The 115,343-nt window shown below is 30.5% G+C and carries 97 protein-coding genes, 3 tRNA genes, 6 rRNA genes, 1 CRISPR repeat array and 1 other annotated feature (2 of these 108 running past the window's edge); of the genes, 23 read left to right on the top strand and 83 right to left on the bottom strand.

Translation table 11 applies throughout. The annotated features are described in order from the left end of the window. Both CM240_RS01080 and CM240_RS01075 read right to left on the bottom strand, forming a co-directional pair. Positions 1–2,441 carry the 5' portion of a DEAD/DEAH box helicase gene (locus CM240_RS01080; RefSeq protein WP_044035853.1) on the bottom strand. Its footprint begins 415 nt before the window's first position, so 2,441 of the gene's 2,856 nt are visible here — the first part of the coding sequence; the start codon lies at positions 2,439–2,441; its stop codon lies beyond the left edge, outside the window. Positions 2,442–2,600: 159 nt separating this feature from the next. Continuing rightward, the gene (locus CM240_RS01075) at positions 2,601–3,713 is read right to left on the bottom strand and encodes a P-loop NTPase family protein (protein WP_044035852.1); all 1,113 of its coding nucleotides are present in this window, start codon (positions 3,711–3,713) and stop codon (positions 2,601–2,603) included. A gap of 188 nt (positions 3,714–3,901) precedes the next feature. Here CM240_RS01075 and CM240_RS16660 point away from each other — a divergent pair, with 188 nt between their 5' ends. Continuing rightward, positions 3,902–4,330 (top strand): type II secretion system protein, encoded by a 429-nt coding sequence (locus tag CM240_RS16660; RefSeq protein ID WP_051483620.1) that lies wholly within the window; start codon positions 3,902–3,904, stop codon positions 4,328–4,330. Here CM240_RS16660 and CM240_RS01065 read toward each other — a convergent pair whose 3' ends face one another. After that, the gene (locus CM240_RS01065; RefSeq protein ID WP_044035851.1) at positions 4,331–4,879 is read right to left on the bottom strand and encodes a metal-dependent hydrolase; all 549 of its coding nucleotides are present in this window, start codon (positions 4,877–4,879) and stop codon (positions 4,331–4,333) included. A gap of 188 nt (positions 4,880–5,067) precedes the next feature. Here CM240_RS01065 and CM240_RS01060 point away from each other — a divergent pair, with 188 nt between their 5' ends. Beyond that, positions 5,068–5,784 carry a C39 family peptidase gene (locus tag CM240_RS01060; RefSeq protein ID WP_051483619.1) on the top strand — a complete coding sequence of 239 codons (717 nt, stop codon included), beginning with the start codon at positions 5,068–5,070 and terminating at the stop codon, positions 5,782–5,784. A gap of 79 nt (positions 5,785–5,863) precedes the next feature. On the opposite strand, the gene CM240_RS16655 is transcribed toward CM240_RS01060, so the two are convergent. Further along, a complete protein-coding gene (locus CM240_RS16655) occupies positions 5,864–6,694 on the bottom strand; it encodes a hypothetical protein (RefSeq protein ID WP_051483618.1) in 831 nt (276 codons plus the stop codon). Positions 6,695–6,930: 236 nt separating this feature from the next. Between CM240_RS16655 and CM240_RS01050 the strand changes: the two genes are divergently transcribed. Both CM240_RS01050 and CM240_RS01045 read left to right on the top strand, forming a co-directional pair. Beyond that, the gene (locus CM240_RS01050; RefSeq protein ID WP_044035850.1) at positions 6,931–7,146 is read left to right on the top strand and encodes a DUF1659 domain-containing protein; all 216 of its coding nucleotides are present in this window, start codon (positions 6,931–6,933) and stop codon (positions 7,144–7,146) included. Between the two features lie 17 nt (positions 7,147–7,163). After that, positions 7,164–7,376 (top strand): DUF2922 domain-containing protein, encoded by a 213-nt coding sequence (locus CM240_RS01045; protein WP_044035849.1) that lies wholly within the window; start codon positions 7,164–7,166, stop codon positions 7,374–7,376. A 189-nt stretch (positions 7,377–7,565) separates the two neighbouring features. Then, positions 7,566–12,843: a CRISPR direct-repeat array (repeat unit 29 nt; unit sequence ATTTACATTCCTCATAGTTAAGATAAAAG). Between the two features lie 185 nt (positions 12,844–13,028). Here CM240_RS01045 and cas2 read toward each other — a convergent pair. From cas2 to CM240_RS00975, 14 genes are all read right to left on the bottom strand, one after another. After that, positions 13,029–13,292, bottom strand: a complete 264-nt coding sequence (gene cas2, locus CM240_RS01040; RefSeq protein ID WP_044035848.1) for a CRISPR-associated endonuclease Cas2 — start codon at positions 13,290–13,292, stop codon at positions 13,029–13,031. A gap of 2 nt (positions 13,293–13,294) precedes the next feature. Beyond that, on the bottom strand, positions 13,295–14,278 hold the full coding sequence (gene cas1b / locus CM240_RS01035) for a type I-B CRISPR-associated endonuclease Cas1b (protein ID WP_044035847.1): 984 nt from the start codon (positions 14,276–14,278) through the stop codon (positions 13,295–13,297). Then, complete coding sequence (cas4, locus tag CM240_RS01030; RefSeq protein WP_044035846.1) at positions 14,278–14,796, bottom strand: CRISPR-associated protein Cas4; 519 nt, start codon at positions 14,794–14,796, stop codon at positions 14,278–14,280. Before cas4 ends, cas1b begins: the two co-directional genes overlap by 1 nt. A 12-nt stretch (positions 14,797–14,808) precedes the next feature. Continuing rightward, positions 14,809–17,001: a CRISPR-associated helicase/endonuclease Cas3 gene (locus CM240_RS01025; protein WP_044035845.1), complete on the bottom strand. Its 2,193-nt coding sequence runs from the start codon at positions 16,999–17,001 to the stop codon at positions 14,809–14,811. Positions 17,002–17,050: 49 nt separating this feature from the next. After that, the gene (cas5b, locus tag CM240_RS01020; protein WP_044035844.1) at positions 17,051–17,713 is read right to left on the bottom strand and encodes a type I-B CRISPR-associated protein Cas5b; all 663 of its coding nucleotides are present in this window, start codon (positions 17,711–17,713) and stop codon (positions 17,051–17,053) included. Between the two features lie 4 nt (positions 17,714–17,717). Next, positions 17,718–18,623, bottom strand: a complete 906-nt coding sequence (gene cas7i, locus CM240_RS01015) for a type I-B CRISPR-associated protein Cas7/Cst2/DevR (protein WP_044035843.1) — start codon at positions 18,621–18,623, stop codon at positions 17,718–17,720. Next, entirely contained in the window at positions 18,624–20,423 is a 1,800-nt protein-coding gene (cas8a1, locus tag CM240_RS01010; RefSeq protein ID WP_044035842.1) for a type I-B CRISPR-associated protein Cas8b1/Cst1, read from the bottom strand. It abuts the gene before it with no gap. A 12-nt stretch (positions 20,424–20,435) separates the two neighbouring features. Continuing rightward, entirely contained in the window at positions 20,436–21,173 is a 738-nt protein-coding gene (cas6, locus tag CM240_RS01005) for a CRISPR-associated endoribonuclease Cas6 (RefSeq protein ID WP_044035841.1), read from the bottom strand. 95 nt (positions 21,174–21,268) lie between these two features. Next, positions 21,269–22,210 carry a helix-turn-helix transcriptional regulator gene (locus tag CM240_RS01000; protein WP_044035840.1) on the bottom strand — a complete coding sequence of 314 codons (942 nt, stop codon included), beginning with the start codon at positions 22,208–22,210 and terminating at the stop codon, positions 21,269–21,271. Between the two features lie 165 nt (positions 22,211–22,375). Further along, positions 22,376–22,804 (bottom strand): hypothetical protein, encoded by a 429-nt coding sequence (locus CM240_RS00995; RefSeq protein WP_044035839.1) that lies wholly within the window; start codon positions 22,802–22,804, stop codon positions 22,376–22,378. A gap of 15 nt (positions 22,805–22,819) precedes the next feature. After that, positions 22,820–23,239: a hypothetical protein gene (locus tag CM240_RS00990; protein ID WP_044035838.1), complete on the bottom strand. Its 420-nt coding sequence runs from the start codon at positions 23,237–23,239 to the stop codon at positions 22,820–22,822. Positions 23,240–23,419: 180 nt separating this feature from the next. Beyond that, the gene (locus tag CM240_RS00985; protein ID WP_044039626.1) at positions 23,420–24,286 is read right to left on the bottom strand and encodes an NAD(P)/FAD-dependent oxidoreductase; all 867 of its coding nucleotides are present in this window, start codon (positions 24,284–24,286) and stop codon (positions 23,420–23,422) included. Positions 24,287–24,321: 35 nt separating this feature from the next. Further along, complete coding sequence (gene trxA, locus CM240_RS00980) at positions 24,322–24,642, bottom strand: thioredoxin (RefSeq protein ID WP_044035837.1); 321 nt, start codon at positions 24,640–24,642, stop codon at positions 24,322–24,324. Positions 24,643–24,661: 19 nt separating this feature from the next. Continuing rightward, positions 24,662–24,979 (bottom strand): rhodanese-like domain-containing protein, encoded by a 318-nt coding sequence (locus CM240_RS00975; protein WP_051483617.1) that lies wholly within the window; start codon positions 24,977–24,979, stop codon positions 24,662–24,664. Positions 24,980–25,202: 223 nt separating this feature from the next. On the opposite strand from CM240_RS00975, the gene CM240_RS00970 reads away from it, so the two are divergent. Beyond that, a tRNA-Met gene (locus CM240_RS00970) sits at positions 25,203–25,278 on the top strand. 102 nt (positions 25,279–25,380) lie between these two features. On the opposite strand, the gene CM240_RS00965 is transcribed toward CM240_RS00970, so the two are convergent. From CM240_RS00965 to CM240_RS00940, 6 genes are all read right to left on the bottom strand, one after another. Beyond that, complete coding sequence (locus CM240_RS00965; protein ID WP_044035836.1) at positions 25,381–26,199, bottom strand: carbon-nitrogen hydrolase family protein; 819 nt, start codon at positions 26,197–26,199, stop codon at positions 25,381–25,383. A 167-nt stretch (positions 26,200–26,366) separates the two neighbouring features. Further along, positions 26,367–27,008 (bottom strand): site-2 protease family protein, encoded by a 642-nt coding sequence (locus CM240_RS00960; protein ID WP_044035835.1) that lies wholly within the window; start codon positions 27,006–27,008, stop codon positions 26,367–26,369. A gap of 22 nt (positions 27,009–27,030) precedes the next feature. Then, on the bottom strand, positions 27,031–27,837 hold the full coding sequence (locus CM240_RS00955) for a ZZ-type zinc finger protein (protein WP_044035834.1): 807 nt from the start codon (positions 27,835–27,837) through the stop codon (positions 27,031–27,033). 190 nt (positions 27,838–28,027) lie between these two features. Further along, positions 28,028–29,194 (bottom strand): RNA-guided endonuclease InsQ/TnpB family protein, encoded by a 1,167-nt coding sequence (locus CM240_RS00950; protein WP_044035833.1) that lies wholly within the window; start codon positions 29,192–29,194, stop codon positions 28,028–28,030. A 156-nt stretch (positions 29,195–29,350) separates the two neighbouring features. Next, on the bottom strand, positions 29,351–30,529 hold the full coding sequence (locus CM240_RS00945) for an aminotransferase class I/II-fold pyridoxal phosphate-dependent enzyme (RefSeq protein WP_044035832.1): 1,179 nt from the start codon (positions 30,527–30,529) through the stop codon (positions 29,351–29,353). After that, on the bottom strand, positions 30,526–31,005 hold the full coding sequence (locus CM240_RS00940) for an Lrp/AsnC family transcriptional regulator (RefSeq protein WP_044035831.1): 480 nt from the start codon (positions 31,003–31,005) through the stop codon (positions 30,526–30,528). Before CM240_RS00940 ends, CM240_RS00945 begins: the two co-directional genes overlap by 4 nt. Positions 31,006–31,050: 45 nt before the next feature. Next, positions 31,051–31,299 (bottom strand) — a binding site (T-box leader). Between the two features lie 221 nt (positions 31,300–31,520). On the opposite strand from CM240_RS00940, the gene CM240_RS00935 reads away from it, so the two are divergent. Further along, positions 31,521–33,011, top strand: a complete 1,491-nt coding sequence (locus CM240_RS00935) for a methyl-accepting chemotaxis protein (RefSeq protein ID WP_044035830.1) — start codon at positions 31,521–31,523, stop codon at positions 33,009–33,011. 63 nt (positions 33,012–33,074) lie between these two features. Here the strand turns inward: CM240_RS00935 and CM240_RS00930 are convergent, their stop codons facing one another. The 7 genes from CM240_RS00930 to CM240_RS00905 all read right to left on the bottom strand — a co-directional run bounded on the left by CM240_RS00930 (position 33,075) and on the right by CM240_RS00905 (position 39,316). Further along, positions 33,075–34,178 carry a M20/M25/M40 family metallo-hydrolase gene (locus tag CM240_RS00930; RefSeq protein ID WP_044035829.1) on the bottom strand — a complete coding sequence of 368 codons (1,104 nt, stop codon included), beginning with the start codon at positions 34,176–34,178 and terminating at the stop codon, positions 33,075–33,077. Between the two features lie 185 nt (positions 34,179–34,363). Further along, positions 34,364–34,486 (bottom strand): hypothetical protein, encoded by a 123-nt coding sequence (locus CM240_RS18110; RefSeq protein ID WP_278246570.1) that lies wholly within the window; start codon positions 34,484–34,486, stop codon positions 34,364–34,366. 76 nt (positions 34,487–34,562) lie between these two features. Further along, positions 34,563–34,919 carry a C-GCAxxG-C-C family (seleno)protein gene (locus CM240_RS00925; protein ID WP_044035828.1) on the bottom strand — a complete coding sequence of 119 codons (357 nt, stop codon included), beginning with the start codon at positions 34,917–34,919 and terminating at the stop codon, positions 34,563–34,565. A gap of 209 nt (positions 34,920–35,128) precedes the next feature. After that, a 5S ribosomal RNA gene (gene rrf, locus CM240_RS00920) occupies positions 35,129–35,246 on the bottom strand. A 56-nt stretch (positions 35,247–35,302) separates the two neighbouring features. After that, a 23S ribosomal RNA gene (locus CM240_RS00915) occupies positions 35,303–38,203 on the bottom strand. Positions 38,204–38,775: 572 nt separating this feature from the next. Continuing rightward, positions 38,776–39,123 carry a TIGR04076 family protein gene (locus CM240_RS00910; protein ID WP_044035827.1) on the bottom strand — a complete coding sequence of 116 codons (348 nt, stop codon included), beginning with the start codon at positions 39,121–39,123 and terminating at the stop codon, positions 38,776–38,778. Then, positions 39,107–39,316 (bottom strand): hypothetical protein, encoded by a 210-nt coding sequence (locus tag CM240_RS00905; protein WP_044035826.1) that lies wholly within the window; start codon positions 39,314–39,316, stop codon positions 39,107–39,109. The genes CM240_RS00910 and CM240_RS00905 overlap by 17 nt, the downstream gene beginning before the upstream one ends. A 351-nt stretch (positions 39,317–39,667) precedes the next feature. On the opposite strand from CM240_RS00905, the gene CM240_RS00900 reads away from it, so the two are divergent. Further along, on the top strand, positions 39,668–39,928 hold the full coding sequence (locus tag CM240_RS00900) for a hypothetical protein (protein WP_044035825.1): 261 nt from the start codon (positions 39,668–39,670) through the stop codon (positions 39,926–39,928). Positions 39,929–40,037: 109 nt separating this feature from the next. Here the strand turns inward: CM240_RS00900 and CM240_RS00895 are convergent. Both CM240_RS00895 and CM240_RS00890 read right to left on the bottom strand, forming a co-directional pair. Then, positions 40,038–41,551 (bottom strand): 16S ribosomal RNA (locus CM240_RS00895). Together the 16S, 23S and 5S rRNA genes form the textbook arrangement of a ribosomal RNA operon. 672 nt (positions 41,552–42,223) lie before the next feature. Continuing rightward, on the bottom strand, positions 42,224–42,970 hold the full coding sequence (locus CM240_RS00890; protein ID WP_044035824.1) for a peptidylprolyl isomerase: 747 nt from the start codon (positions 42,968–42,970) through the stop codon (positions 42,224–42,226). Positions 42,971–43,200: 230 nt separating this feature from the next. Here CM240_RS00890 and CM240_RS00885 point away from each other — a divergent pair, with 230 nt between their 5' ends. Continuing rightward, positions 43,201–44,271, top strand: a complete 1,071-nt coding sequence (locus CM240_RS00885) for an NAD(P)H-dependent flavin oxidoreductase (RefSeq protein ID WP_044035823.1) — start codon at positions 43,201–43,203, stop codon at positions 44,269–44,271. 44 nt (positions 44,272–44,315) lie between these two features. Here CM240_RS00885 and CM240_RS00880 read toward each other — a convergent pair whose 3' ends face one another. Both CM240_RS00880 and CM240_RS00875 read right to left on the bottom strand, forming a co-directional pair. Next, entirely contained in the window at positions 44,316–44,792 is a 477-nt protein-coding gene (locus CM240_RS00880) for a hypothetical protein (protein WP_044035822.1), read from the bottom strand. Positions 44,793–44,849: 57 nt separating this feature from the next. After that, positions 44,850–46,112, bottom strand: a complete 1,263-nt coding sequence (locus tag CM240_RS00875; RefSeq protein WP_051483616.1) for a VanW family protein — start codon at positions 46,110–46,112, stop codon at positions 44,850–44,852. A 200-nt stretch (positions 46,113–46,312) separates the two neighbouring features. On the opposite strand from CM240_RS00875, the gene CM240_RS00870 reads away from it, so the two are divergent. After that, positions 46,313–46,792 carry an HAD domain-containing protein gene (locus CM240_RS00870; protein WP_044035820.1) on the top strand — a complete coding sequence of 160 codons (480 nt, stop codon included), beginning with the start codon at positions 46,313–46,315 and terminating at the stop codon, positions 46,790–46,792. Positions 46,793–46,839: 47 nt separating this feature from the next. Here the strand turns inward: CM240_RS00870 and CM240_RS00865 are convergent, their stop codons facing one another. Next, positions 46,840–47,454 carry a DUF1836 domain-containing protein gene (locus CM240_RS00865; RefSeq protein WP_044035819.1) on the bottom strand — a complete coding sequence of 205 codons (615 nt, stop codon included), beginning with the start codon at positions 47,452–47,454 and terminating at the stop codon, positions 46,840–46,842. Positions 47,455–47,710: 256 nt separating this feature from the next. On the opposite strand from CM240_RS00865, the gene CM240_RS16650 reads away from it, so the two are divergent. From CM240_RS16650 to CM240_RS00850, 3 genes are all read left to right on the top strand, one after another. Continuing rightward, positions 47,711–48,373 (top strand): hypothetical protein, encoded by a 663-nt coding sequence (locus tag CM240_RS16650; protein ID WP_156930489.1) that lies wholly within the window; start codon positions 47,711–47,713, stop codon positions 48,371–48,373. A 13-nt stretch (positions 48,374–48,386) separates the two neighbouring features. Further along, positions 48,387–49,046 carry a hypothetical protein gene (locus CM240_RS00855; protein WP_044035818.1) on the top strand — a complete coding sequence of 220 codons (660 nt, stop codon included), beginning with the start codon at positions 48,387–48,389 and terminating at the stop codon, positions 49,044–49,046. A 343-nt stretch (positions 49,047–49,389) separates the two neighbouring features. Then, positions 49,390–50,103 carry a PspA/IM30 family protein gene (locus CM240_RS00850; protein ID WP_044035817.1) on the top strand — a complete coding sequence of 238 codons (714 nt, stop codon included), beginning with the start codon at positions 49,390–49,392 and terminating at the stop codon, positions 50,101–50,103. Between the two features lie 220 nt (positions 50,104–50,323). On the opposite strand, the gene CM240_RS00845 is transcribed toward CM240_RS00850, so the two are convergent. Continuing rightward, positions 50,324–50,767 carry a hypothetical protein gene (locus CM240_RS00845; protein WP_044035816.1) on the bottom strand — a complete coding sequence of 148 codons (444 nt, stop codon included), beginning with the start codon at positions 50,765–50,767 and terminating at the stop codon, positions 50,324–50,326. A 535-nt stretch (positions 50,768–51,302) separates the two neighbouring features. Between CM240_RS00845 and CM240_RS00840 the strand changes: the two genes are divergently transcribed. The 4 genes from CM240_RS00840 to CM240_RS00825 all read left to right on the top strand — a co-directional run bounded on the left by CM240_RS00840 (position 51,303) and on the right by CM240_RS00825 (position 56,021). Further along, entirely contained in the window at positions 51,303–51,956 is a 654-nt protein-coding gene (locus CM240_RS00840; protein ID WP_044035815.1) for a metal ABC transporter ATP-binding protein, read from the top strand. Between the two features lie 3 nt (positions 51,957–51,959). Further along, complete coding sequence (locus tag CM240_RS00835) at positions 51,960–52,772, top strand: metal ABC transporter permease (RefSeq protein WP_044035814.1); 813 nt, start codon at positions 51,960–51,962, stop codon at positions 52,770–52,772. A 91-nt stretch (positions 52,773–52,863) separates the two neighbouring features. Further along, complete coding sequence (locus tag CM240_RS00830; RefSeq protein WP_044035813.1) at positions 52,864–54,678, top strand: ABC transporter permease; 1,815 nt, start codon at positions 52,864–52,866, stop codon at positions 54,676–54,678. Positions 54,679–54,719: 41 nt separating this feature from the next. After that, the gene (locus tag CM240_RS00825; protein WP_051483614.1) at positions 54,720–56,021 is read left to right on the top strand and encodes a S1C family serine protease; all 1,302 of its coding nucleotides are present in this window, start codon (positions 54,720–54,722) and stop codon (positions 56,019–56,021) included. Between the two features lie 488 nt (positions 56,022–56,509). Here CM240_RS00825 and CM240_RS00820 read toward each other — a convergent pair whose 3' ends face one another. Together CM240_RS00820 and CM240_RS00815 are read right to left on the bottom strand one after the other, a co-directional pair. Continuing rightward, entirely contained in the window at positions 56,510–57,973 is a 1,464-nt protein-coding gene (locus CM240_RS00820) for a sensor histidine kinase (RefSeq protein ID WP_044035812.1), read from the bottom strand. Beyond that, positions 57,951–58,613, bottom strand: coding sequence for a response regulator transcription factor (locus CM240_RS00815; RefSeq protein WP_044035811.1), 663 nt, complete (start codon positions 58,611–58,613; stop codon positions 57,951–57,953). The genes CM240_RS00820 and CM240_RS00815 overlap by 23 nt, the downstream gene beginning before the upstream one ends. A 302-nt stretch (positions 58,614–58,915) precedes the next feature. Here CM240_RS00815 and CM240_RS00810 point away from each other — a divergent pair, with 302 nt between their 5' ends. Beyond that, entirely contained in the window at positions 58,916–59,158 is a 243-nt protein-coding gene (locus CM240_RS00810; protein WP_044035810.1) for an AbrB/MazE/SpoVT family DNA-binding domain-containing protein, read from the top strand. A 67-nt stretch (positions 59,159–59,225) separates the two neighbouring features. Here the strand turns inward: CM240_RS00810 and CM240_RS00805 are convergent, their stop codons facing one another. From CM240_RS00805 to CM240_RS16630, 15 genes are all read right to left on the bottom strand, one after another. Next, positions 59,226–60,284: a C40 family peptidase gene (locus tag CM240_RS00805; protein WP_044035809.1), complete on the bottom strand. Its 1,059-nt coding sequence runs from the start codon at positions 60,282–60,284 to the stop codon at positions 59,226–59,228. Between the two features lie 344 nt (positions 60,285–60,628). Further along, positions 60,629–61,744, bottom strand: a complete 1,116-nt coding sequence (locus tag CM240_RS16645) for a C40 family peptidase (protein WP_051483613.1) — start codon at positions 61,742–61,744, stop codon at positions 60,629–60,631. Between the two features lie 559 nt (positions 61,745–62,303). Next, positions 62,304–63,374 carry a C40 family peptidase gene (locus CM240_RS16640; protein ID WP_051483612.1) on the bottom strand — a complete coding sequence of 357 codons (1,071 nt, stop codon included), beginning with the start codon at positions 63,372–63,374 and terminating at the stop codon, positions 62,304–62,306. A gap of 209 nt (positions 63,375–63,583) precedes the next feature. Beyond that, the gene (locus tag CM240_RS16635; RefSeq protein ID WP_051483611.1) at positions 63,584–64,663 is read right to left on the bottom strand and encodes a C40 family peptidase; all 1,080 of its coding nucleotides are present in this window, start codon (positions 64,661–64,663) and stop codon (positions 63,584–63,586) included. 213 nt (positions 64,664–64,876) lie between these two features. Beyond that, the gene (gene rsmI, locus CM240_RS00780) at positions 64,877–65,713 is read right to left on the bottom strand and encodes a 16S rRNA (cytidine(1402)-2'-O)-methyltransferase (RefSeq protein WP_044035807.1); all 837 of its coding nucleotides are present in this window, start codon (positions 65,711–65,713) and stop codon (positions 64,877–64,879) included. Between the two features lies 1 nt (position 65,714). Continuing rightward, a complete protein-coding gene (locus tag CM240_RS00775; protein ID WP_044035806.1) occupies positions 65,715–66,455 on the bottom strand; it encodes a tRNA1(Val) (adenine(37)-N6)-methyltransferase in 741 nt (246 codons plus the stop codon). Between the two features lie 512 nt (positions 66,456–66,967). After that, positions 66,968–67,138 (bottom strand): indolepyruvate ferredoxin oxidoreductase subunit alpha, encoded by a 171-nt coding sequence (locus tag CM240_RS00770; RefSeq protein WP_044035805.1) that lies wholly within the window; start codon positions 67,136–67,138, stop codon positions 66,968–66,970. A gap of 81 nt (positions 67,139–67,219) precedes the next feature. Further along, on the bottom strand, positions 67,220–67,414 hold the full coding sequence (locus CM240_RS00765; protein WP_044035804.1) for a hypothetical protein: 195 nt from the start codon (positions 67,412–67,414) through the stop codon (positions 67,220–67,222). Between the two features lie 12 nt (positions 67,415–67,426). Next, positions 67,427–68,335 carry a PSP1 domain-containing protein gene (locus CM240_RS00760; protein ID WP_044035803.1) on the bottom strand — a complete coding sequence of 303 codons (909 nt, stop codon included), beginning with the start codon at positions 68,333–68,335 and terminating at the stop codon, positions 67,427–67,429. A gap of 3 nt (positions 68,336–68,338) precedes the next feature. Continuing rightward, on the bottom strand, positions 68,339–69,265 hold the full coding sequence (locus CM240_RS00755) for a DNA polymerase III subunit delta' (protein ID WP_044035802.1): 927 nt from the start codon (positions 69,263–69,265) through the stop codon (positions 68,339–68,341). Positions 69,266–69,275: 10 nt separating this feature from the next. Continuing rightward, positions 69,276–69,605 (bottom strand): cyclic-di-AMP receptor, encoded by a 330-nt coding sequence (locus CM240_RS00750; RefSeq protein WP_044035801.1) that lies wholly within the window; start codon positions 69,603–69,605, stop codon positions 69,276–69,278. Positions 69,606–69,671: 66 nt separating this feature from the next. After that, positions 69,672–70,289: a dTMP kinase gene (gene tmk, locus CM240_RS00745; protein WP_044035800.1), complete on the bottom strand. Its 618-nt coding sequence runs from the start codon at positions 70,287–70,289 to the stop codon at positions 69,672–69,674. A 2-nt stretch (positions 70,290–70,291) separates the two neighbouring features. After that, positions 70,292–71,701, bottom strand: a complete 1,410-nt coding sequence (locus CM240_RS00740) for an aminotransferase class I/II-fold pyridoxal phosphate-dependent enzyme (RefSeq protein WP_423219473.1) — start codon at positions 71,699–71,701, stop codon at positions 70,292–70,294. Then, complete coding sequence (locus tag CM240_RS00735) at positions 71,697–71,882, bottom strand: sigma factor G inhibitor Gin (RefSeq protein WP_044035798.1); 186 nt, start codon at positions 71,880–71,882, stop codon at positions 71,697–71,699. Before CM240_RS00735 ends, CM240_RS00740 begins: the two co-directional genes overlap by 5 nt. A gap of 138 nt (positions 71,883–72,020) precedes the next feature. After that, a complete protein-coding gene (locus CM240_RS16630; RefSeq protein WP_051483610.1) occupies positions 72,021–72,647 on the bottom strand; it encodes a L,D-transpeptidase in 627 nt (208 codons plus the stop codon). A gap of 152 nt (positions 72,648–72,799) precedes the next feature. On the opposite strand from CM240_RS16630, the gene CM240_RS00725 reads away from it, so the two are divergent. Beyond that, positions 72,800–73,981, top strand: a complete 1,182-nt coding sequence (locus CM240_RS00725) for a zinc-binding metallopeptidase family protein (RefSeq protein WP_044035797.1) — start codon at positions 72,800–72,802, stop codon at positions 73,979–73,981. A gap of 130 nt (positions 73,982–74,111) precedes the next feature. On the opposite strand, the gene CM240_RS00720 is transcribed toward CM240_RS00725, so the two are convergent. After that, a complete protein-coding gene (locus CM240_RS00720; RefSeq protein WP_044035796.1) occupies positions 74,112–74,582 on the bottom strand; it encodes a hypothetical protein in 471 nt (156 codons plus the stop codon). Between the two features lie 275 nt (positions 74,583–74,857). Between CM240_RS00720 and CM240_RS00715 the strand changes: the two genes are divergently transcribed. Continuing rightward, complete coding sequence (locus CM240_RS00715; protein ID WP_044035795.1) at positions 74,858–75,811, top strand: magnesium transporter CorA family protein; 954 nt, start codon at positions 74,858–74,860, stop codon at positions 75,809–75,811. A 19-nt stretch (positions 75,812–75,830) separates the two neighbouring features. After that, a complete protein-coding gene (locus tag CM240_RS00710; protein ID WP_044035794.1) occupies positions 75,831–76,748 on the top strand; it encodes a S66 peptidase family protein in 918 nt (305 codons plus the stop codon). A gap of 54 nt (positions 76,749–76,802) precedes the next feature. Here the strand turns inward: CM240_RS00710 and CM240_RS00705 are convergent. From CM240_RS00705 to CM240_RS00685, 5 genes are all read right to left on the bottom strand, one after another. After that, positions 76,803–76,877 (bottom strand) — tRNA-Cys (locus CM240_RS00705). 5 nt (positions 76,878–76,882) lie between these two features. Beyond that, a tRNA-Phe gene (locus CM240_RS00700) sits at positions 76,883–76,958 on the bottom strand. Positions 76,959–76,965: 7 nt separating this feature from the next. Then, positions 76,966–77,083 (bottom strand): 5S ribosomal RNA (gene rrf / locus CM240_RS00695). Between the two features lie 56 nt (positions 77,084–77,139). After that, a 23S ribosomal RNA gene (locus CM240_RS00690) occupies positions 77,140–80,040 on the bottom strand. Between the two features lie 435 nt (positions 80,041–80,475). After that, positions 80,476–81,989: ribosomal RNA gene (locus tag CM240_RS00685) — 16S ribosomal RNA — on the bottom strand. 428 nt (positions 81,990–82,417) lie between these two features. Between CM240_RS00685 and asnB the strand changes: the two genes are divergently transcribed. Continuing rightward, complete coding sequence (gene asnB, locus CM240_RS00680; protein WP_044035793.1) at positions 82,418–84,265, top strand: asparagine synthase (glutamine-hydrolyzing); 1,848 nt, start codon at positions 82,418–82,420, stop codon at positions 84,263–84,265. A gap of 289 nt (positions 84,266–84,554) precedes the next feature. On the opposite strand, the gene CM240_RS00675 is transcribed toward asnB, so the two are convergent. The 14 genes from CM240_RS00675 to CM240_RS00620 form a co-directional block, all read right to left on the bottom strand. Next, positions 84,555–85,928: a SpoVR family protein gene (locus tag CM240_RS00675; RefSeq protein WP_044035792.1), complete on the bottom strand. Its 1,374-nt coding sequence runs from the start codon at positions 85,926–85,928 to the stop codon at positions 84,555–84,557. Between the two features lies 1 nt (position 85,929). Next, positions 85,930–87,111: a sporulation protein YhbH gene (yhbH, locus tag CM240_RS00670; RefSeq protein ID WP_044035791.1), complete on the bottom strand. Its 1,182-nt coding sequence runs from the start codon at positions 87,109–87,111 to the stop codon at positions 85,930–85,932. Positions 87,112–87,117: 6 nt separating this feature from the next. Continuing rightward, positions 87,118–89,040 (bottom strand): PrkA family serine protein kinase, encoded by a 1,923-nt coding sequence (locus CM240_RS00665; protein ID WP_044035790.1) that lies wholly within the window; start codon positions 89,038–89,040, stop codon positions 87,118–87,120. A gap of 431 nt (positions 89,041–89,471) precedes the next feature. Continuing rightward, the gene (locus CM240_RS00660) at positions 89,472–91,331 is read right to left on the bottom strand and encodes a carboxypeptidase regulatory-like domain-containing protein (RefSeq protein WP_044035789.1); all 1,860 of its coding nucleotides are present in this window, start codon (positions 91,329–91,331) and stop codon (positions 89,472–89,474) included. Then, complete coding sequence (locus CM240_RS17370; protein WP_156930488.1) at positions 91,328–91,477, bottom strand: hypothetical protein; 150 nt, start codon at positions 91,475–91,477, stop codon at positions 91,328–91,330. The genes CM240_RS00660 and CM240_RS17370 overlap by 4 nt, the downstream gene beginning before the upstream one ends. 23 nt (positions 91,478–91,500) lie before the next feature. After that, on the bottom strand, positions 91,501–92,136 hold the full coding sequence (locus CM240_RS00655) for a hypothetical protein (protein ID WP_044035788.1): 636 nt from the start codon (positions 92,134–92,136) through the stop codon (positions 91,501–91,503). A 76-nt stretch (positions 92,137–92,212) separates the two neighbouring features. After that, positions 92,213–93,079, bottom strand: coding sequence for a hypothetical protein (locus tag CM240_RS00650; RefSeq protein WP_044035787.1), 867 nt, complete (start codon positions 93,077–93,079; stop codon positions 92,213–92,215). Between the two features lie 15 nt (positions 93,080–93,094). Continuing rightward, positions 93,095–93,589, bottom strand: a complete 495-nt coding sequence (locus CM240_RS00645) for a signal peptidase I (protein ID WP_162148678.1) — start codon at positions 93,587–93,589, stop codon at positions 93,095–93,097. A 461-nt stretch (positions 93,590–94,050) separates the two neighbouring features. Then, complete coding sequence (locus tag CM240_RS00640) at positions 94,051–96,054, bottom strand: carboxypeptidase-like regulatory domain-containing protein (RefSeq protein WP_044035785.1); 2,004 nt, start codon at positions 96,052–96,054, stop codon at positions 94,051–94,053. A gap of 38 nt (positions 96,055–96,092) precedes the next feature. Beyond that, positions 96,093–96,239 carry a hypothetical protein gene (locus tag CM240_RS17365; protein WP_156930487.1) on the bottom strand — a complete coding sequence of 49 codons (147 nt, stop codon included), beginning with the start codon at positions 96,237–96,239 and terminating at the stop codon, positions 96,093–96,095. After that, complete coding sequence (locus CM240_RS00635; protein WP_044035784.1) at positions 96,236–96,889, bottom strand: hypothetical protein; 654 nt, start codon at positions 96,887–96,889, stop codon at positions 96,236–96,238. The genes CM240_RS17365 and CM240_RS00635 overlap by 4 nt, the downstream gene beginning before the upstream one ends. Positions 96,890–96,953: 64 nt before the next feature. Further along, a complete protein-coding gene (locus CM240_RS00630; protein ID WP_044035783.1) occupies positions 96,954–97,769 on the bottom strand; it encodes a hypothetical protein in 816 nt (271 codons plus the stop codon). 35 nt (positions 97,770–97,804) lie between these two features. Further along, the gene (locus tag CM240_RS00625) at positions 97,805–98,308 is read right to left on the bottom strand and encodes a signal peptidase I (RefSeq protein WP_044035782.1); all 504 of its coding nucleotides are present in this window, start codon (positions 98,306–98,308) and stop codon (positions 97,805–97,807) included. A 177-nt stretch (positions 98,309–98,485) separates the two neighbouring features. Then, positions 98,486–99,826: a sodium-dependent transporter gene (locus CM240_RS00620; RefSeq protein ID WP_044035781.1), complete on the bottom strand. Its 1,341-nt coding sequence runs from the start codon at positions 99,824–99,826 to the stop codon at positions 98,486–98,488. A 204-nt stretch (positions 99,827–100,030) separates the two neighbouring features. Here CM240_RS00620 and CM240_RS00615 point away from each other — a divergent pair, with 204 nt between their 5' ends. Then, complete coding sequence (locus CM240_RS00615) at positions 100,031–101,230, top strand: iron-containing alcohol dehydrogenase (RefSeq protein WP_044035780.1); 1,200 nt, start codon at positions 100,031–100,033, stop codon at positions 101,228–101,230. A 157-nt stretch (positions 101,231–101,387) separates the two neighbouring features. Here CM240_RS00615 and CM240_RS00610 read toward each other — a convergent pair whose 3' ends face one another. The 5 genes from CM240_RS00610 to CM240_RS00590 all read right to left on the bottom strand — a co-directional run bounded on the left by CM240_RS00610 (position 101,388) and on the right by CM240_RS00590 (position 105,154). Then, positions 101,388–101,975 (bottom strand): hypothetical protein, encoded by a 588-nt coding sequence (locus CM240_RS00610; RefSeq protein ID WP_044035778.1) that lies wholly within the window; start codon positions 101,973–101,975, stop codon positions 101,388–101,390. Between the two features lie 215 nt (positions 101,976–102,190). Then, complete coding sequence (locus tag CM240_RS00605) at positions 102,191–103,051, bottom strand: cysteine ABC transporter substrate-binding protein (RefSeq protein WP_044035776.1); 861 nt, start codon at positions 103,049–103,051, stop codon at positions 102,191–102,193. 37 nt (positions 103,052–103,088) lie between these two features. Beyond that, positions 103,089–103,835, bottom strand: coding sequence for an amino acid ABC transporter ATP-binding protein (locus CM240_RS00600; protein WP_044035774.1), 747 nt, complete (start codon positions 103,833–103,835; stop codon positions 103,089–103,091). A 1-nt stretch (position 103,836) separates the two neighbouring features. Further along, on the bottom strand, positions 103,837–104,514 hold the full coding sequence (locus CM240_RS00595; RefSeq protein ID WP_044035772.1) for an amino acid ABC transporter permease: 678 nt from the start codon (positions 104,512–104,514) through the stop codon (positions 103,837–103,839). After that, entirely contained in the window at positions 104,474–105,154 is a 681-nt protein-coding gene (locus CM240_RS00590; protein WP_044035770.1) for an amino acid ABC transporter permease, read from the bottom strand. The genes CM240_RS00595 and CM240_RS00590 overlap by 41 nt, the downstream gene beginning before the upstream one ends. Positions 105,155–105,508: 354 nt before the next feature. On the opposite strand from CM240_RS00590, the gene CM240_RS00585 reads away from it, so the two are divergent. Further along, a complete protein-coding gene (locus CM240_RS00585) occupies positions 105,509–105,844 on the top strand; it encodes a hypothetical protein (RefSeq protein WP_044035769.1) in 336 nt (111 codons plus the stop codon). Between the two features lie 180 nt (positions 105,845–106,024). Here CM240_RS00585 and CM240_RS00580 read toward each other — a convergent pair whose 3' ends face one another. The 4 genes from CM240_RS00580 to CM240_RS17360 all read right to left on the bottom strand — a co-directional run. After that, positions 106,025–106,402: a hypothetical protein gene (locus CM240_RS00580; RefSeq protein ID WP_044035768.1), complete on the bottom strand. Its 378-nt coding sequence runs from the start codon at positions 106,400–106,402 to the stop codon at positions 106,025–106,027. Positions 106,403–106,713: 311 nt separating this feature from the next. After that, positions 106,714–107,379: a hypothetical protein gene (locus tag CM240_RS00575; RefSeq protein WP_044035766.1), complete on the bottom strand. Its 666-nt coding sequence runs from the start codon at positions 107,377–107,379 to the stop codon at positions 106,714–106,716. Between the two features lie 17 nt (positions 107,380–107,396). Beyond that, positions 107,397–108,377, bottom strand: coding sequence for an RHS repeat-associated core domain-containing protein (locus tag CM240_RS16625; RefSeq protein ID WP_051483609.1), 981 nt, complete (start codon positions 108,375–108,377; stop codon positions 107,397–107,399). A 127-nt stretch (positions 108,378–108,504) separates the two neighbouring features. Beyond that, positions 108,505–115,343: the 3' portion of a galactose-binding domain-containing protein gene (locus CM240_RS17360; RefSeq protein WP_044035765.1), read on the bottom strand. It continues 67 nt past the right edge of the window; the window shows 6,839 of its 6,906 coding nt (coding positions 68–6,906); its start codon lies off the right edge, out of view; the stop codon is at positions 108,505–108,507.

The following is a 115,343-nucleotide window of genomic DNA, read 5'->3' as shown; positions in this document are numbered from 1 at the left end:
TCTAACTCTTCTTTTAATTTATCTAATATAGATGTAAATTGTGAAAATAACAGTATCTTTCCATCTCTTTCTTTTATTAATTTTAATGCTGCTTTTACTTTTCCACTACCGCCTTCATAATCTTCTATAATAATAGATGGATCTAAACATATTTGTCTAAGCTTAGTTAGATATGAAAAAATCTCTATCTTGTTATCACCATAATTTTGTAATGTCGATAATACATCTTTCATATAATCCTTATAAACCTTACTTTGCTTTGCTGTCATATCTACAAAGACTTTCTTTTCTATTTTATCTGGTAATTCTGTTATTACATCTTTTTTAGTTCTTCTTAATATAAATGGGTTTATAAGCAATTTTAAAGTTTCTACATCATTATTAAAAATAAATTTCTTTTTAAATACTTCCTTAGAAAATAAATATCCTGGCATAATAAAATCAAAAATACTCCAAAGTTCCATTAAATTATTTTCTATTGGAGTCCCTGTCAGTACAAATCTATTTTTACTATTTATAGCTTTCACTATTTTCGTACTTTCTGCATCAGGATTTTTTATATTTTGTCCTTCATCTAATATACAATATCCAAACTCTATATCTTTATAAAGTTCAATATCTCTTTTTAAAGTTCCATAAGAAGTAAGTAGCGCATCATATTCTTGTATATTCTTTATAATTTCTTTTCTTTTTGCTCCATGAACGACAGCTACCTTAAGGCCTTCTGCAAATTTTTCTAGTTCACTTTTCCAATTATATATAAGAGATGTAGGCGCAACAATTATAAATTTTTCTCCCTTTTCTGATAATATAAATGCTATAGTCTGAATAGTTTTTCCAAGCCCCATTTCATCAGAAAGAATTCCTCCAAGACCAAGCTTACTTAGACCTTTAAACCACCTAAAACCTTCTACTTGATAATTTCTTAGATTGCCCTTAAAACCTTGTGGTACTTCTATTTCCTCACTTAATATTTCTTCTGCTCTATGTAAATTTTCTTTTCCTTTTATCATAGGAAGGTTAGTAACAGCTTCACTAATATAAATTTCCTTATCTTCATCAACAATTATCTCATTGCTGCCAACACTTATCCCTAGTCCTCCTAATAAATTAAAGAAATCTTTAACTCCTTTATCTCTAAAGTTTATAAATCCACCATTGTTACTTTTATAAAATTCTTTTCCCTCTTTATAAGCTTCATAAGCAGAAAATATTTCATCATTATTCATGCCGTCAATGCTATAGTAAAAAATATATTTATCATCATCCTTTACTATTTCTCCATTAATATTGCAATAATTATATACTCCATTTTCCTTAAAAGCTTTTCCTAAGATTACCTTGCCCAATTTATGTATACCTTCATTTTTTGACGATAATATATCAAATAACACTTCATCATCACCAATAAACTCTAGTCTTTCTCCTTTTCTTACAAAACCAATACCACAAATTTTTATCAGTAATGTTTCTTCTTTTTTCTTTTCTCTTATAACATCATTGCTATCTACTAAAATATTTATTCTCTTATTTCCGTAATAAATATTTACCGTACAATATATCTTATTCTCTTCTTTGTATAAGAAGAATTCTGGTTTATAATACTCTGATGCAAACTCTCGTACTGATTCTTTTATAATTATATTAGAAGAAATTTTACTAAGATTATCTAATATTTCATTATACGATTTTATAGTTTTAGGATATATCTTTTCATCATTATAAGTATCTATATAGTTATCTATTTGATCTTTAGGTGGCAAATAAATTTCATTATTAAAAAAGTACACATCATTCTTTTCTGTAAGGGAAATAGGCATCTTTTTATGGGTGGTAACTATAAGATTTTTTTCATCATCTTTTATTGTAAAGGACAATGGTAATGGTTTATTTATTATCTTTGTATTAATTTCTAAATATTCATAAGTAAACTTTATTTTTTTATCTATATTTACCTCTAAAAAGTCTCTTAAATTTTTATCTTTTATTACAATTTTGTCTTTTCCTAAATAAGTTCTTATCTCATATAAAATCTTGTCATTACTTACTTTCCTTAGGATTCTCAAGATAGTATTATCTTTATTAACCTTTTTTGAAGGATTCACTCCTGTCTTTTTCTTCATTGCTACCAAAAATTTCTCTGTTGTGGCTACTAAGTGACTACAAATAAAAAAGTTATTTCCCCTAGACAGTCTTTTAAAATTATCACAACCACAACTAGCTTTATCTATATTTCCATTAACTAAATTAATTTTCATATATGTATTAAATTCTTTTATTCTATTTTCACTTTCTACTACACCGTAAAGAGCATAAAAAGTTTCAAATCTTTTACCTTTTATACTTTTCACTAGTCCCTTTTTGTAAAGCTCCTTGCCACCGCTTCTCACAATTGGAGATACCTTTTTTATAATAATATCTTCAAAATCCTCTATCCTCACTTATCTCACCTCTCATCGTTAAAAACTATTAGAATTATAACATATATAAATTTTTTACCAATAACTAATTTGAATTAATATACAAATTATAAATATATCAAGCTATTATTTATACTACACAATAAAAAAAGCTGCGCACTTTCATGCAACAGCTATTTTTTACATTCCACTCCATCTTAGATAAAACAAAAATAATGGATCTAAAATCTCTAAATTAATTCCATCATAACTGATTACTTGATATAATGGATCTTCTACTTTTAGCATTTCTACTATCTTAGCAAGAGTTGCTTCTATTTCTGACTTTATAGTTTTTTTGTCATCTATTATTATACTATCAACTCTTAAAAATAATTCATCTACCGTCATAATCATCTTTGGAGGATTTAATGCTATAGCATTTATTACCAATTCATTACTATTTAGATATTTTCCACCACTAACCATATATGTCTCTCTAGTATTTAATCTTGATCTAATTCCTTCCCTAAGAGCTTTTATTACATCTTTATAGTCAAAATTCAAAGTAGTTATTTTATATGCTTTTTCTAATAACTTATCTCCTATATCTTCATTTTTTATATTACTATTAGCTATAAGAAAATATAGATTTAAACAAATACTTTGCATAAGTTGTGGTGATGTTAAACTTTCAGTAGCCATATTACTGATATTCTTTCGCGATATATTCATGTCTAACTTTTTATATCCATTTATAGCTATCCATTGAAGCTCTTTTTCTTTCCATGGTTCAACATTTATAAGTATTAGTCTTCCTATTAAGTCTACATTTTTTCTTATTGCCTCATCTGTCAATAATGGTAAAGATATAACTATGACTTTTAATTCTTTATTTAAAGCATATTTTAGTTGCTTTGCTATGTTCAACTGAGTAGCCTTAGATGCATAATGAAAATCATCCAATAATAAAACTAAATTATTTTTATTAAAGTAATTTATAATTTTATCTTTATTCCATTCTTCTAATGTAAAGTTTAACTTTTTTAAAATCACTTTCCACAGATTATTATCTTCATCAAAGTCTATTCCAGATATCTCTATTAATCTATTGTTTTCTACCACCTTTTCGCATAATAATGTTTTTCCTGATTTTGATGGTCCCACTATAGATATCAAGCATCCAGATACCTTTAGATCTTGTTCTAACTTATCCTCATAAGTTTCTTCTATACAAGGTGCATGTCTACATACATAAGTATATCTTGAAAAACATCCTGGTTTAAATACATTCTCAGCGGATACCTCTCCCATTATCATTCTCCTACTTTATAGTATTTTAAAATATTTTTAAGTATATTTAAAAATATTTGTTTTTCTACATATATTTATTCTTCACAATTAACTTTTAACACATATTTTGTTATAATTATATATAATTGTTAAATTATTTTAAACATTTATCAATATTGTAATAACAACTTTTTCAAGGAGGATTCTTTATGTTAAAAAACAATAAGAAAAAATCTGGATATACATTAATGGAATTGATAATAGTACTTTCAATTATAGCTCTTCTGGCTGCCATTGCTATTCCTAAATATTCTAAGATGACTATGGAAGCAAAAAAATCTACAGACAAAATGAATGCTAAATTGATACATAATAATGTCTCTATTTTATTAGCTGATAGTACTTCTGGATTCTCCGAAGCAATAAGTTATAACACTTATATTAAAATCACCGATTCCGGTCATTCTATCGCTGAGCAAAAAATTGCCTCTACATTTCAAAATGTCCCAAAAGCTAAAGCTATTCCTGGAGATTTTTTTGCCTATATAAAAACCGATGAATCTGTTGAGATATATGTAGAAAAAAACACTGGAAATTATATCGCTGTATATCCAAAAGGTGAGGATCTTTATAACTAACTACCAGCTAATATCAAACTTATTTTTAGAATTCCTACAAGGAAGCTTGAATTGAAAAAACTTTAAGTATTTTCCGTTTTTAGTCATAGTGTCAGCTACTATATGCAATATATATCCAGTAGTAAATCCTATTGTAAAATACATATTGCCCATCAAATATACACTATAACAAAATAGCATAGTACCAAACCACTTATGAGTAAACATTCTATGTGGCGATAATTTCCCTAATATCGTCACTACCGCAAATATCAATACTGCTAGAGTTTTTGGATCATTAGCATCTAACCCCCCAATAAACCTTTCTAAATCTAAAGTTATACCTAAACAATATAATATTGCTAATACCACTATAAGTATTACAAATAACTTATTAAATATTTGTGCTGCCTTAGATTTATGGCTATCTATATCCGGAATATATGAACCTATTATTCCACCTATAACTATAGGAATGAAATTCGTTACACTACTACCACTGCAAATAAGACCTATTCCAGTGGCAACTGTAGCTGTAGTTCCTATTAATACATGTTGCCGTCCTTTCACTTTACATCCCCCTTTCATAATTTTGTATTATGTAATTTCTAATTATATCTTTTTAATGTACTTTACTATGCAAAATATATTTTTCTATATACTTATATCATAAAACATTCTATAGACACATAGTATCCACTAAAAATTCATATTCCCTATTTATACTAATGAATAAATAAAATATAGCGAGGTAACATATGAGAAAAATTAAAATCATTTCAATTTTAATTTCAATTATAATGGTTCTTATTGGAGTTATATCACTTATATATAATGATTCCAATAGTGAAACCTCAAATAAAAATATTTTTTCTGCCATGCCGTCTGGTGAATATAAAATAGAAGGTATAGATACATTAAATCAGTTTCCCGAAATGCCTACTGGTTGCGAAATAACATCTACTACAATGTTATTAAATTGGTATGGAGTTAATGTGGATAAAGAAGAATTGGGTGAATCTATCGAAAAAGCCGATGTACCTTCATATGTAGATGGTACTCTACAAGGGGCAAGCCCTAATGAATATTTTATAGGAGATCCTTTTTCTAGCGATGGCTATGGTGTATATCATAAACCTATTGCAAATTTAATTGACCAGTATACTGATGGAAAAAGTAAAGATATTACCGGATGCTCTTTTAATAAACTGCTTCGTACTGTTGCAAATGGATATCCTGTAGTAACTTGGGTAACTATAAATATGAAAGAATCCTCTGTTGGTTCTTATTGGACTAATGGTGATGAAACTATAGAATGGATTATTCCAGAACATGCTGTGCTTTTAGTGGGATTTAATGAAAATGAAGTTATTATTAATGACCCATACACAGGAACTGAATACACTGTGGATAAAGATATATTTGAAAATAGATGGATCAGTTTAGGTAGACAAGCTGTTACTATTTCAGATTAAAAAATTCTGCAAACAGCATTATATAACAAATGTATAGGCATCTATTCATAGCGCCTATACATTTATCTTTTATTTATAATCATCTAAATCCAAAGATTCCTCGATTAATTGTTCTTTGAAATGACGTACTTTCTTCTGTACCATTTATCTTCGCTGTTAACTTAATATTTAGCTTATCATTATTTTTAACTTTTCTATTAACATAACGTCTATATACATTGGTTGATCCTGTACCTACTGCAACTTCTACATTTCCATTACATTCAAATTCAATAGAATACTCAACTTCTGGTGCTGTAATTACACAATAATTATAATTAAATTCCAAAAATCCATTAACATACTCATCTAATACAATAGCAATTGGTTGTTCCTGTTGTGATCTTAATAATGCTATTGTACCATCACTATTTTTAACTATTCTAGGATAAGTTACTTGTTCTACATTAACTTCTGTGGGATTCTCAACTTTACTATCAACTATAGTGTTTTTGTTTTCATTATCTACAGTAACATTGCTAACTTCCACAGTATTTTCCTCTATATCTTCGGTATCTTCATTATTATTTACAGGTTCCTCAGTTATTTCTTCATCTTCTTCTGTATTCGTACACTCTTCTTCCTCTTCAATGTCAACATCATCTTCTACATCTTCTTCAACATGTTCTATATCTTCTTCATCTTGGTATTCTGTATCTTCCTCTTCATCTGCTAAAGTAACATTCTTTACTTCCTTATCTAGTTCTTCATCAGCTGCATCATCTTCAGCTTTAACAATGGATTGTATTTTACTAATTAATAAATCTTCACAATTACCACTAACAAACCCCGTCAATGTATATACTATAGTAATCACAATCGATATAATTGATATTATTTTAATAACAACTAATCCTTTTCTATCATTCATATCAAAACTCTCATCCTTCAACTTTACTGTAAACTATAAAATTATCAAAACTATTCTGTAATATAATTTCTATTATACTTTATTTTTCCTATTTTATCAATTTAAGTCGAATTTTTGCACATTTAAAAACAGTATATTCTTTCAATTACTATAATATAAAATTTAATTAAACCCTTTTTAAAAATGTCAGCTTCTCTCCTAATATGAATATATAAAGAGTGAAAGGAGTGATGAACATGGCAACAACAGTTCAAACAAATAAAAATATTCAATTATCTTTTTTAACAACAGATGAAAATGGTAAGGAGTCTACAACTAAGGTTACATTACCAAATCTTAAGGTAGATGCAAACTTAGACGACGTTGCAGCTGTAGTAGATAGTTATGCTGAACTAAAAGAAGGTTCACTATCAAAAGCAGCAATTATTGATGAAAGCTTACTTGTTAAATAGAAAGGGGGATCTTATAAATGAAGTCATTAGTAATGAAATTTATAACAGAGACTGGTTCAAAGGTTTCTATCAATGTACCTAAGGTTAAAGAAAATCTTGATGAAACTAAAGTAAAAGAAGTAATGAACTTAATTAAAGAAAAGGCAGTATTCACTTTCAAAGGTGGCGATATTATCGCTCTTGATAGTGCACAAATAACTGAAACAAATACAACTGAGATAACATTATAAAGAAAGCTCCAGGGAACTAATTGTTCTCTGGAGTTTTTATATATTTAAAATTGTTATCTAAAAAATATATCGGAAACTCTTATAATTTAAAAAGTTATTTAAGAGAACAAATTAATCAAAAAACTACATTATTAAATAATCAAAAGTTCAATTAATATGAAGTAACATAATAAAATATTGTGTCTTTTGTATTACATTCCTCATAGTTAAGATAAAAGCAAAAACACCTTTTAAAGAAGGATATTTAGAATCTAAATTTACATTCCTCATAGTTAAGATAAAAGGTGGATTGGAGTAAGATTGGTATTAACATAGTAAAATTTACATTCCTCATAGTTAAGATAAAAGTTTATAATTTAATATTCTTCCCGGCCTCTGATACTAGATTTACATTCCTCATAGTTAAGATAAAAGACCAATCTTCTTTATAAGATACATTAACCTCTGTATCATTTACATTCCTCATAGTTAAGATAAAAGTAGAAGATTGCATTAGAGAATATTACAAAAAACACTAATTTACATTCCTCATAGTTAAGATAAAAGAAGTACAATGTAGGATTTGAAGATATTGATTTTTAGATTTACATTCCTCATAGTTAAGATAAAAGGATAGATAAAGAATTTAATTACATAGAATTACAAACCATTTACATTCCTCATAGTTAAGATAAAAGGCAAGTTCACAAAGTTTCTTATATACATCTTCATCTAATTTACATTCCTCATAGTTAAGATAAAAGCATTACTAAAGCAGATTTAATAATTCTCGATGATCTATTTACATTCCTCATAGTTAAGATAAAAGGCTTAACTAGATCACAAGCTTATGATGTGTTAGGTGAATTTACATTCCTCATAGTTAAGATAAAAGTAGTTACAACAAGCCAACTCAAAAGAGTATGGATTTATTTACATTCCTCATAGTTAAGATAAAAGGCAAAAAACAGGGTATAGATACTAAGTTTATAGTAATATTTACATTCCTCATAGTTAAGATAAAAGTAACTGGTGGCGGCTATTTTTATTCTTCTTATGTGTAATTTACATTCCTCATAGTTAAGATAAAAGAGAGTAATACAACACCTAACAACAATAATTATGATGAATTTACATTCCTCATAGTTAAGATAAAAGAAAACTTCTTTAGGTTCTGATGTTGCATATGCAACTAATTTACATTCCTCATAGTTAAGATAAAAGATGATGATGGCACAGCTACTTTTACATGTTTATGTTTATTTACATTCCTCATAGTTAAGATAAAAGTTGTTCTGTCTTATCAACCCATTTGTAGTTATTCTTAATTTACATTCCTCATAGTTAAGATAAAAGGTTAACAGTTATGATAAAGTTTGTTATAGCTGTTTTATTTACATTCCTCATAGTTAAGATAAAAGCTTATCGAGAGATAGGTAAAGAAACAAATTTATTGGCATTTACATTCCTCATAGTTAAGATAAAAGGAATAATATCAGACCTTAAAGAACAGTATGCCAACCAATTTACATTCCTCATAGTTAAGATAAAAGCATAATACAATTATTCCTAACAACTGGCTCTTTTTTCTATTTACATTCCTCATAGTTAAGATAAAAGAATGACTTTTAGATAAGTTTCTCGCTGTATTATAGTATTTACATTCCTCATAGTTAAGATAAAAGACGCTCTTTTTTATCTTCAATAGATGTTAAATCAAATTTACATTCCTCATAGTTAAGATAAAAGCGTGGGGACCCCCCACCCCACAACATAAAAAAAAAGAGATTTACATTCCTCATAGTTAAGATAAAAGACAAGACCTTCATATTCAACTTTTTCTACATCATTTATATTTACATTCCTCATAGTTAAGATAAAAGTAAAATGTATCTTCCTACTGATACAGATTTACCCGCATTTACATTCCTCATAGTTAAGATAAAAGAAACAGAAACAGATGAAGAGAAGTTTTTAGAATACTTATTTACATTCCTCATAGTTAAGATAAAAGCAAGTTTTTTTAGTATACTAGAAAACACTTTAGTATTATTTACATTCCTCATAGTTAAGATAAAAGTCAATTGGATACTATAAGTAATTTCTTTTATTTACCATTTACATTCCTCATAGTTAAGATAAAAGCCTTGACATTAAAAATTAAAACGTGTTATAATCTCGTATTTACATTCCTCATAGTTAAGATAAAAGTTATGGAAAAATCTATAATAAAAGTTAAATTAGACTAATTTACATTCCTCATAGTTAAGATAAAAGAAAAAATCTTATGCATGAATTGCCAAGTGATAGAGAGATTTACATTCCTCATAGTTAAGATAAAAGGAAGAACAACGTTCCAAAGCAAGAAGAACAAGTGGAAATTTACATTCCTCATAGTTAAGATAAAAGGTGATGGCACTTATAGTTATTCTATGCAAACTTATGAATTTACATTCCTCATAGTTAAGATAAAAGTTGGCATAGCCGCCTTTACACCATTTCCAATACCTGGATTTACATTCCTCATAGTTAAGATAAAAGTTTTTTATTTTATAATTAACTCATGAATATTAACACAATTTACATTCCTCATAGTTAAGATAAAAGTTTCAAAATAGCACCCTGTACGTCTTTTCCGTTCTTAATTTACATTCCTCATAGTTAAGATAAAAGATTAGCAACTGACATATTGATGCCGAGTGCTTTTAAATTTACATTCCTCATAGTTAAGATAAAAGCTGCCGGTGAAAGTTGATTAAACCAGTTAACAACTTATTTACATTCCTCATAGTTAAGATAAAAGAGTACAACGACATAATGGGTGTTTGGGTAATTTGATATTTACATTCCTCATAGTTAAGATAAAAGAATAGTAGAAAAAACAATCATTGCTACAAACGAAACCATATTTACATTCCTCATAGTTAAGATAAAAGTAGTGGTTCGACTACAGGAGATGCCGAATTAATAGAATTTACATTCCTCATAGTTAAGATAAAAGCTCACACTTTATCAATAGATTCCACTGAAACTTACAAATTTACATTCCTCATAGTTAAGATAAAAGGGTAATAACTACGCAGGACATCAATACAGCTCTAGATTTACATTCCTCATAGTTAAGATAAAAGTATTTTTGATAAACGGTTACAAATACCTGTTTACAAATTTACATTCCTCATAGTTAAGATAAAAGCTGGAAACACTTGTTATAATCCAATCAAACTAGTTGGATTTACATTCCTCATAGTTAAGATAAAAGGATAATCTATATAGCCTTCTAAACCCTAGTAAATCAATTTACATTCCTCATAGTTAAGATAAAAGTCTATCTAGTAAATTATTTATAGATATGCTTATAACATTTACATTCCTCATAGTTAAGATAAAAGTAATAAATACAAAATAGAGAAAGGTGAGATGTAAAAATTTACATTCCTCATAGTTAAGATAAAAGATAAGAACAATAAAATAATAAGTATAGAAACAGATAAATTTACATTCCTCATAGTTAAGATAAAAGAAGTTAAGAAGGTTTTTAAGTTAGGAGTGTTTTAAAATTTACATTCCTCATAGTTAAGATAAAAGGTATTTTGAATCTGTATATAGCAAAAGTGTTGGTGAATTTACATTCCTCATAGTTAAGATAAAAGGATTAAAAGTTTGTCTAATAGAAGAACAACCATTTTTATTTACATTCCTCATAGTTAAGATAAAAGCAAACGATTTTACTAATGCATATAAAACCATTTTAGAATTTACATTCCTCATAGTTAAGATAAAAGCATGGGATACAGCCTTAGGAATATTAATTCTATTTAATTTACATTCCTCATAGTTAAGATAAAAGTATGACAAGTAAATATACAAAAGTACTTACTGAAAAATTTACATTCCTCATAGTTAAGATAAAAGGTAAAGGGGTCGTGAAACACGAGGGGTTAAAAATCAAATTTACATTCCTCATAGTTAAGATAAAAGTGGTTCGTTTGATTATTCTGTGTCTTTTTCGTACTTATTTACATTCCTCATAGTTAAGATAAAAGTGATTCAATAGTTAAAGTTGCGCTTGGTGTTTCTCTATTTACATTCCTCATAGTTAAGATAAAAGAAAGTATTACAATGTATGATATTATATAAGTGTTAATATTTACATTCCTCATAGTTAAGATAAAAGTAGCCACACCATAAAATTTATAAGTATCTCTTGTAGAAATTTACATTCCTCATAGTTAAGATAAAAGAATGAGTTGTCTTCAGTACCTTGAATTGCTTCATATATTTACATTCCTCATAGTTAAGATAAAAGACTGTTGTCTATATTGCCTATTACATCAGCACTATAATTTACATTCCTCATAGTTAAGATAAAAGGATATTATGGAGAATATCAATATGGTTTTACTATAGAATTTACATTCCTCATAGTTAAGATAAAAGACCTAAACATACCAAAGTTCCATAAGCATTTCCCAAATTTACATTCCTCATAGTTAAGATAAAAGAATGGAATATATTACGGAATATATAAAAAAGATTGTAATTTACATTCCTCATAGTTAAGATAAAAGTAAAGATACAATAAAAACAGGATATATTGATGCCACATTTACATTCCTCATAGTTAAGATAAAAGAAAGACAATAAGAACTATAGTAACAATGCTACTAGAATTTACATTCCTCATAGTTAAGATAAAAGCCGTAGCATTATTATCTATTTGAGATTGTATATCCTCATTTACATTCCTCATAGTTAAGATAAAAGGCAGTAATTAATTATGAACAACAAGGCATACTTACAATTTACATTCCTCATAGTTAAGATAAAAGTTAAAGTTTCAATAGAATAGTGTGGTTTCAAATTAAGATTTACATTCCTCATAGTTAAGATAAAAGGTAATATTGATCTCATATTCATACCCTCCAATTTGTATTTACATTCCTCATAGTTAAGATAAAAGGCGATTAATTTTACAAAGAATGATAGAAACACAGTAATATTTACATTCCTCATAGTTAAGATAAAAGTGTTTGTATAGTTTGTATATTGTATTTGTATACAATATTTACATTCCTCATAGTTAAGATAAAAGAATCTCTTCTGGTACATCATCTTTATATTTATCTAAATTTACATTCCTCATAGTTAAGATAAAAGAGGTAATCCTGGAGCAGGGAAATCTCATTTATCTATATTTACATTCCTCATAGTTAAGATAAAAGCATAGAATAATCATATACAAGCCTAAAAGGTAAATAAAATTTACATTCCTCATAGTTAAGATAAAAGTTGTATAACTTCTTCTAATCTCATTAGCACCTAAACGATTTACATTCCTCATAGTTAAGATAAAAGAATAAAAATAAATATCTACGCATTTTGAACTAATATATTTACATTCCTCATAGTTAAGATAAAAGTCTTATCTTACGACTTATAAATTTATTTTCTTTAATATTTACATTCCTCATAGTTAAGATAAAAGCCCAATTTAGTGCTTGCTATAAAGCCAGTATTATCAATACTTTACGTAATTCTATTATATCAATAAAATATATTTTTTGCAGTAAATCGGTAATAAGTTTTTTGTAATTACTTACTATTACCTCTTAAGTCGCTGGTATTACTGACTTAGAATTAATTTTATTAAAAACTACATTTACTGCAAAATCATAAAAATAATTCGTCATAATTTTTTTCTTTCCCTACTACTTGTTTATTTATATTATGTATATTCCCAACCATATAAACATATAATGAATCATCATTTTTATCTAAACTTTTATTAACTTCAGCTAAACATTTATGTAACTTTGCCTCAGTAATCTGACCTTCAAATACAGAATTTTGTGTCCATGTTAAATATTTTTTTAATGTTTTTCTTACTCTATTTACCCTTTTTTCTCCTACATCATAAGTTAATATAACAAACATTTTTACCACCACGCTTTCAATGGTTTATATATATCATCACCAATTAGCATCTTAATAATTTTATAACATTCTAATCTTATCAACGATTTATATGAAACTTTTCTATTTAACGTTCTATGCTTTATAGTAGTAGATAACTTATTTTCATATTCTTTTATAAATTTTTTCTTACCCATTTCATTAAGGTAGCAAATATCTCCTTCATAAACAAAATCAGTTTTCTTTATTATTTTTTTATTTATCAATGAAAATATAATTGAATCTATTATTAACGGTTTAAATATTTCTGCTATATCTAAACTTAATGAGAATCTCTTTGTAGATGGTTCATGTAAATAGCTAATTGTTGGATCTAAAGGTGTTTTATATATTTCACCTAAAACTGTTGTATACATAAGACTATTTCCAAAGGATATAAGTGCATTAATAGGATCTTTAGGTGGTCTTTTTTCTCTCTTTTCAAAATAAAATTCTTCTTTAATAAACTTATTAAATGATTCATAGTAATTTTTTCTTGCTCTTCCCTCTGCCCCCATAACTTCTTGTATAGTCTTTGCTTCAAGCATCAATACTCTTTCCGCTTCAATTGACTTTATATATTCCTCCGTTTTATACCTATGCCTTCTTATATTTCTTAACATATGATGTATAGCAGAGTCAATAAAAGACTTTGCAAAATATAACCTATATTCATCTTTATCATATGCCCTAACCTGATCCACTATTAACATTCCAGATACATTTTTCTTTTTAGAATAGTAACTGCCACTATAAAATCCATAATAATTATAGATACTAATTAAAATGCTATATCTAGAAATGTAATTTAGAAATTTTGTATTAAAATCAACCTCTCCAAATAAATGTAAACGTTCTATATCTTCAATTGGAATTGCCTTTTTATTGCCTTCAACATCTAAAAAATAAATAGTATTATCTTTTCTTTTTAATCTACCATTACTAAAAATATAATAATCCCTCGCCATTACTCTTCCTCCTTTATATAACAAAATTCATAATATGCACACTTTTTACAGTATGGTAATTTCACAATCTTAGGAGGTTTCTTTTCTAGCAACAATCTTTTAATTTCTAATAGAATTTTTTCTATTTCTATCTCATCATTTTTAGTTAAATAAACTTTTTCAACCTTTTTCTCCTTAACATAATTTAAAGTACCTGATTTATTTATGCCTAATTGCTTTAAATAATATAGATAATATAATAACTGCATCCTATCACTTTTTTTCATTTTACTTGATATCTTAACTTCTTTTATATTGTCATCTTCAAGTACATCTATTTTTATCATATCATCTATTAATTTCTCTTTACTTGGAAACTTATTATATGAATTTTCATGTACTATTTTCCCATGTAGTACCCTATCACTATTCTCTTCCATACATATTCCTTTATCAAACAGCCATAACTTTCTTTTGCATATGAAATAGTAATTAAACTTTATACCTTGTACCTTAAAATCATCAAAATTAATTTTCAATTTTATCCCCCATTAAAAAATATTATCATTTAATTCATCTAGCAAAATTCCAACTTCATGCGAGTATTTTACATTAATTGTACTATAATTACTTAATCCTTCAATTTCTATTATTTTAATCTCAGAATTAATTCCTTTAAATTTATTGATTTTATATAAAGGTATGCTAACACTAATTTTGCCTATCTTATTTGATAATTCTCTCCTTTTATCTCCATAGCTATTCTTGAAGTTTTCAATTAATTCTATATTTTCATTATATATATCTTCAGGTATTACTTTTATAGAAGTAATATCTCTTAATATCTTCTGAGCTTCCTTGCTAGTTGTTTCATACGGTATTACATTTTCTAGATATCTGCAAGCGTTAATAAATTCCTTATAATAATCTGTTCCCATCAACATTTCTTTAGAATAAATTTTATCTACCATTTTAACTTTTACATCTTCTTCTATAACCTTATCATCATATTCATATAATGCATTAATGCTTTTTTCTAAAATATCCTTATCATATATAGACCCAGCTCCCGATATATTTTTTATATAAATAAATATATTAGATTGATTTTTATCTAAACTTCTTTTTCTATAACATCTTCCATAGCGTTGGAACTGACTATCTAAAGTACTCATTTCAGTATACAAATAATCAAAATCTACATCTAAGGATGCCTCCACTATCTGAGTTGTTATCCATATACCATTGTCACTATTTTCTTTCTCCGTAAATTGTTTTATTTCTCTTTCTAATCTAGATCTATCCTCATTTATGAATAATGAGTGTAATACTTTTACATTACTTTTATTTTTTAATTTATTATAAACCTCAATCGCCTTATCAACAGTATTTACTATTACCAATACCTTTGACATCTTTCCTTTTTCCTCAATTTCATCTATTGCACTTACTATTTCATCATTTCTCAAGGAAACTCTATGTCTTCTTATCTTTGAAATAAAACTACGTTCTTTAAATTCAATGCCAAATTCGTATAACTTATCTTTGTATATCCTTGGTAAAGTAGCTGTCATTATTAAAAATTTACCACCCACTTCACTTAATTGTTTTATCGCATACAAAATTACAGCTACTATGCTTGGAGAATACCCTTGAATTTCATCTATAACAACCTTCGAATATGATAATGTTGCTAAAACTTTTTCATATCCTATATACTTAAATGGATATTTAAATATTTGATCTATTGTAGAAAAACTCAACTTTTTACTTAATAACTTTGATTCTTCATATAGCAAATCAGCATTTTCATATCTATTATCCTCCAAATACTCTAATGCACTTGAATGTATTAATCCTACATAATCATATCCTATATCATCTTTCACTCTACTATATAAAGCATTTATACTTACTCTTAATGGTAACGTAAAAAAGGCTTTAGAATCATTAATCCAAAGTAATGCTGTTTCTGTTTTTCCTATTCCTGTTGAGGCAACTATTACTAAATTTTCGTCTTGATTTTCCTTTGCAAATATTTGTGGTTCTCTAAATATCCACTTATTTTTCTTCATATAGTCCTCAATATATTCTCCTACTCCTCTATCAGCGACCTCCTCTATCTTACAATGTGCTGATGCTGCATGATCAATCTTATGTAAAAGTCCTTTTAAAATTATGTATAACTCATAATATTGGTTAGAAGCTTTAATTCTTTCGTTATACGAAATATATTTTACATACCATGATGATATATCTTTAATACTTTTATTCATACTTTCACTTAATTCTAACAAACTCTTTTTTAAATCTTCTTCTATACATCTTTTTATATTAGTATATTCAGGCTCTTTATTTCTTTCATGATGATATGCAATAGCTTGTATGATTATATACAAAATATCATCAGGATATCTTTCTTTTACATACTCTAAAAAACTGATTGGTAAATACCCTGGCGATAAAAAATTATGTGGAATTTCTTCTAAATTATTTTCAATCTGCTCTTTATTTAATATCCTTAGTAATTTATTTTGAAATTGCTTATTAGCCTTACCATAATCATGATACTCACAACACATATTTAAAATACACCAAAAATCACTTGGATCTATATATTTTCTAATAATGTCATTAATATTATCCTCATAAATATTTTTTAATCTGGAGAATTCCTCTAAGAGCCTGTCCGTATGTTCTCTTAACGTTTCAACTTCCGGTATCGTTTTTGCTAAAAACTTCATTTATATCACCCCTTGATTATAAATAATGTGCTGTATATACAGCACATTATTAACCCAAAAAAACAATATCTTGTTCTATAATATCATCATCTATCAAATATTCTTGATCTATTAATTCTCCTTTTTCTACATATATAGCTTCAACCTTTTCCCAGTTTCTTAACTCATTTAAAGTTGTATATTTTTTATTTAACATATAAGTAATTCCATTAACTCTATAGTTATATTTTTGAGGTATATAAGCATTATTTTTCAATCGATATTCTTCACCAGAGAACTTACTAATATATCTTTTTTCTAAGTTAACTAATTTTATTGAATCTAATCTTGCTAAATCTTCTCTTCTTCCTAATGTAAATGATTCTTTACTGTCTTTGAATCCATCTATAATTTGAAGAAGAATATTCTCCTCAGCTAAAACATGAATTATTAAATTAACTCCTAGCAATAAATGAACATTCATAGGCATAGATGTTACATTTTTTTTCTTATAAAACATGGTCGTATTATATGTATTGAAAATTTCTTCATAACTTCCTTGTACAGAAATATCCATAGGAATATATTCTCCTGATCTTACCCCCATTACATTATGAAGCATACCTATTATTGTTGAATATGGTGGTAATGGATATGTTTCAGTCACCTTGAATGCAAATGGTTTCTTATAACACACTGTTTCCTGATAAATTTTTATCTTTAAAGACTTCATATCATTATACCTCATAATATTGATTTACTTTTTCTTTTAACCCTTCAAAAAAATCTTCTATGCCTAAAGAAGTATCTACAATATTTTTTATTTCTTCTTCATTCCCAAAAATATCAGAAATTATCCCAATTGATGTATTCTTTCTAACATTACAATCTAATATTGTCATGTCTAATGTATCTTTTAATAGTTTTGTATCTATATTATATTTACCTTCATTTGTTTTAAGTTTTATTCTTCCTAAAAAGAATGGATTCGCTATACTATATATACCTCCTATTATAAATAACGGTGAAAGATTTTCTTGCCTTCCTCTAATATTTCTATTTAATATCTTCAATATATCTAATAATTGATTTACTCTATTAGCTTTTTCCTTACTTAAAAGTGATATTTCTCCATCTTCCCCAACCCTATCTAAATCAACTGTTATTGTATATGTATAAAAACTTAAGTGTTGTTCAATATTGGCTAAGTTAGGATGTTCGCCTATCCTATCCGCTAATCCTTTATTACTTAAAAAATCCATATCACTTTTATACGGCTCTAATGATATTGCATTTGATAATCTAGCTACAGCAGTTCTTATTGTTGATCCTCCATCTCCATTCTTACCCTTTTTCTCAGTTTTCATATATCCAAATAGATCCATCTCAATAGAATCTTTTATTGTATATTCATTTTTAAATTGTATTGTTCCCTTACTTTTATCTACAGTATACAGATTCCATCCAAAAATCTCTTTTCCAATTCTTCTTATATCATATCCTATTGCTTGTCTTGTAGCTATTGAATAGAAATTACCATCTCCTCTTGTTAATTTTTTTAATTCTGAGATATTCCCTATACTCTCTCCATAATTTAAACTTTGCGCTTGAAAAATAACACTACAACTTATTGATTTACTCATCTATTTTTCTCCTCCTTCTTTTATTTTACTATCTTGGCTTGTTAACCCTGATATAAATGAATAGGATATATCTTCAAACTCCAAGCTTCCTTCTTTTATAACATCTAAAAATATCATAGGCACTTCTTTTTCTACTGACATAAAGATTCTAATAACAGTATCCATAAACTCTTTTTTGTTAGTAGCTTTTGTTGCATTCAAAAGTCTATAACTTAATCCAAGTATCTTATTTTCTTGACTGTTACTTTTTAATATGCCTCCTACTTCACGGCCCTGCATATATACATAATTTAATTTTTTATCATATAACTTATCAACCATATCACACTCTCCTTTATATAATTTCAAATATACTCTGACTTTTATTATAGGAAATACATTAACTACATATTGTTCATTTTCCTGTAGTGTTGATCTTAAAAATTTATCAATTAGATGCTTTAAATCTACTTGTTTCAAAATTGCATCGAATATCTCTACCCTTACTTTTTTATCTTTTATTTTATATAATAATTCACTTTTACTTTTCAAAAATTCTGCTAAATATCTAGGTATATTTAGATAATTCATCTTAGTATTCTTGGAACTATAATCTGTATTAAATTCAATATATAATATATTGTCTAATTGCCATTTACTAATTTGTTCTTTTTCTGCTATACTATCTAAAATATATGCTTGAAGTTTACTATCCTTATCTTTTTTATTTGCTAAGTTATTATTTTGCTTTATTACATCTCTTAAATCCCCATCAATACTAATAAATCCATAATATAGTTTATTATTATAATCATATTTGTCATCTAAGTAACCCTTATATATATCTGTCATTCCTGCAGATGTACATAACAAAATTAACTTACATAAAGAACATATAGGATGTTTCGTATTAAAATTCCAATACATGTTTTCAGCATTTTCATTACTTATAGCTAATGGTACAAAATTTCCTTCATAATAATTACTTCCTATACTTACTTCATTTCCGCACATAGAACAAGAATTATATTGCATAAATATACTCATTGCATCTTTTTCTTTGCGTATTTTCCCAAATAACCCCTTCTTAAAATCTTTTAAAACCTTTTCAATTTCTCCATTACGCTTATTTTTCAATAAACATTCTTCAATAAATTCTCTTAACATTTCTTCATCATTCTTTTTTAATATTTCATTTAACTTGCACATTACTAATATAGGATCTATATAATCTTTAAATAATATATCTTCTTGTTGAGCTAATGTTTTGGAATTATTGCAAACATTTAAAAAACTAACTTGTCCAAAAAAGCTTTTTGATAGTATTGATTTAAATTTATTTAATGTAATTTGCGTATTTATATAATTATCTTTCAATATATCAATGTATTCATTTAATAATTCCTCAACTTTATTTTTTTCACTATATTTCTTAACCATGCCTAATTCTTTCTGTATTTCTAGACATCTATTAACTTCTTTTACCTCAAACTTTTTAATCTTTTTATTATTGTTCTTAACTAATTCTCTTATTTTCCCTAAATTGTCTTTAAATTTATCTTCCTTTTCACATCTTCTTATGTAAAATCTAATTTTTTCTTCTTGATCTTTTGCTGAATTATATCTTCCAAAAAAATAATTAAAATAATATTTATGAAAATTCTCTAATAACTTCTCATCAAATTCTATATAATTATCATGTACTACATAGTTATATAACCCTGAATCTAGGTTGCAAAAGTCTTCATTATACCTAATTATCCTATCAAATCCTACTATTCCAGCTTTATAAAACCAATTATCTGAATTATTAATTCTCACTTTTTCACCCCCTTAAACCAAACTAATTAATCCAAATCCTTCACTTCTCCTAAATCCTATACCTAACTGCAAAAGTAAATTTAAATCTTCTACATCACCTTCCATAGTAAATATCCCTGAATAGCCATTTATGTATATATATCTTTTATTTATTTCCTTTGTAAATCCAGCAATTTCTTCTTTAACTACACTTTTTTTCATATTGACTGGTATAAATACAAGCTTTCTTTTTAAACCATATCCCCTATAAGATTCCAATATTATATTTGATATATAATTTAATTCCTTTTCATAATTTTCACTATCAATATCAACCTTTTTACCTTCACTGTCTTTCATTACTATAGGCGAAAGTGTTTTTAAAACTACATGTTCATCACTTATAATCTTCTCTTTTTCTAAAATAACTTTTTCCTTTATAAACTCATATTTATCTTTATACTTATATGTACTTAACTTTAGTAGTCCATTATACATAGATACTCCTAACATATAATCTGGGGTAGAAATTGTGATATTTATCTTTCCGTCTACTTTAATCCCCTCTTCTTCAAACATAAAATTTTGAAGATACGTACCAAAACAAAATGATTTTATTTTTTTATTCTTTTTTTCGTTATAATAATATAACTTATTAAAATACTCCTTATCTCCTTTCTCTATTGCCTTTTTTAATAAACTAACAATCATCATCCTATATCCTATAGGAATTATTCCATCTTTCACCCTTCCGACAATTCTAATTCTCATTACTCCTCCTCCTTTCTTCTGATTTCTCTGCATTCCTTGCTGATAATTTTATATTATCATAGTTTGATGACATATAATGTCACTAATTATAACTTTTATAAATTTCTTATCATCTTTTTTAACTTTTCTCCTATTTCATCTTTCAATTCTAGTGGTTCTATTACTTTAACAGTATCTCCCATACTTAAAATCCATGATATAATCTCTGGACCACCTTTCATTGTTGCCGTAAATCGTATTTCCCCTTGCTCTAACTCTTCTACACATTGATCTTCCACCCATATTCTCTCACTAATTGTATTTGCCATAGGAGGTGAAACTTCTAAAACTAATTTATACTCCTTACCTCCAAATATACCTACACTATTGTGTATTTCTTGATTTATAACATTATCTATATCTATCGTCCTATTAAATATAGAATCTAACAGCTTGTAACACTGTATTCTTATCATCTTAAAATACCTGATATCTTCTCTCATCAAACAATACGCAACAAGATATTTTTCTCCCTTATAGGTTATATATTTATATGGTTGTACCTTTCTTTTTGTACATTTCCCGTTATTATTCTTATAAGTTATATCTACCTCCCTGTTTTCAACAATAGCTTTATATATATCAGATATTAAATTTTTCCTATTCTCATCCATCATTCTTACTGTTGAATATGGAATAATCTCATTAAAATTTGATACATTATCATTTTTATTTAATATAGAATAATTTATTTTTCCTATAATTTTATTGATTTTATCTTTTTCTTCTAATGGAAAACTATCTAATGAATCTATATAATATCTCAACAATTCTGTTTCTTCTTCTGTTAATAATCCTTTAAATGGAATATATGTTTCTCTTAATCTATATCCACCATACTTTCCAGTTATAGATTCAATATCAACATAAACTGCTAATTCTTCTTTATATCTTTTTACTTGTCTTTCACTTACCTCTAATTCTCTCGCAATATCTTTTATCTGTCTAACCCTTCCATCCAATAACATAAACCACATTTTTAATAAATTTCCTAACATTATTACCTAATCACCTTCCCCATCTATTACCCTTTGAAAAGTTGTAAATTTTACTTTCATAAATTCTCCTCCTAAAAATATATAAATAAAAAAACTATATCAACATATCCTTAAAGTCACATGTTAATATAGTTTTCTAATTATTTATATCCTATTTCAAACATCCTAATGTGCTAATTTAATCAAATGAATAGCATCTCTATTTACAATAGCCTTCATCTTTATAAGTATATCAAATAGTATAGCTGCGTCGAAATTATCTCCGCCACCTACTAAGTAAGTAGAATCTATTACAATTTGACCCTTTTTCAATATATATGTAAAGTTATCTATAACCCTATTTAATTGAGATAATACATCATAAATAATATATCTCTTTTCCATATTTACCCCTGTTACAAAGTCCATACCACTTACAACTACTACATCATTATTGCTATCAAATATAACCATGTTTCTCATTTCTATACCATTATCTAAGTCTTGATAAAACATAGCTCTTTGTAAATTATGTTCTTCTTCCTTAACTTCAATTCCTTCTATTCCTCTTCTTTTTGCTTCTTCTAAAAATAATTCTGCGTTTTTACATAACATAATACTCACCCCCCCTTAGTTCATTACTTTCATAAATATTTCGTAATCACTTTTGATACGATCTTGCATTTCTATAATAATTCTATTAAGCATATTAATATTGAAGTTATCTAAAATTCTTATTAAGTAATATCCATCAATGAACACTTCATCTTCTGTAGTTGTATATTTGTAGTTTAATCCTGTATCATTAGCTATATTTATAGCTTCATATACAAGAGGTCTTCTCTCTTCTTTTATTTTTGGAAGGAACTTTGCTCCTTGTATTAATATTCTGTAATCCTCTTCATCAAATACAATGGTAAAAAAAACTTTCTTCTCTTTATCAATTGCAGAAATAAATCCTACAATTATTGTTTTTTCTTCTTCCTTTACTCTTATTTCAAATCCCTTACTTTTTAAAAACTCAATAAATTCCTTTGCGCATTCCTTCATTAGATAATCCCCCTATGATTCTTTAGATTTTCCCTAACTAGATTATATTCTATTAAGTAGTAATTTTCAATTATAGGAAATTCTACTTCAATAAATAAAAAAATGGAGCTGTCTCAATAACAAATGAAAATTTGTTATCGAAGCTCCATTTTAAAACCGCAATTCACTTTATACTGCAAATTATTTATTCTTAAGTTCATCTAAATAACTTACGGCATTTAACGCCGCTACTTGTCCTTCACCAGCTGATTTTATATATTGATATGGTTTCCCAATTATATCTCCAGCAGCATACAATCCTTTTATGTTTGTTTCCATTTTTCTATTAACTTTAATATACTGATCTTCCATTTCTAAACCTGGGACAAGTTGTCCTGGTGCGATACTATCTTTTAATAAAAAAACCCCATCAGTATCTATCTCACCATCATCTAAAACTAATTTTTTTACTTTTCTGTCCCCTTCGATAGATATTGGCCTTGATTTTATTATATTAATATTATCCTTTAAATTTAAATCACCTTTTATCATTGGTACAAAATTTACTTCACTTACTATTTCACTTATGAAATTTGTCTCTTCTATAGACTCTTTATTATACCCAATAACTGTGACTTTCTTTCCTCTATAAAGCGGTGCATCACAAGTGGCACAATAACCGACTCCTCTTCCTAAGTATTCTAGTTCTCCTTTCAGTGGAGCTCTAAATTCTACCCCTGTAGCTAATATAACAGTGGAAGCTTCATAGACCTTGTCATTAGCCATTAAATTAAAATATTTTCCCATGGCATATATATTATTTATTCGTTCCTCTGTTATTTTAATATTCATATCATCAATATGACTCAAAAAAGTATCCTTTAGCTCTTCACCTGTTACTTTAGGTAATCCCAAGTAATTATTAACTTTAGGAGCTTTCATTACTTTATTACTTAAATTTCTTGTACCAAATAATATGATGTTTTTATTTCTTATTTTTGCATTTATAGCAGCTGATAATCCTGCTGGACCAGTACCTACTATAGCTATATCATATCTATTACTCATACTCATATTCATATTCATATCCCTATAAGAAATTTTTACTTACAATATTCTTCTAATTTTTCTATTAATGATTCTTTTGGATGGAATCCTCCTATTTCTTCAACAACTTCCCCATCTTTAAAAATTATTAAGTGTGGTATAGTAGTAATATCATATCTATCAGCTAATTCTCCTGCTTCATCTACATCTACCTTAAATATCTTTGCCTTTCCTTCCATATCTGCTGCTACTTCATCTAAAATAGGAGCTAACATCTTACATGGATTACACCATTCTGCAAAGAAATCTACTAATACTACTCCCTCGCTTTCTAAAACTTCATTATCAAACTCTTTTCCACTTAATACTATAGCCATAACATATCTCCTCCTAAAACTATTCTATTTCTAAATCTCCTGGATATCCTTCTGTACCGTATAACACATCCACTACATTATATCCAGCGTCTCTAAGTATTCTACAAGTAAAATCACTTCTTCTTCCTGAATGGCAAATTATATAATACTTTTCATTGATATCTAAGTATTCTTCTGGTTCCTGAATCAAATCATTCATTGGTATATTTTTAGCACCCTTTACATGACCTTCATCATACTCATAATCTTCTCTTATATCAATAAGATTAATTTTATCTATTAATTTATCTAAATCATCTGCTTTTATAGTCATCTCATCACTAGTAAGACTATTCATATGTTAGTCCCTCCTTAATTGCCTATCTATAATATATATTAACCATGACATCATTATAATATATCAATTATAACATTTTTTGAAGTTAAAATATTAATATATATTATTTAAAACTCAATAATTATATAATAATTTTCAAAATATTTAGATATTTAAAGAAATTATATTTGACTTATCAATTCAATAGGTCTATAATAATTCTTGTAACTTAATTATATAATATCGCGGGGTGGAGCAGTTGGCAGCTCGTCGGGCTCATAACCCGAAGGTCGTAGGTTCAAGTCCTGCCCCCGCAACCACGATAAAATAAGGCATCTTCTAAATCTAGAAAGATACCTTATTTTTTTATTTATAAATATTACTTATTCCCTGTGCCTTGTGCCTTGTTACCTGTGCTCTGCCTATATTTCTATAATCTCGTCCATATATGCCTCTTCTGAAAACTCTTCTGAATCAAATTCGTTATTTATATCAATATGGGACATAGACTTTATCTTAAAACTATAAGAAATATATACATCCTCTTTATCTTCACAGACTTTTATTGAATTACCTCTAGAATTTACAAATAGGGTTCTTCCAAGAAGACTTATATCACCACAACTTCCTATAGTATTTACGCCGATAACGGCACAGGAATTTTCTTCTGCTCTATTTTTCATATTAAAATTCCACTGGTTAGAATATAACTTTTCCCATGCAGCAGACACAATAAGAAAATCTGTTGATTCTTCTGCATAATACTTCGATGGCATAGAAAAAATCACATCCCATCCTAGTAATAATCCCAGCTTTCCAAATTCAGTTTTTATAACCTTACAACTGTTACCAGGATAAAAAATCTTCTTTTCATTATGCAATAAATTTATCTTTCTATAATTACCTTGTACTATGCCATCTTTTCCTATATAAATTAATGAATTATAAATCTTATCTTCATAAACATCTCTTTCAGGATAACCTACTATTAAAGATACTTTTTCCTCTTTTGCAATAGCACAAATATCATTTATAGCATCTCCTTCTATTGTCTCCGCTATATTTTTCATATCTCCAAAACAATCATATCCGGATAATGCTAACTCAGGGAATATTATAAGTCTTGAATCCGGTTGTTCTTTCATAATATTCTTTATAATATTCTTAATCTTAAGTACATTTTCTTTTATATTTCCTAATATTGATTTATACTGTACTGCTACTATCTTCACATCCTCCATACCAATACCCCCACATAAATTTTATTTATAACACAAAAAATATTTCAAAAAACAAAAAATGATGCTATTAAAAACTTAATAGCATCATCGCCGTTTAATATTATGATTATATCTTAATACATTTTTATAAAAATAACAACTAAATTTATCCTGTTATTACAATTTGTTTACATTCCTAATATAAATGAAACTAACCCCATCATTCCATTTATAATAAACTCTCTCACATATCCTAGTGGTACATCTAAAACTCCTATGAAAAGTAATATCATTAATGCAATATATCCATACTTCTCAAACTTCATATATGAGAAATATTTATCTTCTGGTATAATTGCTCCTAAAACTTTTGATCCATCTAATGGAGGAACAGGAATTAAATTAAAAGTCCCCAGACCAATATTTATAAGAGCTAAATATTGTAAAAATACATATATGTTATATGATATATTTCCTAACTGTCCATCGGAGATTTTTATAATTATGCCAACTCCCATAATGCTTAGAAATGCAATAATAAAGTTCATAATTGGCCCTGCAATTGCCACTAAAACCATGCCAAGTTTATGATTTTTATAGTAATAAGGATTTACCTTAACAGGTTTTGCCCATCCAAAATTAAAAAATATAAGACATAATGTTCCCATTATATCAAGATGGGCAAAAGGATTTAAAGATAATCTCCCATCTTCTTTAGGTGTAGGATCTCCTAATTTATACGATACATAACCATGAGATAACTCATGCATAGATATCGCGATTAATACAGCTAAAACTGTAATTATTAACTCTCTGGCTGAATCCAACATAATATTTCCCCCAACATAGATTCTATTTTAATTTATCTTTCGCAGTTATATGCTCATGATTCATAATGTGATTACTACAGTAACAATGCTTTCCTTCACACTTAGAACAATATCTAAAATCCATATCTGGATCTTGTATATCTGTTAGCCCACAAATAGTACATTTATGAGTATATCCTTTTATAACTTTTAAGTTACTCTTCTTACGATTATTTTTCTTTTTCTGATATTTTATATTTGTAACTAAAGTTCCACCAAAGAATATTGGAATTGCTAATAATGGCGCTATTTCCACTATAGCATAACCTACGAAAGGAATTTGTTTTAATTCTACTAAAAGAAATACTATATCTATAACTGCGAGATACTTAAGCTTTAATGGTATAATACCCCAAAATAAAATTTCCATATTAGGATATGATAGTGCAAATGCTATTATAAGCATTAATTGTAATCCATCACTCCATGCTGGCCATCCTGTTATAAATGATGCAATTATTGTAAAAATCATCCCTACAAGATAAAATACATTAACCTTGAATCCACCCCATGCTTCTTCTAGACCTTTCCCTGCATAATAGAAGAAAAATAAATTAAGTAATATAAATAAAGGTGTAGTATTTGGTGGTATAAAAATAAATGTTACAAGCCTCCATATCTCACCATTCATAACTTTTTGAGGCACCAACATAAGGTTTGACATATTTGCTGATTCTCCACCTATTAATGCTAAAAAATATACTATAGCATTCATAACCACAATTATCGTTATTAAATTATGAATATAATATTTACCAAACTTTCTCTCAAGTTTATTTAACCAATTCACAAATTCTCCGTTACTGAAAACTTATAAAAGTTTATAAAAATTATATAAAACCTTACGTTTCATTCCTTTTTCAATGTATCTGCTTTCATAATAAATAAATATCTAAAACTACTCACATTTGGTATGATACTCCAAAGGCGTAAATTCCCAACTAACGTATCGGTACACATCAATAGTGTTGTTTAGCTAACTAAGCTATTGATTTACCATAATTATATAAATTAATACTTGCATTCTTATCTCTGTCAACTACAGTATTGCAATTATCACATCTATAAATTCTATCACTTAGTTTTAAGTCTTTCTTTATTGATCCGCAACATGAACACGTTTTACTACTTGCATAGAACTGATCTGCAATTATAAATTTAATATTGTTCCATGATGATTTATATTCAATCTGTTTATAAAACTCATAGAAGCATTGTTCTGCAATTGCTTCTGATAAATGCTTATTTTTCATCATACCTTTTACATTTAAATCTTCTAAAACAATAAACTTTGGTTTTCGGTTTATTATTTCAGTAGTTGTTTGATGTAAATAATTATGACGAATATTTGTTAATCGATGATTAAGTTCTAATAATTTTTTTTCAGCTTTCATAATGTTACTTGTTTTGCAGTAACTTTCTCCTTTCTTATTTATTAGATATTTTCTTGATATCTTACGTTGTAACCTACGTTTTTTCTTTTTTAATTTTCTTATTTCTTCAGTTTTATTTATATTTTTATACGGTTTATCAATATCACTGCATATTGCTAAGTCCTTTATTCCTAAGTCAATTCCTAGACCATCATTTACTGGTACTTCTGTATTATCGGCATACTTTATACCGACACTAATCCACCAGTTAACACCATCAAATGTTACTCTTGGATTAATATACTTGCTATCTATTGGTATTCTGTTTTTTTCAGCAAGTCTTATCCAATTAAGTTTCTGTTTATTTTTCTTTCTGCTTAATGTTATTTTTTCAAGTTTAACTTTTTTATTTGTAAACTGGATTTTATCAGTATCCATATAAAAACTTGTTTTTGATTTTCTTCTGCTTTTAAATTTGGGAAAACCAGACTGTCCCTTGAAAAATCTCTTATAAGCTAAACAAGCATCTTTAATTGCCTGCTTAGTTATATTATTAGAATAATCATTAAGCCATTTATATTCTTCCTGTGTTTTTAATTTAGTAAATTCTTTTCTTAAATTATAATCAGATAGAAAAGTACCACAATCTTTATAATTTTCTTGTTCTCTACCTAATGCCCAGTTATAAGCAAAACGGGCTACGCCTGCCGATTGAAATAATTTAGACCTCTGTTTATTATTAGGAATTAACATTACTTTTAATGTTTTTATCATAATAAAGCAACTCCTTAACCATTTTCTTGGCTTTATTGAATATTTTATCTTTCAGTAGTATCTATAATTTCAATCCCCTTTATTCGTAAAAAGTTGCAAAACGTAACACTTATTCATAATTTTTTATAAGTTTTCGTTAACAGTTATTCAACATCCCTATTCTATTTTATCTCTATTTTTTTCAAGAAATCTTTCTATTCTCTTTAATGCCTCCATTATATTTTCCATAGATGATGCATAACAAGCCCTTATATATCCTTCTCCACATTCACCAAAAGCATTACCTGGTACTGTAAGTACTTTCTCGCTCATAAGAAGTTTCTCACAAAATTCATCTGATGTCATACCAGTAGATTCTATACATGGAAATACATAAAATGCTCCTAAAGGCTCAAAGCAATCTAGTCCTAATTTTTTAAAACCATCTACTAATACCCTTCTTCTTCTATTATACTCTTTTACCATCTCTTTTACACTATCATCGCCACCTTTAAGTGCCTCTATAGCTGCATATTGTGCTGTAGTAGGTGAACACATAAGTGCATATTGGTGAATCTTTTTAATAGCATCCATTAATACAGGATGTCCACATATATATCCAAGTCTCCACCCAGTCATTGCATAAGCTTTTGAAAATCCACTAATAAGTAGTGTTTTATCTCTAACTTCTGGGAAACTAGCTATAGATACATGATTTTCTCCATAAGTAAGTTCAGCATATATTTCATCAGAAAGTATAATTATATCTTTATCTTTTAAAACATCAACTATAGGCCTAAGCTCTTCTCTAGTCATAATAGCCCCAGTTGGATTGTTTGGAAATGGTATTATAACTACTTTAGTTCTCTCTGTTATAGCTTCTTCTAACCTCTCAGCTGTTAATTTAAATTCATCTTCAGCTCTAAGATTTAAAACCTTAGCTGTAGCACCAGTAAAAGCTGTACATCCCTTATAAGCTACAAAGCTTGGCTCTGGAACTATTACTTCATCTCCTGGCCCAACTAAAGCTCTAAGTGCTACATCTATGCCTTCACTTCCACCTACAGTAACTAATACTTCACTTCTTGGATCATATTTTAAATTAAATCTTCTATTTAAGTATTTGCATATCTCATCACGTAATTCAATAAATCCAGCATTTGATGAGTAATGTGTACTTCCTACTTCTAAAGAGTATATTCCAGCCTCTCTTACATTCCAAGGTGTAACAAAGTCAGGTTCTCCTACCCCTAAAGAAATTACATCTTCCATTTCATTTACCATATCGAAATATTTTCTTATGCCTGATGGAGGCATATTTTTTACATTATCTAAAATCATATCCTCTAGTCTCATATAAATATAGCCTCCCTATCATCTAATTTCTTTTCTTTAAACATCATACCATGATCCTTATATTTCTTAAGAACAAAATGAGTGGCAGTACTTAATACGTGTTCTTGCACTGCTAGTTTACTTGAAACAAACATAGCCACTTCCTTCATAGTTTTACCTTCTACTATAACAGTTAAGTCGAATCCACCAGACATTAAATAACAAGCTTTTACTTGTGGAAACTTGTATATTCTTTCAGCTACTTTATCAAAACCCTCTCCTCTTTGAGGTGTGATCTTTACTTCGATTAATGCTGTAACTGTTTCTTTACCTGTATTCTCCCAATTAACAAGAGTTGTATATCCTGCTATTATACTTTTTTCTTCATAATCTCTTATTGCATCTCTTACTTCTTCTACTGATTTACCAACCATTACAGCAATTTGTTCATCAGTATATCTACTATTCTTCTCTAAAATCTCTAAGATTTCTTCCATTATAATTGCCCCCTGTCGTATATAATATAAAAAACCTCCATCCCAAAAAGGGACGAAGGTTTACTTCGCGGTACCACCCTAATAAGCAATAAAATTACTGCTCACTCAGCTAGATTATAATAATCCATCCTCTATAACGCGAGGATCACGTCAATGCCTACATTAGAAAAACTTTTCTAGTTCTCAGCATGAGATTCAAAGACTGCTTCTCTCTAAACTATCTACTGAATTTCCACCATCTTCAGCTCTCTAAAAGAATCATTTAAAGATACTATTTCTCATCACTATCTTTATAAGGTATATATTTTTCTTATTAACTATCTTATTACTTTATTATAAATATATATATTCTCTAATTCAATAGTATATTAGTTAATTATTTATTAATACCGTTTACATATAAAAGAACTTATTCAAGTTATTATATATTTTAACGATATAATAACTATATTGTTATTTTGAATATATTTAAATTTTATTTTATGTTTTTTTATGCATTTTAAGGGGGGCACAATATGAATACAAATAATATTTTTTCAGAAAATGATAAACAAATCGATATTCAACTAAATAAAATTTGCAAAGTAGGCGCGATACTTTTTATTTTAAATTTTATATTTTTTATAACACAAAAAAGTTTATTTGATTTTTCTATATACGATATAGTATATTTCTCATCATATTTTCTTATTATTATTCCACTAGTATACTATAAGGTTTCACCTGATAAAAAATACTATAAAAGGATTACTATCTATACAATTAACGCTATTTGTCTTATTGCTTTTTTCCTTACTTGGATCTCTGTACCATACATACTAATATTACCAACATCAATAGCTTGCTTGTATTACGATTTTAAACTTGCACGAAATCTTTTAGTTTTTAATACTATAGCTATGATTATTATTACTTTCTTCCAACCATTTATAGATACAGGTAACTTTTTAGATAACTCATTACACTCTGCTATGATGTACTCTGTCTATTTTACTATTCAATTAATTATGATAGGAATGTTACTATTATCAAATTGTAAAAATTCTAGCAACCTACTTATAAAAGCATATAAGTTAAATAATAATATTGCATCTATTTTAGATAATACAAATATTCTGGCTAATGAAGTTGCAGAGTCTATCACTACTCTTAATAGTAGTGTTTCTCAATCAAATAGAGCTTTAGCAGAAGTTAATAATTTTGTTGTAACTGTAAACACAAATTCTGATAATATGATAAATGCTATTTCATCTACAGATAAATCTATAAATGAAATTATACATAATATAGATACTACTTTAGAAAAGACTAAAGACATACATGAGCATAATAAGAAAATTACTGAAATAACTAATAGAAGTAGAGAGAATCTTTCTAACGTAATATCTGAATTAGGTACTATTAAAGATTCTACTGCTAACTCTAAAGATAAAGTTCTTTCTTTAGAAGAAAAAACAAAGCAAATACTTAATGCTGTAACATTAATAAACGGAATAGCAGAACAAACTACACTATTATCTTTAAATGCTTCTATCGAAGCTGTACGTGCTGGTGAGTCCGGAAAAGGATTTATGGTAGTTGCTGAAGAGATTAAAAATTTATCATCATCTTCTAATAAAGCCGCTGATGATATCAAAAATATGCTATCTGACATTACAGATTATGTTTCTCTTGTAGTAGAGGCTATTGATTCTACTAGCAATATAGTAAATACTAATATTAATTCAATATCAAATTCTCACTCTGATTTTGATGAAGTATTCTCTATGCAAAATGCTATGGTTGATCATGTACAAGATATAAACTCTCTAATGTCTATATTAAACACTCAAGGCGACACAATTAAATCAAATATGAATGAATTGAAATCAATAAATAAATCTACAAACTTATCTATAGATACTATGACTTCAAACCTTGAGGAACTTCAAGGAGAATTTACAGAAATAGCAATGCAAGTTGATACTATTAAAAATGTTTCTGATAATTTAGTTAATAATGAATAGAAAAATGGAGCTATCGCAATAAACGAGAAAAACTCATCAGCGATAGCTCCATTTTTTATAAAACTACTCTTTTATTAACTCTAAAACTAAATCTCTTAATAATTTTAAATCATCAATATATACATGCTCTTCTAATGTATGTGGAGCTCTCTCCCCACTAGAAAGATTTACAGCTGCTATTCCATTTCCATTGAATATATTAGTATCACTACCACCACCAGTGGATGTAACTATTGGCTCTATTCCTAAAGCTTTAATTGCCTTTTTAGCTTTATCAACGATTTCTTCATTTTCTTCTATTACAAATTCGCCATACATTCTCTCAACATTAACTTCAACGCTTCCTCCAAAAGATTCTGCCACTCTTTCAAAAGTCTTAACCATATGTTCTGTTTGCGAATCTAGGCTCTCTATAACAGTACTTCTTGCTTCTGCTTCTATTGTCACTTCTGGACACACTACATTAGTAGCAACGCCCCCTGTAATCTTTCCAATATTAGCTGTAGTGTTTTCATCAATCCTTAATAACTTCATGTTACTAATAGCTTTTGCTGCTATCTCTATAGCACTTATTCCTTCTTCCGGACAAACTCCTGCATGAGCTGGCTTTCCTTTTATAACTACAGATATTTTATCTTGCGCTGGACCTTTAGTAACTATTGTTCCGATATCCCCACCGCTATCTAATACAAAACATTTATTTCCTTTTAACTTAGAATAATCTAAATTTTTAGATCCAAACAATCCACCTTCTTCTGCTATAGTAAAGATAAATTGAATATCACCATGACTTATATTCTCTTCTTTTATTTTAACTACAGCCTCTAATAAAGCTGCTATTCCAGCTTTATCATCGCCACCTAATATAGTAGTTCCATCACTATATATAACATTATCCTTAATCACAGGTTTGATTCCATTTCCAGGAGATACTGTATCCATATGACAACTAAACATTATAGTTTCAGCATCTTTATCTCCTTTTAAAGTAGCAATTAAATTTCCTGTGTTTGACCCAACTTTTTTTCCAGCATCATCTTCATAAACTTCAAAACCTAATGCTTCTAAATCTAATTTTAATCTTTTAGCAAACTCACCTTCGTTTTTAGTTTCACTATCAATCTGAACATATTCTAAAAATCTTTCTACAATTCTATCTTCTTTCATCTATTGTTCTCCCTTATCCACAATCCAATATGAATTTTATGTACTTATCCACATTTTTATCATAAGTTATATATTTTATGTGTATATCTTTTTATAATTAATTAAAAAAGTGCCTCAATCTTATAATGAGACACCCCTTCATTTCTTATATGTTACTATAAGCTAAGTTTAAAATCAATATACTATTAATTCTTATTAGTAGAAGTCCATTGATTATCTGTGGCAGACTTTTCTTTTTTATGTCCACAACAACATTTATGTTCTCCTGACCATTGATTGTTCTCTGCTGTTTTCTTTTCTTTTGTCATTTTTTCCACCTCCTATAAAGCTATCAATATAAGTTTTAGCTTATAGAAGATTTTAATACTATGTAAATTATTACACTTACTTTAATATATCTACTAAAAGATCATAAGTATAATTTTCTATTTCTTCACAAGTTATTTTATTAGCCTTAAGATCTCTACAAAGATGTGTATTATATTTTTCTATGATGGCATCCATCATTTCTTTTGTATATCCTCTAGCCATATTGCCTTCTGTACTCTCTTCTCTTCCTTTTAAATAACCTATAATCATAGTTGCCGCTGATATAGCTCCACATAAACTTCCTGATGTAAACCCGCTTCCCATACCACTTCCTAAACTTACAGGTATATCAGTTCCATGCTCTTCATTATATGTTTTTATCATTGCTTCTGCACAATTATAACCTTGTTTATGATAATCTGATACTTTCATCGTTAGTCCCCCTTCCTTATGCAATATTTTAAGACGTTTTAATTTACTTTACAAGAAAAATATCCTGCTAATACTTATTTAATATTATATTCTATTAAAAAATATTGATTTTAATATAGTATGGAAGAAAGAATTTAAAACAAAAAGAAAAAAATAAGATATATAATAAAGAAACTTAATTCATTATTATATATCTCATTTATATATTTACCTGGCAACATCCTACTCTCCCACACAGTCTCCCGTGCAGTACCATCGGCCCTCTGAGGCTTAACCATCGTGTTCGGTATGGGAACGGGTGTATCCCTTAGAGGCATCATCACCAGATTTGAAAGATATTGTTCTTTCAAAATTGCATGCTACAATAAACTTTTTTATATACATTGGACAAGCCCTCGACCTATTAGTATCAGTCAGCTAAATATGTTACCACACTTACACCTCTGACCTATCAACCTGGTAGTCTTCCAGGGGTCTTACTGACTTAACGTCATGGGAAATCTTATCTTGAGGTGGGCTTCACGCTTAGATGCTTTCAGCGTTTATCCCTTCCCGACATAGCTACCCAGCTGTGCTCCTGGCGGAACAACTGGTACACCAGAGGTCAGTCCATCCCGGTCCTCTCGTACTAAGGACAGCTCCTCTCAAATTTCCTACGCCCGCGACGGATAGGGACCGAACTGTCTCACGACGTTCTGAACCCAGCTCGCGTGCCGCTTTAATGGGCGAACAGCCCAACCCTTGGGACCTACTACAGCCCCAGGATGCGACGAGCCGACATCGAGGTGCCAAACCTCCCCGTCGATGTGGACTCTTGGGGGAGATCAGCCTGTTATCCCCGAGGTAGCTTTTATCCGTTGAGCGATGGCCCTCCCACGAGGAACCACCGGATCACTAAGCCCGACTTTCGTCCCTGCTCCACTTGTAAGTGTCGCAGTCAGGCTCCCTTCTGCCTTTGCACTCTTCGAACGATTTCCGACCGTTCTGAGGGAACCTTTGGGCGCCTCCGTTACTTTTTAGGAGGCGACCGCCCCAGTCAAACTGCCCACCTAACAATGTCCCGTGACCTGATTCAAGGCCTCCGGTTAGAAATTCAGTACTGTCAGGGTGGTATCCCAAGGATGACTCCACACAGGCTGACGCCCATGCTTCCTAGTCTCCCACCTATCCTGTACAGACAATACCAAATCTCAATGCTAAGCTACAGTAAAGCTCTACGGGGTCTTTCCGTCCAATCGCGGGTAACCAGCATCTTCACTGGTACTACAATTTCGCCGGATTTGCAGTTGAGACAGTGCCCAAATCATTACGCCATTCGTGCGGGTCGGAACTTACCCGACAAGGAATTTCGCTACCTTAGGACCGTTATAGTTACGGCCGCCGTTTACTGGGGCTTAAGTTCACACCTTCGCTTGCGCTAAGTGATCCCCTTAACCTTCCAGCACCGGGCAGGCGTCAGCCCCTATACATCAGCTTTCGCTTTAGCAGAGACCTGTGTTTTTGCTAAACAGTTGCTTGGGCCTATTCTCTGCGGCCTACATTTCTGTAGGCACCCCTTCTCCCGAAGTTACGGGGTCAATTTGCCGAGTTCCTTAACTGCAATTCTTCCGCTGGCCTTAGGATTCTCTCCTCATCTACCTGTGTCGGTTTGCGGTACGGGTACCAAACTCCTCCCTAGAAGCTTTTCTTGGCAGCGTGGAATCAGGTACTTCGCTCATACGAGCTCCCCATCACACCTCAACTTAGTCTCCGGATTTGCCTAGAGACATGTCTAAGTGCTTAGACAGACATCCAATAGTCTGCACACCCTATCCTCCTGCGTCACTCCATTGGTAATAACGTCATTTGGTAGTATCGGAATATCAACCGATTGTCCATCACCTACGCCTTTCGGCCTCGGCTTAGGTCCCGACTAACCCTGGGCGGACGAGCCTTCCCCAGGAAACCTTAGATTTTCGGCCATTGAGATTCTCACTCAATTCTCGCTACTTATGCCAACATTCTCACTCCTGTACAGTCCACCGCTCCTTTCGGTACGACTTCAGCCCATACAGGAAGCTCCTCTACCACTCCGTTAGGAGTCCGTAGCTTCGGTAGTAGATTTTAGCCCCGGACATTTTCGGCGCAAGGTCTCTCGACTAGTGAGCTATTACGCACTCTTTAAATGAGTGGCTGCTTCTAAGCCAACATCCTAGTTGTCTTAGAAACCTCACATCCTTTACCACTTAATCTACATTTAGGGACCTTAGCTGACGGTCTGGGCTGTTTCCCTTTTGACTACGGATCTTATCATTCGCAGTCTGACTGCCTGGGTACAAGTGTATGGCATTCGGAGTTTGATAAGGTTCGGTAAGCCTCGCGGCCCCCTAGCCCATTCAGTGCTCTACCTCCATCACTTAATTTACCAGACGCTAGCCCTAAAGCTATTTCGAGGAGAACCAGCTATCTCCGAGTTCGATTGGAATTTCTCCGCTATCCACAGCTCATCCCATGGTTTTTCAACACCAACGTGGTTCGGTCCTCCACGAGGTTTTACCCTCGCTTCAACCTGGCCATGGATAGGTCACCCGGTTTCGGGTCTACAGCATGCAACTAGTCGCCCTATTCAGACTTGGTTTCCCTTCGGCTACGTACCATAAGTACTTAACCTTGCTGCATACCGTAACTCGTTGGCTCGTTCTACAAAAAGCACGTCGTCACACACATAAGGTGCTTCGACCGGTTGTAGGCACAGGGTTTCAGGTTCTATTTCACTCCCCTCCCGGGGTTCTTTTCACCTTTCCCTCACGGTACTGCTTCACTATCGGTCACTAGGTAGTATTTAGCCTTGGGAGGTGGTCCTCCCTGCTTCCCACAAGGTTTCACGTGTCTCGTGGTACTCTGGATCAGTTCTGACTTTTTCGTTCTTTCGCCTACATGACTATTACATTCTGCGGTGCAACTTTCCAGTTGTCTTCGACTAGAATTCCAAAGTATTTATGAACTGTCCGCAACCCCAAGAGCAAGCTCTTGGTTTGGGCTCTTTCCGTTTCGCTCGCCGCTACTCAGAAAATCGATGTTTCTTTCTCTTCCTCCGGGTACTTAGATGTTTCAGTTCCCCGGGTTACCTTCCTTAAGCTATGTATTCACTTAAGGATACATGAGGTTTCTCATGTGGGTTTCCCCATTCGGAAATCTGTGGATCACGGCCTATGTGCGGCTACCCACAGCTTATCGCAGCTTATCACGTCCTTCATCGGCTCCTAGTGCCAAGGCATTCGCCCTGCGCCCTTTGTAGCTTGACCTATCATTTATTCTACTATAAACTGCGCATTACTTCGTCAGCTACGTCGCTCATTTCGTTCACATACAAAAGTATTGTTCACTCATTCGCTCCTTGCTTCCTCGTACTGCTTGTTTCTAGCGAATAAATCTATACAATCTTTACTAGATTAGTATAGGTATATAAATCAGTAAATCTATAATAGATTTTAAAGTCTTTATTGTAACTATGCAATTTTCAAAGAACAATTTGCTCGCTTCTAGCGAACTTATTTTTTTCTGTTGCTCTCAGCAACGAATATCATTATATAAATTAATTCGTAATATGTCAACACTATTTTTAATATTTTTTTCTTTATTTTAAAATAACCTTAAAATGAGCATAATACAAAGGATCTCCTTCTAAATATCTTATCAGTTTTAAAAACAGTTTTAGCCCAACTATCTATTTCATCTATAACAACTTTTATTTCTTAACCAATTTCAGAAGCTATAATATATACTAGTTTTTAGTTTTAATTTACGTAACATTTTACTGTTATATAAATTAGAATATTTAGGCTTATCTTTAAACTGAACACAATAAAAATCAAAATTAATCAAAAAATTTCCCTTTATAAAAATTATCATTGCCAAGTTTCTTTGCCGTTAGCCTAAACATGACGCAACCATCTGGGCATACAATATCCTTACTATACTTATCATTACCCCCAATGTTCTCTAAATCTCCTCCACTTCTGACTGACTCCATAATTGGGAACATAATCATCATAACCTTGGAACAGATACCCTGTCCATCCGAATTTATAGGACAGCCATAGGTGCAGGTATACTTATCCCCGACTTCCTCGCCATTTCGACAGTACCGTTCTGTATGGTCACTGTGAAGAAACCCAGTTACCTCAATTTCAAATTCATACTCCTCATCATACCATTTTTTCATAATCAACCTCCAAATTTTCTATATCTGGTGCTGCAAATTTAACTAATCCAGTATATTTCGTTCCATGTCCATCTGCCAAAAAGGTTATTGCTGAAGAAAGTCCTACATGCCACATAACATGCCTATATTGTCCCAAAATAAGCTCGAATCTGGTATATGAATAATTTTGAGGTTGTTCTAAAAAACTACTCATTGAAACTCCTCCACTTCAAAAATAAAATTAACAATTCTGATTTACACATCCCAGCAAATTCCTATTTATCTATTAGCTCTCCAACATTAATTTGTAAAAATATACCTAAATTATACACTAATGCATTTTTATTTTCCAACCTTTTCTATTTGTAATGTGCCGAGTTCTTTCATCATTCCTCTCTCCTAGTACTTTTCATACTTATATTAATTTATTATCCCATGTGCTGAAATTATAGTTATTGATTTTAAAAAATTATTTATAACATTTTGAGGTTTTGATTTATCTAATATATGTATTAAGAAATATGCACTTTTTACTGATTCAAAAATTGAAAGGAGATACTTAATCATGGATAATAATTTATTAGAAGAATCATTGAAAACAAAAAAGACCTCTTCTACATCTGTTGATATAAAAGAAAATCCTCGTATCATAGAAAATAATATTAAAATTCATAATTATCTATATTTAATAGTAGCCATAGTTCTAATATCAACACTTACTATATTCTCGTTTTTTGCAAAAGATATTAGCCAAACTATTTATAATTTTTTTACTAACAAGCTTACTACCACTCTAGATGAAAATAAAATTTATTTAAGAGAATAATAAAAAACTCCTGAAGAATTTATTCTTCAGGAGTTTTTTCTGATCTTTCAAAATTGAACAGAAGACATAAACCTTTTTGCTTAGGTTCTCCCTAAACATATATCCTTAGAAAGGAGGTGATCCAGCCGCAGGTTCTCCTACGGCTACCTTGTTACGACTTCACCCCAATCACTAATCCCACCTTCGGCCGCTGGCTCCTTGCGGTTACCTCACGGACTTCGGGTGTTACCAGCTCTCATGGTGTGACGGGCGGTGTGTACAAGGCCCGGGAACGTATTCACCGCGACATTCTGATTCGCGATTACTAGCAACTCCAACTTCATGTAGGCGAGTTGCAGCCTACAATCCGAACTGGGATGAGTTTTTGAGTTTTGCTCCACCTCACGGTTTTGCGTCTCTTTGTACTCACCATTGTAGCACGTGTGTAGCCCTAGACATAAGGGGCATGATGATTTGACGTCATCCCCACCTTCCTCCGCGTTAACCACGGCAGTCTTGCTAGAGTGCTCAACTTAATGGTAGCAACTAACAATAAGGGTTGCGCTCGTTGCGGGACTTAACCCAACATCTCACGACACGAGCTGACGACAACCATGCACCACCTGTCTTCCTGTCCCCGAAGGGACTTCCTCGATTAAGAGTAATTCAGGAGATGTCAAGTCTAGGTAAGGTTCTTCGCGTTGCTTCGAATTAAACCACATGCTCCGCTGCTTGTGCGGGCCCCCGTCAATTCCTTTGAGTTTTAATCTTGCGACCGTACTCCCCAGGCGGAATACTTAATGCGTTTGCGACGGCACGGAGGTCATGACAACCCCCACACCTAGTATTCATCGTTTACGGCGTGGACTACCAGGGTATCTAATCCTGTTTGCTCCCCACGCTTTCGAGCCTCAGCGTCAGTTATCGTCCAGTAAGTCGCCTTCGCCACCGGGGTTCTTCCTAATCTCTACGCATTTCACCGCTACACTAGGAATTCCACTTACCTCTCCGACACTCTAGACCTCCAGTTTGAAATGCAGCACCCAAGTTGAGCTCGGGTATTTCACATCTCACTTAAAGGTCCGCCTACGCTCCCTTTACGCCCAGTAAATCCGGACAACGCTTGCCACCTACGTATTACCGCGGCTGCTGGCACGTAGTTAGCCGTGGCTTCCTCCTTTGGTACCGTCATTATCGTCCCAAAAGACAGGGCTTTACGATCCGAAAACCTTCATCACCCACGCGGCGTTGCTGCATCAGGCTTTCGCCCATTGTGCAATATTCCCCACTGCTGCCTCCCGTAGGAGTCTGGACCGTGTCTCAGTTCCAATGTGGCCGATCACCCTCTCAGGTCGGCTACGCATCGTCGCCTTGGTGAGCCGTTACCTCACCAACTAGCTAATGCGCCGCGGGTCCATCTTATAGCGGATTGCTCCTTTAAAGCTAAAGCCATGCGACTTCTACTTCTTATGCGGTATTAATCTTCCTTTCGGAAGGCTATCCCCCTCTATAAGGCAGGTTACCCACGTGTTACTCACCCGTCCGCCGCTAACTCCACTCCCGAAGGAGCTTTGTTCGCTCGACTTGCATGTGTTAAGCACGCCGCCAGCGTTCGTCCTGAGCCAGGATCAAACTCTCAATTTAAAAAGTTCCTTCGAATTAATTAATAATTCTGTATTAGTATTCTACTATAAACTACGCATTACTTTGTCAGCGTCGTCGTTCATTCGTTCACATACAAAGTATAGTTCACTCATTCACTCCTAGCTTCCTCGTCCTGCTTGTCTCTAGCGAATACGAAACTCTTCCAAGTTTGATTTACTAGCTTAGTACTAGCTGACATTATATAATGTCAATTAAAAGAATTAACTGGTTATATGTTTCTTCTGTTCAATTTTCAAAGATCATTGTGCCACCTCTTGGCGACTTGTTTATCTTACCAAAGCTATGGGGATTTGTCAATATACTTTTCAAAAAAATTTATTCTCACTTATATTTATTCTGTAATTTATGTATTTTTGTTAGTTAACTTAGATCAACTTTTGCAATTCACATTTACTACAAATCCTGAAATCTCAGTTCAAGCTATATGAAGGTACAACCTTCATTATCCCCTTGTAACGACCTTTGTATCAAATACAACTAACTTAAGAAAACCAACCTACTCTATCCCCCCAAATTTAACATTTATGTTCCAAGAAATTCCGTAGGAATTTCTTCCACACCTGTGCCATGTGCCTTGTGCCATGTGCCCTAATTTGTGTCGTAAAAAAAGCTGCCACACTACCCGTGCAACAGCCTCTTACATTACTATAATTATTGATTAATTGTTACATTATAAGCTTTTCTTAATTCATCAGCTTTAGATGCAACTTTATATCTTTGTCTATCAGTTAAAATATTTTTTCTTATTACATCTTTAACTTCCTCGAAAGATTTTACAACAGCTGGTTTCTTTTCTTCTACTTTTACTAAATGGAATCCAAATTGAGTTTGAACTGGCTCTGTAACATCTCCAATTTCAGCTTCAAAAGCAGCTTTTTCAAATTCAGGTACCATTTGACCAGCATGGAAAAATCCTAAGTCTCCACCTGAAACATTTGATGGGCAAGTAGAATATTTTTGTGCTGCTTCTTCAAAAGATAATCCTTCTTCAATTTCTTTTTTTACTTTAAGTGCTTCATCTTCTGTAGCAACTAATATATGCTTAGCTCTAACAGACTCCCCTTCTGTAAATGTATCTTTATTTACATTATAGTAGTCTTCTAATTCTTTTTCTTCTACAGTAGCTTCTCTCATTATTTTTGAATACATATATTGTACTAATATTTCTTCTTTAACTCTCTTTAATTGAGTTTTAAACTCTTCTTCCTCTTCTATGTTATTTTCCTTAGCATATTTTAAAAACACTTCAAAATTAACTAACTGTTCTAATAATTGTGCTCTTCCATCTGGAGTATTAAAATACATTGCTTGTTCTTGTGGCAATTGCTTTAATGCGCTGTCTATTTCACTTTCTGTAATAACTTTATCGTCTATTTGAGCTAAAATTTTATTTGTCATTTTTTATCTCCTTTAATAATTAATACTTTCATATATTATACATTAGGTTAATTTTCTGTTCAACTAATGTATTTACTATCACTGTATTTTTAACCTCTCTATATCCTTATTAAGATTATTAACACTTTATTGATATTTTATTAATTGACATTGGATAAATTGTATAATATAGTTACCATATAGTTATTTTGACTATCAAAATAAAATTACAATAAAAGGGGATTTAGATCATGGACTTTACAGGTTTGAAAATTGGAAACTTAACAGCTCGTATACCTATAATCCAAGGCGGAATGGGTATAGGTGTTTCTTCTTCATCTCTTGCTGGTGCCGTAGCTAAGGCAGGTGGTGTTGGTATAATTTCAACAGCTCAAATAGGATACAATGAAGATAATTTTGAAAGTGATTCTTTAGCTGCTAACTTAACTGCTCTAAAAAAACATATAAGAATAGCAAAAGAAAAAGCTGTTAAAGGTATTGTTGGTATAAACATAATGGTAGCTACTAATTATTATGCTGAACATGTAGCTGCTGCAATAGAAGCAGGAGTTGATCTTATAATTTCTGGTGCCGGAATTCCTCTTCATCTTCCTAAACTAGTAAAAGGAACAGATACTAAGATAGCGCCTATCGTTTCAACTCCAAAATCTGCTAGAGTTATACTTAAAGCATGGGATACAAAACATAACGTCGCACCTGATCTGATTGTAATCGAAGGTCCAAAAGCTGGCGGCCATTTAGGTTTTTCAACTAAAGATCTTGATAATATAGATTCTATAGACTTTGATCAATATATAAAAGATATTATAGAATTAAAGAAACCTTATGAGGAAAAATATAATAAACACATTTCTATAGTACCTGCTGGTGGTATTTTTACTGGTGAAGATATTGCAAAATATCTTAAATTAGGTGCTGATGGTGTACAAATGGCTACACGATTTGTAGCTACAGAAGAATGTGATGCTGATATAAATTTTAAGATGGCATATGTTAATAGTAGAAAAGAAGATATTTCTATAGTAAAAAGTCCTGTTGGTATGCCTGGAAGAGCTATAATAAACAAATTTATTAAAAAAATTTCTAATGAAAATATGAAAATTCCTAAATGTTATAATTGCTTAATACCATGCAAACCATCAACAACGCCATACTGCATATCTAATGCTCTTATAAATGCTGTTAAGGGTGATATTGATGATGGATTAGTTTTCTGTGGTGAAAATGCCTATAGGATAGATAAAATCACTACAGTTCCAGATCTTATGGATCAACTAGTTAAGGAAATTACTTTAGCTTAAAAAAAGCTGGAGCACAACATTAATTTATTGCGCTCCAGCCTTTTTTATTTTTCTTTATCACAAAGTCTAAGATCATATCTAAGTATTTTAATCATATTTTTCTTTTTTCTTCTTGGAAACTTAATTTTAATATTAGAACTATTACTAGTTTTAATATATAATTTATTATTCTGTATGCTCCACTCTTCTAAGTCTCTCCACTTTACTTTATATATACAACCATCATGCAAACTTATTGTTGCTACACCAAGTCCAGTAATGATATCTTCATTTATTACATTTAATAAAATTAAAGTAATGATCATTATATATATGAGTCCTTCATAAATAGCATTTATATCAATAACATAATATATAAATCTTATTATTCCTAAAATACTTAATATAAATACTATCCACCTCAAAGGATTAATACCACATTCTATAAGTTTAATTTCTTTTATTTCTTCTTTATGATAGTAAAATGTACTTATCATCGCACCGATAAATGATAATACTGAAAACACTATTATTAATGCCAATAATTGTAGCCTCCTTATATTTAAGTTATCTACAATTATTGGCAATTTCAAATAAATTTATTCATGATCTCTATAAGTATCTGTAGATATATACTCTGAATCTACTAGAACACCATCTTTATAAGTATCTAAGTAACTATTAACAGTATATTTATCTCCATTTCTTTGACCTGTTTGCTCACCTCTTAACTTATAAGTTGTACTAGGATCATAATCAGATTCATTGCAATATATATCAAAAGTTAATATAGACCCAGATGTATATGATGATATATAAATAGGATGTTTTAGTGTATTCTTAAACTTATAGTCTATATATCCATAAGCTATAGTGGCATCACACCCTATTCCTACATAAGATACTGGCATATTGTGGTTTAATCTTTCTGTAGACCTTATATTAGCTCCCATAATAGCATTATATAATGTACTAGATACCTGACATATTCCTCCACCATATCCTTCGACAACTTTATTACCAACATAAGTTCCTGCTTTTTGATATCCTCTATCTGCAGTTGTATCTCCTACTACTTCATTATAAGAAAATTCTTCTCCTGGCATCACAACTTTACCATTTATAGCTGCTGTAGCTAATTTTATATTTGTCACTCTACCATCTACAGATGTACCGAAGTTTGTACTAAAAGACGAAATTTTCGTATTTATAGTCTTAAGATCCTCTTCTTTAATAGTAGGCTTAACCGCTTCTACTTCTGCTTCAATAACCACTTCTCCATCAAATTTATCTGAACTTAATTCTTCTGTGACATCTTTACTTAACTTATCAATATTTAATTTTGATCCGTCAGCTCCACTTTTAGTTATAAATTGTCCATTTTTTAATTCAATAGTTGCATCCGTTGCATCCTTATTCACTTCTTTTTCTATTGTTGATAAATATTCATTAACCTTATTTTCATCAAACGTAACTTTAATTGGGTATTCCTTTTCCTTTTTTAAATTTTTATATTTATCTATTGTGCTACCACTCTTTCCATACTCATATGCTTCTTCTACAGTATCATCAATAGATACTTGAACATCTACATCTTCACTTTTTAAATTATACTCTTTATCTCCAACCTTTATCTTTATTATTTTTTTATTTATCTCATTTGAAAAATATTCATTCAAAATTTTTTTAGCTTCTTCTTTACTTTCTCCCCCGATTTCTACACCATGTACCTTTATTTTTGGATAAACTAATAAATTATATTTATTAACTCTTGAAAATATATATGCTGTAAAAATACCTACAACAACTATTATCCCCGCTAATGATGCTGCAGATATCACCCACACTTTTTTATTCTTCATATGAATATATTCCCCCAATTCTTAACCATTATTTTACAATTAAATTGTACTGTATTTCTTTTTACTTTTCCAGTACTATTTATTATATTTTTTACATTTGTTTATTAAAAAAATAATCTACTAAATTGTTATATTTATAAAATATTTGTCAATAATCTTATTTATGACAAATATTTTAAACTATCTAAAGGAGATCATTTATGAATATAATTTTTTTAGATATAAATGGCGTATTAATTGATACTAATCCACCTTTTATATCAAATACCTTTTTATTTAATCCAGAAGCTATGACTAACTTAAGTAAACTTATAGAAATTACAAATAGCAAAATCGTTATTTCTTCCAGCTGGAAAATTGGAATGAAAAACCCTAATAACATTTACTGGCAATCTATCCTTCAAAATTTTCGCAATTATGGAATATTGGATTCACTTATATCAGTTACACCCACTTTATATAATTATCGTAATTTTTATAGTAAATCTAAAGAAATTTCTACATGGCTATCTGAAAATTTTTATGTTACTAAATATATCATAATAAGTAGTGAATATTTAAATAACCATCTAGACAATGTTTTAGTAAAAACTTCTTCTAAAAAATGCTTTAGTAATATAAACCTTTATAATTCTATACGATTATTTAATTCTGATATAACACTAAAAAAAATGCAGTAAGTTATTATTACTAACTTCACTGCATTTTTTATTTATATATTACAATTTTATTTATTATCTTTATCATCAATATAATTACTATATTGTTCTACTATGTTTTGAGCTAATTTTTTAATAGCAGAAGCTTGAGCTATTAAAGTCATTACAATAAGAAATACTGTTATTTTCTCTTGCTCTTCACCATTTAAATTATAGCCTTCCATTAATCCATCTAATTTATTACTATCTAAAAACTCTTTTTGTATAAAATCATCAAAGCTTTCTTTTTGGATTTCAGTAAAAGTCTTATACGCATTTTCCCAAGATATTATATCATCTGATCTATCGTTTATCTCATTAAAAGCAAGACTAAATACTTTCTTAATTTCCTCAGTTGTAAGAACAGGTCTCATATAACTTAGTAGCACTAGTTCTGTTAAATGTACTTTTGTATATCCTCTCTTTTTACCATCTTCAGGTTTAGATATAACATCATTCTTTATATAATTTTGTACTATATTATTAGTAAATTTTTCTCCCGGAAATCTATCATTTAAATAGTCTATAACCTGTGATAAAAACAAATCATACTCTGGTAAATCTGTATATGGTATAATATTACTTTCAGCTATTTGTTTTGATAATTCTTTTATTCTTGAAATATCAAAAGAAGATCCGCTCATATTTTCACCCCTATATTCATTTCTAAAATATCCATTTATTATATATATTATAGTGTTTATCTTAATGTATTACAAGGTATAAAAAAGACTTTTCTCAAAAAAAATTTTTTGAGAATATTATATATATAACCCTTTAATATAGTATTGATTTCTATATAGTTTTAATGTATTATCAAATTAACATATTTTAGCTAGTATTATTTGCATATACCTTTACTAACTATATATAATTAAATTATCACTATTGTTCTAGGGGGTGGATACAATAAATAATTCAAGTTGGAAAAAAATTGTACAAATTTTAATATGCTTTATGGTTTCAATCACCATATCATTTTCATTTGCTGAAGATGTTTTTGCTAAAAGTAGAAGCTATGGATCCCGTGGTAGATCATCTTCCTACTCAAGTTCATCTTCTTATTCAAAATCTTCAAGTTCATCTAGTTCTTCTTCAAAGAAAAGTTGGTCTACCGGTTCTTATAGTAACTCTAATAGTAGTAGCAATAGCAGTAGTAACTCTTCTTCAAAAAAGAGTTGGTCTACTGGTTCTTACAGTAACTCAGACAACTCTAGTAACAGTAGCTCAAATTCTTCAAAGAAAAATTGGTCTACTGGTTCTTATACTAATAATGATAATACTAATGATGATGAAAATACAAGCTCTAATAATACATCATCTACTCCAAGGTTCTATGGTACCGGTAGCTATGGTAAAAGTAGTTCTTATTATAATAATTCCACTAAAGGAAACTACAACAATTATAATAAATATATTTATTTACCTATTCCTTTACCTATAGGTAGAACTCGCATCGGCGGACGCTATGGATATTCTCTCCTTAGCATATTATTAAATATATTATTCCTAATAATAATTATCGCCATAATAAAGAGCTTTATTAAAAAATTTAGAAAATAGGAGTGTATGTTTTATGGATAAATTTGATGAGTTAGTAGAAAAAGAAAAAGGCTTATACAGCTCATTATACTTAGATGTTAATGATGCTATAGATAAAATAGAACCTTTTATAGATAAGTCTCAATTAAATAAGAGATTCTTCTTTAAAAATAAAGAACTTATAAGAGAATATCTAGATATATTAACCGCTGCAGAAAAAGACGTTGAATCCAAAGGGTTCTTTAAGAAGTCTTCTGCTAAAGATACAAATTTAAAACTAATTGAGTCATATAAATCAAAAAACTCAAAAACTTTAAAAACATTAAAACAATGTACAGATTGTAAATGCTTTTCTTGTATTGATACTTGTGAATTTGATAGTTGCGATAGCTGTATTAATGAAGGTAAAATAGCTTCTTGCGATAAGGTTCGTACATCTGTTGCTATTTTTAACAACACATATAAACTAGATCTTAAAAATAATAATACAAATTCTATAGAATACTTTAATGTACTAGGTATAGTACAAGATATAAAAAATGATAAGAGATATATTCTTATGGAAAACATTAATACCGGTCAAAAAATGGTCATGTACCTAAGTTATACATTAAAAGGTCAAGACTATGGTGAAATTACAAATGGAGAAGATTTTGATTATGCTATTGATAGCTACGAAAATTCTTTAATATAGCCTTATAAAAAGAGCCTGAAGCACAATAAATTTGTACTTCAGACTTTTTTCTATTTTACTTTGCTAGCATTATTTATAAGTAATAACTACGAAATTTAAAGATAATTAAAGCTATAGTTAGATTTAATTATACAGTAATAATTACCCTTTAATAAATCACTTATAATCACTTAAAAGGATTATATTTCATACTTGATATATTTGTTAAAATCTTTTATTGTATAAATATAGTATTTTTCTATGAACTACTTATTTTAAATATTTTGTAAAATTGGAATATTTGCTATACAAAAGAAAAGGAATTGAATTATAATGAAAATATAAATTATCAGGAGGTCGCATTATGGGAGTATTCACAAGAGTCTCAACTATGTTTAAAGCAAAGGTTAATTCAAAATTAGACGAAATCGAAAATCCAATTGAATTATTAGATCAAAAAATTAAGGATATGGAAAAAAGTTTAAGTGAAGCTAAAATTGCTTCAGCACAAGTAATCGGAAATGCTCGTGAAACTGAAAAGAAAGTTTTAAAAGCAAAAGCTGAAGTAGATGACTACGATAGCAAGGTAAGATTAGCTCTTTCAAAAGGAAATGAAGATTTAGCAAAAAGAGCTTTAGCTGAAAAAATTAAAGCTGAAAATAATTATAACTCACTTCTTCAAGCACAAACTGTAGCTAGAGAAAAAGCTGAAACTTTAAAAGGTAAATTGTTAGAATTACAAAAAGAATTAGATAAAACAAGAGCATATAGAGATGAAGCTGCAGCAAGATATGCTAATGCAGAAGCTTCAAAAACTGTAAATGAAATAGTAGCTAATGTTAACACTAAATCAAATAAAATTAATTTAGATAATATTGAGAGAAACATTGCTCGTAAAGAAGCTCTAGCAGAAGGACTTGGAGAATTAAAAACACCTTCTCTAGATGATGAATTTGCAGCATTAAATGAACTTAATTTAGATGCGGAACTTGAAAAATATAAAAATCCTTCTGGATCATCTACTACTAACAATTCATCATTATCTGATTTAGATGCAGAACTTGAAAAGTATAAATAAGAATAAAAAAAGCTATCGTTATAAGTAATCGATAGCTTTTTATAATTCACAATTACAGAAAAGTTTGTTGTGCTCAGGGCACAGGTTTCAGGGCACAAGGCACATGTTTTCATTGCCTTATCCGAGCCACACTAGCTGTCCGCAGGACTATAATATTTTTCCCACAGGGAAAAATTAACCTTTCCTGTGCCCTGTGCCATCATACTGTGCCCTGTAAATTTCACCATGCTTTCACTAAGATGTCCCCCTCCGCGATTCTTCTCTTAACAGTTTCATATTTATCTATATAAGGCAACTCTTCACCATTTTTAAAAATGATAAGGCCGTTTCTAACTTCTTTTACTTTCGAATAATTTATGTATCCAAATGCTCTATCACCTTTTACTAAAGGCTTTATTGTCTTTATAGGTATAATAACTTCATTATTATTTATTAACGGTACTAATGATTTTTTATCAAGTATCTTTTCACTTTTAGCTGTCACTGCTGTAAGCGATAATAAATTTAAAGCAAAATAATCTCTAAGAGCTTTATTAATAGATACATTAGTTAAATATTCATCTCCATTTTCTACTTTTATCATTGTTACTTTACCTTCTCCATCTTTATATAATGGTATTATTGCTATCATAGATTTTAATGCTTCAATATAATCTATTTTCATACTATCTCCTCCTTGCATTACCATTATATACGAACAGATGTTCGATTTCAATAGCATTTCCATTTTTTTCTTTCGACAACATGTCCTTATATTTTTGCAAGATTTATATCTTTAACTTGCATAAATTATAAATTCCCACTTTCCACACATGAATTTGTGAATAAAGTGCATAACTCTGTGGATAACTTGTTATTATTTTCATGGCTTTTTTTCTAATATCTCTTAATATACTGAAAGTTATCCACACTATCCACACCCCCCCTGTGTATAACTTGTTAAAATTATTGATTATTCATAATAAATTCCTTCAATTTTCTATATTTTCTTTTCAAATTGGGGATAACTTCGCTTTTTGCAATTTACATTTTATGGAATTTCTTTTTTTCCTATCATTCTTTATTTTATCCAATATTAATATAAATATATGTAGATACACTTGCAAACTATTTGCAAATATCATATAGTAAGTTTATAATATGTTTACTATGAATAAATATGGTTATAATTATATATGTAAATTCCAGGAGGGCTAGTTTTGATTAAAATAAATAATTTATATTTTTCTTATTCTAATACTCCCCCATATATATTAAATGATATAAACTTTAATATAAAAAAAGGGGATTATGTTACTATAATAGGCGAAAACGGTAGCGGAAAGAGTACTTTCACCAAAATAATTTTAGGTTTATTAAAAGGGTATAAGGGATCTATTGCTATCAATGCTAAGCATATTGCTTATGTACCTCAAAGACTAAATAATCTCGATACTAATTTCCCTCTTACAGTTTTTGAAATGTTAAATATCCATAGAAAAACTTTAAAAATAAAAAATAAATCTATTATAGATGATATGCTTGCTCTTGTTAATATGAATAGTTACAAAAATTCACTAATATCAAATTTATCAGGAGGTCAAGCTCAAAAAATATTTATAATACGAGCTTTAATGGGAAATCCAGATTTACTTATTTTAGATGAGCCTTCTACTGGTATAGATGTTAAAAGTCAAACTGAAATATATCAATTAATAAAAACTCTAAATAAAGAACAACATATAACAGTTATATCCGTAGAACATAATTTAAAAGCAACGAAGGAAAACTCTTCTAAAATATATCAAATACAAAATGGTAAGGGTAGATTTTTGAACTTAGATCAATATACTGCCTTAAGTATGGAGGATTAATTTATGTTTCAATATGATTTTATGGTATATGCATTAATTGGCGGTATACTTATTTCATTAATTTGTCCCGCTATCGGAACTTTTTTAGTACTTAAAAGATATTCTCTTATGGGAGATACTTTAGCACATGCTTCTTTTGCAGGTATAGCCTTAGGTATAGCAACTGGTGTAGATCCTGTATTATCAGCTATTGCATTTACTTCTGTTTCTGGTGTAGTTATTGAATTCTTATCTATATTCCTAAAAAAATATGGAGACCTTATAATGTCAATAATCCTCACCTTTAGTGTAGGTATAGCTATAACATTAATTTCTACTGGTAAGACAAAAACAAATATAAATTCTTATCTATTTGGAAGTATATTAACTATAACTCCTAATGACCTATATATTATAGGTATATTAAGTATTGTAACTTTTATAATTTTATTCTTTCTATTTAATTCTCTAGTATATATAACCTTTGATGAAGATGGAGCTAAAATAGCTGGTATAAAAGTAAAAATTCTCAATTATATATTTATATTATTAGTTTCACTTACAATATCAATTTCTATAAAAATTGTTGGTATACTAGTTATTTCATCTTTAATTGCTATTCCTGTAGCAACTGCATTACAATTAAAGAAAGGTTTTAAACAAACTTTTATATATTCTATCATATTTGGAGTAATAGATGTAAATTTAGGACTAGTACTATCTTTTTACCTTGATGGTGCCCCTGGTGGATTTATAGCACTTTCATCAGTAGCAGTCTTAATATTAACTATCCTTTCAAAATCTATAATAAATTCAATAAAAAAATTAAAGGTATAATATGATGTCCACTACTCTTAGTCAGTTGTGGGCTTTTCTTTTTATAAATGATATAATTGTAATAAATTATTTTTAACTATGGAGGATTAATATGAAAAAAAGCAAATTTACTTTTCTGTTGTTGCTTATTGCCATTGCTTCTCTAATAACATCAGTAAACAAGGTAGTAAATTCTTATGGAATATTAGACGAAGAAATTAAACAAGCAACCTCAGGGAATTATAAATATAATTATATTTGTACACTAGCACCAGAAGAAAAAATTAGTTATGATAAACTCTATAATGTTCTAAAAAAGAATTTATCAAATTATAGTGTGGAATTATCTTTAAGCTATGAGAGTTCTCACTTTAATTCTGACTACATAAACTTAAGAGGAATATTAAATAGTAAAACTTATCTTGGAACCCTAAAAGAAGGTTCTATAGATAACTTTAATAAACCTTTTTTCGCTTTTGTCGGAGAAGATACCGATTCTTGGTACCTAAAGCATATTCCACTAGATAACGATGTGTATGAAATTAATGCAACTTATTATAATAAATACAGAAGTGGTATATACTTTTCACTACATAGCGCACCTAAAGAGTTTCAAAAAGCTTTTGAATCTCAACCTATAATATCTCTTTCTGTTAGAGGTTCTAATACTCTTCCAGATTCTATAAAAGCTTTTGAAAAAGATTTAAAATCTACATTTAAAAATATTAAATTTGACTATAGCTTTTATGGTGAAGATTATTACAAATTTAAAGCTAATCAAGTAAAAACACCATACATAGATAGACTTATACCTTATGTTGTCTTACTAATATTTTCTATAGCTCTAGTATCAATATTAATTTCTAAAATATTCTTTAGAGCTAAACCAATAGTATTATTGTCTCTATTTTTTATAATGTTAACTTGCAACGGATATTTTTTAATTAGTTCATTAACATATTTAAATGCAAGAGTTCAATTTACAAAATCTGTTGATGAATATAAATATAGTGATATTTACTATTCTTCAGCTTCACTTACAGATGACTTAAAAGAGAATATTATTTCATCAACTTCAACACTTAACTATACTGGTAGCTTTTCTACTACATTATCTTATGATAAAGTAGTACAACTAAAAGATGAGTTAAATTTTACCGAAGATTATAACTCTAGTAACTTAGAAAATGAAATCTCAACTAAAATGTTATATTTTCCACAAGAATTTTATAACGCAATATCTGTAAAACTTTCTAAAGGCAGCAATTTAGATTTTAATAAAAATACTGTACTACTAGGATCTACTTTTGAAAAATACTTTAACTTAGGAGATACTATACATATTAATGGAAGCAAATTTGAAATAGTAGGGTTTATAGAAAAAGACTATATGGCTCCATATACTTTAGGCAGATTAACAAATTTAAATAATGGATTGATAATATCATCTCCATTATCATCTGATGGTAATACTAATGATTTATTTTTACTTAATACTGATACAAATAGCAGTAGATTATCATCTATCTATGATATCAATACTTCATTAATTTATAGTTATGGTCAAGGTAAATTCGTTTCTATTTTATTTAGTGTAATAACATTAATTTTAATACTTATAACTATATCAGTTTGCTATGTTAATTTATTTATTTCACTAAGTAACGTGACATTTGTAATAGTTTCTATAATTAGTAATTTTCTATCTATACTTTTATTTTATTTTATTAATATATCTAGTTCATTACCATATTACCTTAGACCTATAGAATCTTTAGAGTATCTATCTAGAAGAGATATAATTATAACATTTTTAGTTTCACTTTTTATATTTATCTTTCAATATATATACAAAAAATACTCACGTATATTAAATAAAATTTTAAATAGTGTGACACATAAATGTCATAGAAGTATTATAAAATAAACTCATACGATATAGGAAATGAACCTTAGGAGGTAATTTATATGAACGAATTTAATAATTTTCAAGATGATAATAATACTTCTTCTACAAATAACAATAATTCATCCAATAACATAGACGACACAGTTAGCATGAATTCAGATGACATAAATTTCATAATGAAAGATTCTGATTCAGATTTTGCTCAAGATGTACCTTTCACAAGCGTGCATAATGGTAACAATAACAACAATAATGGCACTAACAAGTACAATAACAAAAAACCAAAAAGAGGCCTAGGAAAAACTATAGCACTTTGTGTATTAATATCAGCTGTAGTTGGTACTGGTTCAGGAGTTGCATCTAGTTTAATAACTAATAATCTAACATCTTCTGGAAACTCAAATAACGTAAAAACTGTTACAAATACTGAACAACTATCTTTTTCAACTACTGGCGGTGTATCTATTCCGGATATATACAATAAAGTAAGTCCTGCTGTTGTTGGTATCACAACTCAAAACTTAACTTTAAATCAATTCCAAGTTCAAGGTGGTTCTGGTTCTGGTTTTATATTCAGCGAAGAAGGTTATGTACTAACTAACTATCACGTTATTGAAGGTGCTTCTAAGATTAGCGTAATGTTTTCTAATAAAACTACTGCAGATGCTACTGTAGTAAATTATGACTCTGATTTAGATGTAGCTGTTCTTAAAATATCTGGTGATATAGAAATGCCCGCTGTGTTAGAGTTAGATGCTTCAGCTGATGTCCTTGTTGGTGAACCAGTAATAGCTATTGGTAGTCCTCTTGGTGAAACTTTCTTAAATAGTTTAACCTCTGGAATTATCTCAGCAAAAGATAGACGTATAGAAGATAGCGACGGAATTAAGAATTATATTCAAACAGATGCTGCTATTAATCCTGGTAACTCTGGCGGTCCATTAATTAATGCATATGGAAAAGTTATTGGTATAAATACAGCTAAAATATCAGATTCTAGTGTATCTGGAATGGGATTTGCTATTCCTATAACAGCTGTAGTAGATGTAGTTAATGATTTAGTTGCAAATCCACTTAATAATAGTGTAACACTAGGTGTAAGTATACAAAATTTAACTGAAACTCAATTAAAATATCTTCAAATTGATCATGGTGTTTTAGTTTCTCAAGTATCTGCTGGATCAATTGCCGCTAATGGTGGTATTCAAGCAAATGATGTAATAACAAAATTTAATGGTACAGAAATTAGCAGTACATCAGAATTACAAAAAGCAAAAGGAAAAGTTTCTTCTGGAGATAAAGTTGATGTAGAAATCAATCGTTCTGGAAAAACTATGACACTTACATTAGATATTCAATAGATATTAACCTTTATGTATAATCAACCATTATTTATATATTAACAATAATCTAATATAACCATTTAAAAGCTATCGATCATATAATCGTGATCGATAGCTTTTTTATTATAACTCCACACTTATAATTTAATAGAATGTCGCATTAACAAATGAAAAGTTGTTAGCAATAGCTACTTTTATTATGACACAATGTAGGACACAGGTTAGAAGGCACAAGTTAAGAGATTATCCTAGTTTATATCATTCAACTAAACACTTAAAATTTCAGAAATTCCTCAGGAATTTCATCCATACCTGTGCCTTGTGCCCTCATACTTGTGCCATGCACTGATATATCCCCACGCGAAAGAGAGGTGCAACTCACGTTACACCCCTCTTTCTGGGACACAATATATTCAAAAATTCAGGTTTTAAGTATATAAGGATTTACCTTACAATAATATATTAACTCTTTTCTGTGTCAGTTTCATGTCAATATTATGAATATTTTATTTATTACTATACGGAATAATAAAACTAAACTTTACTCCCTTTTCTGTATTCTCTACAGCTACGTTTCCACCATGAACATTTATTATATTTTTAGTAATAGAAAGTCCAAGCCCCGTACTTCCATCTCTCTTTCTTCCTTTATCTACTTTATAAAACTTTTCCCAAATCTTCTCTATATCACTATCATCTATATGATTACCTGTATTCTCTACCTCCACTAAAACATCATTGTCCTTTCTTGTGGCTGTAACTATTATTTCTCCTTCATCATAACAATGCCTTATTCCATTTGATAAGTAATTTAATAGAACTTGCTCTAATCTTACATTGTCACCATATACATAAAGATTTTCATCTATTTTTTCTTTAACGGTAATTTTCCTATCATAACATAAAGCTTTTGATTTATCTGCTACAGCTTTTATTGTTTGAGATAAATTAAATCTTTCTTTTTTCATCTTAAAAGTTCCATTCTCTAATTGAGACAAATTAATCATATCCATTACTAATTTAGTCATCTTATCTGATTCATCTATAATTATCTTAACAGCTTCTTCTTTATCTAATACATCATCTTGTATTCCCTCTGCATATCCTTTAATTAATGCAATTGGAGTTTTTAATTCATGTGATACATCTGCTATAAATTCTTTTCTCATTTTTTCTAACTGACGTTCTTTTTCTATATCCTCTTTAAGCTTCACATTAGCCCTTCTAAGCGACATTAATGCTTCTTCCAAATTATTAGACATTATATTTATACTTTCGCTTAAACTGCCAATTTCATCATTTCTCTCTACAACACATTTCTCACTAAAATCTAATTTTGCAATTTTTTTTGCCACTCTATTAATTTTAATTAGCGGCTTTGATATTGTATTAGAATATAATACTGATATAACTGTAAGTATTACAACTGATATTATGGCAAAATAAAGATTCAATTGTAACGAAATCCCTGATGCTTCATTAACTTGTTCTAATGATGTTATTCCTATAATATACTCATCATTTTCTCCTGTAGTTACATATGCCAAAGTGTTAAGTTCATATTTAGATTCTTTAGACTCTTTAATAAACCTATTTCCTACAGGATCGTCCTGAAACCATATAACTATATTTCTTATTAATTGTAACCGTTCATTATCTACCCTAGGTACTTGTGTAGAAGGCATAGTATAGGATCCATTCTTATCAACTACAGCTATTGTAATAGAATATTTTTGTTGATATTCCCTCATCATCTGCATTAAATCTATATCTGTATATTGATCTTCATATTCGCTTTTAAAACTTTGCACTTGCTTTTCCAAAGAATTCTTTTTCTGATGATTGTAGTAACCTTCAAAGAATAGCCATTGAAGTAATACATTAAAAATAGTTATCCCTAAAAAAATAGAGCTTGTCATAAAAAATAATCTTTTAGCAATACTATCTCTAATTCTCCTCTTTTCTTTCATACTTATATCCTACCCCTCTGACGGTATTTATGTAACTTGCCTTATCCTTTAGCTTTTCTCTTAATCTCTTAATCCCTGTATCTACAGCTCTTAAATCGCCTTCAAAATCATATCCCCATACTTTATCTAATATTCTATCTCTACTTAAAACAATTCCTTCATTTGCAACAAAATATTTAAGTAAATCAAATTCAGTTTTTGACAGTGATACTTCTTTTCCATCAACAAGTACCCTATGTCCTTCTTCATCTATAACTAAATCTTCTGATTCTACATTATAATTTCTCTTTATCATTGCATTTATCTTTGCAACTAAGACCTTAGGACTAAAAGGTTTTGTTTCATAATCATCTGCTCCTATACCATACGCAAGTAACATATCCTCTTCCTCACTCTTTGCTGTAAGCATTAACGTAGGAACATTTTTTATTTTTCTCATCTCTTTTAATGCCACTATACCATCCATTATTGGCATCATTACATCTAATATAACAAAATTTATAATATTATCTTTAAAGATATCTAACGCTTCTTTTCCATTACTAGCATAAAAAATATTATATCCTTCTTTTGTAAGGTATGCTCCTAGTAAATCTCTTATTCTGACTTCATCATCAACAACTAATATATTTATTTTCATAACTTAAACTACCCCTTCCATAAAGTATATTTATTATAATTATATACCTAATTAGGCATATAATCGACATTCTATATACCAAATTCACAATAAAAACATATTATTTTTGTTTAACCCATTTTTTTACTTAACTTTATATAAATGTATTGACTTGCATTGCTTTACCATATAAAATAATATTATCGGTACATTTAATACTAAAATACGTACGGTTATTACAAAATAAAAATTTATAGTTAACTTATTTTGTTATTACTTAAAGATATATTTTTGTCGATAACTGTTATAGGAGGAAGATAAATATGAAATCTACAGGTGTTGTAAGAAGAGTCGATGAATTAGGAAGAATCGTTATTCCAATTGAATTAAGAAGAACATTAGATATAGCTGAAAAGGACGCTCTTGAAATATATGTTGATGGCGAAGAAATAATATTAAAGAAATATGAACCAGCTTGTATCTTCTGCGGTAATGCTAGAGATGTAATAAACTACAAAGGTAAAAATATCTGTACTAGTTGCCTTAATGAATTAGGTTCAAAATAATTTCATCTGAAATTATTCTTAAATAAAGCTATGCTCTTTTGAGCATAGCTTTATTTTTATCTATTCATTATGATATTATTCTTCTTGCTTGTGTATAATCAGTCATATAAATTAGCTTTGTATACTTAACTACATCTCCAGTTTGTGGTGCATGAATAAAGATACCATTTCCTACATATATTCCAACATGATGTGGTGATTTTAATGATCCAAAGAAAACTAAATCTCCTGGTTTTTCATTTCCAGGTGCCACATAAGTTCCAATTCCTTTGACTTGAGTATAAGTAGTTCTTGTAAGACTAATTCCACATTTTTTATATACATATTGAGTGAACCCTGAACAATCAAAAGTATTAGGACCTGTAGCTCCCCATACATATTGCTTTCCTAAATGCTTCTTAGCCTCTGCTAATACGTTTGACACTGTTGCTGTCCCTGTATTAGTAGTTCCACCTATTTGTTGTGCTTCTGCTGCAATAGACTTATTAATAGCCTCTAATTCAGCTGCATACTTAGTTTTTAATGCCTCTGCTTCTTTTCTAGCCTTCTCACTGGCTGCCTTTTCAGTGTTAATAGTATCTATTTGTCCTTGTAAGTCATTCTTCAGTGTATCTAATTCTGATACCTCCTTTTCAAGGCTTCTTTTCTCTTCATCTAAGCTATCTTTAGTTTCTTTTATCTTCTGCATAGCTCTTATATCAGAAAGAGATACATTTCTAACAATCTCTTTTCTCTCTATTAAATCTCCAAGGCTTTCAGCATCTAATATTATACTTAACGTAGTGTCATTTCCATTTTTATATGTATTTCTAATTCTATCTTTAAAGTCATCTTCTTTATCAGCTAAATTTTTAGAACTTTCATTTATATTTGCCTCTTTATCTGCTATTTCTTTTTGTTTTGCATCTATAGCTGCTTCTGTTTCCTTCTGCTTAGTAAGTAATGTATTAATCTTATCATCACATTTTCTAATCTTATCATTTGCAGCTTCTACTTTTTTCATCGCTTCATCATATTGAGATTGTGTTTCGCTTTTACTCGGTGTAGCATTGACTATATTTTGTGGTGATATAAAACTAACTATTAGAATCAAACTTAACACTACATAACATTTCTTCACTCTCATACTTATTCCCCCTATAAGATTTATACCCCTATTTTTCTACCATATAGTAAAATATATCTTTTTATAAATTTCTCATATTGTTTTGTAGATAATATGTAGTATTTGTTACATATTATAAATATAAATCAAATTTTATGCCTATTTGTCACTTTATGTAATATAAGTTTATCTTATTATCCTTTATATGTCAAATTTATTATGTTGCCTCTAAATTTTCTTACTGAAATTATATATAAAAGAAATTAACAGAACAATCTCGCCACAATTATCAATAAAAAAACTGTCGTACTAATTTATTAGCGCGACAGTCTTATAATTATTCAAAATATTCTTTTTTCATAAAATTAATTTAATAATCTTCTTGCAAAACTATAATCTCTTGAACCTGATAGATATGAATACTTAACAACATCTCCAGTTTGTGGTGCGTGTATATACATACCTCCGCCTACATATATTCCGACGTGATGAGTATTACCAACTTGTCCAAAGAAAACTAAATCTCCTGGTTGTTCTTGTCCTTTTGGAACATATGTACCTAATTTTTCTTGAGTATATGTTGGCGCTGGAGCACTTATTCCAACTTGTCTAAATACATATTGAACAAATCCTGAACAGTCAAATGAATTTGGTCCTTTTGCTCCCCAAACATATGGTTTACCTAAATGTTTCTCAGCTTCTGCTAAAACTGCTGCTGCAGTAGCTGTAGTTGATTCTGGTCCTCTTGATGGTGTACTTGGTGAAGCTTGTGCTATTGTAGCAGTTGCTTGTTGAGCTCTTAGTGCTTGAAGTCTAGCTGCTTCTGCCGCCATTTCATCTTCAATAGCTTTTACCTCTGTAGCATATTTATTTTTAACAGATTCTGCTTCAGCTAAAGCAACTTGTTGCTCTTCCTTTTGCTTATTAACTTCTTCTATTTGCTTTTGTAATTCATCCTTTAATGAATTTAAAGCTACAACTTCTTCTTCAACTTTTGCTTTCGCTTTTTCTAGTTCAATCTTTTCTGTTTTCATTGTTTCCATTATAGTTTTTTCACGCTTAGAAACTTCTTTAACAGTTTGAGTTCTTTCTAATAAATCACCCATTGATTTTGATTCTACTAAAACGTTAATTACTACATCATTTCCGTTCTTATATACAGCTCGTACTCTTTTTTTGAAATCGTCTTCACTTTTTTGCAATTCAGCTTTAGTCTTTTCCACTTCCTCTTGCTTCTTAGCGATTTCATCTTGTTTTTCTGAAATAGATTTCTCTGTTGTGTTTTGCTTGTCCACTAATGCACTGATTTCAGAATCTAACTTTCTTACTTGTTCGTTTACAGCTTCAACTTTTTGTAACGCTTCTGAATATTGACTTTTTGCACTATCTAATGTTGGATCCGCTTTTACTTCTGTTCCAATACTAGTAGTCATCGCTAACGTCGCTACAACTAAAGCTAAGCATATACCTTTCTTCTTCATTTTTCTTCCCCCATTCCAAAATATTTAAATCATATTTAAATATCATATATCTCTAATTTTTTTTATTTAATTACATATATTTTTAAATTTCTTTTATAATATATCTTAATTTTTTCTTAATGTTTCTTGTTTCTTCTTTTACATTATTAATTTTTTGTGTGAAGATAAAATGAAGAAATATTTTGCCCTTTATTAAGAAGTTGGTAATACCATGTCCCATTTTATGGTTTATATGTAATAATAAATCGTTTATTGTACTTATTTGCATGCATATCTATCCACCAGCTCCACCCCCATAAATCTAATTATATCAGTAAGTACTATAATGTTTTCCAAAAATTACTTGTCCAACTTTTTGCTTTTACTGTCATTATTTTGAAATAGTTTTCATGATTTTATTTCCATAAATAAAAATAAAAAAATATTAAAATTTATTTTTATATTTATATTATTATATTACTTTTTACAAAAAAACTATTCAATTTATCATTTTAAACTAAAATCAAAACAAAAGACTGTGCTCTAATTTTTAGTGCAACAGCCTCTTATTTATATAATATTAATTTTCTATAATTCTTCTCGCTTGACAATAGTCTTTTGAATATGCCAACTTAGAATACTTCACTACATCCCCTGTCTGTGGCGCATGTATATACATTCCCTTTCCTACATATATTCCAACATGATGTGGTTCTGTCATAGAACCAAAAAACACTAGATCCCCTGGTTGTTCCTCTCCCTTAGGAATATAAGTACCTCTTCCTGCTACTTGCGTATATGTCGTTCTCGTAAGTTCTATTCCTACCTTACCATACACATATTGCACAAATCCTGAACAATCAAAAGTGTCCGGTCCTGTCGCCCCCCATACATATAGTTTCCCTATATGAGAGTCAGCTTCATTTAAAATATCTAAAACAGTTTTATTAGTTATTTCATTATCGTATTTCAAATTCTCTTTCATTAATGTCAAATCGTTTTTAGTCTCTTCTTCCATAAGGGCTAATTCAGCCTGATATTTTTCTTTTACTTCCTTTGCTTTTAACAAATATCCTTCTTCAGCCTCTTTTATATCCTCTATTTCTTCTATACTATCTTGTAATGTATCTTTTAGACAATTTAAATTCTCTACATCATGTTCAATTGTATCTTTTTCGGATATCAATAACGCCTTCTTATTTTTTATATTATTCACTAAGTTCTCTTGATATTTAGATAAGCCTTTAATAACCTCTGTTCTCTCTATAAAATCTCCAATAGTTTTAGCTTCAACCACCATACTAATAACTTCATCTTTTCCATACTTATAAGTTGATCTTATCATCTTCCTAAAAGTTTCTTCATTATATTCTAACTCTATACTCTCTTCCTGTATATTTCTTTTCTTATCTTCTATATCTTTTTTCTTATCATCTATCTTTATCTCAATTTCTTTTTGTTCCTCCATAAGAACCGATATCTTATTATCTATCTTTTTTATCTCATCGCTATACTTTTCAACTTCCTCTACAGCTGTCTCATATGCTTCTCGTTTTTCTTCAATACTAGGCTCTGCCTTTACTATTATCTTTCCATTTGCAAATGTTATCATTGTAGCCATTATCACTAAGCATATCTCTCTTTTTCCCATCCCTACTCTTACCTCAATTCCAAATTATAAATAAAACCCGCCCTCCTATCCATATATTTTACTTTATTGTAATTATTATACAATTTTATAAAGATAAAATGAAGTTTTCTAAAAAAATAAAAAAACTCAAGCACACTTATTCTGTGCCTGAGCTTTTCTTATATTATGTATAAAACCTTTATCTTAACAAAAGTTAAAATCACTATACCCTATCCTATTATTCTCCTAGCCTGCGTATAATCCGGCATATAGCTTAACTTTGAATATTTAACTACATCACCAGTCTGAGGAGCATGAATAAACATTCCATCTCCTGCATATATTCCAACATGGTGTGGTGACCTTATAGACCCAAAAAATACTAAGTCCCCTGGTTGCACATCCTTTGGCGCTACATATTGCCCTTGTCTTACCTGTGTATAGGTAGTTCTCGTTAACGATATTCCTAACTTACCATAAACATACTGCGTTAGACCAGAACAATCAAAAGTATTCGGTCCTGTTGCTCCCCATACATATTTCTTCCCTAAATGATTATTTGCCTCTTTTAATATAGCTAATGCAGTTTCACTAACAGTTTCTCCTGTAGATGTCACTTTTACCCCTGCACTAATTTGTGCTTGTAAAATTTGTGCCTTAGATTCTATTTCTCCATATATAACTTTTAATTGTTCCGCATACTGTTTACTTACAGCCTCTGCCTCTGTCTTAACTTTTTCGTGCTCAACTTTTTCTGCCTGTATAGACTCAATTTGTTTTTGTAAGTCTTCTTTTAGCGTTGATAAATTCTCAACTTCTTTTTCTAAGTCTTTCTTACAATTAACTAAAGTCTTCTTAGCCTCTTTAGTTCTATCTATAGCTCTTACTTCATATCCTGTTATATTTCTTATTAGTTCCCTTCTATATAATAAATCCGAAAAGCTTTTTGCATCAAATACAATATCTAAAGTAATATCATTACCATTTTTATATGTAGTTCTTACTCTTTTCTTTAACTCTTCTGCATCTCCGACAATAGTTTCTTCTGTCTTTTCGATTTCTTTTTCTTTATTTTCTATCTCAACTTTAATACTTTCTATTTTACTATTTGTATCATTTTGTTCTACTATCAATTGACTAATCTTTTCATCACATTTTCTTACTTCGTCATTAGCTTCCTCGACCTTCATTATCGCTTCAACATATTGATTTTTAGTATCATTCGGTGTAGCTTGTATGGGTTTAATACCAATAAATAGTTCACTAACTAAAACTATAACCAAGATAAATGATACTATTTTGACTTTCATACTAACTCTCCTCCCCCATTGCCTATTTAAATTATGTTAATTTTTTACTTGTATATGTTTCAAACGCCCTCTATTTGTAATATATTGTAGTATAATTTTATATTATTTAAAATAATTTGTCAAAAAATCTACTCTATAGGAGATACCTGTTTAGTATTAAAATAGGCTATTGCAAGATCTTTTCCTATTTCTCTTACAATAGCCTATATATTATTAGTATGAATAAGCATACACTTCTCTTTTACTAATTCCTCTTTCTTTTGCTACTATTTTTATAGCCTCTTTTTTGCTATTACCTTTTTCTATATAATAATCTATATGCTCCTCAATGGTCATGTGCTCCCACTTACTTCTATTTTCTTTCTCTATTTCATCATCACTTTTTCCCTCTATTAATATAACAATCTCTCCACGAACCCCAGTATCACATATCTTATTATATACTTCCTCTACAGTTCCTCTTATAGTCTCTTCATATGCTTTAGTTAGTTCTCTACTTAGAGCCATTCTTCTACCTGGAATTCTATCTTTAAGAAATTCTAATGTTGATATTATCCTATGTGGTGCCTCATAAAAAATAATAGTATCTCTATATCCTTCAATTTCCTTAAATATCTCTTCTCTTTCTTTGTTTTCTCTAGGGAAAAATCCTCTAAATGCAAACTTAGTAGTATCTAATGTTGAGTTTACTAATGCTGTCACTACTGCTGTTGGGCCAGGTATTACTTCAAAATCAATTCCTTCTTCTACAGCTTTCTCTATTATAACAGCTCCTGGATCTGATATCCCAGGCATTCCAGCATCTGATACTAAGGCAACAATCTGACCTTCCTTAACTTTATCTAAAATATTTTCGCTTCTTCCTTCTTCATTATATTTATGATATGAAATAAGTGGCTTCTTTATTTCAAAATGGCTTAGAAGCCTCATAGTTACTCGCGTATCTTCCGCTGCCACTAAATCACAACTCTTTAATACTTCCAATGCTCTAAGTGTTATGTCTTTTAAGTTTCCTATAGGTGTTCCTACTATATATAGTTTTCCATTCATGTTATTCACCTCTTCCATATATCTTATCTATCTCTTTAGTATAACTACCATCTAATTCATAGACATACAACGGTTCATCCCATTTAAGAAAACTCCCTCCGAAGTTTTGGCCTTCAATTAAAACAATATTAGGTGCCTTATTATATGTAGGATGAATCATCTTAACTCTTTTAGGTTCTATTTTATACTTTCTCATAATACAAAATATATCACAAAGTCTATCTGGCCTATGAATCATGTACAATCTACCATTATCTTTAAGTACCGTCTTTGATGCCACTATAACATCTTCTAAGTTACATAGTATCTCATGTCTTGCTATAGCATTTTTATCATTTATATTTATTATTCCTGATCCTTGAAGCTTATATGGAGGATTAACTGTAACAACATCAACTTTATCAATCGATTTTAAAAAGTCTATATCTTTTAAATCTCTACAATAAAAATTTATTCTATCTGAAAGATTATTAAATTCCACTGTTCTATTTGCCATATCGACAAACTCTTCTTGTATTTCTATTCCTTTTATATCATTACATTCAGTCTTTCCCGCTATAATAAATGGTATAATTCCTGTTCCTGTACAGAAATCCATGACTTTATGTTTCTTTTTTATATTAGCAAAGTTAGCTAATAATACTGCATCTATTCCAAATCTAAAAGCATCTTTTTTTTGTATTACTTGTATCCCCTTTAGCTGCAAATCGTCTAAAGTCTCATCTTCTTTTATAAAGCTCATTTCATCACTCCAAATTATAAAGTATATCTATCATATAATTTTAACATAAAAAAATAAAAGGAACTATCATGAGATAATTCACAATTTAGGTGGTCGCTGTCGCATTAAAAAATGAGAATTTATCAGCTATAGTTCCTTTTATCATGGCACAGGGCACAAGTAAGGTGAAAATTCCTCTTTAGGAGGAATTTTATTATAGTCCTGTGGACAGCAAAGTGTTTTCATATTTACTATAGATACAAAAATTATATTATAATTCTTAATCCATGATTCATGAAAGTGCAACTTTCATGCTCCTCCGTAATGACTTCTATATCAAATGTGACTAACTTAAGAAAACTAATCTATTCTATACCCCAAACTTTAACACTTGCAATCCAAGAAATTCCAAAGGAGTTTCTTCCATACATGTGCCTTGTGCCATCATACTTGTGCACTAAAAAAGGCTCTCGCCTACAAATTTTCATTTGTCAATGCGAAAGCCTCTTTTATCTTATTTATTATAATAAGTATTATGCTTGCTCTGGTGAACCTACTGGACAAACATTTGCACAGTTTCCACAGTCGATGCAACTTGATTCATCAATTTCAAATTGACTATCTCCTTGAGAAATACATCCTACTGGACATTCTGCTGCACATGCACCACAACTAACACATGTTTCATTAATTCTGTATGCCATTCTTAAAACACCTCCTAAAACTAAAAGCTATATTCTCCTACTATCTTATTTTAGCACGTCTGCTATATTTATGAAAGTTTTTTATAGTATAATATGCCCATCATTTTCCAGTTTATCGATAATATCTTCTAATGTAGTAAAATACTCATCAAATATTACTGTAACTTCTTCACTTTCCTTGGATATATATAATGCTATAACACCTTCAATAGATGTTATATCTCTTTTTAATTTATTTACATTATCTATTTTGTGAACTCTAAGGACACCTTTCATGCTAATTACCTCCTAGTCACCCTTAAATAGTTCCTTCAACGCTTTTGCATCAGTTTCATCTTCAACTTCAATTCTAATATCTTTTTCATCTACTGTTCCTTCATATGATCCTGAAACTAATTTTAATTTTGTTATAGGTACTTCTATAACTTCACCATCACCTTCTGCTCTCATGAACTTTGCAGTTACTGTTTCCTTAACAAGACTATTAGACATAACCTCTCCTGTTCCATATGGAGTTTCTACTATAGATCCTACAGTAGGCATAATCTTTCTTGTCTCTTCATATGTTTCTTGCTCATAATTAAGACAACACATTAACCTGCCACATATTCCTGATATTTTAGATGGATTTAATGATAGATTTTGTTCTTTAGCCATCTTTATTGATACTGGAGCAAAGTCTGTAAGAAATGTTCCACAGCATAATGGTCTTCCACATGGCCCTAATCCACCTACCATTTTTGATTCATCTCTAACACCAATTTGTCTAAGTTCAATTCTAGTTCTAAAAACTGTAGCTAAATCTTTAACTAATTCTCTAAAATCTACTCTACCTTCTGCAGTAAAGTAAAATATTATTTTATTATTATCAAATGTATACTCAACATCTATTAACTTCATAACTAACTTATGTTTAGCTATTTTCTCACAACATATATTAAAAGCTTCTTTTTCTCTTCTTTTATTATCGGCATATTTTAATAAATCTTCTTTTGTTGCTACTCTAACTACTGACTTTAATGGAGATATAATACTATCTTCATCTACTTCTCTACTGCTTATTATGCATGTTCCAAATTCCATACCCCTAGCTGTTTCAACAATAACATTATCGCCTTCCTTAACTAAGTTATCACCTGGTGAGAAGTAATACACTTTGCCAGCTTTTTTAAAGCGTATTCCCACTACCGAAACCATTTTTTATACCTCCTGCAATTTTATCAACATAATATCGAATATTCCTTCCATATTTACATTTCTCTCTAAATTTTCTCTTACATATGTTATTATATCTAGAATCTTTATAAGTTTTGAATAAGTATATTTCCCTTTTAAATCCTTAATATCACTTATTTTATCTAGATTAATAATATTCTCTGTAGAATAAGTTTCTCCATAAACCATAATATCTCTTATATATGATGAAAAAACTGTTAAGACTTCTTCCCATTTATCTTTGAATTTACACATCTTATCTGTATAATCAAAAGTTTTGCTTTTTTCAATATTTTTTATATTTAACAATATATCGAGAACTAGATCCCTTATATTATTAAACTCCTCATCTTTAACTAATTTATCTATAGTACCGGGGATTCCATCACTAAAAGAAATCAACATCTTTTCTTTTTCATCAGATATATCTATATAATTTTGGTGTATATACTCTTCTATTTCTTCTTTTGATAATCTATTTAATCTAAAAATAGAAGTTCTAGATTTCACAGTATCTAAAATACTAGCTAAGTTTTCGCATAATAAGAAAATATATACACCTATTGGCGGTTCCTCTATTGTCTTCAAAAATGCATTTTGTGCTGCTTCCGTCATTGTCTCGCAATTATGAATTATAATTACCTTTTTATCTCCTTCAAAAGGCTTCTTATTAATTTCAACTATCAACTTTCTAATTTCATCTACTCCTATAGATTTACCACTACTACGAAAGTTAATTAAATCAACATAATCTATATCTCTTGTCTTCCCCAATATCTTCAATGCTATCTCTTTAACTAATATGCTTTTTCCTATTCCATCTTCTCCTACAATAAGATATGCATGAGATAAAGTATTCTCTTTTATTGCTTTTAAAAACAGTTCTCTTATTGTATTATGTCCTATTATCATAATTACTCCGTTAAATTTTCACAAATTTATCCACATCTACAACAAATATAGTTGCACCACCTACTTTTATATCTACTGGATATGGCATCATGTTACTAGATACCCCCATTACTGGTGTCATAGCGGATATTACTTCTTCTCTGGTCTTACATCTACTTTTTATCACTTCGATAACTTCATCTACCTTTTCTGCATTTACTCCTGTTAATAAAGTAGTATTACCTGACTTTAGAAAACCTCCAGTAGTAGCAAGTTTAGTTACACCATAGCCCTTTTCAGTAAGGTCCTCAACTAAATCTAAGGCATCATCATCTTGAACTATAGAAATAATAAGTTTCATAGATATTCCCCCTTAAGTTACTCCTTAATATCTATTTTAACATATATTATCACTATTGCTACAATTTCATCTAATCTTATTTTCTATAAGTGAAAATATTTTTTCATGTACTTCTTCTTTTGACATAGCTCCATCTACCACTTCGATATCCTTAATTTCATTTTTTATATATTGATATCCATTATAAACTTTTTTATGAAAATCATTTCCACTATTCTCTAGTCTATCTAACTTCTTTTGATTTCTCTTTCTATCTAATCCTTTTTCAAAATCTATATCTATCATTATAGTTAAATCACTTTTTAATCCATTTAAAGCAAAGCTATTTATACCCTCTATCTCTTTAATACCAAGTCCTCTACCGATACCTTGATATACTAATGACGAATGTACAAATCTATCACATATAATCATCTTACCTTCTGCTAACGCTGGTTTTATAACTTCCTCTACTAATTGTGCTCTAGATGCAGCATAAAGTAATGCTTCACAACAACTTCCCATCTCATTATTATCATTATCTAATAATATTTCTCGTATTTTTTCGCTTATTTTTGTTCCACCAGGCTCTCTAGTTACAATTACCTCATAACCTTCTCTTTCTAACCTGTCCTTTAATAATTCTATCTGTGTAGTTTTTCCACATCCATCTGGTCCCTCTAAAGCTATTAATAATCCTGCCACAGCTATTCCTCCACTATACTAATTTTATTGTTACTTACTCCAATAACCTGCTTGTTACCTTTTAAGTAATTTTTCACTATCTCTATACATTCTTTAGTTATTACCTCTCCACCAACTACTAATGGAATACCTGGTGGATATGGTATAATTGCATCTCCAGCAATTTCATCAATTGCATTATCTAATTCTATAACTTTAATTTTCTTATCAAATACCTGATAAGGCTCTAGCTTTTTAATAGGTATATTATACTTATACTTAATATACTTTTCATCACTAATTATATCATCAAAATTTAGATTATCTAATACTGAATATAATTTGTTAAATTCACATTCACCATGAAATGGGGATAAAATCAATACCACAGTATTAGGTGTGCTCATCTCCCCCTGTATCCCTGAAGTTCTCAAATATTTCAACAACTTATGTCCACTATATTTTTTAGGTAATACCATAACATATCTAGTTATATCTATATCATAGCCATACATCATGTCTTCTTTTCCTAATATATATACCTTACCTAACTTATTAATTTTATTTCTATACTTAGTAGCGATAGCTATTAAAGATTCATAATCACCTTTTCCGTACTTTTCTAAATAATATCTACTATAATCTAATGATGCCATAATAAGATACGATGGCGATGTTGTCATAAATGCTCTTATATAAAATTCAATATTATCTTCATCATTATTAACTAATAAAAATCCACCTTGTGTAAGTGCTGGTAATGTCTTATGTGCACTTAAAACTACATAATCACCTAAACTAGCTAAAGATTTAGGTAATTTATCATTAAAGCCAAAATGTGCTCCATGAGCACCATCAATTATAACTTTAACACCCTTCCCCCTCAAATCCATTATAATTTTTTCTAAATCATAACTTATCCCAAAATAATTAGGATAAGTTAATATAATTCCTTTAGGCTTTTTTGCCTTACTTAAAGCTTCATATATATTTTTCTTATCTGGTGGTAAACTAATATTATTTTTTTCATCAACTACTGAATCTATATAAACAACCTTTAATTTTCTAAGAATTAGTCCATTGTATATCGATTTATGACAATTGCGTTCTACTAATACTTCGTCTCCTTCCTTAAACGCACTAAATATGGACGCTAAATTACCTCCACTACTTCCATTAACCATAAAAAAAGCCTTTTTAGATCCATATAAATCTCTTAAAAGATTTTGAGCTTCCTTAATTATTCCTTCTGGACAATGTAAATTATCCAATGGATCTACTTCTGTTATATCTAAATATCCTAATTTATTTATAAAATTTTGACCAACTTCGTCTCTTAAAAAACCTATCCCACTTTTATTTCCTGGCATTGATAAAATCAAATTATCCTCTTTGTGGTATTTTATAAGCTCATTTAGTAATGGTAACTTAATCAATATTTCTTTCTCCTTGCTTATAAACTTTTTTTATCTTATTTTTGTAATACTCATATATACATGTGTCTAAAGATACATGTGCCAATTTTTCTAGACATTTGTCACATATAATGTCATTGTTAATCTTTGTTCCTTCTTTGCATTCCTTATTACATATTACACAATACGATCTATTCATTTTATCAATCCTTTTTAGAAGGTTCAATATTATAATTATTCACAAATATCTTAAACATGAATATATTGAAATATTTTATATAAAAGAAAGATCCTGTTACACAATAAATTAATACTATGCTTCAGAACCCTTTTGTCATTAATAAATTACTACATCTGTTTGATTTGGTACAGTATCGTAAAGCCATTTTGAATCATCTAATGATAACCTAACACATCCATGAGATGCTTTAAATCCCAGCTTATTTTCTTCTTCTGGTATTATCTTTCCATCAGGTCCAAATGGCACTGAATGGAAAAGAAAATCTCCCATAAACTGTAGATAATAGTAGCCTCCTTGCTGATACTGTTGTGAAAAAAAACTCTTTGCTCTAGCTATTATCTTATATCTCCCCACTGGTGTATCACTACCTTCTACCCCAGTAGCACATAACATAGATTTAATTAGCTTACTATCCTCATATACATATACTCTTTGTTGATCTATAGATACGACAATTCCATACTTAGATGTAAAATCAAACTTATCTCCATTATTCATTTGAGCTTCTGTTTTTTGCTCAGATATGTAACTAAAATCACTCATTGTATTTACTACTTCTGCCTCTTCATTTAAGTTAACTTTTGATGTAAGTCTTTTTTCATCTAAAATTATATATTTGAAACAAATTGCTGCAGTAACAATGGTAGTTAGTATAAGTACTGAAAGCACCTTTACTCTTCTCATCTTCTGACGTTTTTGTTTTGCTATATTTTTATACCCCATACAAAATGTTCTCCTTTTCTTATTACGTTTCCTAGATTACCATTTAAATATTATTTTTTCAATAGTTATTTAAAATTGTAAAAATATTATTGGGTTATTTATATTAATATAGGTAATACTATAAGTATAATTTTTACGGGAGGATTCTTCTTATGAAACAACAAATGCTTAGTTATCTATCAACAATAACTGATGAAATATTTTCAATCAGCGATTATATATTAAAAAACGGAGAAGAAAGTTATAAAGAAACTTCTACTAGTTCATTTTTATCTAATATACTAAAAAATCATGGCTTTAAAATCACAAATAATTATTTGGATATACCAAATTCATTCTATGCAGAATTCGGTAATGAGCATCCTAGAATATGTTTAACTTGTGACTACGATGTTTCTAAAGAAGATGGTGACTTACTTGCTCATCATATTAATTCTACAATCTCTATAGGTGCAGCATTACTATTAGCTAATGCTATAGAATCATCTGGACATGGATCTGTAGTTGTTATAGGATGCAGTGGAGAACTTAAAGGTGGATCAAAAGCAATAATGGTAAAAGAAGGAGCTTTTGAAAATATCGATATAGTAATGTCTCCATGTCCACATGTTGTAACAGCTGAAAGTGCCAGCTCCATGGCCTCACTACCTATAGAAATAAACTATGAAAGCATTGAAAATTTTTATAAAACTAAAGGATATTATTCCCCATTATCAGCATCTTTATTCACTTTAAATGGTTTAGACACTATTATTAACTCTTTTGAAGAAGAATGTTATATAAATAGTATATCTATGAATTCTCCAGTTACTCCACATATTTCACAAATAAGATGTAGCATAACGTTCTATATAAAAGCACGTAAGATGTCTGTACTAAAAGAATTAGAAAGTAAAATTCATGAATTTGTTAAATATACTTCAAAACTTATGAATGTAAAAAGTGATATACACTATCATGAAATGCCTAGTGATGAGTTAAAAACTAATGCCACTATATCAAGACTTTTTTCACATAATTTAAAAGAAAGTGGTCTTATTAAAATAGATCCTCCTAGAGATACTCACTTAAGCCTTAGCCTTGGATCTGTTTCTCATATAGTTCCAACTATACGACCTTTTATTTCAATATGTGAAGATTCATCTATAAATCCATATTCAAATGAATTTGTTAAAGCCACAACCTCTGAATATACAAAAGAAAATGTATTAAAGGCTATTGAAGCTTTTGCTTATACTGGATTAGATATAATAGAAAGAGAAGACTTATTAAGAGAAAGTCTGTTGGAATTAAATAGTGAAAACAAAAAAAGTGCTTGTCACAATAATGGTTAAATTTCATAGCGGAGCCTTTTTGGAAATTCAATATTCCCCATTCACTCTTACTTATTCACTATAAAAAGAGGACTGAGGCACAATGTAAATTCATCGTACCTCAATCCTCTTTTCTATATTTTTAATGTTATCAACATTCTATATTTTTAATAAAGTTCTTTGTAGGTTGAAAATAAAACTTTTTATATCCACCATCTTTTTTATAAACACACAAATATCTATTAGTATTACAGTAATGAGATAAATAATTAGTTGTTCTTCTTGCTTTAACTTTATTTTTATAGTTACATTTTTTACCTAAAAAATGTACATCTTTAAAGTCAACTACTTCTTCTACAGAATGGCTTTTCCCCTTTAGCTTATGAATAACAAGTTTATTATCGATAAGAAAATACTTATATTTTATTTTACACCTTCTTATAAAATCTACAGCAACTAAAATTAAAATAATTGCAATACCATAATTTAAATATTTTTCTTCAATTACTTTTGATAAGTCACTTAACTCTATAACTTCTTTAAGTGCTAATAAATTTACTAATATAAATATCCATAATAAAATTAAAGGCAAAGGCCTTTTCGAAATAACTTCCTTATTCATAATTCCCTCATTACACTTTCCTTTACTTTTACAGATTATAAAAAAGATTATACTAGCTTAATACTTATTTTTCCACTACTCTATTTCCTCTTATAAAGTTATCTAGACCCAATTTCTCCTATGGAAATGATTTCATTTATATTTCTTTCATCAGTTCTTCTTTTTCCTTTTCTTTTCGGCAGTAACAGTATTAAAATTTAACTTTATATCTATAAATTCTTTGTTATATAATATACTAAGTAAGAACTATAAAATTTAATGGAGGATATGTGCTTATGATACTAATATATAAAAGCCTATCTGAATCATCCCCTCACTTAGTAAAAATGGATACTATTGAACCTGGATGTTGGATTAATTTGATAGCCCCTAATGAACAGGAGCTTATATTAACATCTAAAAAAACTGGAGTTCCCATGGATTTTTTAAAAGCGGCATTAGATGATGAAGAAAGTTCACGTATAGAAACCTCAGACGATAATATACTATTTATAGTGGATATTCCTTTCACTGAAGTAGAAGAAAATACTTTAACCTATGATACATATCCATTAGGTATTATACATACTAATGACTATATTATAACAGTATGTCTTAAAAATTCTAAAATTCTTTCTGGATTTATAAATGAAAAAATTAAAACTTTTTATACATTTAAAAGATCTCGCTTTATATTACAAATACTTTATAGAGTTTCATCATATTATTTATTATCATTAAGACAAATTGGCAAAAAATCTCTTATGCTTCAAAGTCAACTTCATAAATCTATGAGTAACAAGATTTTAATGCAATTATTATCTTTACAGAACTCTATTGTATACTTTTCAACGTCGTTAAAAGGAAATGATGTTACCTTTGAAAAAATAATGAAATTAGACATTATGCAAAAGTATGAAGAAGACAAAGATGTCCTTGAAGATGTCATGATTGAAACTCGTCAGGCAATAGAGATGACTTCTATCTATGGTGATATCCTTCAAGCAACAATGGACACCACAGCGAATATAATATCTAATAACTTAAATACTGTAATGAAGCTTTTAACCTCTGTGACAATCGTAATAACTGTTCCTAACATAATCTCTGGTTTATTTGGAATGAATGTTACCGGTTTGCCTTTCTCTGATATAAAAGCTGGTAACGGATTTGGAATAATTTTTTCACTAATAATAATCTCTACTCTTGCAGTATCATATATACTTCATAAAAAAGGAATGTTTAAATAATTCTAAAGGGGATTTTAAAATGATTGCAAATAAATTATTACCTGGTGATACAATAGGCATTGTGTCACCAGCAAGCCCTGAAGATCGTAATGTAATTGATAAAGGTATAAAACACTTAGAGACACTTGGATTTAAAATAAAGCTAGGCAAATCTATATATTCAAGAACAGGATTTTTAGCTGGCAGTGATGAAGAACGTGCATTAGATTTAATGAATATGTTTTTAGATCCCCAAGTATCAATGATTTTATGTATAAGAGGTGGATATGGTACAATGCGACTTCTCCCATACTTGGACTTTGATATAATAAAAGCAAATCCTAAGATCTTTATGGGATACTCCGATATTACTACATTATTAAATATCATATATCAAAAAACAGGACTAATAACCTTTCATGGTCCAATGTTAACATCTAATATTTCAGAAAAATATACTCTTAATTCTTTTCTAGAAACAATAACTAAATCTACTTATCCCTATACACTAAATAATCCATACTATCTACCAGTAGAATGTTCTGTACGGGGAATTTCTGAAGGATCTATAATAGGTGGAAACTTATGCTTATTATGTTCTACCCTAGGAACACCTTATGAGATTGATACTAAAGGGAAAATTTTATTTTTAGAAGAAATAGGCGAGGCTCCTTATAAAATAGATAGGATGCTAACACAATTAAACTTATCAGGTAAATTATCTGAATGCTCTGGATTTATACTAGGACAATTTAAAGGTTGTGGTTTATCTAATTATAATAGAAGCTTTACTTTAGATGAAGTTCTAGAAACTCAAATTTTTTCTCTAAAAAAGCCAACTATTAATCATATTATGTCTGGACATTCTTATCCCAAATTAACATTACCAATAGGAGCTAAGGCAAGAATTGACTCTACTTTAGGTAAAATAGTTATTTTAGATCCTGTTCTTCAATAACTACTCTATTATTTTATAAAATAAAAAAAGTAAGCAATAAAATTGCTTACTTTATGGAGGCGCCACCCGGATTTGAACCGGGGAATAAAGGTTTTGCAGACCTTGGCCTTACCGCTTGGCTATAGCGCCATTAATGGTGGCTCGAGCAGGAATCGAACCAGCGACACGAGGATTTTCAGTCCTCTGCTCTACCGACTGAGCTATCGAGCCACACCTTACCTGGCAACATCCTACTCTCCCACACAGTCTCCCGTGCAGTACCATCGGCCCTCTGAGGCTTAACCATCGTGTTCGGTATGGGAACGGGTGTATCCCTTAGAGGCATCATCACCAGATTTGAAAGATATTGTTCTTTCAAAATTGCATGCTACAATAAACTTTTTTATATACATTGGACAAGCCCTCGACCTATTAGTATCAGTCAGCTAAATATGTTACCACACTTACACCTCTGACCTATCAACCTGGTAGTCTTCCAGGGGTCTTACTGACTTAACGTCATGGGAAATCTTATCTTGAGGTGGGCTTCACGCTTAGATGCTTTCAGCGTTTATCCCTTCCCGACATAGCTACCCAGCTGTGCTCCTGGCGGAACAACTGGTACACCAGAGGTCAGTCCATCCCGGTCCTCTCGTACTAAGGACAGCTCCTCTCAAATTTCCTACGCCCGCGACGGATAGGGACCGAACTGTCTCACGACGTTCTGAACCCAGCTCGCGTGCCGCTTTAATGGGCGAACAGCCCAACCCTTGGGACCTACTACAGCCCCAGGATGCGACGAGCCGACATCGAGGTGCCAAACCTCCCCGTCGATGTGGACTCTTGGGGGAGATCAGCCTGTTATCCCCGAGGTAGCTTTTATCCGTTGAGCGATGGCCCTCCCACGAGGAACCACCGGATCACTAAGCCCGACTTTCGTCCCTGCTCCACTTGTAAGTGTCGCAGTCAGGCTCCCTTCTGCCTTTGCACTCTTCGAACGATTTCCGACCGTTCTGAGGGAACCTTTGGGCGCCTCCGTTACTTTTTAGGAGGCGACCGCCCCAGTCAAACTGCCCACCTAACAATGTCCCGTGACCTGATTCAAGGCCTCCGGTTAGAAATTCAGTACTGTCAGGGTGGTATCCCAAGGATGACTCCACACAGGCTGACGCCCATGCTTCCTAGTCTCCCACCTATCCTGTACAGACAATACCAAATCTCAATGCTAAGCTACAGTAAAGCTCTACGGGGTCTTTCCGTCCAATCGCGGGTAACCAGCATCTTCACTGGTACTACAATTTCGCCGGATTTGCAGTTGAGACAGTGCCCAAATCATTACGCCATTCGTGCGGGTCGGAACTTACCCGACAAGGAATTTCGCTACCTTAGGACCGTTATAGTTACGGCCGCCGTTTACTGGGGCTTAAGTTCACACCTTCGCTTGCGCTAAGTGATCCCCTTAACCTTCCAGCACCGGGCAGGCGTCAGCCCCTATACATCAGCTTTCGCTTTAGCAGAGACCTGTGTTTTTGCTAAACAGTTGCTTGGGCCTATTCTCTGCGGCCTACATTTCTGTAGGCACCCCTTCTCCCGAAGTTACGGGGTCAATTTGCCGAGTTCCTTAACTGCAATTCTTCCGCTGGCCTTAGGATTCTCTCCTCATCTACCTGTGTCGGTTTGCGGTACGGGTACCAAACTCCTCCCTAGAAGCTTTTCTTGGCAGCGTGGAATCAGGTACTTCGCTCATACGAGCTCCCCATCACACCTCAACTTAGTCTCCGGATTTGCCTAGAGACATGTCTAAGTGCTTAGACAGACATCCAATAGTCTGCACACCCTATCCTCCTGCGTCACTCCATTGGTAATAACGTCATTTGGTAGTATCGGAATATCAACCGATTGTCCATCACCTACGCCTTTCGGCCTCGGCTTAGGTCCCGACTAACCCTGGGCGGACGAGCCTTCCCCAGGAAACCTTAGATTTTCGGCCATTGAGATTCTCACTCAATTCTCGCTACTTATGCCAACATTCTCACTCCTGTACAGTCCACCGCTCCTTTCGGTACGACTTCAGCCCATACAGGAAGCTCCTCTACCACTCCGTTAGGAGTCCGTAGCTTCGGTAGTAGATTTTAGCCCCGGACATTTTCGGCGCAAGGTCTCTCGACTAGTGAGCTATTACGCACTCTTTAAATGAGTGGCTGCTTCTAAGCCAACATCCTAGTTGTCTTAGAAACCTCACATCCTTTACCACTTAATCTACATTTAGGGACCTTAGCTGACGGTCTGGGCTGTTTCCCTTTTGACTACGGATCTTATCATTCGCAGTCTGACTGCCTGGGTACAAGTGTATGGCATTCGGAGTTTGATAAGGTTCGGTAAGCCTCGCGGCCCCCTAGCCCATTCAGTGCTCTACCTCCATCACTTAATTTACCAGACGCTAGCCCTAAAGCTATTTCGAGGAGAACCAGCTATCTCCGAGTTCGATTGGAATTTCTCCGCTATCCACAGCTCATCCCATGGTTTTTCAACACCAACGTGGTTCGGTCCTCCACGAGGTTTTACCCTCGCTTCAACCTGGCCATGGATAGGTCACCCGGTTTCGGGTCTACAGCATGCAACTAGTCGCCCTATTCAGACTTGGTTTCCCTTCGGCTACGTACCATAAGTACTTAACCTTGCTGCATACCGTAACTCGTTGGCTCGTTCTACAAAAAGCACGTCGTCACACACATAAGGTGCTTCGACCGGTTGTAGGCACAGGGTTTCAGGTTCTATTTCACTCCCCTCCCGGGGTTCTTTTCACCTTTCCCTCACGGTACTGCTTCACTATCGGTCACTAGGTAGTATTTAGCCTTGGGAGGTGGTCCTCCCTGCTTCCCACAAGGTTTCACGTGTCTCGTGGTACTCTGGATCAGTTCTGACTTTTTCGTTCTTTCGCCTACATGACTATTACATTCTGCGGTGCAACTTTCCAGTTGTCTTCGACTAGAATTCCAAAGTATTTATGAACTGTCCGCAACCCCAAGAGCAAGCTCTTGGTTTGGGCTCTTTCCGTTTCGCTCGCCGCTACTCAGAAAATCGATGTTTCTTTCTCTTCCTCCGGGTACTTAGATGTTTCAGTTCCCCGGGTTACCTTCCTTAAGCTATGTATTCACTTAAGGATACATGAGGTTTCTCATGTGGGTTTCCCCATTCGGAAATCTGTGGATCACGGCCTATGTGCGGCTACCCACAGCTTATCGCAGCTTATCACGTCCTTCATCGGCTCCTAGTGCCAAGGCATTCGCCCTGCGCCCTTTGTAGCTTGACCTATCATTTATTCTACTATAAACTGCGCATTACTTCGTCAGCTACGTCGCTCATTTCGTTCACATACAAAAGTATTGTTCACTCATTCGCTCCTTGCTTCCTCGTACTGCTTGTTTCTAGCGAATAAATCTATACAATCTTTACTAGATTAGTATAGGTATATAAATCAGTAAATCTATAATAGATTTTAAAGTCTTTATTGTAACTATGCAATTTTCAAAGAACAATCTGCTCTACTATAAGCTTCGCATTACTTCGTCAGCTACGTCACTCATTTCGCTCATATACATAAGTATTATTCGCTCATTCGTTCCTTGCTTCCTCGTACTGCTCGCTTCTAGCGAACATATAATTTTGAAAGATTCTATGATCTTTCAAAATTGAACAGAAGACATAAACCTTTTTGCTTAGGTTCTCCCTAAACATATATCCTTAGAAAGGAGGTGATCCAGCCGCAGGTTCTCCTACGGCTACCTTGTTACGACTTCACCCCAATCACTAATCCCACCTTCGGCCGCTGGCTCCTTGCGGTTACCTCACGGACTTCGGGTGTTACCAGCTCTCATGGTGTGACGGGCGGTGTGTACAAGGCCCGGGAACGTATTCACCGCGACATTCTGATTCGCGATTACTAGCAACTCCAACTTCATGTAGGCGAGTTGCAGCCTACAATCCGAACTGGGATGAGTTTTTGAGTTTTGCTCCACCTCACGGTTTTGCGTCTCTTTGTACTCACCATTGTAGCACGTGTGTAGCCCTAGACATAAGGGGCATGATGATTTGACGTCATCCCCACCTTCCTCCGCGTTAACCACGGCAGTCTTGCTAGAGTGCTCAACTTAATGGTAGCAACTAACAATAAGGGTTGCGCTCGTTGCGGGACTTAACCCAACATCTCACGACACGAGCTGACGACAACCATGCACCACCTGTCTTCCTGTCCCCGAAGGGACTTCCTCGATTAAGAGTAATTCAGGAGATGTCAAGTCTAGGTAAGGTTCTTCGCGTTGCTTCGAATTAAACCACATGCTCCGCTGCTTGTGCGGGCCCCCGTCAATTCCTTTGAGTTTTAATCTTGCGACCGTACTCCCCAGGCGGAATACTTAATGCGTTTGCGACGGCACGGAGGTCATGACAACCCCCACACCTAGTATTCATCGTTTACGGCGTGGACTACCAGGGTATCTAATCCTGTTTGCTCCCCACGCTTTCGAGCCTCAGCGTCAGTTATCGTCCAGTAAGTCGCCTTCGCCACCGGGGTTCTTCCTAATCTCTACGCATTTCACCGCTACACTAGGAATTCCACTTACCTCTCCGACACTCTAGACCTCCAGTTTGAAATGCAGCACCCAAGTTGAGCTCGGGTATTTCACATCTCACTTAAAGGTCCGCCTACGCTCCCTTTACGCCCAGTAAATCCGGACAACGCTTGCCACCTACGTATTACCGCGGCTGCTGGCACGTAGTTAGCCGTGGCTTCCTCCTTTGGTACCGTCATTATCGTCCCAAAAGACAGGGCTTTACGATCCGAAAACCTTCATCACCCACGCGGCGTTGCTGCATCAGGCTTTCGCCCATTGTGCAATATTCCCCACTGCTGCCTCCCGTAGGAGTCTGGACCGTGTCTCAGTTCCAATGTGGCCGATCACCCTCTCAGGTCGGCTACGCATCGTCGCCTTGGTGAGCCGTTACCTCACCAACTAGCTAATGCGCCGCGGGTCCATCTTATAGCGGATTGCTCCTTTAAAGCTAAAGCCATGCGACTTCTACTTCTTATGCGGTATTAATCTTCCTTTCGGAAGGCTATCCCCCTCTATAAGGCAGGTTACCCACGTGTTACTCACCCGTCCGCCGCTAACTCCACTCCCGAAGGAGCTTTGTTCGCTCGACTTGCATGTGTTAAGCACGCCGCCAGCGTTCGTCCTGAGCCAGGATCAAACTCTCAATTTAAAAAGTTTGATTACTAGCTTAGTACTAGTTTGCTGACTTCATATATATGAGTCAATTTAAAGAATTAACTGGTTATATGTTTCTTCTGTTCAATTTTCAAAGATCATCTGTCGCTCTCTTGCGACGCTCATTTATTGTATCAAAGCTTTTATCACTTGTCAACAACTTTTTTCTTTTTCGTTGCTGCTCTCTCGCAGCGACAAGACTTATTATATTTCAAACTTAACATAATATATTCTAAAAACAATTCATTTTTTTAGATATATTATATAAATACTATCTTATTCTTTAATTTTCTCTCTTTTTCTTATAATGATACACCCGATACTGGGTGCCTAATAACCTCTATATAATTAATGTTTTCTTAACCTTTATCATTAAAAAATCATATACTAAATAGAACTAATTTTTATATGAGGAGACTTACTATGTGTGGAATTGCCGGTGTTGTTAATTATAGAGAGAATCTAAATTCCTCTTCTAATATTAAAACTATAGAAGATATGACAAAAACTTTAGAAAAAAGAGGACCTGATTCATCTGGAATTTATATCGACACTCACTGTACTTTAGGTCATAGAAGACTTATTGTTGTCGATCCAGAAGGTGGTCTGCAACCTATGACTAAAAAAACTTCTACTAATGAATATACTATTGTTTACAATGGAGAACTTTATAATACTGAAAATGTACGATCTGAATTAATAAAAGAAGGTTATTCTTTTAACTCTTATTCTGATACTGAAGTATTATTAACATCTTATATACATTGGGGAGTAAATTGTTTAAATCATATTAATGGTATCTTTGCCTTTGCAATATGGGATAAATTAAATGAAAGTCTTTTTTTAGTAAGAGATCCCCTTGGAGTTAAACCATTATTTTATGCCAAAAAGGGTAACTCATTTATTTTTGGATCTGAAATAAAAACTGTACTTGCTAATAATAAAGTTAACAGAGTACTGGATAAAGAAGGAATATTAGAGTTATTTGCCCTTGGTCCAGCTACAGCTCTTGGAAGTGGTGTTCTTAAGGGTATAAAAGAAGTCCCACCCGCTAATTACATTATAATAAGTAAGGACAAAGAAGAATTAAAAGAATATTGGAAAGTCACTCCAGAGCCATTTACTGAGTCTTTAGATGAAGCAACAGAACACTTACAATCCCTATTAATAGATGCAATTAATAGACAATTAGTCGGTGACGTTCCTATCTGTACCTTTTTATCTGGTGGCCTAGACTCTTCCGCTATTTCAGCTATAGCAGCAAAAACATTTAGAGAAAATGGCAAAACTCTAACAACTTATTCTATAGATTATAAAGATAATGATAAATACTTCAAATCATCTTTGTATCAACCTACTTCTGATCAATTTTGGGCTATAAAAGTTTCAAAAGATATCGGATCTAATCACATTACTGTTGTAAATGACAATATAGAACTAGCAGAAGCACTTATCCCATCCATAATAGCAAGAGACTTACCTGGAATGGCTGATGTAGATTCTTCTTTATATTTATTTTGTAAGGAAATAAGAAAAAATTTCGTTGTTGGTTTATCTGGTGAATGCGCCGATGAGTTATTTGGAGGATATCCTTGGTTTACTAGAAGTGAGCTTATTAATTATCCAACATTCCCTTGGTCACGTTTTGTAGATGATAGAAAAACATTATTATCCGATGATTTGCAATCTTTGGACTTAGATGGATTTGCTTACTATCACTATAAGAAAACCTTATTCGAAACCCCTCATCTAGATAACGAAAGTCCTATGGACTACAGAATGAGAGAGTTATTCTATTTAAATATTAAATGGTTTATGGTTAATCTATTGAATAGAAAAGACAGAATGAGTATGAGTAACTCCTTTGAAGCTAGAGTTCCTTTCGCAGATTACAGATTAGTTCAATATGCATTTAACCTACCTTATGAAATAAAATTTGCTGACGGAAGAGAGAAAGGTTTACTTAGAAGAGCTCTTAAAGGCATCCTTGCTGACGATGTTATATATAGAAAAAAGAGTCCTTATCCAAAAACTTATCATCCAGATTATACAAATAAGGTCTGCTCTATGTTAAGTAATATCATCGATAATCCTAATTCACCTATACTAGAAATAATAAATAAAAATAAAATTCAAGAAATCATTGATTCAAAAGGTTCCTCCTACAAGACACCTTGGTTTGGTCAATTAATGACAGGACCACAACTTATAGCTTATCTCGTTGGATTAAATGTTTGGCTTGATTATTATAATATAGATATTATTAAGTAAAGATTAGCAGAACTGTTGCATAATGAATTTTATAGCCTTATGCTTCAGTTCTTCCTTATACAGTGCATAATTATCAGTGCACTGTTATTGATGAAATTCCTGCGGAATTTCTTAGAATTTAAGTGTTTAACATAGATTATGTAGAATAATCTATGTTTTTTTGCTTAGTATCAGTAACTATTCACTCTTACTTCTTCACCATAATTGAGAATTGTGAAATGTGAAATACGAATTACAAAAAAGAGTTCCCGCTCACGAATCTTATTCGGTATTGCGACAACTCCATTATTCAAATCTCAGCTACCATAAGCTTTTTATTTTCATCACAAACAATATATAGTTCTTTTCCATCAATGACTGTCTTCATTCTTACCTTGTATCCCCATAACTCTTGAACATATTTTAATGTACCCTCAGTGTATGAAAGTTGTAATTCTCGTCCATCATAAACATGTTCTAATGTTAATGTTTTATCTTTTAAGTTCATATCATATACCCTTATATACGGTACAGATCCCATACCACAATTTGATGCTAAAGAATTTCTTATTTCCTTCCATCCAGATTCATCTGCAACTTCCTTTACATATATATCTCCTGATTTTCTAACATACTCAAATAAGTTAAATTCCGCACATAACTCTTCTGTTAGATATCGTCTTAAAAACGATGAATCTCTATCACATTCTCTTACTTCAAATATTTTTTCTCTTCCATAAGTTTTATCTAGATATTCAAAAATCTTAAAACCTAAGAAATAAGGATTTAATCCTCCCACTATAGGTGCAATTACATCATTATGTCTCTTTATAAATTCTAAATGTAATCCTGTTGGCAATTCTAAATTTTTTAATATTGTATAATGCCAATAAGATGCCCATCCTTCATTCATTATCTTAGTCTCTATTTGTGGTATAAAATATAATGTCTCATCTCTTACTATAGATAGTATATTTTTCTCCCACTCAGCTAAATCGCCATGCTTAATAATAAAGTACAATAAATCATCCTCTGGTGATAATGGTATTTTATATATATCTGGTGCTGGAATTTCCTTATATCCGTCTAAAATAGAATAACTTCCTGTCTTCTCTAGATAATTATCCATTATTCTCTTTTTTATTTCCTCTTCATCTATTCTTTTTTCTCCAACAGCTCTTGATGTCTGTAGCTTCAACGAATGAGCAGCATCTAAAACTCTTTCTACATTTTCATAGCCTATAGAAGGATCGTTTATATAATCTCTTATAGTATCAGCATGTACTTTGAACATTTCAATTGTCCTATTGGCATCAGTGCCTTCTTTAAACAATCTATTATTTTTGAAAAAATCATTATGACCATATACATGCGCCATTGTTAAAATCTGCAGAAGCAAAGTATTTTCTCTCATTAAATAAGCTAAACAAGGATTAGAATTTATTACCATCTCATAAGGTAGTCCTGTTAAATTGTACCTATATAAAGTCCTATTTTTTTCATATGCTTTTCCAAAACTCCAATGTGGATATCTTGAAGGCATCCCTACATAAGCTTCGTAGCCAATCATTTCTTTATAACCTATTATCTCAAATTCTTGGGGATAATAATCTAAATTTACACTCCTTACGACTTCCTCTATTCTATCATTCCACATTTCTAAATCTTTTACTGTATAGTCCATGCTATTCCTCCTTTAGCTCTTTCTTCAGCATGGTTTTTAATGCAACCCATAAATCGGATTTTTGTTTTATTGATGCAGATAAATAATTTTTATTTTTAATTTCGTTATTTAATTTATATTTCATTGTCGTTGCATAGGTTATAGGTAAAATTTCTGTATATCCGAATAGATTGCAGACTTCACAAAGATCTTTTACTGCTTTTATAGTTTTATCATTATCTTCACTCCAATTATCTCCGTCAGACACACAGAATGTATATAAATTCCACATAGCTGGATCATATCTTTCTTCTATTATTTCTAATGCTTTATTCAACCCTGATGATATATAAGTTCCCCCTGATTGACCTTTATGAAAAAATTCATTTTCTCCTACTTCTTTTGCTGTAGTAGAATGAGCAACAAAAGCCACTTCTACATTGTTATATTTATTTTTTATAAATCTTGATAGTACATAAAAATATGACCTAGCTAAATATTTCTTAGTATTATCCATAGATCCAGATACATCCATTACAAATATTATTGCCGCATTACTTTCTCTTTTCGGTTGCACCTTTACCCTATAATATCTAAGATCATCCTCTATAAAAGGGAATCTATCTATTTCTTCATTAATATTAGCTTCTTTAAGAGCTCTTTTCTTTGACTGTAATCTTTCAATTTTTGTCATAACAGTCTTTTTTTTCGCTAATCTTGGATTAATGCCATGTTTTTGATAACCTTTCTTCTTAAAAGAACTTTCCGTAATGATTTCTGAATATTTTTTTCTATCCATATGAGGCAATTCTAAATCTTCTGCTAAATAATCAAAAACTTCATCTAAGGTTATTTCTGTTTCATAATAATCTTCCCCTTCATCGTTGCCAGCGCCTTGACCCTTACCTGGTCCTTTTCCTTTTCCCCCCTTCTCACTCCCAATTTTATCTCCTCGTTTTTCTTCACCAGTACCACTAGCTACACCACCAGAATTTTTTCCATATATAAATTGATATTCCTTAAGCCCTCTTATAGGAATCTTAAATTTCTTATTCTTAGTTTCACCAATAATACTCTCCTCTGAAAGTATATCTCCTAAATTATCCTTTATAGATTTCTCAACTAACTGCCTATGTCTTCTCCTATCTTCAATGGATCTATCATGGTCTACAGGATTTGAACTATGATCTTTGAATATGGCCATAGTCTATCAATCCTTCCACAAGTTGTTTGCTGCATATTTCAAAATTACATCACAACAGTTTGGACAATAGCCATTAGAAATCATTTCTGCAACCATTGCATTGTATTTTTGATCTTGCTCCTTATTTCTAACTTTTGATTTAGTTACAATTCTTGAAAGATCCTTTACAGACATAGTTAATTTCTTCTCTATAGCCTCTTTTAATGGTTCGTAAGTTGTATAATCTATTGTTCCACCATTTCTTACAACATAGAACATATATGAAGTTACATCAGACCTAAATCCTTTAGCTGAACTTTCAGATATTCCAAGTTGTTCTTCTATACTTCTCATAAATTCTTCATCAGGATTTAACTCTTCTCCTGTTGATCCATCCTTAATTTTTGTCTTATTAACATAAGCTTCAGCATTATCAAGATAATTATTAAATAATGACTCTGCTTGTTCTCTGAAAGAATGTATAAATGCTCTTGTTATTTCTTTTTCTAAAGTTTTATTATATTCTTTTCTTATATTATCTTGGACAAGTCCTAAATATCTTTTCTTTTCATCTTCAGCAATATCTAACTCTTTTACAGACTTAATAATACTTTCCATTATACTAAGTGGATTTATACAATCATGTTCTGAATTAGATAATGCATTATCTATAGCTTTTATAATGAATCTAGTTGATATACCTTTCATACCTTCTCTTGGTCCAGCTTCTTCTCTTAGTTCCATTATATCTATTCTCTTTGTTGTACCTTTTTCTACAATTTCTTCACCATTATAAATCTTAAGCTTTGTCATAGGATCAGCCTTGGCAGATAATGCTAATCTTGAAAGAATAGCAAACATTGCCGCTGTTTCTATAGTATGCGGTGCAATATGAGCTTTAAAATTTGATTTTTTCAATATCTTTTCATATATTTTCATTTCTTCATTTAATTCTAAGCAATAAGGTACTTCTATTTTTACTATTCTATCTAATATAGCCTCATTGGTATGATCTGATTTAAATTTATTCCATTCAGCTTCATTAGAGTGAGCCAAAATTATACCATCAAAATAAATCATTGAACCTTTACCTGGAGATGGTATTGATTTTTCTTGTGTAGCAGTGATTATAGTATGCAAATATTCAACATCATTCTTAAATACTTCTATAAATTCTACTATGCCTCTATTTCCTACATTAAAAGCTCCATTAAGAGAGAATATTCTTGGATCATCTTCAGCATATAAATCCATTTTAGAAATATCTACAGAACCTGTTAGTATAGATGTATCTTGATTATTCGGATCTACTGGTGGTACTACCCCTACACCTTTTCTAGATCTTATTGAAAAACTATTAGTTGTTACAGGCATGTCCTCATACTTACCACCATATTCATGCATTAACCTATACTTACAAATTGGACATAAATCTCCTTCTATTTGAACTCCCAATTTTTCCTCAAATTCTTTTCTTAAATGTTTAGGAATTAGGTGTAATGGTTCCTCATGCATAGGACATCCTTTAATTGCATATATCCTATCTGCACTTTCTAATGCCTTTTTTAATGATTCAACTAAAGAGGATTTACCAGCACCTACAGGTCCTACCAAATACAATACTTGTCTAGCTTCTTCACCCTTCATAGATGCAGAATTTAAATAATTCATAAGCTTCATCAATACTTTATCAATTCCGAAAAAGTCATCTTTAAAGAAATTGTATCTTTTTATAATTTCATTACCGTATATCTTTTTTATTCTTGGATTTTCTTCCGGTTTCAAAACTTCATATCCTTGACTAGTTATGATATCATTCATTCTCTTATGTGCAAGTTTTGCAACATCAGGATTTTCTTTTACTATATCCAAATACTCTAAAAAGCTACCTTCAAATTTTTCTTTATTGTGACGTTCACGATCATTTATTATAAACTCCTTAAAATCCATGAACTGCACCCCCTTTACTCTAAATATATTCAGTAATTGTTGAAATATATTACAAATTAGTTCATTATTAAAAATTAAGTTTTTTTATTAAACCCATATATTTAAATAAGAATTTTTAGATAAAAAAAACTAGTACATAAATGTACTAGGCCTCTATCATTAAAATAAAATTACTGCTTATTTGTGGTAATTTTATAAGCTCCTTAGCATTAACTAATTTTTTATATATAAAGCTATTATACTTAAGTGTTGTTATCAAATTTTTATCATTTACTGTACACTATTTTTAGCTTAATTAAGGTAATGAAAGCTACACCTTCACATATGATATTTATACGCAATTGACCCACCCCAACTACACTCGCCGTCCGCAGGACTACAATGCTTTTCCTATGGAAAAGCCACCATCACTGTGCATTGTGCACTGACCACTATTCCTCCCATCCAGCATTATTCTCTTGAGTTACTTTAACATCTATATTACTATCAAACTTCAACTTAAAACTCTTGAAAGGATCTATTAAACCCTTATCATATTTTCTTATTGTAACCTCTCCAGTAAATTTAAGCTGTGGCTCCATAATACTAGGTGTTTCCTTTTTAGATAAATATAATGTTACATTTGCTTCTGTACCACTTGTGATATTATATATTAACCTATCGCCTTTATTATAAGCTAAATGTTCTGCTGATATAACTACTTGTCCAGGTTCAACATCACTTAATTCAAAATATCCATTGGCATCAGCTTTGGCTTTTTCTATACCGTTTACTATAACTGATGCATATGGAATTACTTTTTTAGTATCACTATCATAAACTGTACCCTTTATTGTACAGTTATACTCCGCACTTTTATTTACTATTAATTTAACAAAATCTATAGCATAGGAATCTCCAGAAGCTATACCTTGTCTATCATCATCAATTTTTATTTGTATTCCTTTTCCTGAAGTGCTACCTTTCCTTATATACTTATAAAACCTCTGTGGAATTTCCAATGTAATCATGCTGGATTTAGCTCCTGTTTGGCTTAATTTATTAATTGTATCAGACCATTCCTCTATCTCCACAAATTCTCCCATTTCATCATCTCCAGGTACTCGTATAGTTGCCTTATATACTACACGGGATTTCGCTGAAAATCTTAAATACCATTCTGATTTTTTGCAGCCATACATATCCATCCAACTCTCATCAGTAACAGAAGAACTTAATGAGTTTTTTATTGTAGCATCATCTTGCATTGGTTCTATATCATCTATCATTACTTTTATAACTGCTCTATTAATTTTTTCTTCATCGCCTATCTTCCCATCATATTTTATTGTCACTGGTTCTACTGGCTGCAAATATCTCCAGTTTACATTTTTAGAATCTATTTTATCAGAGTTATCTGTCCAAGAACTTGATGATGTCCATCCTCTTATAGATCTTTGTGTATACCCATCAAAAAATATTTCATCATTTACCGCTGTGAAACATCCTAGCTTTGTACTATCATTTTCAAAGCTACTCATTTTTCCCCATGTTCCATCTTGTTTAAAATAAATTGAATAAAAACTAGCATCCCACTGACAGTTATCATCTGCTTTCTTGCTACTTTCACTACTATTAGACCACTTCCATGTTAAACCTGTAGAGTTTTTAGTATAAGCTACTAGTGACAATCCTCCTGTGTAATCTTTATTATCTGAAGTTATCGGTATGTTTTTGTAATAATTATAAAATCCCGTTGTCACCATCTTTCTATCAGTTCCATCGGGATCATTCAATTGAGGAAATACTGCCAAAGAATGACCTTCCGTTATCTCTCCTTTATATACATTTGTTGTTCCATATCCATATCCAAAATTATCTTCATCGCCCACCAAAATTTCAAATCCAGCAGCATCAAATCCAGATGGTTCTTCTGAAACTTCTCCAACTGTACCACCGCCATCATTCTCCTCTGTGGTTCCACCTTCTTTTACTCCATTAAACTTCATATTAACCTGAACATTTGAAATTAAATTAGAATTATTAATAATCTTCAATCCCTTATACTCTAACTCTTGTCCTTCTTCTGGATTACTTATAGTGTCTCCATCTACCCCATACCATCTTGCTTCGCTCTTATCTACAACAATGGATTCCTTGCCATTCTCTATATCTATACCTTGTAATAAACCATTTAATCCTTGTATCCCATGGAATTTATTATTAAAATATCCATAACTTATAGAAATACTCATAATGAAAATTATAAATAACGCCATTATTAATACTAGTTTATACTTTCTCCTATTCATTGTTCTTCCACCTTATAATCTATAGTTAGGCTATCTATTTTTTCGCTTCTATTATCATTAAAATATCCATAACTTTTAGGAACAACAATAGCTATAAGAATTATTAATATTAAAATTATCGCAATAAACCCCTTTTTATCCTTCATTGTTTCCCTCCCATAATTATCTCTCAAATCTTAAACCATATCACTACTCCTCCACCTACCGTTAATATGCCTACCATAATTAAAGTATTTTTATTAATAATTTCTCCAGTTTTTGTTAACACCAACAAACTATCATCCACATTATTTTCCATCATTACTACAAATACATTTGGTTTTAAAATATATTGATAACTCTTGTTTTGATAATCATTTCCCACTAGATTATTAAACTCTATAGTTATATAGAACTCTCCCACAAAATTCAAATCCATAAATATAGGCTCTTTGAAATTTATAGTCCTATTAGCTAAGTCATCCATAGTTCCTGAATATATTTCTTCTTCACCATATGTGATAGTTACATTATATACATTATCTAATATATTCTCTTTTTCTGCTTCTTCTATGCTATATTTATAATTGATATCATTATCTTTAATATAACTTTTACTAAATTCTATCCCTTCTAAATAACACTCTTTACCCCATATATTCTGTATTTTAAAAGTTTTAGAAATCTTATCTGTAGGTCTCCATACCCCATCTTCCTCAGTACTATATATATCTGTTAATTCAGCTTTTACGCTTACAACTTTAATCATTGATAAACTAAGTATGATTATAAAAAGTTTTATTCTTTGCAAAATCTTTTTATCCATAGTTCACCTCATTATGTATGTAAAACCATAAGATTATTATGCTTATGGTTTTACAAGTAATATTCTATTTAATTTATTATGGTTGTATTGGATTCTTTATACTTCCAGTTCCATCGTCACCTGTTCCATCTTCATTCCATCCTGGATTGTTTTCTTGAGTTGCTCTAATTTCAAAAAGATTAGATATATTTAAATCAGTGACAGTTCCACCTTGATAATCAACTGTAGTTGCAGTTCCATCTACTGACTTTTCATAAGAATTCTTTGTAGTTAGTGGCAATTCTAATCTAACACTTACTAACTGCGACTTTGATGATGCCAATGTTGTTAAATCAACTTGTGCACCAGAAGCTAGATTTTCCATATTTACTTCAGCATCATTTACATATAGTTTCCATCCTGCATTTTTTAATTTAGTTACCTCAGTAGTCGCTGCTTCATTATTGGCTACATTTAATTGTGCTTTTATTGTTATATTACTATTATTAGTTATTAATAAACCAGTTTGTCCAGCTTCATTTGTAGTTCCAAGTACTATTGCATCACCAGGTCTTGTGTATTGAATATTATTATCAGTAAATGGAGCTCCTATAGTAGCTCTTTCAAGTCCACTAGTATCCCCATCATATGTTGTCTTTGCAACTCCTGTTATGTCAGGATTAGCATTCTTTCTTTCATATTCTTTTAACTCTGTAGCATCCGTTGGTAATGCAGCATTACTCTTCCTTACTACATCATAAGACCAATCATGAGCAACAGTACCATCATTGGTAGCTTGTGCTGTTACTTCAACTTTACCATTAGTAATTTGGATTTTTTGAAGAGTTTCTCCTTCAGAATCTGTAATATTATTTGTTTTATTTATGAAATACGCAAAGGATGTCGCTATTCCTATTATCATTATTACCCCTAGCAACAATACAATAACTTTTTTCTTCCTCATAATTTCAACCCCCTATTACTTTTGTTTCTTTTCTCTAAAAATGAAATCATATATAAAAATAAATACTATAATAGAACCCATAGTTACCAATCCAATTGGCGATATTGCAAAGGAAATTATGTATCCTATCTTTGGTATTGAAAACACAAACTTTCCTATTACATCACTTTTATTAATAGGCGTATCTTCAAGGTTATTGTTATCTCCCTTAGTAATAATACTGTCATCACTAATCTCTTCAATTCTATGGGTAGCTACAATATTATCTTTATTAAATGTTATAATGTCTCCCTTTTCTAGCTTATCTGCATCAGTCTTCTTTACAAAAATCATATCTCCTGGATTTATTGTAGGCTTCATACTAGGAGTTACAATTACATACGACCTATACTTTATTACGTCATATACTTTTTCTGACTTACTAGATAAACTAGTCATAAGCCCTATCAATAGTATAAATACCGCTATTATAAACAATAGGTTACCAAAAACTTTAATAACTTTTTTCATAACTTCACCTTCTCTTATTTGTGTATATAATGAAAATTGAACCAATGATAACATTTACATTTTTTCTCATATAATCACATCAAAATATAGAATTATATATTAATGTATCTTTTGGTAAATTATATAATTATTTTCTACTTATTTCAAGGTTTTGCTTCATTATTTCTTCGGAAAAGTTTTTATATTTATTTAAATTTATTTAAATTTCTATTCAAAACTAATTCTTTTCACATTTTTACTAAAAATAACTCTTAATAAAATGCTACAAATAGCATTAATATTCTTTCTTTTTCACAATTTTATAATAAATATAGCTATTTTTATTTTTTCCATATATTATATAATTTTTAAGAAAAAATTTTTTCTATATATAAAAAGGCCAAAGTACACTACATCAATGTTGCACTTCGACCCTATAATTATTGAAGAGTGAATAGTCATAACTTTTCACTCTTCTCTCTTTACTGACTTATATTATTTTCTTGCGTTATCCTTGCCTTTAACTCACTATCAAATTTCAACTTAAATCCATCTTGAGATACAAAATCTATATTACCCTTTGAAAATAACTTTAAATTATAATCAACATTATAATAAAATCCTGGCTCAACCTTTAATGATATATCTTCTATAGAATACTTTTCTCCAGATTTTACTATTTTAATTTCTTTAACTATTGATTCCCCTACAGCGGTATTGCTACCCTTCTTATATTTATTTATTATGATATTACCTGTAAATTTTGTTTTTGCAACTATTATTGGATCTTTTCCACTTGGCAGCATATTTATATTTAATGTAACTATATCTCCAGAGTTAACATGATATATTGTGCTTACCCTATCATTATATGAAGGATGAGTAACTTTCAATATTACTTGACCCGGTGCTACATTCTCAATGTAATAATATCCATTCTCATCAGTTGTCACCTGTCCTTCTATTCCGCTTCCTGTAATAACTGCATCTTTTATAGGATTCCCTTCATTGTCTAGAATTCTACCTTCTATACCAGCACTTCTATCTACAGTTCCGTTAACAGTTATTTTTGCAAAATCTATTGCATAAGAATCACCACTAGCCACATCTCCTAATTTAATTTCTGTACCATCATAGTTTTTCCCAACGATAGTACCATCTCTAGGATCATCAATTTTTAATAACAATCCTTCGCCACCATTTTCTATGTATTTCAAAAGTCGTTTTGGTACTTCGAAAGTTACTAGATTGCCTCTTGGACCATGCTGGTCTATATTATTAATTATCTCTTCAAATTCAGGTACTCTAACCTCTGGATAATTCTCGTTACCTTCCACTGCTAAAGTAACCTGATACTTATTTCTAGATTTCGCTGAAAAAGATGATATTCTCCATTCTGAATCATCTGCTTTATATTCTTTAAAATCTTCTGATGGCTCCGGTTGAAGATCATCAAACATTACTTGAATAGTAGCACTAGACACCTTTTTATCTTTATCTTCTTCACTAATTTTATCATTATAAACAAACTTTAATGGTTCAACTTTTTGCATAGCACCCCAATCTACTCCATTAAAAATATGAGTTTCGTGATGTCCTAAAGTTGTATTAGTGTACCCATCAAAAAATATTTCTCCATTATCATCCTTTAAATCGCCTACTTTACTGGTATCTATACCCCAATATTTATCATAAAACTTACTTTCACTTGTCCAATTTCCATCTTCTTTTTTGTAAAAATATCCACCAAAACTACAACCATATCCACTTTGTGGCTTAATAGTTTTCCATTCTAATGGCCATTTGTAATTACTATTTTTCCAGGTTCCATCTTCACCAAAAGTAAGTCCTGCTTTAGTTGTATATAACAACACACTCCATGTATTACCAAAGCCACCACTACTAGTTCTATTATAGAAATTATAAAATCCCGTATTTACCATTTTTCTATCTGTTCCTTGTACATCTTCACTATCCTTAGGATATACATCTAAACTATGAACCGGCATTATTTCTTTAAATGGATCTAATCCATTATACCCAAATCCTAAATTATCTATATCGCCTACCAATACCTCAAACCCCATCATATCTTCTCTGTTATCTACATCAATATCATCATCGGAAATATTAGGGTCTCCTTCTTCTGTTCCGCCTACTTTTTCTCCCGTAAAAGTTAAATTTAAATTTAAGTTAGATGTTAAATTAGACTTATTTGTTATCTTTACTCCTTTATAACTTACCTCTAATCCATCCTCTGGATTAACTACGCTACCTTCAACATCTTCGCTGTTAGCATATTGCCACTTACTATCAGCAGTGTTTATCTCAACTTTACTATTTCCATTAGTTATATACATCCTATTAATTGAATTACTATTATAATTTTTCATTTTTACTTTAGAATTAAAATAACTATATCCTATATTAATAGTACAAACTGATGCAATAATCATGATGGTAATAGCAACTTTCTTTCCCTTCACCTACCATCACCTCTCATATAATAAATAAATTATATAACTTATTTATCATATTCTACTTCTAATGTAGCTATTTTTGAAGTTGATTCATTACTAAAATACCCATAACTAGAGTTTAAAGAAAACCCCATAAAAATTATCGATGTTAAGAGTATTAAAATCTTTATTTTAAATTTAGACTTACTCATACATCGTCACCCCTTCTATATCTTTTAGACATCATCAATAATATTCCAAAAATAACCATCGTTAATGAGCCTATGAACAAATTTGAAATACTAAGGATAGAACCTGTTTGAGTAATAAAAGTTGGCATATCTATATTAGTATCTTCTTCTACTTTAAATGCACTAGGATATAAAATATATTCATACCTTTTATTTTGAAGTTCATTTCCTGCCATTGAATTAAAATCTATAGCTATAGAAAACTTAACTGTTGAATCTAAATCCATAAATATTGGTTTGTCCAACATCACTGTTTTTTTCACTAACTCTTTTATTGTTCCTGAATATAATATTTCTTCTCCCATATTAATAGTTACATTATATTCATCATCTAATATTCCTTCTTTAGTAGCTTCTTCAACAGAATACCCTCTTCCTGTATCAATATCTTTAATTATGGTTCTATTAAAACTTATACCTTCTAAAAAACATTTTTCTTTCCATACATTTTTTATAACGAAATTCTTCGTTATCTTATCTGTCGGCCTCCAAACGCCATCTTCTTCAGTACTATATATATTTGTATTTTCCGCCCTCACTATTGTAGGATTTACAACTATAACTAACATAATCAGTAAAATTTTTATTATGCCAGGTACTTTCTTACTCATAGTTCACCTCCTCAAATAAAGATATGTTACACACAAATATTGATTTGTAATTTCTCACCTTCTATTAAGGTTGTATTGGATTTGTAACAGTTCCTGTTCCATCCACTCCAGATCCATCTTCATTCCAACCTGGATTATTTTCTTGAGTTGCTCTGATTTCAAATATCTTGCTTATATCAAAACCATCTTCAACATTTGTACCAGCTGCTTTATTTTGATATGTATTTCCAGTACCTAATGGTAACTCAAGTCTTACATCTACAAGTTGTGATTGTTTTCCAGCTATCGCTGCTAAATCAATTTTTATTCCTGCTGCTAAATCAACTTTTTTACCTTCAACATATAACTCCCATCCAGCATCAGTTAATTTCTTAACTTCTGCCTTTGCTGCAGCATCATTTAGAACATTTAATTGTGCTTTAATAGTTAAATTACTATTATTTTTAATTTCTAAACCTATCTTTCCCTCTTTATTCTTTGTTCCTAAAACTATAGCATCTCCTGGTCTTGTATATTTTATTTCTGCTGGAAGTGGTGAACCTATTTTAGCTCTACTTAATCCATTTACTGTTTCTTTTTCTGTTGCATTTATATCTGGACTAGCATTCTTTGCTTCATAATCTGCATCTGTTACTTTTACTCCTGCTGGCATTTCACTATATCTAGCTACATCATATGACCAATCTAATGAGTTTTCTCCTTCTGAAGTAGCTTGTGCTAATACCTGAACTTGTCCATTAGTAATTTGAATTTTTTGTAGTGCTTTTCCATCTGCATCGGTTATATTGTTTGATTTGTTAGTAAAGTAAGCAAATGATGTTGCTATTCCTGCTATTATTGTTGTTCCCAATAATAATGCAATAATCTTTTTCTTTCTCATAAAAACTCCTCCTAAAATTTAAAACAATTAATTTCTTAATTGTTTTTACTTTTTTTATTGTCTTTAAAAATAAAATCATATATGAAAATAAATATGATTATGCACCCTATTGTCACCATACCTATTGAAGATGTTGCAAAAGAAAAAATATATCCAATCTTAGGAATGGCAAAAATAAACTTTCCTATTACTTCTTTTTTGTCTATGGGATAATCTTCAACATTATTACTATCACCCTTAGTTGTAATTGTCTTATCATCAACTTTTATAGCTCTATGTGTTGCAACGATATCCTCATTATTAAAAGTTATAATATCTCCCTCTTTTATCTTCTCTACATTAACTTTCCTTACAAAAATCAAATCACCAGGATCAATTGTTGGCTTCATACTAGGACTTACAATTATATAAGTTCTATATTTTGTGATATTGTATACCTTATCTGATTTTGCTGATAAATTTCCTATAAGACCTATTGCAATTAAAATTATTATTAATGCAAAAATTATATTACCTGATACTCTTAAAAACTTTTTCATAACACCATACCCAATAATAAATAATTACCTTTATTGGTAAATTATATAATTATTTTTGCGCTATTTCAACGGTAAAAATATAACTTTCTTCGATAACTTTTACCATTTTATTACATGAATAAAAAAAAGACAGTCAAACTTTTAGTTCAACTGTCTTTTAATAGTATGTCCTTTTTATCAAATAACTCCTATAGATGACAAAAATACTATAATCAATAAGATAGGAGTCACAAATTTGATTATTATATAAGAAATTTTTGCTGCTGTAATATTTTGCTTTAAAGCACCTTCATTAGATAATTCATCTAAAAAGTCTTTTTTATTCACAAACCATCCTATAAATATAGCTATTATTAACCCACCTAATGGTAATAATATACTAGATGTTAATTTATCAAATGTATCAAATAGTGGATATTTGCTTAAAATCCCTCCACTTACTGTCATAGATGTTATTGCTGAAACAATAAATATTACACTTACAATTATAATAACAGCTTTTGTTCTATCCATTTTCTTTTCTTCAGTAAAATAAGCTACAAGAACTTCTATCATAGATATTAAAGCCATAGTAGATGCAAAAGCTGCTGTTAAAAAGAATGCAACAATTAATATTGATCCACCTGGTATTTTTGAAAATATAAGTGGAATTGTTTCAAATAATAATGATGGTCCAGAACTTGGATCTAATCCAAAAGAAAATACTGCTGGGAAAATAGCTAGTCCAGCTAATAATGAAACTAAAGTATCTGAAATTATAACTTTAGCTGCATTTCCATATAAATTACTATCTTTAGTATAATAACTTGCATAAGTAGTCATTGTTCCCATCCCTAAAGATAGTTTAAAAAATGATAATCCTAAAGCTGACACAACTACAGCCATGTTAACCTTTGAAAAATCAGGTTTAAATAAAAATTCTATTCCTTCTTTTGCTCCTGATAATGTTAATGATTTTATTACACAAATAACTAATAATATAAGTAATATCGGCATTAAAACCTTAGTTACTTTTTCAATTCCTTTCTTAACTCCAGAAATTAAAATTATAGATACTACTGTTAATACTATAAATACCCATATAGCTGGAGGAAAAATTGATGTAGTGGAACTAGTAAAAATCTCTTTTACTTCTGTATTAGTTACTCCTTTAAAAGTACCAGTTATAGATTTTAATACATATGAATATACCCAACCTGCTACTACTGCATAGAAAAATGCTATCATAGCTGTTGATGCCATTCCTAAGTATCCAATACTCTTAAATGCTTTTTTATTTGATAATGTTGTTACTGCTCCTATTATATTTTTCTTCGTTCTTCTTCCCATAAAAAATTCACAAAGCATAACAGGCAATCCTACAATGGCTATACATAATAAATATATAAGTATAAATGCCGCTCCTCCATTACTACCTGTTAAATATGGAAACAACCAAATGTTTCCTAAACCTACAGCTGAACTTAATGTTACTAAGAATACTGTAAGTCCTGATGAAAAACCTTCTCTCTGTTTCATATTAACTTCTCCCTTACTACTATTCTACTATGTCAATTATTATAATATGATTACAGATATTATACTTATTTTATCCGCTTTTATCAAGAAAAAGACAGAAAACATTCCTTTTCTATATTATTTTGTATTTTTATGATAATTATTTGAATTTTCCATATATTTGGATTAGAATATAATTAATAAATTTTTTAGGGAGGTTTTTTTATGTGGGAAAAGTCTATATCAATAACTGAAATTAGTGAAATTAGAACTAAAACAAACTTATATCTTGGTGTTGGTGCAATATCAAAAATAAATGATATCGCAAAAGAACTATCTAACAAAGGTATTAAAAAGGTTATCCTTTTGACAGGTAAATCTTCTTATATAAAAAATGGTGCTTGGGATCATGTAGAACCAGCATTAAAAAATAATGGAATTGAATACGTACTATTTAATAAAATCACTCCGAACCCTAACTCATATGATTGTGATGAAGCAACTAAACTTTCTATAGAATTTGGGGCACAAGCTGTTATTGGGATTGGTGGAGGAAGCCCTATAGATTCAGCTAAAACTGTTGCAATTATGTCTTGTTATCCAGAACACAGTACGTCTGACTTATATGAATTAAAATTTGCTCCAGAAAAGGCATTACCTATTATAGCTATCAACACTACTCATGGTACTGGTAGTGAAGTTAATAGATTTGCTGTTGTAAGTCTTCTTGATAAAGACTACAAACCAGCTATAGCTTATGATGTCTGCTATCCACTATATTCAATTGATGATGCAAAACTTATGACAGGTCTTTCAAAAAATCAAACTTCATATACCGCAGTAGATGCTGTTAACCACGTAATAGAAGCATGCACATCTCTTGTTGCAAGCCCTTACTGTATGTTACTTGCAAAAGAAACTGTTAGTCTGGTTGCAAAGTACCTACCTAAAGCTTTAGAAAATGGAGAAGATTTAGAAGCTAGATATTATTTAACTTATGCTTCAATGATTGCAGGAACATGCTTTGATAATGGTATGCTTCATTTAACTCATGCTCTTGAACATCCATTAAGTGCTGTAAAGCCAGATTTATCTCATGGTTTAGGACTTGGTGTTATTCTACCTGCAGTAATAAGAGCTATATACCCTGCTAGACCAGAAGTATTAGCTGAAGTTCTTGCGCCAATAGCTCCTGGTTTAAAAGGAACTGCTGATGAAACTGAAGTTGCCGCTGAAAAAGTTAAGACTTGGTTACAATCAGTAGGTGTAACTGATACATTAACAACTTTAGGTTTTTCAGAAAACGATGTGAAGAAATTAGTAGATCTTTCATTTAACACACCTAGCTTAGACTCACTTTTAGGTCTAGCACCAGTTAAAGCTACTGAAGAGTTAGTGGAAAATATTTATACTCAATCACTATAAACATAAATTATATAAATTTATGACACAACACTTATAATTCAAGAAATACCGTAGGAATTTCCACCTTAATTGTGAATTGTGAATTTTAAAAAAAGAGGCCTGCAAACAAATTTTCATTTGTTATTGCAATAGCCTCTTTACTTTTTAATATATATCATCATTCACCATCTAAAGGTTTTTGATTTATCTTATCTATCTTTTTTCTTCTCTTTTCTTCTTGCTTTCTTTCTCGTTCTTCAATCTTTTTATTTTTCTTCTCTTCTTTTTCTTTTAGTCGCGCTTCTTTTTCTTTCGCTTTTCTTTTATCTTCTTGTGCTTTTTCACCAGTATAATACCTTCTTATTCTTCTTGTATTTATATCTGCTATGCACATAGATAAAAAATTTATTGTTATAGCCAATAGAATTATAGTAGCTATATTAAAGTTTTTTATTGCAGCATCTATCACTGTATCAGGCTTCACAAATAATATTATAAACATTACTATAAATCCCACATAATATAGCACTTCTTGAATAACTCTATTTTTATTGGCAAGTACCTTACCAAACTTGGTATTTTTACACTGTTCATATCTCATTTTTTCAACATCTTCTGGCAATTCAAAACATGTTGATATGCTTATGATTAAAGCTCCTATTGCTAACCCGAATATTGATTTTTCATTTATTTCTACGTAATCACAAATACTTAATATTGTTAATACTGCAAAAACAACAACCATAAGTCTTTTACTTTTAATCATTTCAAGCCACCTCCCATTTTTACATTATTATACATTATTCTTCTTTTTTCTTCAAGTTATTACATTATATAGTGATGATAATATGAACCATTTTTCTAAATAATTTTATTTATTTTTATAAATTAAAGAATAATAATAAAAAAGGAGCTTTCGCTTACAACTTTTGTTGTAGCGAAAGCTCCTTTTACTTTTCTAATTTAATAAGTATACCTTTATTATACTTCTCCACCTTCAACAACTAATTTTTCCGCATCAATTGTATCACCATACACTGGTAATAATGTTTTTTCATAATCCTTATGGAAGAAATTCTCCTCAGCTAATGCTTTTATCTCATCATTAATCCAATTTAATAATTCAGTATTACCTTTTTGTACTGCTGGAGCAATAGTATCTATGTCCCCAATACTTTCAATACTTGTTGTAAATCCTTCATTCTTGTTAGACCATGCTAATGCCTCTGTGTTATCTGTAGCAAATGCATCACCTCTATTATCTATTAATGCATCATACGCTTCTTGATATTCATCATATTTTACTAGATTTATATCAGGATAATTTTCAGAGAAATAAGTTTCTGCTGTTGTTCCTTTTACAACAATTAATTTCTTATCTTTTAATTGATTAACATCAGTAATTAATGCATTATCTGGTGATACTATACCTAATGCTACCTTCATGTATGGAAGAGCAAAATCCACTTGTTCGCTACGTTCATCAGTTACAGTAAAATTAGCTAAAATGATATCAACCTTAGCAGACTTTAAATATTCTACACGACTTGCTGCCTCTACATAAACAAACTCTACTGCATTTTCATCTCCTAAAAGATCTTTACCAATTCTTTTTGCGAATTCTACATCATAGCCTTGAACTTCACCCTTAGAATCAACATATCCAAATGGATTTTTGTCACTAAATACACCAATTTTAATTTTTCCAGACTTCTTTATTTCATCTAACGACCTAGCCTTAGCTGTTCCTGATTTTATTTCCTCACTACTAGATCCTCCACAACCAACTAAAACTCCAATAGTAAATATAGCCGCCAATAATAACCCTATTATTTTCTTCATAATAATTCCCCCTTCTATAGTAAATAATTTTATATAATCAATTTTCATAGCTAAATGTATTTAAAAATTGTTTTGCTCTTTCTGTTTTTGGATTAGTAAAAAATTTATCCGGCGATGATTCTTCAATAATATTTCCTTCATCCATAAAAATCACCCTATCGGCTACTGCTTTAGCAAACTCCATTTCATGTGTTACAATTAACATAGTCATTCCTTCTTTCGCTAACTGTAACACAACCTGAAGTACTTCTCTTACCATTTCTGGATCTAATGCCGCTGTTATTTCATCTAATAATAAAATTTCAGGATGCATTATTAGTGAACGTACAATTGCTACTCTTTGCTTTTGTCCTCCAGATAATTGTCTTGGATAAACATTCTTCTTTTCTAAAAGTCCTACCCTATCTAGAAGCTCCTCAGCTTCCTTTATTACTTCATCTTTTTTTCTCTTTTGAACTAAAGTAGGTGCCAAAGTTATATTTTTAATTATAGTCATATTCGGAAATAGATCATAACTTTGAAATACCATACCTATTTTTTCACGAATTTCATTAACTTTCTTCTCATCTTCAGATATAGACTTGCCATTTAACTTAATAACACCAGAATCTATTGGTTCTAGTTTATTTAAACATCTTAAAAAAGTACTTTTCCCACATCCTGAAGGTCCTATAACAACTACAACTTCACCTTTTGTTAATGAAAATGAAAGATTGTTAAGAACTGGTCTGCTTTTATCATATGACTTGGTTAAATTTTCTACCTCTAATATTTTATCGCTCATACTAATCTTTTACCTTCCTTTCTAATACTTTAGATAATTTTGAAAATGGAAAGCATATTATAAAGTACATAAAAAATATTGTTCCATATATCCAAAGCGATGCACTTGGAATAGTATAACGATTTGCATCAATTATCTGCTTACCAACTTTCACCACTTCTACTACCCCTATAAGTACTACTAAAGATGTAGTCTTAATCATTCTTGTTAATAGATTCATCGCTGACGGTATCAATCTTCTAATAGTTTGTGGTATCAAAATATGAATAAATACTTGTTTCTTAGTCATCCCAAGTGCAAAACCACTTTCATATTGATGATTAGGAATTGAAATAAGTGCACTTCTTACTAAGTCTCCCATCTCTGCTGTACCCCAAAAAGTAAATACAATTATAGATGCCACTTCACCAGAAAGATTCACACCTAGATGCTTAGCTGCACCAAAATACACTAAAAATAACAATACAAGTTGTGGCATTATCCTTACAATTTCAAGATAAATTCTACATATAAAACGAATTATCTTATTATTACTAGTCATTATTATTCCAAATAATATTCCAAAGCCTATTGAAAAAATCATTGAAATTAGTGCTATTCTTAATGATACCAATATTCCTCCACATAACCTTAGAAAGTTATTGCCCTGAAATAGTACTTGTATTCCCAAATCCTGCATATCTGACCCTCCTCTCTATTAATGAACATATTATAGAAATAGGAAGCAAAATAATTAGATATGCTATTACTAACATTAATAATGCTTCATCAGTTTTGTAGTATATTCCAATTAAATCTTTAGCGACAAACATTAAATCCGCTAAAGCAACGGCACTAAATACTGAAGTTTCCTTAATTAAGAAAATTATATTAGCACATATTACTGGAATTGAAGTTGAAAATGCCTGTGGTAATATAATATGAGAAAACATCTGTACTTTTGTCATTCCTAAACTCAATGCTGATTCATATTGAACCTTTGACACATTTTCGATTCCCGAACGAAATGCTTCCGCCATATAACTTCCTCCAAGAAATGCTAGTCCAATAATTCCGCAACTTTCAGAACTTAATACAATTCCTAACTTCGGAAATCCAAAGTATAAAAAAAATAATTGTATTAATAATGGCGTATTTCTTGATAGTTCAATATATATAGATACAATTGTATTTAATCCTTTAATTTTCATAATATTTATTATGCTACAAAGAATACCAATAACTATAGATAGTAATATCCCAATAAAAGCAATCTTTACTGTTAAAATCATTGCATCAATATACATTGGATAATATGTTTTTATAAAATCTATATCCATATCTCAATCCTCCATTACTAGAACATACTTCAAATACACAGTAACCCGATAAGAATACTATAATATTCCTGTATTATTTTGTCAAGCTTTATCTTACATTTATGTTATATATTATATTCCTAAATATTCATAAAAGCATATAATTTTCTTAATCAATATGTTATTAATCTAAGCTTAATTAGATTAATATATTATTTTCTCAAGTTTTATAGGTAACTAAAGGGATTAAAAAATGATATCTTCTAATATTTATATGAACTCAATTTTATTTACATATTTACCGAAATTATAATTCACAAATTATGTATAATAGAGTATTATTATTAAATAATTACATTTAAAGGAGAGATTGTTTTGGAGTATTTAGGGCTTATTGCATTTATACTTATAATGAGTTATTCTTCATATCCAGCAAAGATAAAAAAAATAGAATCAAAAATAAAAAAACTTGAAAGAAATTTGAGAGGGGAAAAATCTATGTCTAAAATTTTATCTGAACTTATAAACAAAAAATGTATATTAGTAAGCGATATAGGCTTAACACTAGTTTCTAAAAAGGAAATAGAATGTACTATATTAGATGCTGACGATGAGTGGATCAAGTTTACTTACACCGATAAAAAAGGTGTTAGTAAGACAGAAATTCTTAGAGTTGAGGCAATTGAAAGAGTATCTTTCATTGAAAATTAAATAAGTCTACTATGATATTATGAAACTAAAAATAAAAATGGACAGTTAGTTTGTCCATTTTTATTTATTATTAAGTATCAACATTGAATTTATATATATTTCATACATCTCTATCGCCTATAAATATTAACTAATTCATTTTCATTTAACATCAAAAAAATCCTATATTTAAATTATGTACTATTTTTCTTTTGCTTTTTCCTGTTGTTCTATGTACTTTTTATGTGTTTTAGTTTTAGGTTTAACTATTAGAAATTGCATAACAGAAATTATAGCTATAATTACGCAAATTTCTCCATATCCATAATTTTTAAGAATATATGCTAATGGTTCACATATTCCTAAAATCAATATAGATATCTCTAATACTATATCTATATCTGTTCCAAATTTCAATTTTTTCACAAGTAAATATATAAATCTAATTATTACAGCAATTATTAATTCAGCTGCTAAAATTATCATAATACTAACCTCATCTATAAAAGTTAATCCTAATATAGCTATTATTCCACCTATGCTCGCTCCTATAATTTGAGCCTTCGTTTCGTTTTTCATAAACTTTCCCCTTTTAATATAATCTATCTATATGTATTCTTTTTACATCCACTATCCTTTTAGATTTATAGATATAGTATACCTTATCTATGTCATTTTCTACAATATATTCTATATTTTATTTTCTTGTCTCATATTTCTTATATATAATATTTCTTGGTTAAATTTCGTTGTTTAATTATTTTCCTAAAATCAAAGAGATAGAAAACTTTCATCTTCTATCTCTTTTCTTATCTTTTATATTTTATCAACATTTTAAATTAATGTGGAATAATGAAAAATTTAGTAATTAAACCTGCTTATATCTAATTTCATAGTTTAAATTTTATCTGAAAATTCAAATCTTTTCTTTTTCCTACACAAATACATACAATTATTACTTCTATAATTATTATACCTAATATCAACAACAACATGTTTTTTTCTAATACAATCCAAATAGGAGCATTATATAAATATATAATTTCCCCTACACTATTTTTTCCAATAACTTTTGTAAAAAACAACTTATTAGTTAACTTATATATACTCCCATCGTCAAGTTTAACATTTGACTTTCCTAATATTAACTCCTCATTTTTTTCTTTCTCAATATAATCTCCATTTAAATTATACTTTAATATTTCATCATCTCTATCAAGCTTAATTTGCAATAATTGATTTTTTAAATCTATATTAAAATTATATGAACCTAAAGTATTTATAACATACGAGTAAATAAATACTCCTTCCTTATTATATACATTTATTTTATTCTTAACTCCTAGATAAACATTTTTATCATTATCAACATCTATTCCATTAATGCCATACAACATTCCTTCCTTATCATCTCTTATATTTGAATTCATATTTCGTGGTAAGCTTCTCCCTTTATAAAACGATAGAATATATATTATAATAACTAAAAATAGCATAGATACTATACATATATTAAATATTATGAATTGCTTTTTATTAAAACCATTTTTTTTCATTTTTCTTATCCCCATTTCTATTGTTTTGGAAAAATATCTATTGTCCCATCGTATATATTTATTACTCCTAATGTATATGTAAATCCAGCCTCACCATATTCAGAAAATCCTATTTCTAACGGTGATACTCCAAAGCCTGGTTTTATACTAAATCCACTATATGATTTACCATTGGATCTTGGTATAATTGCATAACTAGCATCAATAGAAAATGGTGTTGCTTGTGCTGATATTCCAACTTCAGCTCCCCACCCATTAAGATTTTTATAATTATCTGCATTTGTAAACGTCGGTGAACCTAATATACTCAGATTAAGAGATGGACTTCCAATAGATCCTCCCCCAGAACCTGTAACTTGCAACGCTATATTTCCTCTTGTATCTCCAGTTACCACTAATGTTCCTTTAACTGATGCCATTGCATTTCCCGATACTGATAAAATAGGTATCGTAATAGTCCCTCTATTCTTATTAACCTTTCCTATCGTCTTTGCAACCAATGATATTGCTGTTAATATTGGTGAGGATAGAACTTTTGATTTTATTACACTCTGAACTACCGTCTTAACAACTTTTGACTCAGATACCTTTTTTATTACGTTCTTCACTGCCTTAGCTGCTTTCTTCATCCACTTTGGCCATTGACCACTTTCATCACTCATATTTACTGGATTATTAAAACAATATTTAAATGCATTGTGAGTTCCTAGTTCACCTATTTTTCCGCCTATGTTATCACAATTTACAAACCTTCCCCACTCTGCATTATAATATCTACTTTGCAGATAATACATTCCAGTTTCTTCATCATATCTATATCCTCTATATCTATATGGGTTCTTTTTACCTACACTATCCTTTAAACTTCCTGTTATTGATACTATATTTCCCCATGTATCATAACTATAACTTACTACTACTGTTCCTGTACTATCATGTAGTCCTATTACATCATTTTGTACATTTCTAATCCGATAGCTAGCATCCGTAACATCCACCTTGTGGATGAACGGTTGCTACACTCCTGGATAACGATTTCTAAGCCTAAGTAGAAATTAAAATTTCTCCTTAGACTAAGAACTCTGTTTATGTAGAAGTACTCTTTTCCATTTAGATTCATAGATATTAGATCGACGGAACCAGCATATGTATAGTATATCTTATCTGTTCCATTATCACTAGGAGTGTTACTGCATCTCCTGATAGATAATATTTTGTTGTTACTCCATTTACTGTTTTTTCTGTTCTTATTCCGCTGTCATTGTACTTGTAACTTATTTCTTTTCCATTACCAGAGATAGACTTTAATTGTCTTCCCATTTCCCATGTGAACTTATATCCATCATAAGTTAATGGATTTCCTATTTCATCATATGTTATTTCTTTTCCGTTGAATGCTGTTAGCTTGTCCTTCCAGTTGCTATCTCCATAGGTGTATCCTACTGTTTTAGATGCTGTTCCTAGATTTCCTGTTGTATATGGATATTCTACTTTGTTTAGAATATTTCCACCTTGGTCATAACTATAAGTTATTGTTTTATTTAATGTTTGGTTGTCTTCTCTTACTACTTCGTTTAGTTCGTTGTAATAATATTTTATTGTCTTGCCGTTTTCTGTAATAGTTTCTATATTGCCATTAGCATCATAAGTATAGCTTATTTTCTTTCCGTTGTTATCCATTGAAGCTATTCTTGTACTTTCTGATGATCCTGTTTTTACAAGTCTTACTTCAAGAGCTTCCATTGCTTTACCTTGTCCTGTTGTTCCTGCTGTATCTCCTTCTCCTACCCAAGATAGCCATCCTTTATCTGCTACATGTGCTCTATATTCTATAGAATATCCTTCTGGCGCTCCTTCTAGTTCTATTTGTACTGCTTCTAGCCTATTTCCTGTTCCTTCTGATCCTGCTAATGCACCATCATATACCCAATTTTTCCATGCTCCATCCTTATCATAAATTCTATATTTTACTCTACTTCCTGATGGCATATCTTTTAGTGAAACTTTTATTCCTTCTAGTGCCTTTGATTTACCTACAGTACCTGATAATGCACCTTCTGTTTTATTTTCTTGCCATGAATCATTAACACCTTTACTTTGATATACTACACTTCCGCTTCCTTCTGCTTTTCCTTTTTCATATGTATATTTTGTAGTAAAGTTTTTGCTGCTAGAAACTCCAGATTTTACAACCCTTATCTTTATTGCTTCCATTGCTAAAGATTCTCCTGTTGTTCCTGCTACTTCACCATTTTGTACCCATTCTTGCCATCCTTTATCTTTTACATATGCTTTATACTCTATGCTATATCCTGATGGTGCTCCTTCTAATTGTATCTTTATTGCTTCTAGTCTTTTTCCAGTTCCATCTGTTCCTGCTAAAGCTCCGCCATATACCCAATCTTGCCATCCAATGTCTGCACAATGTGCTTGGTATTTTACCTTTGTTCCTGATGGAAGATCACTTATTGATATTTTTATTCCTTCAAGCGAAATATTTTTACCATATGAACCTGCTATAGTTCCATTAGTCTTTTTACCTTGCCATCCTTGTCCATCACTTTTAGTTTGATAGGTTACTGTCCCTACAGTACTTGAAGTGTCACTTTCCATTATATTTGTCTTTGTTGTTACCCTGTTTAATCCGTCATAGGCTAACTTTTGAGAATATTCTTTATTATTTCTGTTATAAGTTATATTATTTATATAATTATCTTCGTCATATCCATATGTTGTATCATAACTTACACCATTTCTTGTTTCTACTGTTGATGATACATTATTTTTATTATCATAGTTTATAACAGTAAAAGCACCTGTAGATTCTTCTACTTTTCTAAGTCTATTAGACAAATCATATCTATATTTGTAGTTTAATCCACTAACATAATCTCTATATTCTCCAACATTTCCATTATTGTCATAAATACTTTTACTTCTTACTTTAACAAGATCTATCTTTATTGCTTCTATTCTTTTTCCTTTGCCTTCTAATCCTGCCACTTCTCCATCTTGAGAAATTGGCACCCATCCTTTATCTTCCATATTAACTTGATACTGTACAATATAACCTTCTGGTGCATCTTCTAGTTTAATTCTTACAGCTTCCATTTTTAAGTTTTTTCCTGCTGCTCCAGCTTCTTGTCCACCATAAACCCAATCTTGCCATCCTTGTCCTTCTATGCAAGCTTGATATTTTATTTTCATACCACTTGGCATACCAGACATATTTATATTTAAAGACTCTAATCTTTTTGATTCACCAATTGTACCTAGTACAGAATTATTTCCTACTGCTGTTTTATTTCCTACTCCTTCAACATTTCCACTATAAGTTATAGTTCCTAAATTATCTCCACTATAAGCTCTTCCAATTAAGTTATCATTCTTATCATAAACTGGTGTTATCTTTTGCCCATTACCATAAGTTGAACTTAATAACTTACCTGTTTTGTCTTCAAAGACATTAGTTATAAGCTTTTGATTTCCTACAGATACATCAGTATTATTTCCCCATTTATCGTAACCAAATCTATAAGAAAAACCATTATGAGAAATAGATTCTAATCTATCATTGCTATAAGTATATGAATTAGATATAGTTTCACTTCCAACTTGTTTACTTACAGAAGTTACTCTATTTAAACTATCATATTCATAATTTGTAGTACTACCTTTGGCATCAGTTACACTATTTAATACATCTCTATTTTCATCGTAATCATACCTAACGGTATTTCCAAAACTGTCTGTCATAGAAGACATATAGTTTCCGCTAGCTGTGTAACTAGATGATGATGATATACTTTTCTCACCCATTCCTATCGATGTTTTAATAGGATTTCCATATTTATCATACTTAATACTATAAATATCATTTTCACTAGTGTTATCTGATAATACTGCATCTGATACCTTATAAGTTCTTCCTTCTGCTGTCTCTACATACTTTCCACTTGTTTCACAATCAAAAATTGTATACCATACTTCTCCATCTTCTGATACTTCCGTCTTTGTATTATCATAAATTCTACCATCATGATAATGCCATACCTGTATTTCTTCTATATCATACTTCTTACCTAAATCTATTTGAACCCAACTAACTGATGTTGATTCTGTTTGATAACATTGACCTTCTGAATTTCCATCTACGACATTTGATCTACTTCCTACAGCATCTTTATCACTACTTATTACATCCTTACCTTGTGCAATATTTTTGCCATCCTTATCTAAAGCCTTTATTTCCATCCAAGTATTATCTTTATTTACTGTATTGCCTCCTAATGTATCCTTTATATACCTAACTTGCAAATCTTCACTTTTTGAATTTTGCGATGGAACTGCATCTGCTACCTTATAAGTTCTTCCTTCTTTTGTTTCTGAATATTTTCCGTCTTTTTCACAATCAAAAAGCGTATACCAAGTCTTCCCATCTTCTGACACTTCTGTCTTTGTATTATTATAAATTCTACCATCATAATAATGCCATACCTTAACTTCTTCTAACTCGTACTTTTTACCTAAATCTATCTGAACCCAACTTATTGTAGTCGAATTCGTCGAATCTGTTTGATAACATTGCCCCCCTATATATCCATCTACAACATTTGCTTTACTTCCTACTGCATCATTTTCATTACTAGTTACAATCTTTCCTTCTGCAACATTATTACCATTCTTATCTAACGCTTTTATTTCCATCCAGGTATTATCTTTATTTACTGTGTTTTCACCTAATGTATCTCTTATATATCTAACCTTAAAACTACTTGTATCTATAGTCTCTGATGGTACTGCATCTGCTACCTTATAAGTTCTTCCTTCTTTTGTTTCTGAATATTTTCCGTCTTTTTCACAATCAAAAATTGTATACCATGTTTCTCCATCTTCAGACACTTCTGTCTTTGTATTGTTGTAAATTCTACCATCATAATAGTGCCATACTTTAACTTCTTCTATACTATATCGTTTACCTAAGTCTATCTGAACCCAACTTATTGTTGTTGAATTTGTTGAATCCGTCTGATAACATGATCCTCCCGTATCTCCATCTACAACATTTGCTCGACTTCCTACTGCATCCTTTTCATTACTTGTTACCTTTTTACCTTTTGCAATATTATTACCCTTTTCATCCAAAGCCTTTATTTCCATCCATGTATTATCTGTGTTTACTGTATTTCCACCTAAAGTATCTCTTATATATCTAATTTTTAAATCATTAGATTGTACTAATTTATGCTTGTCATCATACTTATAATTGAAACTTGTTCCCTGCGGCGTTGTTGTTTTAATTAAATTATTATTTCCATCATACTTAAAAGTATTTTCTTCCTTTGAAACATCCTTTACTGATACTACATTACCTTTGTCATCATAAGTATAACTATCTCCAAATTCTTCTTTGAATAGCTGTATTCCATCAAAATATATTGGATTAACTTGATTAGATACTTCCGCATATATATGTATATCTGTATAATCATTTGGAGCTATAAAAACATCACTAACATATTGCCAATCATCACAATCATTATTTATTTTAAGGCTATTCCAAGTATTACCTGATGGTGATATAAATACCGCTGATATATTAACAAATCCATGTGGCACCGTTGCAGCCTTTAACCACGAACTAAATACAATAGAATCTCCTTTTTTACCCTTAATACCTGTTCCATATCTAAATCTTTTTATTTGATCTGCATTAGTATAAACCTGCATAATAGATTTACTTAAGCCTTCTGGATGGTCTTCATCACTACATTCTATTAACCCATCTCTACCGACTTCCAAATTATCACCCTGCCAAAAATCCGGTGTTAGACCTGAGCAAGATGCATTAACACCATTTAATCCACTGTTAGCTATATAATTAAATCTATTAGCAACTTCCCCTTCTTCTAATTGTAGGTTATCAAAATAAGCTGTTCCTGTTGCTTCTTGCACTAATGGTCTAACAATAAGATGATTACTTTTTGCATCAGCTGGTATAGTAAAGGTTACTTGAATTCTTTGCCAATCCATTGTTCCTGTTATAAAATCAGATGTTACCTCTTCATAATTTCCATTTTTATTTAAATAATAAATCGCAAGACCAGCGCCCTTATTTCCTGTCGCAACTATGTTATCTGTCTTTACATAAGCAGAAAATGTGTATGCTTTTCCTTTTTCCATCCCCACTGGTAAATCTTGAACATATTGTCTTGAAACTGCGTCTGTCTTTGTTATTTTTAAGCTCTTACTTCCGTCATATTTTTCACTTGTAGTATACTCTCCAGAACCACTTCCTCCATCTTTAGTAAACTCCCAGCATTGCTCTATCTCAGCTCCTGGGTTTCCAAGTAAATTTATAACCGACTTCTGCATTTTAGATTCTTCTGTTATCTTACCTTTATTACTTGAAGCTCCATATTTATAATACTTAGCATTTCCTTCATCATCTCTTATAGAGATTGTCTTTCCTGTATTGTCAAATTGATAACAAGAGTACTTTCCTGTATTATCTGTTATCTTCGTTGAGTTATTTCCATATTGAAAATTTACTCTGCTATTCTCTTCTCCAGAAACATTATTTGCTATAGCTATACCCATTCTATATGTTGATGTATTGTAATATACATATCTTATTCTATTACCAGTATAGTCAGTAGCATGCATTATTCTGTTGTCCCCTTCATACTCATAACTACTGCTTTTTCCATCGGGATATGTAATCTTCGTTAAGGAATTTCCTGAATACTCATAAGTATTCTTTCTTCCATCTGGATAAACTATTTCTCCTAATAAGCCTTGCCCATTATACTTTAATGTCACTACTCTTCCTGATCCGTCAGTAACCTTTGACACTTTATTATCGCAATAGTCTATAGTCATCTTGTTTCCATTGCTATCTTCCACAGAAACAAGCTTACCATCTTTAAAGTTCATTTTTGAATCTTCTGTATCTTTTATAGTAAATGTGCCATCGGAATTTTTGGTTAGGGTTAACTCTTCTTGTACTTCATTTTTAAGTGTTGTTCCACCATCGTCTTTATAGCGCTGTTTTGTTCCATCCTCATCAACATGTTCATAATACCAATCACTACCGTACTGCTTACGTTCAATAGTTTGCGCTAAATTTAATCTAAAACCACTTCCATAACCAATATTTTTTGTTCTTTCATAGTTATTGAATACGTGATTTATGCTAATAGGTAATCTATTTCCACTCATTGATAAATCATCATGAATTAAAGTTAAGTTACCATTATAGTTGTTAACATAACCTGTTCCCGCCCTACCTATATCTTGTGTAGTATATGTCCAATACGACTCTAGTCCACAAGCATTAATAAATTGAAATTGTACCAAAGGTCTTCCTGCTACAACATTAGGATCAGTTACATCAGAAGATATAAATTCTTGATAATAACCACCATCACCTTCTGTTTTTAAAAGTAGACCATAATTATTACCTGTCGTAAACCACTCTTTTGCTATAGAAGTTATATCCCAACTATACCAACTTCCTCCACTGCCATTTACCATAGCATAATCTTCAATTCTACTATTGTATCCCGGTTGATTGTTCCATGTTATATTTCTTGTATCCCAATTGTTTAATACTTTATGAACATTAATTTGGGATCTTCCATCACTATTAGACCACAACGCTAAATTAAGTTGAGCTTTAAGTACCATTTCTGCTGATGTTATTTCTGACGGTAACTTAAACTTAATAAATGCCCTGGAAATATCATTTCCATCCTTTTCAGCTTTACCAATAGTTAATGGATTTGTATTATAATAATTTGTATTAGCTACATCCCATCTACTATGAACTGAGTTATCTTCTATATCTCTTATATCAGTGGATGTTGAAACTACTGGATCTAATGTAACTGGATAAGCTCTATTTTTATCATTTATCCACGATTTATTAGGTTCTAAAATAAGAGTATACTTACCATTTTCAC

It is taken from the genome of Clostridium bornimense, from assembly GCF_000577895.1.
Taxonomy (GTDB): Bacteria; Bacillota; Clostridia; order Clostridiales; family Clostridiaceae; genus Clostridium_AN; species Clostridium_AN bornimense.
Note: the sequence above shows the minus strand (reverse complement) of the source record. Positions and strands in the feature narration are given on the sequence as shown.

Bases quoted from the DNA above. Each gene is read 5' to 3' on its own strand.
- CM240_RS01075 (WP_044035852.1), bottom strand. From the start codon at position 3,713: ATGGGAGAGGTATCCGCTGAGAATGTATTTAAACCAGGATGTTTTTCA.
- CM240_RS16660 (WP_051483620.1), top strand. From the start codon at position 3,902: ATGTTAAAAAACAATAAGAAAAAATCTGGATATACATTAATGGAATTG.
- CM240_RS01060 (WP_051483619.1), top strand. From the start codon at position 5,068: ATGAGAAAAATTAAAATCATTTCAATTTTAATTTCAATTATAATGGTT.
- CM240_RS16655 (WP_051483618.1), bottom strand. From the start codon at position 6,694: ATGAATGATAGAAAAGGATTAGTTGTTATTAAAATAATATCAATTATA.
- CM240_RS01050 (WP_044035850.1), top strand. From the start codon at position 6,931: ATGGCAACAACAGTTCAAACAAATAAAAATATTCAATTATCTTTTTTA.
- CM240_RS01045 (WP_044035849.1), top strand. From the start codon at position 7,164: ATGAAGTCATTAGTAATGAAATTTATAACAGAGACTGGTTCAAAGGTT.
- cas2 (WP_044035848.1), bottom strand. From the start codon at position 13,292: ATGTTTGTTATATTAACTTATGATGTAGGAGAAAAAAGGGTAAATAGA.
- cas1b (WP_044035847.1), bottom strand. From the start codon at position 14,278: ATGGCGAGGGATTATTATATTTTTAGTAATGGTAGATTAAAAAGAAAA.
- CM240_RS01025 (WP_044035845.1), bottom strand. From the start codon at position 17,001: ATGAAGTTTTTAGCAAAAACGATACCGGAAGTTGAAACGTTAAGAGAA.
- cas5b (WP_044035844.1), bottom strand. From the start codon at position 17,713: ATGAAGTCTTTAAAGATAAAAATTTATCAGGAAACAGTGTGTTATAAG.
- cas7i (WP_044035843.1), bottom strand. From the start codon at position 18,623: ATGAGTAAATCAATAAGTTGTAGTGTTATTTTTCAAGCGCAAAGTTTA.
- cas6 (WP_044035841.1), bottom strand. From the start codon at position 21,173: ATGAGAATTAGAATTGTCGGAAGGGTGAAAGATGGAATAATTCCTATA.
- CM240_RS01000 (WP_044035840.1), bottom strand. From the start codon at position 22,210: ATGTTAGGAAATTTATTAAAAATGTGGTTTATGTTATTGGATGGAAGG.
- CM240_RS00995 (WP_044035839.1), bottom strand. From the start codon at position 22,804: ATGTTATGTAAAAACGCAGAATTATTTTTAGAAGAAGCAAAAAGAAGA.
- CM240_RS00990 (WP_044035838.1), bottom strand. From the start codon at position 23,239: ATGAAGGAATGCGCAAAGGAATTTATTGAGTTTTTAAAAAGTAAGGGA.
- CM240_RS00985 (WP_044039626.1), bottom strand. From the start codon at position 24,286: ATGAGTAATAGATATGATATAGCTATAGTAGGTACTGGTCCAGCAGGA.
- trxA (WP_044035837.1), bottom strand. From the start codon at position 24,642: ATGGCTATAGTATTAAGTGGAAAAGAGTTTGATAATGAAGTTTTAGAA.
- CM240_RS00975 (WP_051483617.1), bottom strand. From the start codon at position 24,979: ATGAATAGTCTTACTAGTGATGAGATGACTATAAAAGCAGATGATTTA.
- CM240_RS00965 (WP_044035836.1), bottom strand. From the start codon at position 26,199: ATGGAGGATGTGAAGATAGTAGCAGTACAGTATAAATCAATATTAGGA.
- CM240_RS00960 (WP_044035835.1), bottom strand. From the start codon at position 27,008: ATGTTGGATTCAGCCAGAGAGTTAATAATTACAGTTTTAGCTGTATTA.
- CM240_RS00950 (WP_044035833.1), bottom strand. From the start codon at position 29,194: ATGATAAAAACATTAAAAGTAATGTTAATTCCTAATAATAAACAGAGG.
- CM240_RS00945 (WP_044035832.1), bottom strand. From the start codon at position 30,529: ATGAGACTAGAGGATATGATTTTAGATAATGTAAAAAATATGCCTCCA.
- CM240_RS00940 (WP_044035831.1), bottom strand. From the start codon at position 31,005: ATGGAAGAAATCTTAGAGATTTTAGAGAAGAATAGTAGATATACTGAT.
- CM240_RS00935 (WP_044035830.1), top strand. From the start codon at position 31,521: ATGAATACAAATAATATTTTTTCAGAAAATGATAAACAAATCGATATT.
- CM240_RS00930 (WP_044035829.1), bottom strand. From the start codon at position 34,178: ATGAAAGAAGATAGAATTGTAGAAAGATTTTTAGAATATGTTCAGATT.
- CM240_RS18110 (WP_278246570.1), bottom strand. From the start codon at position 34,486: ATGACAAAAGAAAAGAAAACAGCAGAGAACAATCAATGGTCAGGAGAA.
- CM240_RS00925 (WP_044035828.1), bottom strand. From the start codon at position 34,919: ATGAAAGTATCAGATTATCATAAACAAGGTTATAATTGTGCAGAAGCA.
- CM240_RS00910 (WP_044035827.1), bottom strand. From the start codon at position 39,123: ATGAAAAAATGGTATGATGAGGAGTATGAATTTGAAATTGAGGTAACT.
- CM240_RS00905 (WP_044035826.1), bottom strand. From the start codon at position 39,316: ATGAGTAGTTTTTTAGAACAACCTCAAAATTATTCATATACCAGATTC.
- CM240_RS00900 (WP_044035825.1), top strand. From the start codon at position 39,668: ATGGATAATAATTTATTAGAAGAATCATTGAAAACAAAAAAGACCTCT.
- CM240_RS00890 (WP_044035824.1), bottom strand. From the start codon at position 42,970: ATGACAAATAAAATTTTAGCTCAAATAGACGATAAAGTTATTACAGAA.
- CM240_RS00885 (WP_044035823.1), top strand. From the start codon at position 43,201: ATGGACTTTACAGGTTTGAAAATTGGAAACTTAACAGCTCGTATACCT.
- CM240_RS00875 (WP_051483616.1), bottom strand. From the start codon at position 46,112: ATGAAGAATAAAAAAGTGTGGGTGATATCTGCAGCATCATTAGCGGGG.
- CM240_RS00870 (WP_044035820.1), top strand. From the start codon at position 46,313: ATGAATATAATTTTTTTAGATATAAATGGCGTATTAATTGATACTAAT.
- CM240_RS00865 (WP_044035819.1), bottom strand. From the start codon at position 47,454: ATGAGCGGATCTTCTTTTGATATTTCAAGAATAAAAGAATTATCAAAA.
- CM240_RS00855 (WP_044035818.1), top strand. From the start codon at position 48,387: ATGGATAAATTTGATGAGTTAGTAGAAAAAGAAAAAGGCTTATACAGC.
- CM240_RS00850 (WP_044035817.1), top strand. From the start codon at position 49,390: ATGGGAGTATTCACAAGAGTCTCAACTATGTTTAAAGCAAAGGTTAAT.
- CM240_RS00845 (WP_044035816.1), bottom strand. From the start codon at position 50,767: ATGAAAATAGATTATATTGAAGCATTAAAATCTATGATAGCAATAATA.
- CM240_RS00835 (WP_044035814.1), top strand. From the start codon at position 51,960: ATGTTTCAATATGATTTTATGGTATATGCATTAATTGGCGGTATACTT.
- CM240_RS00830 (WP_044035813.1), top strand. From the start codon at position 52,864: ATGAAAAAAAGCAAATTTACTTTTCTGTTGTTGCTTATTGCCATTGCT.
- CM240_RS00825 (WP_051483614.1), top strand. From the start codon at position 54,720: ATGAACGAATTTAATAATTTTCAAGATGATAATAATACTTCTTCTACA.
- CM240_RS00820 (WP_044035812.1), bottom strand. From the start codon at position 57,973: ATGAAAGAAAAGAGGAGAATTAGAGATAGTATTGCTAAAAGATTATTT.
- CM240_RS00815 (WP_044035811.1), bottom strand. From the start codon at position 58,613: ATGAAAATAAATATATTAGTTGTTGATGATGAAGTCAGAATAAGAGAT.
- CM240_RS00810 (WP_044035810.1), top strand. From the start codon at position 58,916: ATGAAATCTACAGGTGTTGTAAGAAGAGTCGATGAATTAGGAAGAATC.
- CM240_RS00805 (WP_044035809.1), bottom strand. From the start codon at position 60,284: ATGAGAGTGAAGAAATGTTATGTAGTGTTAAGTTTGATTCTAATAGTT.
- CM240_RS16645 (WP_051483613.1), bottom strand. From the start codon at position 61,744: ATGAAGAAGAAAGGTATATGCTTAGCTTTAGTTGTAGCGACGTTAGCG.
- CM240_RS16640 (WP_051483612.1), bottom strand. From the start codon at position 63,374: ATGGGAAAAAGAGAGATATGCTTAGTGATAATGGCTACAATGATAACA.
- CM240_RS16635 (WP_051483611.1), bottom strand. From the start codon at position 64,663: ATGAAAGTCAAAATAGTATCATTTATCTTGGTTATAGTTTTAGTTAGT.
- rsmI (WP_044035807.1), bottom strand. From the start codon at position 65,713: ATGAATGGAAAACTATATATAGTAGGAACACCTATAGGAAACTTAAAA.
- CM240_RS00775 (WP_044035806.1), bottom strand. From the start codon at position 66,455: ATGAGCTTTATAAAAGAAGATGAGACTTTAGACGATTTGCAGCTAAAG.
- CM240_RS00770 (WP_044035805.1), bottom strand. From the start codon at position 67,138: ATGGCATACAGAATTAATGAAACATGTGTTAGTTGTGGTGCATGTGCA.
- CM240_RS00765 (WP_044035804.1), bottom strand. From the start codon at position 67,414: ATGAAAGGTGTCCTTAGAGTTCACAAAATAGATAATGTAAATAAATTA.
- CM240_RS00760 (WP_044035803.1), bottom strand. From the start codon at position 68,335: ATGGTTTCGGTAGTGGGAATACGCTTTAAAAAAGCTGGCAAAGTGTAT.
- CM240_RS00755 (WP_044035802.1), bottom strand. From the start codon at position 69,265: ATGATAATAGGACATAATACAATAAGAGAACTGTTTTTAAAAGCAATA.
- CM240_RS00750 (WP_044035801.1), bottom strand. From the start codon at position 69,605: ATGAAACTTATTATTTCTATAGTTCAAGATGATGATGCCTTAGATTTA.
- CM240_RS00735 (WP_044035798.1), bottom strand. From the start codon at position 71,882: ATGAATAGATCGTATTGTGTAATATGTAATAAGGAATGCAAAGAAGGA.
- CM240_RS16630 (WP_051483610.1), bottom strand. From the start codon at position 72,647: ATGGGGTATAAAAATATAGCAAAACAAAAACGTCAGAAGATGAGAAGA.
- CM240_RS00725 (WP_044035797.1), top strand. From the start codon at position 72,800: ATGAAACAACAAATGCTTAGTTATCTATCAACAATAACTGATGAAATA.
- CM240_RS00720 (WP_044035796.1), bottom strand. From the start codon at position 74,582: ATGAATAAGGAAGTTATTTCGAAAAGGCCTTTGCCTTTAATTTTATTA.
- CM240_RS00715 (WP_044035795.1), top strand. From the start codon at position 74,858: ATGATACTAATATATAAAAGCCTATCTGAATCATCCCCTCACTTAGTA.
- CM240_RS00710 (WP_044035794.1), top strand. From the start codon at position 75,831: ATGATTGCAAATAAATTATTACCTGGTGATACAATAGGCATTGTGTCA.
- asnB (WP_044035793.1), top strand. From the start codon at position 82,418: ATGTGTGGAATTGCCGGTGTTGTTAATTATAGAGAGAATCTAAATTCC.
- CM240_RS00675 (WP_044035792.1), bottom strand. From the start codon at position 85,928: ATGGACTATACAGTAAAAGATTTAGAAATGTGGAATGATAGAATAGAG.
- yhbH (WP_044035791.1), bottom strand. From the start codon at position 87,111: ATGGCCATATTCAAAGATCATAGTTCAAATCCTGTAGACCATGATAGA.
- CM240_RS00665 (WP_044035790.1), bottom strand. From the start codon at position 89,040: ATGGATTTTAAGGAGTTTATAATAAATGATCGTGAACGTCACAATAAA.
- CM240_RS00660 (WP_044035789.1), bottom strand. From the start codon at position 91,331: ATGAATAGGAGAAAGTATAAACTAGTATTAATAATGGCGTTATTTATA.
- CM240_RS17370 (WP_156930488.1), bottom strand. From the start codon at position 91,477: ATGAAGGATAAAAAGGGGTTTATTGCGATAATTTTAATATTAATAATT.
- CM240_RS00655 (WP_044035788.1), bottom strand. From the start codon at position 92,136: ATGGATAAAAAGATTTTGCAAAGAATAAAACTTTTTATAATCATACTT.
- CM240_RS00650 (WP_044035787.1), bottom strand. From the start codon at position 93,079: ATGAGGAAGAAAAAAGTTATTGTATTGTTGCTAGGGGTAATAATGATA.
- CM240_RS00645 (WP_162148678.1), bottom strand. From the start codon at position 93,589: ATGAAAAAAGTTATTAAAGTTTTTGGTAACCTATTGTTTATAATAGCG.
- CM240_RS17365 (WP_156930487.1), bottom strand. From the start codon at position 96,239: ATGAGTAAGTCTAAATTTAAAATAAAGATTTTAATACTCTTAACATCG.
- CM240_RS00635 (WP_044035784.1), bottom strand. From the start codon at position 96,889: ATGAGTAAGAAAGTACCTGGCATAATAAAAATTTTACTGATTATGTTA.
- CM240_RS00630 (WP_044035783.1), bottom strand. From the start codon at position 97,769: ATGAGAAAGAAAAAGATTATTGCATTATTATTGGGAACAACAATAATA.
- CM240_RS00625 (WP_044035782.1), bottom strand. From the start codon at position 98,308: ATGAAAAAGTTTTTAAGAGTATCAGGTAATATAATTTTTGCATTAATA.
- CM240_RS00620 (WP_044035781.1), bottom strand. From the start codon at position 99,826: ATGAAACAGAGAGAAGGTTTTTCATCAGGACTTACAGTATTCTTAGTA.
- CM240_RS00615 (WP_044035780.1), top strand. From the start codon at position 100,031: ATGTGGGAAAAGTCTATATCAATAACTGAAATTAGTGAAATTAGAACT.
- CM240_RS00610 (WP_044035778.1), bottom strand. From the start codon at position 101,975: ATGATTAAAAGTAAAAGACTTATGGTTGTTGTTTTTGCAGTATTAACA.
- CM240_RS00605 (WP_044035776.1), bottom strand. From the start codon at position 103,051: ATGAAGAAAATAATAGGGTTATTATTGGCGGCTATATTTACTATTGGA.
- CM240_RS00600 (WP_044035774.1), bottom strand. From the start codon at position 103,835: ATGAGCGATAAAATATTAGAGGTAGAAAATTTAACCAAGTCATATGAT.
- CM240_RS00595 (WP_044035772.1), bottom strand. From the start codon at position 104,514: ATGCAGGATTTGGGAATACAAGTACTATTTCAGGGCAATAACTTTCTA.
- CM240_RS00590 (WP_044035770.1), bottom strand. From the start codon at position 105,154: ATGGATATAGATTTTATAAAAACATATTATCCAATGTATATTGATGCA.
- CM240_RS00580 (WP_044035768.1), bottom strand. From the start codon at position 106,402: ATGAAAAACGAAACGAAGGCTCAAATTATAGGAGCGAGCATAGGTGGA.
- CM240_RS00575 (WP_044035766.1), bottom strand. From the start codon at position 107,379: ATGAAAAAAAATGGTTTTAATAAAAAGCAATTCATAATATTTAATATA.